Source organism: Shewanella sp. FDAARGOS_354 (assembly GCF_002209245.2).
Classification (GTDB): domain Bacteria; phylum Pseudomonadota; class Gammaproteobacteria; order Enterobacterales; family Shewanellaceae; genus Shewanella; species Shewanella xiamenensis.
The window spans coordinates 1038089-1153431 of the sequence record NZ_CP022089.2 but is presented as its reverse complement, the minus strand read 5'-3'; the positions used below and the strand labels follow the sequence as shown (position 1 = coordinate 1153431).

Below are 115343 nucleotides of genomic sequence, written 5' to 3'. Positions count from 1 at the left end.
ATGTGTGACGGCGTGACTCAAGGTCAACCCGGGATGGAGCTGAGCTTACTGAGTCGTGAAGTGATTGCCATGGCAACCGCGGTTGGCTTATCTCACAATATGTTCGATGGCGCCTTACTCCTTGGTATTTGCGACAAAATTGTGCCTGGTTTATTGATTGGTGCGTTAAGTTTTGGCCATTTACCTATGCTGTTTGTGCCAGCAGGCCCGATGAAATCGGGTATTCCTAACAAGGAAAAAGCCCGTATTCGTCAGCAATTTGCCCAAGGTAAGGTCGATAGAGCACAACTGCTCGAAGCGGAAGCCCAGTCTTACCACAGTGCGGGTACTTGTACCTTTTATGGTACGGCTAACTCGAACCAACTGATGCTTGAAGTCATGGGCCTACAATTGCCTGGTTCATCTTTTGTGAATCCTGATGATCCGCTGCGTGAAGCCTTAAACAAAATGGCGGCTAAGCAAGTTTGTCGCTTAACCGAACTGGGCACTCAGTACAGTCCAATCGGTGAAATTGTTAATGAAAAATCGATAGTGAACGGCATTGTTGCATTGCTGGCGACCGGTGGCTCAACAAACTTAACCATGCATATCGTGGCGGCGGCGCGTGCAGCGGGCATTATTGTCAACTGGGATGATTTTTCTGAATTATCCGATGCGGTGCCATTGCTGGCTCGGGTTTATCCAAACGGTCACGCGGACATTAACCATTTCCACGCCGCGGGCGGGATGGCTTTCCTTATCAAGGAATTACTCGATGCGGGCTTAGTGCACGAGGATGTCAACACAGTTGCTGGTTTTGGTCTACGTCGTTACACCCAAGAGCCAAAATTGCTCGATGGCGAGCTGCGCTGGGTCGATGGTCCAACCGTCAGCTTAGATACAGAAGTATTAACCTCTGTCGCTACGCCTTTCCAAAACAACGGTGGTTTAAAGCTGCTCAAGGGTAACTTAGGCCGCGCGGTGATAAAAGTGTCTGCCGTTCAACCGCAGCACCGTGTGGTGGAAGCGCCCGCTGTGGTGATTGACGATCAAAACAAGCTCGATGCGTTATTTAAATCCGGCGCATTAGACCGAGATTGTGTGGTGGTGGTGAAAGGCCAAGGGCCGAAAGCCAACGGTATGCCAGAGCTGCATAAACTAACGCCGCTGCTAGGTTCACTACAGGATAAAGGCTTTAAAGTGGCGCTGATGACCGACGGTCGTATGTCGGGCGCATCGGGCAAAGTACCGGCGGCAATTCATTTAACCCCAGAAGCGATTGATGGTGGGTTAATTGCCAAGGTACAAGATGGCGATTTAATTCGTGTTGATGCGCTGACCGGCGAGCTGAGTTTATTAGTCTCAGACACCGTGCTTGCAGCCAGAACTGCCGCTGAAATTGATTTACGCCATTCTCGTTATGGCATGGGTCGTGAGTTATTTGGGGCTCTGCGTTCAAACTTAAGCAGTCCAGAAACCGGTGCGCGTAGTACTAGCGCCATCGATGAACTTTACTAATACAAAGGAAGAATAACGCAATGCTTGAGAATAACTGGTCATTACAACCACAAGATATTTTTAAACGCAGCCCTATTGTTCCTGTTATGGTGATTAACAAGATTGAACATGCGGTGCCGTTAGCCAAAGCACTGGTAGCCGGTGGGATTAGCGTGTTAGAAGTGACATTACGCACGCCGTGTGCTCTTGAAGCGATCACCAAAATCGCTAAGGAAGTACCAGAGGCGCTGGTCGGCGCGGGGACTATTTTAAATGAAGCCCAGCTTGAGCAAGCGATTGCTGCGGGCGCGCAATTTATTATCACCCCTGGTGCAACAGTTGAACTGCTCAAAGCGGGGATGCAAGGCCCGGTGCCGTTAATTCCTGGCGTTGCCAGTATTTCCGAAGTGATGACGGGTATGGCGCTTGGTTACACCCACTTTAAATTCTTCCCTGCTGAAGCGTCTGGTGGAGTGGATGCACTCAAGGCTTTCTCTGGCCCATTAGCCGATATCCGCTTCTGCCCGACAGGTGGTATTACCCCGAGCAGCTATAAAGATTACTTAGCGCTTAAAAATGTGGATTGTATTGGTGGCAGTTGGATTGCGCCTACTGATGCGATGGAGCTGGGCGATTGGGATCGTATCACTCAGCTCTGTAAAGAGGCGATTGGCGGGCTCTAAACCGCTTAAGTGTTGATCTCACAGATAATAAAAAAACCACCTTGCGGTGGTTTTTTATTATCTGTTCAGCACTACATTTCTTTGCTGAGTTCCACGTTGGAACCAGCTTTGGGGCTAAATAACTGCTGGTAAAGTCGTCCTGCAAACTCGTCCGTCATCCCTGATATATAATCGGCTAAGACTCTGTGACTGTTTAGACCCTGTTGTTCGCTTGCGCGCCACCGCTCTTGAGTGTTAAGCGGTAACAGGCGCTCGGGATCGGAGGCAAATGCTTCAAATAACCCCATCACAATTTGTTGCCCTTTGTATTCGAGCATTTGGATCTCGGGTTTACGGATAACATATTTATACACTAGCTGTTTTAATACATTGAGCGCATGGGCAAAGTCGGGTTCAAGGCTGGCATTAAACCGCAGCAACGGTTCCTCGAAAGCCGGATCGTCATTGATGATAATGGCGGTGACAAAGCCATTCACTAAGGTACCTATGGCATCTTTACGCAGATGATGCTCGTGGGAGAACAGTTTAGTACCGATATCGGCCAATTCTTGGCGGATCCAGAGATCATTACTGTGCTCAAATGTTGGCGCCACATCCTGCTGCCATTGTGATGCGGTTACTATCCCCATGACGATGGCATCTTCAAGATCATGTACTGCATAGGCAATATCGTCCGCCAGCTCCATGATGGAGCAATCGAAGGATTTATATTGGGTACGCAGGTGCGGGTAGTTGGGCTGAACACTTGGTTGGACTGAGGTAAAACGAGTTCTATCTGCCGCAGATAATGGCTCAAGCACCCAGTCGAAGATGTCATTATCATCGTCGAATATGCCTTTAACTGGCGGCCATTGTGACGGTTTAAGCTGTCTGTGGTTGGTGATTTCAGGATGATTGCCTGCGACAAACAGGTGCGATTGTGGTGCGGGATATTTTAAAATTCCTAACATGGTTCTGCGGCACAGATTCATCCCAAAATCTAAGGTGTAGGGCTCGAGTTTAGAGAGAATACGAAATGTCTGGCCATTGCCTTCAAAGCCTCCGTGGTGGCGCATCATATAGTTAAGGGCTACTTCACCACCATGACCAAAGGGCGGATGGCCAATATCATGGGCAAGGCATAATGATTCCAGCAAACTCATTGAGTCTAATAAGGGCTTATGCTCGGGATATTTACGACTTAGCTGAGCGGCGATCCCCGTGCCGATTTGTGAGACTTCTAATGAGTGGGTTAAGCGTGTGCGATAGAAGTCATTCATGCCTACGCCAAGCACTTGGGTTTTTGCTTGCAGGCGACGAAATGCAGCAGAGTGGAGGATCCGCGCCCTGTCCCTTTGGTATGGGCTGCGATGATCATTACGTCTTTGTTTATCTTCACCATGGCGGCGTTCTTGCCAAACACTTGAGGTCATATGCATTCCTAGCGGGAGTGGTACATCAGAGCATCTTGTTTATTTCGTCTAAATTCAAGGTAAAACTGGGTACAAAGCAATCCATAAAATATTTCACGGCAGGATTAGGATTGGACTCGAGCATGGCTTCGAGGCGTTTTCGTGCGGTGTTAAATTCAGTATTGCCAGCGCGATTTTCCTCTAAACACTTCAGGTAAGCACACAGGGTATCGGCTGATTTAACTATGGCTTTGTAGATTGGATCGGCGTTATCGCTGATAAACAGGCTGCGATAATCCTCTTTAAATTCATCAGGTACCATATCGAGCATGCGCTGCTCGGCAATGGCTTCAATTTTTTTATACTCGGCTTCAATTTCTTTATTGAAATACTTCACCGGGGTGGGTAAATCGCCAGTTAAGATCTCACTGGCATCATGGAATATAGCCAAACTGGTAGCTTGATGGGCATCGAGATTCGTGCCAAATTTCTTATTACTGATGATGACTAAGGCGTGTGCCACCATGGCGACTTGCAGAGAGTGTTCCTGAACGTTTTCGGTGCGCACGTTGTACATTAAAGGCCAGCGCTGGATAAGTTTCATTCTGGCAAGGTGGGCAAATAAATGACTCATAAAGCTCCTTTAAATGAAGGCTAAAAGGCGCGTCACTCGACTCTGAAGATAAGTGAAAAGCAAAGTGCAAGTACGGCTATTGAGCGTAAGCCTAACACTTATCGCAAGGATAAGTGAGTGAAATAATGGCAGGATTTACAGAACAAATACAAAAATAAAGCGATCTTGTTGATCGCTTTATTGCCTAGGTTCGCTAAGTAAGCGTGATGCTGAAACCCATTTATTGTTTATAGGCTTCCAGGAAGTTACCAAATTCAGTTAATGCCTTCGTCAGATCTTCTTTATAGGGTAAAAACACCACTCGGAGATGATCAGGTTCCGGCCAATTAAAGGCCGTGCCGTGCACTAATAGGATTTTTTTATCCCTTAATAAATCGAGTACTAGGCGTTCATCATCCCTGAGATTGAACTTTTTCATATCCAATTTGGGGAAAGCATAGAGTGCGCCCTTAGGCTTTTTCACGCTCACGCCTGGGATTTGATTCAACAGCTCGTAACAGGCATCCCTTTGGACTGTGAGGCGGCCATTAGGCAGTATCAGCTCGTTAATACTTTGATAGCCACCGAGTGCGGTTTGAATCGCATGTTGATTGGGCACGTTGGCACACAGGCGCATCGAGGAGAGCATCTCTAACCCTTCGATATAACTCTTTGCAGCTTTAAGATTGCCAGACAACATCATCCAACCAACACGAAAGCCCGCAGCGCGATAAGCCTTGGATAGTCCATTGAAGGTAACCGTTAAAATATCGTCCGACAGACTAGCCGCAGGAATATGTTTGGCTTCGTCGTATAAAATTTTGTCGTAAATTTCATCAGCAAATAAAATCAGGTTGTGTTCACGGCAAAGCTCGATAACTTGCAGCAGTAATTCTTTGCTGTAAACCGCGCCCGTAGGATTATTCGGGTTGATCAGTACAATACCACGGGTGCGAGAAGATATTTTGCTCTTAATATCATCAAGATCGGGAAACCAATCCGCTTCTTCATCACAGCGATAATGTACGGCTTTACCGCCGGCTAAGTTAGCAGCGGCCGTCCACAGTGGGTAATCGGGTGAAGGGATCAGTACTTCATCAGCGGTGTTCAATAAGCCCTGCATAGCCATCATGATCAGTTCTGACACGCCGTTACCAATATAGACATCTTCGATATCAACGCCATAGATACCCTGCGCTTGATAATGCTGCACTATTGCCTTGCGGGCTGAGAATAATCCTTTTGATTCACAGTAGCCCTGGGCACTCGGGAGATTAAGGATCACATCGCGCACAATTTCTTCTGGTGCTTCAAAACCGAAGGGAGCAGGGTTACCAATATTGAGTTTGAGGATCCTGTGGCCTTCGTCTTCTAAACGTCTGGCTTCCTTGTGCACTGGGCCGCGGATGTCGTAGCAAACAGTATCCAGCTTATTGGATTTGATGATAGGGCGCATTTACACCTCGAAACATGCAGTTAATTTTGGCTTAAGTTTGTGCACCATAACGAAATTATCTGGTTTAAGGAAGGGGCATTGAGCACAAATACCATGTTTTTTTATTAAACGTACTAGTTAAATATGCTTTAACCTGGCATTAAATAAATTTATACAAGTTATATATGCCGTTATTGTGTCTAATTTTGATTTTTTATACTGCATCTTGTTGTGGGGTTAGCCTTTGTACCTATCAATTAGGCTGCATTGGCTCATGCACTCTGTTTTACTACAACCGCATTACCCTAGGGGCAAGATGTTAGTAAAAATGTTAATCAGTGTTTGCTTAACTGCTGATTTATCAGAGTTGATTTAAGTTAATGTCGCATTATCCTGCATTCGGTAATTTTTCGATATTTAGGCAGATTAACTGAATGCTTATTAAGCATTTAGGTTGAAATAAAAAATTCATCACACTCTAGCTATTTTGTTTAAAATCAAGTTGATAAATCGTTTTTTAATTCAAGATGAAAAATTATTTAGCGCTAGCATAAATTTATAGTTGACTCGATATTCGATGCGCTTTATTTTCTGCGCGATGTTTTCGGCAGGGCACCTAAGATAACAAGCTTTTAGCAGGTTTTATCAGCGGAGTTAGTCATCATGAAGCAGCAATATTGGCGTCCGTTATCGAGGTGATTTCAGGCGCTGTTCTAAAAACTTTTGCCTTTTAGGCGACTTATTTAGAGGACCTAAGTGCATGTCTGAACCGACAGCGTTAAGTCTTATTCCACCTTTGGTGGTATTGGTGTTGGCCGTTTGGTTACGCCGCCCCATTTTATCTTTGATCATTGGTGCGGTAACGGGTTTTTTGTTACTTGATCCAACGCAAGTTTTAAATAATTTTGCAAGTACTTCATTAAAAGTCATGGCCGATGAAACTATCGGTTGGTTGATTTTGGTGTGTGGCTGTTTTGGTGCTTTGATTGCACTGTTAGTACGTACTGGCGGTGCTTTGGCATTTGGTCGAAATGCATTGAAATTTGCAAAAGGGCCAAGATCTTCCCTGTTTATGACCTTTATTCTGGGGATTGTGATTTTTATTGATGACTATCTGAATGCGCTAACTGTGGGTGAAACCATGAAGCGTGTAACGGATAAGTTTAAAGTCTCCCGCGAAATGCTGGCTTATGTGGTGGATTCCACAGCGGCTCCTGTGTGTGTATTAGTGCCGCTCTCCACGTGGGCGGTGTTTTTTGGTGGCTTACTGGTCGATAACGGGGTGGCCGCTGAAGGTCAGGGCATTAGCGTCTACATGCAAGCTATACCCTATATGCTTTATGCTTGGTTAGCCGTCGCGATGGTATTACTGGTTGCATTGGGCGTGGTACCTGCTATTGGCCCGATGAAAAAAGCCGAGTTGCGCGCAGCAAAAGGCGAGCCCGCTGAAGCGCAAGTCGATTTAGACCAAGTGCAAACCTCTGATGAATATGCCATCGCGGCAATTGAAGAAGAGTTTAAGCATGCTGACAATCAAGGCAAATTGCATAACTTTTTAGTGCCAATTTTATTACTGGTTGCTTTTACCGTTTATTTTGATATCGACGTGTGGAAAGGGTTATTAGCGACGCTGGTTATCACGCTCCCTTACTATGCAGTTCAGCGTTTGATGCCTCTCTCAGAAATGATGGATCAAATGATTGATGGTTTTAAGAGCATGTTGCCAGCTATTGGTACCGTAATTGCGGCATTTGTGTTTAAAGATGTGTGTGATGCGCTATTACTGCCACAGTACGTGATTGAATCTTTAAGCCCATTTATGACGCCTAAGCTGTTACCTGCCGTGGTATTCCTATCAATGGCGATTTTGGCCTTTGCGACGGGTTCTAGTTGGGGAATTTTTGCAGTAACCATCCCAATTGTGATGCCACTGGCGCAATCGGTGGGTGCGGATATTCCATTAGTGATTGGTGCGCTGTTGTCGGCTTCTTCTTTTGGTAGCCAAGCGTGTTTTTACTCTGATTCAACCGTTTTAGCTGCCCAAGGCTCGGGTTGTAACTTAGTAAGCCATGCGGTGACTCAGCTACCTTATGCGCTAATTGCCGCGGTTATTGCATTCTTTGGCTTTATCCTGATTGCTTAATACGTGACTTAATACATGACTTAATACATAAAAAACCAGCTTCGGCTGGTTTTTTTATGCGCGAATGTTAATTGTAGCTTTGTGCTAACCGCTAGTTTATGGATGAATCACTTGAGTTCGTTTGTTACAAAATCTGAAGTAGGATTTAAAGGGATGGTAAGAAATGCAAAAAGACGCCGATGCGCCTTTTTGTGAGGGGAGATCAAGATGAATGTTAATCTTAGTCTATTTGGACTGATTCGAAGACTTATCTGGATTTTGCGTTTCGTTACTATCGGCTTCGTGTGGAGGCTGAGTCATGTCGGATTTTAGTTGTTTCTCTTTATCGTGCTGACCAAACTGTGGCAGTTTGAATTTGGCACTGTATTTCAGTGCGGCAAGATTGCTGGCAATCACACCTACCACCAAAATTATAATGATCCACACTTCTAAGCTCGACATAACAACTCCTTATTGAGCAACACCCTGATTAATCAACGGCTAAGCGCTGCTCACACTTACGAATATCTTCTGGCGTGTCAACTTCGATTGAGTCGAAGGCACTGATAGCGACTTTGATCTTATGGCCATGTTCTAGGGCGCGTAGCTGCTCTAACTTTTCAAGATCTTCGAGACGACCTAAAGGTAGGGCTGCAAAGGCTTGCACAAATCTGCTGGTGTAAGCATACACGCCTAAGTGCTTGTAAACTGGATAATCTTTGGTATCGCGACCGAAGGGAATACGCGCGCGGGAGAAATACAGCGCGTAATAGTCGTTATCGAACACCATCTTCACATGCATAGGATCGTCAAGTTCGGCCTTGTTGACAATTTCATAGCTGAGGGTCGCCATTTCAAACTCGCCTGGATGACGTTCGAAGAGGCTGATCACTTGCTCGATGGAAGTCGGGTCGATTAGGGGTTGGTCGCCCTGAAGGTTGATGACCAGATCGTCATCCTTTAAACCTAATTGGTTAATCGCATCATTGATACGGTCTGTGCCCGATGCCGCATCAGGGCTGGTCATGACCACTTTGCCGCCAAAACCTTCTACGGCGCTTTTAATACGCTCATCATCGGTTGCAACGTAAATATTGGTGAGGCCTTTGGCTAACGACGCGCGTTCATACACGTGTTGGATCATCGGCTTGCCGTTAATCGGGGCTAAGGGCTTGCCCGGGAAGCGGCTTGAACCATAACGCGCCGGGATTAACAGAGTCACATTCATTAAATTATCCTACTTTATCAGAGATATGCAGTGTAGATAGACAAAAGGGCTCACAATGAGCCCTTGTCATCTGCTTGAGAGCTTAAATGCGACGGAACAGGGCAGTCAACATTTCGTCAGTGACTTTCTCTTCCCATGTTGGGCCGTACACGTTTGCCCATAATGGACCCATGCTCTTAGTCACGGCAACCATTTTCGCGATGGTTTCATCTGGTAGATCTTTACAGATGTTCTTTGGCAGAGTGATGTTGTGTTTCTTCATCATCTGACGGAACTCTGCCACACCTTCTGGGTAGAATTCTTCTAACACGTCAAAGGCGATACAGTTACCGATACCATGGTGGTAGCCGAGGATGTAAGACAGACCATAGGATACCGCGTGGCATGCACCTACTTGGCTGTAAGCGATACTCATACCGCCCATAAATGACGCCATCATCAGCTTGTCGTCTTTTTCTGGGTGATCTTCTAAGTACACTTGGCGGCAAAGCTCCATGGCTTTTTCGGCATAGGCTTTAGAGAATTCGTTTAAGAAGGTACCTTCTAAGGATTCCACACAGTGGATATAGCAATCCATACCGGTGTAGAACCACTGGTCAGTTTCAACGCCATCGATTAACTCTGAGTCCATGATGATTTGGTCGAACACAGTGTAGTCTGAGTTCAGACCTAGTTTACGCACTGGACCACACAATACCGCTGTGCGTGATGCTTCAGCACCGGTACCAGAAATTGTTGGAATACCAATGTGGTGTACCGCTGGGTTTTTGATTAAATCCCAACCTTGGTACATGGCTGAGCCGCCTGGGTTGGTCAGCATTAGCGATACCGCTTTTGCCACGTCCATGGTTGAACCGCCACCTAAACCAACGACGCTGACGGGCAGTTTGCTATTGAAAGCTTGCACTTGTTCGGTCAGGGCATCGATTTGAATCGTGCTTGGCTCTTCATCAACGTTAACCCAAATCAGTAAGTCTTGGGCTTTGACTGGGATGCGTGCTTCGAGTGGTTTGCCTTGGTGAACGTCATCGACTAAAAATACCACGAAGTCATCGTCGTTTTTACGCTGTGCAGCTAAGACGTCGTCTAACTGAGCGAAAGAGCCACGACCGAAGATCATCTTTTCAACTACTTTAAAATTTTTAAAACTCATTGCAAAAACTCCCGTTTAATTATTGGGCAAATGCTTTCTTAATGTTTTCAATACGCTCGGCAATCTGAGCATCGGTCCAAGACAATTTAATGAGCATAGAAATAGTGCGGCTCATAATGGCATCAGATTTCGGCACAGAAATTTGAGTATAGTCAGGTCGGTCGGCGATTAATGTGATTGGTAACGCAGCAGGGGCCTTAAGCTCCTGAATGTGTTTCCAGTTTTTCAGATAATGCCAGTTGTTCACGTACCAGTAGAAGCAGCCATCTACACCATTTGCAGCTAATTTCTTGCTGATCTCTTGGGTACGGGCTTCTGTTGGTAACATAAAGCTTAAGAAGCCAGCTGAATCACCCTCTGGATCGGGGATTTCGCGGAAGCTGACTTCAGGAATGCTCGCCATAGCTTCTTTAATGGCTTTTTTGTTTTTACGTTGAATGTCGATAATGGTATCGAGTTTACGTAACTGGGCTAACCCTAAGGCCGCATTCATTTCAGAGATACGGAAATTCAGACCCATAATCGGGTGTGACTCGGCGCCACGGTCTTTACCAATATGGTCATGGCCGTGATCGGAGAACTGGTGGGCGTTATCGTAAATTTCGGTATTATTGGTGATCACCGCCCCGCCTTCACCACAGGTGATGGTTTTAACAGAATCGAAAGAGTAACAACCTACATCACCGATAGTACCAAGGGCTTGGCCCTTGTAGCTGCCGCCAATGGCTTGGCAAGCATCTTCTAACAATACTAAGTTGTGCTTTTTACAAATGGCTTTGATTTCGTCCATCTTGGCCATAGAGCCACACATGTGTACTAAGTTTACCGCTTTAGTACGTGGAGTAATTGCCGCTTCAATGCCTTCTGGTGATAAACACAGGGTTTCGTCGATTTCGGCAAAAATCGGTACTGCACCGGCCATGAAAATCGCTTCTACAGACGCTACGAAGGTAAAAGGTGGCACGATAACTTCATCGCCAGCGCCAATGCCCGCGGCCATCATCGCCGTTTGCAGCGCGGCGGTACCGCTTGATAACAGATGAGCATGCTTAACATTCATTTTCTCGCAGAGCAGTTGCTCCATATCGCGAGTCTTCCAGCGATCATTACGCATATGGTCGAAGTTATAACGGAAGGTAAAGCCGTGCTCCATCACATCGGCAACTTCTTGTTTTTCTTCTGGACCAAATAATTCAAAACCGGGCATGGAAGGTATCTCCTTAGAATTTGTGGCGCATGGTCGCGCTGCAATTAACTGGCGGATTATAACTGGGCTAAAGATCCCTTGCGATGTTTTCTTGATGAAAATAAGGTCATGTTGAGATTTCGCGCTTAGTTTTTGCTCACTTAGCAAGACTAGATGAATGAAATGATAAATGTTGTCTAACGCGATGAAGTGAAATGGTCTCCTTGAGATAGATTTTGGTTATTTTTCGTAAATGAATAGTGAGTCTTTGCCTTTAGGGCGTAAAACCAAAAACCTGCACAGTGGCAGGTTTTTGTGGTGTAACCTTGTCATGCAATCTCGGTGTTAATCTCAATCGCAGTATGAGCATTTACACGACTTGTGCACGGTCTACCGTAACATCAAGATCCGTTAATAGACCATTATCGATACCGTAAATCCACCCATGGACAGCCAGTTCTTGGCCGCGAGACCAGGCTTCTTGCACGATAGTACTACTGGTGACATTGGAAACCTGTTCAATCACATTGAGCTCACACAGGCGATCAAAACGTTTGGCTTCATCCATTTGCATTAATTCATCATGATGTAGGCGATAGACATCGCGCAAATGACCTAGCCAGTTATCGATAAGTCCAAGGCGCTGATTCCCCATTGCAGCACGTACTCCACCGCAGCCGTAGTGACCGACGACCATAATATGTTTCACTTTAAGCACATCGATGGCGTATTGCAGTACTGACAGACAGTTAAGATCGGTATGGATCACCATATTGGCTATATTGCGGTGAACAAAGACTTCGCCAGGCATTAAATCGATGATTTGGTTAGAAGGAACTCGGCTGTCGGAACAACCAATCCAGAGATACTCAGGGTTTTGCTGTTTTGCCAGTTGTTCAAAAAAATCAGGGTGTTCTTGACTGATGCGTCCGGCCCAACGGCGGTTATTATCGAATAAGGGTTTGAGTAATTTCATTTTAACCTATTGTTTTATTGGACATATTAAAATGTCTTTTGCCCTAAATGATGCAAGCCGCACCTTTTTTGCGATTGAGTATACCAGCAAAATCGTGGCCTCTGGTCTATCCAATTAAGTTTAAACTCAGGTTTGAACGTGACTTAATTCCATCAATAGTTAAATAATTTTGTCTAATGCTTTGAATTTTTTGGATAAAATTTATTTAGCCTGCGCTTAAGAGCTCAATGTTACTGTTGGCAAATGAGGTAACACGGGAATGAATGGGGAAATCTGTTATTGCGCATGGCGCAATCACGCAGAACTTTTCGTTTAACTTAGGCCGGGGTTGTGTATATCTATATGATTTAAAATGCTTAATGTAAAAATTTGATGCCTTCTTATTGAAAGAAGGCATCAATAGGTACAATCAGGTTAATCCCTAAAACTTACCTACAACTTTGACATTGGGCGTCACTTCTGCTGCATCCACAAAGCCGATCATATTTGGATTGGCGGCGACGAGACTAAGAATCTCAGCACTGGATTCGACCACTTTAGGCGGTTGTCCTTGTCCAGAAAATACGAGTTTTGACCAATAGGCTTTTAACTGACTTTCTGTTTTATTGAGGATTTGTTTTACAAAGGCTTCCCTGGCAGGTGAGCCTTCCGCTTGATCGAGTGCGACAATCGTGCCTCCTGTCGAAAAGGTTTTAAGCTTTCCCGAATAAATTCTTGAAATATCGGCAGCTGATATCTCTGAACTGTTCGAAGGGTGAACGATTACGGCGATTTCCGCTTGAGCCCATTGACTGAGCAATAGGAGTGCACACAAGCTGATTGGCTTGACGATGTATTTAGCAATGTGAGGTAAATTCATAAATGACTCCTTAGAAAACAAGATCAACAGCCATGCTTAAGAGTTGTTCGTCGGAGGTCGGCTTATCATTACTGTAATTGGTGTATTCCAGTTTTAGCGCCGCAGAGGGATGAAAATCCCAGCGGGTTCCGATGATGTAATAGGAACTATCCTCTTGTTGTGCTTCTAATGCGGCTTTCGTTCCCATCACTAATGGTGTGAGAGCTGCTTGATTGGCCGGTGGTAGGGCGTTGTAGACAGGCAACATTGCATCATAGGCATCATATTGTGGGTCACCTTTATCAATGCCATAGGTTAAATGGAAGGTAAAATCATGGTAACGAACACCCGCTGAAACAAAGGCAGAATCTTGAATATTAAAACTGCTAGGGTCGACGTCTATTCGGGTGTATTCCGCTAATATAAACCACTTTCCTGCGTCATATTTCACGTTAGCGCCAATAAGTAAGGCACTATCCTCTATCGCTAATAAGTCATTTACAACTTGATCATCGAATAAACCTGTTTGGGAAATGGCTTCACCCAAACCAAGTAGTGCTGGCAGTTCATATGAGAAATCCGTGACTATCCCTACATTTAAACCGTACTCAAATCCAGCGGTGCTAAAATTGAAGTTCATAATATGGCCCTTGGCGGAAAAGGGCGCTGGGGGCGTTGATGAACCGACAGGCGCATAGTCAGACACCGATGTCGTAATATATTTATAGGTTAAGCCAACTTCAGTATTGCCCCATAAATCTGAATAAACTAAACCAACGCCTTCGCCAGAATTAAAGGGGAGCGAATAGACTCCCCTTGGTGGCGTTATCCAATGGTAGGCATAGCCAACATCGATATAATCGGAATATTTGTAAAGATTAAATCGTTGTCTTCCAGCCATTAGCATCAACTTATCGCTAATGTCATAGGAAATATAAGCCCATTCAAACTCTGCACTATAATCGTCACTGCCACGGGAGAGGACTTGTGCGGTTGCGCGTAAGCCGCTCCCTAAATCTGCGGCAAATTGTAATGCGACTTTGGAGTCATTATTAAAGTCGATTTCTTTATCATAACCGTAGTAACTTTTATCATCGGATAAGCTTGAGCCAGCAACAATGGAGGCAAAGCCGTTTATTTCAACATTCGCGTAAAGGGATGGAATATAGAGTGCGGTCAACACACCTAATGCAACTGTACTTTTTCTCATGTTAGGAAACCTTTTTGAGGGAATACAGTTTAAAGGTAGTTGAATTTTTGGTGTTTTCACGATTTTGCAACATTTTTAAGGGCAGTTAACAAATCGATGTTTGTTAAGCCTCAAGTGGGATAGCACTCCAAGATTATTGGAAAAGGTTTCGAGTAATAGGCAAAAGACTCATTCTTATTGAGGGTTCTAGAATATGAATCTGTTAGAGCATGGGTGACATGCTCTAACCATCATGGTGCGTATTAAGCGTATTGGCTGAGAAATGCTAATAATTGCTGATTAACAAATTCGGCTTGTTCTAGACTTGAAATATGGCCAGCATTTGGAATATGCACTAATTGGCTGCCATTGATGGCATCACTCATCAAATAACTTTCTAAAACACTGCGCGCCTTGTCTTCTACACCCACCATGATTAAGCAAGGTAAGGTAAATTGTTCGGCAAATTCTAGGGTATCGCGCCGACCAAAAATAATCCGTCCAAGTTTTACTATGTCGGGAATGCGTTCTGGCGTTAGCGCAGCTAAGTCGCTTTCAAAACGTTGCACTAATTCGGGATTATTCGTTTTGGCATTATCTGCAAAAAACAGCGGTGAAATTGCATTGATAAGTGCTGGCGGAATACTGCCAGCGGTTTGGATCATGTCTAACATCCCAAAATATTTGGCACGGGTGATTTCTGGCTCAAAACCAATAAAACTGTCGAGCATCACCAGTGCATTGACGCGCGCGGGGGCTTTAAGCACGAGCTCGGCGCCCCACATGGCGCCAACGGACAAACCGATGAGGGAAAATGTCTCAAGTTCGAGGGCGTCCATCAGGGCTAACATATGCTCACTAATGTCTAACAGACTATGGCAGTTTTCCGGTACGGTGCCAGATTGGCCGTGTCCCCAGAGATCGGGGACGATACAGCGGTAGCTTTTGCTTAAGAGCGCAATTTGTGGCGCCCACATGGCGCTGTCCCACAGGTAGCTGTGGCCAAATAACAGGGCAGGGCCTGTGCCGATATCAAGGTAACTAAGTTGGCTATCCGCGATGCTAATTTGTTGTCTGTATGATGATAAATCCATAAAACCTACTTAATCTATAAAACCAAAAACGGGAAGGGACGTCGGCTAAAACGTGCAGAAAAAGCTATTAAGGCTGCGCAATCCGATGTACATATTCCGCTACTAACTCGGGTAAACGCCGGATCACGGCGTCTTTTAGCAACATATCGCTCTGCTGGATAACCTGCGCTAAGGCCTGAACCTCAAATTGGGGTAACAGGGTTTGAGACACGGGGAAATAGCTAATATGCCAAGGCTCTGCACTTACCGCGCTTTGGCCTTTCTGGAACGGAAAATAAAACCCAAAATCCTTGGCATTAGCCACTAGCCACTGGTGCAAGTGGGCGCAGGGGCCGCCGTCACGGTATTCGGCGTCCACCAGACGCAGGGATTTGACCTCAATTTGCTCGGCATCAAATACATCGATATCCGTTCCCCAATGGTGACGCGAAGCACCAGGCAGTGCCGACCAGAGTAAGATCAAATCGACTAACTCATCATTGCTGAGCGGCGCGATATCCGCGGGCTGCTCATTGATATCCAGGACCAGTCGTTTACCGCTGGCCTTGGCATTCCAAATGGCGAGTTGCCGATCGAAGGGGCGATAGGCAGAGCAAATCGCCAGCTTAATACCGTCTTTGGCGGCACTGTCGGCCATTGCCTGAAAGGCAAGGGCGGTTTGTGATTCCAACTTAAACCGCGTTTCTCGCTGATGATAGGGGCTGAGTAACTCAACGAACACTAAGTCGCTCATTGAGTCAGAGTCTACATCCGCTGTTAAACCTGTCTCTCCCCTTGGCTCTAGACCATAGAGCAGGGCTTTTTTTGCCGTGATTGCCATGGTGTTTAACACAGTAATTGTTCCAAAATCACTTCGTAACACAGCGCTAATTGCTCTAGATCGTCTACCTTCACGCACTCGTTCACTTTATGGATGGTGGCGTTCACAGGACCTAGTTCCAACACTTTGGCGCCCGTTGGCGCAATAAAGCGCCCATCGGAGGTGCCGCCGGTGGTTTGTGGATCGGTATCATAGCCCGTGACTTGACGAATAGCATGGCGGGTCGCGTCTAATAGTGGGCCTTCGCCGGTTAAAAAGGGTAAGCCATTGAAAGTCCAACTAATGTCATAATCCAGTTCGTGGGCGGTTAATAAGGCTTCCACACGCTCGATGAGTATCTCGGCGGTCACTTCGGTGGAATAGCGGAAGTTAAACATCACCTCCAAGGCGCCTGGGATCACGTTCGATGCGCCTGTGCCGCCGTTAATGTTGGAGATTTGCATGCTGGTGGGCGGGAAGAATTCGTTGCCATTATCCCAATGGGTTTGGCTTAACTCAGCTAAAAAGGGGGCGGCATTGTGGATAGGGTTATCCGCAAGGTGCGGATAGGCCACATGGCCTTGAATACCTTTAACGGTTAAGTTGGCGGTGAGACTACCACGGCGGCCATTTTTAACCACATCACCGAGTTTTAAGGTCGACGAGGGTTCACCCACCAATGCCCAAGTGATTTTTTCATTACGGGCTTCTAGGGTGTCGATAACCCGTGTGGTGCCATTGATAAAGGGGCCTTCTTCATCGCTAGTGATTAAAAACGCAATCGAGCCAGGATGATTTGGGTGCTTAGCCACAAAACGTTCGGTCGCGACGATCATCGCCGCCAGTGAGCCTTTCATGTCGGCGGCGCCGCGGCCATAGAGGTAACCGTCAATAATGGTTGGCTCAAAAGGCGGGGTATGCCAGCGGCTTAAATCGCCTGCGGGCACCACATCGGTATGGCCGGCAAAACAAAATACCGGGCCTGTATTACCGCGACGCGCCCACATATTGGTGGTGTCTTCAAAGACCATGGGCTCAATATTAAAGCCAATGGCGGCAAGACGTTCGGCCATCAGGGTTTGGCAGCCTTCATCCAGCGGGGTGACCGAAGGACGGGCGATTAACGCTTTAGTCAGTTCGGTAACCGGGTGAGTGTTCGAAGCGTACGTCATAGAGAAAACACCTTCTTATATTCGGCTTCGTTAAAGCCCACTAGCACTTGTTCACCCAAAACCAGCACTGGCCGCTTGATCAGTGTCGGGTGAGTGAGCATTAGTTGAATGGCTTTGGCTTGGTCGATATCCGCTTTATCGGCATCACTTAAGGCGCGAAAACTGGTACTGCGTTTATTAAAGACGGTTTCCCATCCGGCAATTTGACACCAATGCTGCAGATCCTTTTCCGCTAATCCATCTTCCCTAAAGTCATGGAAGTTGACCGAAAGTTGATGGGTTTCAATCCATTTACGTGCTTTACGCACAGTATCGCAATTTTTAATACCAAAAAGGGTCAAGATGATGCTCCTATCGAGGGGCGCCGTTGGCACGCATTGATTTTGCTCGCATTGTGGCATTGTGCGCTGGATGCTACAAGGGGATATCAGATGGTGCGGATAAGTATCGAGAATAATATGATTCGAGTAAAGGCAACCAAGTTGGCCTCCGGTGATGTTCAACCCTATTAACTTTTAGCTCTTACTCAAGACTTTTATCGTTTATTTTTTAAACAACACCCCATAAATAAATGCCCATCAATAGATGGGCATTTATAACTGTGTGATACAACTTAAACCAAGTATAAGCTAGGATTTAGAATTTCTGATTATAGCGTACATAGTACTCACGACCGATAGGATCGTAGAGGTAAGTATCATAACCAGGGAAGCCTAGCGCATCGTTAAATGCAGGCTCTTCATCGAGCAGATTGCGGATACCTACATTCACCTTCGCGTTCCACGGTAAGTTGTATCCTGCTTGGGCATCTAACAACCACTGGCTCGGTGTTTTGCCATAATCCTCATCTTCTTGGCTATCAGTATAACGGGCAAACAATGATGCTTCCCATTCACCTTGGGTCCAAGTTGTGCTGAGGTTGGCACGGAATTGTGGTTGACCAACATCACCGACAATATCTTCAAGTTCGGAATAAGGCCCATCCTTAGACTCCCAACTTAATACGTAGTTAGTTTCTGCGCCGAAGCGGAAATCACCCACACTGGTTTCAAGCAGGTAACGAATATTGAAGTCAATACCAGAAGTTTTTAATTCACCGAGGTTCATCTTCTGTAGAACAACATAATCAATTTTACCTGTTACAGGGTCTCTAAACAGAACATTTGACATATCAAAGCCATCACGTTCTTGGTTAATGACGTCTTGGGTTGACATGGTGCTAATCACATTGTCGATTTGAATGTCATAGTATGAGATTTCAAAATCTAATGCGTCGGTGACGTTCCATACCAAGCCTAAAGAGAGTGATGTGGACTCTTCGGGCTCTAAGTCATCATTCCCTTGATATTGAGCTTTAAATTGTTCTTGCGCGCAACTATTAGGATTACCTGGACATTGCGTCCAGTCTTTAGCCCAAAGATAGGTTTCTGAGGCCGTAGCATATAGGTCATCAAAGGTCGGAGCTCTAAAGCCTGTGCCATAAGACGCACGAACTAACAGCGAGTCCACGGGACGATAACTTAAACCCACTTTTGGATTAAAGGTACTGCCAAAGTCACTGTAGTCATCGAAACGTGCAGATAATTCTAAATCAAGCCCATCGATAATCGGGAACATGGTCTCAGCAGAGAAAGATAACACTTCTCGTGATTTACCTTGGATATTGTCGCCACCTGAAGTACCGATAATATTACCTAGGTTTGAACCCGCATCGTTAGTCTTGTCGTACTCAGTACGCATAAATTCAAAACCGATGGCTAAGGGGACTGTACCTGCTGGTAAATCAAATAAATCGAAGCTGGCACCACCGTCAATTCCGTAGGTTTGGACACGACCAGTGAAAATTCCGGTATGGGCGGCTTCTTGCAATTGCTGCTCGTTTGAACCTTCAACATAGCCTGCGCCAGCGGCGAAGTAGTCTAATTTGCCATTATCCAAAAACTCTTGGATCATATTAGCATTAGCTAAGCCAGTTTGAATGGTGGTGACATCTGAGCGAATCCACTGAGCACCTAAGTTCCAAGCTGTACCGCCTAAAATATCACTATGACCTTCAAGCGCAGTTAAGAAGTTGATATCAGTATCTTCAACATTAGTAATACGTGGCCCAAGTGGTGTCGTACGCATTCTTAAATTGATGGTGTCATACCAATTATATTAATTATGTGATCTAATTGGTCATCAGTTTTTAATCATACAAAATATGAATAATCCCCACATCGCAGCCTTAGTAAAATCGGAGAAAAGTGCACGCAAACGTATGCGCTATCTTGCCTTACTCCATTTCACTGAAGGTCATTCTCGTACCGCCATCGCAAGCATGCTTAAGGTCAGTAGAACCAGTGTCAATCGCTGGGTCACCGCCTATTTAACCCATGGGCTGACTGGCCTTGACGATGCGCCCAATCCGGGCCGTCCTGCGACACTGTCCATCACACAACAAGCTAAGCTTAAAGCGTTCGTACAGCACAGAAGTCTATCTGAACAAGGTGGCAGGTTGATGGCCAAGGATGTCGGCCTATTTATTCAGTCTGAATTTGGTGTGACGTTCAAGCAAGCAAATATCTACCGCTTGCTGCATCAACTTGGCTTCTCATGGATTACCACTCGCTCTCGCCACCCGAAACAATCTGAGGCTATACAAGAGGCTTTTAAAAAACTTCCGGATGGCAACGATCCTTAACACACCTGGGCACGTTGCACTCGATCGCATTGACGTTTGGTTTCAAGATGAAGCCCGCTTTGGCCAACAGAATACCACCACCCGTATTTGGGCTGAGAAAGGGACCCGTCCACGGGCCGTCAAGCAGCAACAATTTGAATCAGCGTATCTATATGGCGCCGTGTGTCCGGCAACGGGGGCGACACAAGCGATTATTGCCCCGCATGCCAATAGCGAATATATGAACGAGCATTTAAAACTGATTTCAGCCGCCACCGCATTTGGGCGCCATGCGCTGGTCATCATGGACGGCGCAGGCTGGCATCAACAGGATTTGGCCGATGACTTTGATAATCTGACGCTTCTCAAGTTGCCACCTTATTCACCGGAGTTGAATCCAATAGAGCAGGTATGGCAATGGCTGCGTCAAAATGTGTTGGCCAATCGTTGTTTTAGTGGTTATGACGATATTGTTGAACAGTGCTCTATCGCATGGAATACCTTCATTGAGAAGAAAGCAAGAGTGATAGAATTGTGTACTAGACCATGGACAATTTTGACCAGTTAGTTAATGGAATTGGTATCACCACCAATTAAGTTACCTTCAGCATCATACTTCAGTTGGCTTTTTAAATAATCGTTGCCATATTTATTAACCGTTGCTAGATAAATATCACTGTTTTCTTTTGTCCAACGTAATTTAGGGCTATAACTGTTTGGTGCGGCTGCATATTGCCCCTCGGTCCAAACGCGGCTCATCATTAAGCGGTTAGTCCAGTTTATATCTTCAGTTAACTCGTGGTCTACTTTGACGAAGGTTGAGAAACGTTCTTGTGCCGCCATCGTTGCCGATTCTGCTGCAGCGTTATATGAACAAGTTTGTTTACCATCAGAGCCTGTAACTAAAGAATTACCTTCACCGCAACGTTCATCTGCAAATGATACAGTTTCATATTTTCCAGTTGGTTTTCCGTCTGCACCTAAAACTGGTTTTGTTTTATCAACGTAAAATCCAGTCCCTGGCCAACCATGAGGGCTATAAAGGGTATCGCTGTAATCGCGATCTGCATCGTAAAGTGCTGCGCGATTATAGTATTCAACCGAAGCGACCATATTGGTTTTTTCACCATTGACACCAAAAGTGAAACGGGCATTTGATTTCTCTGCTCCACCATGTTGAGTTGCGCCTAAATCGGCATCAAACTCAACACCTTCAAATTCCTTTTTAGTGATAATGTTAATTACACCAGCAACGGCATCAGAACCATAAACTGCTGATGCGCCGTCGCGCAGTACTTCAATACGTTCAATCGCTGCCATGGGGACAACGTTGAGGTTTTGTGTACCGCCACCAAAGGCAACCGACGAGCCCATACGACGACCATCGATTAGCACTAAAGTGCGTTGTGAACCTAAACCACGCATGCTTACTGTGGATTGTGAAGATTGTCCAGAACCAAAGCCTGATGCTTCGCGGAAAGAGCCAAAGCTGTTTTGCGATAGGTTACGCACAAAATCAGACACAGTAGCTGTACCAGAAGCATCAATTTCTGCGCGGCTGATAACTGTCACTGGAGAGGATGTTTCCATATCGGTACGTTGGATTCTTGATCCGGTTACAGCGATACGTTCAACTTTATCAGCATCTACAGCACCTTGTTCTGCAGCCATCGCAATCGGTGCAATCGAGGTGGATACCAAGGCTAATAAACTAAAACGAACCGCACGTGCTACGGTTGTTTGCGTAGTCATATTTTCATTCCCTTAACAATGCCGTGATGATCAGGAAGGTTTTCATCAAGGCTTATATTTATTTGCAACTGCCCTCCATAACCAGAAAATTATCATTAACAACTTTAATATCAACAGCTTAATTGTTAGTTTGTTGATGCGTAAATGTTGCATTTGTAATCCTTGGTCGGCTAATTAAGTGAGATGTGAAATAAGCAATGACGGTATAGCGTGCGCTTTTGGGTTGTTGTATCTCAATGTAACGAAACATTGTATTTACAATGTCAGTTTTTGTACTAGGTCTTTAGTTTGATTGAGTTTTAGATTCTGTGAGCTAAATCATGTTGGGATAAAAGCGGTAATTTGAGAGTATCTTATTAACTGTTGAAAATAAGAGCATTATTGTTGAGGCTTCAGAGATTTAACAAATCTCAACAGATAAGCGCATAACTCGGGCATTTTAAACTATGGCTTATTTCACAATAGGGAGTTGGGTCCATTGGGTGGTATAGCGAGGAGAGAGTTGGCCACGCTTCATGCCCCAATCGGTATTAAGCCCTTGTCCTGCAAATTGGATCTTGGCTTTACCGCTGTGATTAACACAATCCAGTAGTTTCATCAATTCTTTACTTTTAGGTTGTGGTTTGACTTCATCAAATAATCCTAGCTGAAACACACCTGGTGCATAAAAATCCCCCAGCATCACACCAGCCTTGGCATAAGCATAGCCATCACGCCAAAGCCTAGATAACAGCCGCTGTGCTAATTCGATAAAATCACGGGTATCGTCACTGGGATACACAAGATGACCAGTGAGTACTTGGCTATATTGGGGCTGATGTTGCGTAAAATAACTGCTGCGAATAAACACCGATAAGGTGCGGGCAAGCTGCCCCTCCGCTCGCAATTTTTCGCAGGCCCTAAAGGTATAGTCGCTGATAGCCTGCTGCATTGCCTCAAAGGTGGTAATACGTGCGCCAAAGGAGCGCGAGCTGATGATTTGCTGCTTTGTCGCTACCACCTGCTGAATATCATCACAGGCAATACCGTTAAGCTCGTACACTGTTCGCTCAACCATGACGGAAAAATTGTCTCGGATAAGTGTAGGGGGAGTATCTGCGAGTTGCAGGGCGGTATGGATGCCCATCAGTTTTAGACGTTGCGCAATTTTTCGGCCAATGCCCCAAATCTCATCAATGGGAGTGAGTGCCATTAACCGGCGTTGGCGCTCCTTATCGCGTAAATCGACAACGCCTTGGGTGGCGGGATACTGTTTTGCGGCATAGTTGGCTAGCTTGGCTAAGGTTTTGCTCGGTCCTATTCCAACACAGACACTGATGCCAATCCATTGCTGGATCCGCTGACGAATATCCGTGGCTAACTGGTTAATATCTTGACACTTATCGAGCCGAGACAGATCCAAAAAAGCCTCATCGATTGAGTAGACTTCTACCCTAGGCACCATTTGCTCGAGAGTGGTCATGACGCGATTTGAAATATCGGCGTAAAGGGCATAGTTGGACGAAAAAACCGCCACATTATGGGAGCGGATCATCTCCATCACTTGATAAACCGGCACGGCCATTTTTATGCCTAATTGCTTTGCCTCCAATGAACGCGCGACGACACAGCCATCATTATTTGACAGCACAACGATGGGTTTGCCCTGTAGATCGGGCCGAAACATACGCTCACAGGACGCATAAAAATTATTACAGTCTACGAGGGCGAATAAGTTGGCGGTCATTTGAGTTTTTTCACCACACAAGTCACGACACCGAACAGGTCTAACTCTGACTCGTGGCTGAGTGGAATTGCACTGTAGGCCGGGTTACATGGCAATAATTGCACCACAGGACGTAATTGCAATTGCTTTACTGTAAATTCCCCATTGATGGCCGCCACTACAATATCTCCATGGGTGGCTTGTAAGGCTCGGTCAACCACTAATATATCACCAGAGGAAATTCCGGCATCGACCATCGAATCGCCTTGAACTTTGACAAAAAAGGTTGCGGTGGGGTGTTTGATACAAAGCTCATTTAGATCAAGCGATTGCTCAATATAATCATTGGCGGGAGAAGGAAATCCCGCCGCCACCGATGTGCTAAAGAAAGGATATTGGATTTTCGATTGTTCAGGAGTAACCATGATCATATGCATCTATACACTGTACATATACACAGTATAAGCTAACTTTAGCACATGTCGAAGGCGTTTATGTCATGTATTTGCTTAAGTAAACAATCACCCTATTGGAGTCTCGTGATCAAGCGTGCTCTTTGTGGCTCAAGCTCATCAAAATCTTGTTGGTAACGATCTAATGATGTAATGCCAGAGCAGAGTACAAATTTACCAAGTGGGTTATATATAAATTGGCTCATGTCAGCGATTGACCAAGGAGCAGGGCAAGTCTGCGGAGGAGTCGTGCCATTTAAAATTTCCGCGTAACGATTCGCTGTGTCTTGATCTTTCATTAACGGTGTCAGCAACCATTGCGTCACGTTTGTGGTGATATCTTCATCATCAATTGTCTGCAATGCTTTGGCCATGGCTGTAAAGTAATACCATTCACCCATTTTTATTTTTTCAAATGCAGTCACCTCAGCAGGGATCGGCGTTTGCCAGCTAGTGGGGATGACGTTGCTTAATTGAGAGGCTGGCAGTTGGCCTAGTATCAATTCGCCAAATTTCATATTTGTTGTGATGCCGTTTTGACTAACGGTTTTTATCAGTAGCACATGGGTGTTAGCTGCTACGCGTTGCCAAAACAACATATCTTGATTAATCACATCGGTAACTTGCTGCGCAGACATGGTTTGAGCGTGAGCCAGTAAATCGATGAAGTAGAGTTTTTGTGCCGTGAGCAGATGTGAAAGTGACGGAGAAGACAAAAAGACATTAAATGGGCTGCCTTCTTGCCAGGTATCTAACTGAATTAATGTTTTATATCGCGTGATTAATTCGGCGTTTGTTGCGATGAGTTCGTCAAAAGACGTTTGTTCTGTCAGTACAGGGAGACAACTGGACTGAAAATCATCACGGTTAAGGCATTCGTTAAAAGGGGTTTGCGGTTTGTCTATAGGAGTTGTGTTTAGCGTTGGGGAGCGTTCCAAAATGCCAAGCTGTTGTATGCTTTTAAGTCGAGAAATCCCTGCATCCATCGGTGAGGCGCCACTATTCACATCAAAGCCCAGCGCATAGAGATACGCATTCTGAGCTTGGTTATTCGCTAATGCCTTATCACTCTTTTTAATTTCGTCTAGGTAGGTTTTGGCCTGCTCTGAAGCTGGGCTATCTTTTATGTTGATGGCGGCAAGGATCAGATAAAGACTCACTGGCACCAAGAATAACGTGAGCAAAATCCATTTGATTACGGTTTTTAAAGGCTTCATCAAAACTCCATTTATCGATAAATTAACAAAAGCGCAAATATCTTAACATCTTGACGGACTTATGTAAGTCAATTTTTTATTGAAGTAACGGCAATAAAAACAAGTATTCACACAAAAACAGAGAATGCTTTTACGGTGCGCAGAATGGATGATGTGGGGCGAATTAAAGGTATTAAGTCGGTGCTGAATGATATGCCGCTTGTGATCATAAAGCCCGCAAAACTGAGGTTTTGCGGGCTTTACTCACAGGTATCAGCCTTAAAAATTATTTCAACGCCTCAGGGACGATGGGGTAGTTATCCCATACTCGGCCGTCGCTCATTGAACGTACCAGCTTGATATATTCAGCATGGGTCCAGGCGAGCGGGGTGGCGGAGTTAGTGCCTTGGCCGAGTTGATATTGGTAACGAGTGGCGTTACCCACACCGTCCCATGCTTGTTCGGGGAGCATTAGACCCGCGTTGGCGAAGGTTTCCATCCCTTGCACATAGGTATTGATAAGTTGCTGCTTGGTTTGCTGTGCGTGAGCACCGCTTAGCTCTCCCTTGGCGCTGGCAAGGGCCAATTCAAAATGCCCACGCTCGCCAGTAAAGAAGGGCCAGACGCGGCCGCGTTGGTTGTCGCTATTACTGCCCGATTCGGCGTAGTTTGCGCCGGTTATAGTGTCTTCACCGTAGCCATCGTTACCGTAACGTCTAAAGCCTGGAACGCTGCTGCCATCCTTTGCCATAAAGTTGTATTTGAGGCGTAAATTGTCCTCAAGCTCGGTATTATCCACCAGCGCTAGGCTTTGATTAATCAGCTTATCGGTGGCGCCACGCACGCCATAGCGCACCAGTTCTAAAAAGCCGCCATCGAGGATCTGACGTTGATCTAATCCCGCACGGCCATTATTGGCGGCGAGTTGCTCGGCGCTGTTTGGCTCACCGTTGGGGCTTAATCGCAGATAATAAGGCGCCTTAATACCTTGGCTATCCGTGAGCAAACCTTGGGTCGTCACTAAGTGTTTTTCAAGTTGTTGATTAAGCGTTTTAGCGGTCGCGAGATAACGTTGACTGGCATCGCTGTCGTTTACTGCCTTGGCAATATCACTCGCGGCCACTAAGCCTGCGATCACTGCGGCCGTGGTGGAGGGCGAATAACCTGCCTGTTCTTCCCAACGTTCTTGTTGGGTTTTTGGTGGCGTAATTTGGGTGTGATTCCAGTCAAGATTGACTTCGCCGCCGCTGACTAAAAAGTCCGCCGCAGCTTTTAACATCTCTTGATACCAATGGTTAAGTTCAGCTTGACTGAGTACGCCTGCCTGCCAGAGTTTCCAGCCGAGCATGATAGGCATCGCCGTTTGGTCGAGCTGTACGCCCACCCATTCAATTTGGCCGTCCACATGGGTCTTTTGTAAAAACCAACCGGGTGTGCCGCTAAAGCCTGGGGTTTTATCGCTCACTTGCACCTTTTTAAGGTATTCAAAGGCGACTTTAGGCGTTTGGGTATCGCCCATGGCGAGAAATGCCATGGCGCATTGATAAAAGTCGCGCGGCCAAACAGCCTTGTAGCCCGTGCTGGGTGTGACAGCAGGGACGGTATCGCCCCAAGGATTAGAAAGCGAAGCGATAAGGGCGCCCGCGTAGGTTTTATCTTCCTGCGCCTTGAGTACCATGGCACTGGTATACAGCAGCTTGCCATTATCTGTTGTGCTTTGCGCCATAGCTGGCATCGCGGGCAGCGATTGTAAATAACTGTGCCAACCAGCGTTGTATTGACTCAGCACTGCGTCATACCCCGCCGTTAAGCTGGCGTTGGCATTGGCTAAACTGCTGGCCTCATCCTGGCCAAAACCAATCGCCAAATTCACATTAAGAGCTTGATTCGCTTGGAGTACGGGATAACTGGCGGTAAAAGCAATGTTGCCTTGAGTCGGATTTTCGGCGCTGCTGGTGGCCTGATACAGCGTATCGAGCTTACCGTTATCGGCTAAATCGGCCAAACCGTCGGATACACCGACAAAACCGGTGGTCGCCTGCGCAAAGTCGATATCCGATTTCACCGTCATCACGCTGCTGTGGGGATTCGCCGTACGAGCGATAAGGGCTTGATGATCGATTCTGCCAATATCATTCGCGCCCGCATTATCGATATGGGGATTAACGTATAAATGCGGTGTGATGCCCGCTTCAAAGGCGGTAAACGTCACGCGCATCATCAGCGTATCGCGGTCGGGATCGGTAAAGATATGCTTTTCTATCTGATACTTACCTTCAACGTCGCGATTGATAATCTTATAGGCCAAGGATTGTGGGCGACCGTTAGCATCGGTATCTAAGTATTCAATGCTGCTGATCGTGTTGTCTTTTTCGGTATCGACGAAGCCATTGCCGGTGATCACAAATTGCAACTCTTTGAGCTGAGCGTTGTGAATAAGGCCATACATGGTTTCGGTTAAAATCCCCTGCGCGATGGAGAACCACACGCGGCTAATGGGATTTTGCGCGCTATCCTGGTATTGCCCTTGAGTATAAGGCTCATAGGAAGTGCCGATACCGGTTTTGCCGGAGAACGCCCAGGTCGGGGCTTTGCCGGGGGCGCCGGGGGCAATCTGTGCGTCTGTGGCTTTGATGACGGCCGCTGTTGATGAGTCTGCATTGGTGGCCGAGGGTGAGCAGCCCGTTAAGCTGGCAACGCCGATAAGGCTTGCGGCAATTGCGAGCGCAATCGGCTTACGAGTTAAGTTGCGGCGGTCAGTTAAGCTGCGAGCCTGCTGTGAAGGTACTGTTGTCGATGCCATATTCTTCAAAATCTCCCCAATCAATAGATGGTGCTAATTGCGATTTATTCTTGTTGTAAGCTATGTGGCCATGCGTCTTGGCGTTTAGTTGCCCAAACGCCAAGGGTGCCGAGTTGTAGGATCTGCGATTTACGCTTGAGTGTGCTGAGTATTCGGTTGCTCAACAAAGAGCACGGCAATCCCGGCGCAGAGCATCAGGACGCCGCCGGTGATTAGGGCATAGATGGGCTGACCATCAAATAATCCATTAAGAATTAAGCCTAAAACACTGGCCGCGAGCAGCTGTGGGATCACGATAAAGAAGTTAAAAATCCCCATATACACGCCCATCTTTTTCGGCGGTAAGGCGCCAGATAACATGGCGTAGGGCACGGAGAGAATCGAGGCCCAGGCGATACCCACGCCAATCATGGGTAGCCATAACAGACTGGGATCTTTGATAAAATAGAAACTGATCAACCCAAACCCGCCGCAGAACATATTAAAGGTGTGGGTCAGTTTGATGCCGATACGTTTAGCAAGCAGTGGGATAAACAAGGCCGCAATGGCCGAAAATCCATTGTAGGAGGCGAACAGTACGCCCACCCAATCGGCACCATCGTTATAGGCCTTAGACAACACATCGCTGCTGCCAAAGTGATAAGACGTCACCGCCGAGGTGGTGTATATCCACATCGCAAAAAGCGCGAACCAAGAGAAAAACTGCACTATCGCTAATTGATGCATGGCCTTAGGCATATGGAATAAATCATCGACCACATTAAAGACAATGCCCAGTTGCGAACGTTGTGAGGGCGTTGATTTACCTAAGCGCAGGGCGCAGTAAAGTTGCAATGGGCCAAAGGCAAAAATCCCTAAGGTTAAAATATACAGCTGCTTATCTAAATCCTGCGTCCACACCGCAAGCGTTAGTAGCGCGCCTACCGTCATCCAAACGATAGCGGCAAATTGATAATTCTTGTGGGTGCGAGTGCGATGTTGTTGCTCATCTATGCCTGCGTCAGCATTGCTATGGAAGGCGGCAAGTTCATCGGGGGAATATTCTTTGGTGGACACAACAGTCCAAGCCACACTGAGAAACAGCACGGCGCCACCAAAATAGAAGGCATAACGCACCGAATCGGCTATTTCGCCCGCTGGCGCGGTGTTGGCGACAGCAAAGAAGTTACTGAGAATATAGGGCAGGGCCGAGGCCACAACTGCACCGATGCCAATAAAAAAGCTTTGCATGGCATAACCTTGGGTGCGCTGCTTGGGAGGCAAATTATCCCCCACAAAGGCACGGAAGGGTTCCATGGCGATATTGATTGAGGCATCCATAATCCACAGCATGCCCGCGGCAATCCATAACGTAGGGGAATGCGGCATCACAAATATCGCAAGCGTCGTACAAATAGCGCCGATTAAAAAATACGGCCGACGGCGACCTAAGCGCCCCCAAGTATTATCGCTCAGATAACCAATAATAGGTTGAACCAGCAGACCCGTTAACGGTGCGGCAATCCACAGGATGGGAATTTCATCGATAGAGGCGCCAAGGGTTTGGAAAATGCGACTGACGTTGGCATTTTGCAGGGCAAAACCGAATTGGATCCCCAAAAAACCAAAGCACATATTAAAAATTTGCCAGAAATTTAGCTCGGGTTGTAGCTTATGTACGGCGCGATGCACCATCTTGGGTGAGACACTTTTTAATGGGGTAATCGTTTGTTGATCCGTGGACATGCAACTTCCCTTCAGTAGCGGACAGCAGTGCTGCCTTGAGTCATTTATCGTTATAATTTGAAAGCTTAATCAATAGCTTTGGCTCAGTTTACGCATTATTGTGCCAGTTCGGTTTGGTCGCTATAAAGGTGTGTTTTGATGCTAAAAAATAGCGAATATACCTCTCCCTCAGAAGCATATTCGCCAATAAATTCATTTTCATACTCTATGATGCAAATGCTCAGAAGCAGAAAAGAACCTAAGCCTGACAGCTATCCTCAAAGGCAACCACCAGAAACGACCTCACAGTGTTCAACCCCACAAGCAGAGGGTGGAACTAGCGAATTTATAGTAGCCGCAGCGTCGATTGACGCACAACCGCTTACATACGTATTCATCATCCATTGATAACTCAAGTTAAACAGCCGTGTAACCTAATAGCAGCCTATTTTACACTCCTATGGGGTTGTGTGGGTATCCAGTCAGTGGCTAAAGTGTCAGCAGCAGTGAGCAATAGACGCATTATGCGATTGATACTGCAAAAATAATGGAACAGTATGTCAGCAGATGCTCTCATGTAATCATGGTTAGCACCTGTCAAAATCGATTATGTTTTGAATAAAGGATATCTATGTTTGTTATCACCTTAACCTACAAAAAGCCGCTGGCAGATGTTGAGTTACATTTAGCTGCTCATATTGATTATCTTGATGCGTATTACGCCAAGGGCGTTTTTATCGCTTCGGGCCGTAAGGTGCCACGCACGGGCGGTGTGATCTTCGCTAAGGCGGAGTCGCGTGCAGTACTCGAGGCTATTTTGCAGCAAGATCCTTTCTATACCGAAGACGTGGCTGAATTTGATGTGGTGGAATTTGTACCAACCAAAGCCGCCGCAGGATTCGAGCAACTCATTGAGACACTTTAGTGATTTTTGCAAATTGTAAAATACAGATATTTATACCAATGATATTTGCTATAAATGCAATAATTGCGGGTGTGGTGCGAGAAATAAAATGAAAACACGGTCCGATGATTTAGAAATACTGCTTGCTGTCGTCGACAGTGGTGGTTTTTCGGCGGCAGCTGAACTGTTAGATATTCAAGTTGCCCGCGTGTCTCGGGCGGTGAGCAAGGTTGAAAGCCAAGTTGGCGTTTCTATTTTAAATCGCACGACTCGCCGGATCGAATTAACCGAGGAAGGTCGCCAGTTTGTTGAAGCCATCCGAATTGGCTTATTACAGATCCAGCAAGCTGAAGAGGAGATCATCACTCGTGGAGAGCTACCGAGAGGCCGTTTACGTGTCGATGCCGCAAGTCCCTTTGTGTTTCATCAATTAGTGCCGCTTATCCAGCCATTTAAGCAAACCTATCCCGATATTGAATTGGAACTCACCTCCAACGAAGGTTTTGTCGATTTGCTTGAAAAGAAAACCGATCTCGCGATCCGCATTGGCAACTTAACGGATTCGACTTTGCATGCTAGGCCACTTGGGAAAAGCTTGCTGTACATTGTAGCCTCACCAGATTACCTATCAAGGCGCGGTTTTCCCAATAAAAGCAGCGATCTTATTCACCACGATTTGCTGGGATTTTCTACCCCTAAAACCCTCAATGATTGGCCACTGAACGGATTTACTCGGTTTACACCTACATTAACCTCAAGTAACGGTGAAACGTTAAGGCAGCTTGCATTAACGGGTAATGGTATTGCCTGCTTATCGGGATTTATGGTGAAAAAGGATATCGCTGAGGGGCGTTTAATCCCCTTATTGGAGAGTGAAAAAATCACCAATACCGGCCGAGAGCAGATCAATGCGGTGTACTATAAATCTTCTACCGTCGCGAAACGTATCTCGGCCTTTATTGATTTTATTCAGCCTAAGCTAACCCTGTAAGCGGTAGGGCAACACTTGTCGTATTGACGTGTTAGTGAACATTTTTGCATTTACAACAAAAATCATTTGTCTTTATTGCGCTCAATGTCTCTTGTTGAGTTTGCTAGTATGTTTGCAACGAAATGAGAGGGTTATATTATGACGCAATCACTGTTTCAACCGATCACCTTGGGTGCATTAACACTCAAAAACCGCATCGTTATGCCGCCAATGACTCGTTCAAGAGCCAGTCAGCCAGGCGATGTGGCCAATCATATGATGGCAACCTATTATGCTCAGCGTGCGAGTGCGGGGCTCATTGTCTCTGAAGGCACACAGATTTCTCCAACTGCAAAAGGGTATGCTTGGACTCCTGGTATTTATACTCCCGAACAGATCGCGGGCTGGCGTATCGTCACTGAGGCAGTTCATGCCAAGAACGGAGTGATTTTTGCTCAGTTATGGCATGTAGGCCGAGTCACCCATCCTGACAATATTGGTGGGCAACAACCGATTTCTTCATCCGCATTAAAAGCGGAAAACGTAAAAGTGTTTGTCGATAACGGCACTGATGAACCTGGTTTTGTTGATGTCGTTGCGCCTCGGGCAATGACGAAGGCTGATATTGCGCAAGTGATCGCCGATTATCGTCAAGCAGCGCTCAATGCTATGGCGGCTGGCTTTGATGGCATTGAACTCCACGCCGCTAATGGCTATTTGATCAACCAATTTATTGATTCCGAAGCCAACAACCGTAGTGATGAGTACGGCGGTAGCCTTGAAAATCGCCTACGTTTTTTAGACGAAGTGGTTACGGCATTGGTCGATGCTATTGGTGCTGAGCGAGTGGGTGTGCGTTTAGCGCCCCTTACGACCCTCAATGGTACTGTGGATGCGGACCCGATTTTGACCTATACAGCTGCCGCTGCGTTACTTAACAAACATCGCATTGTTTATCTACATATTGCCGAGGTGGATTGGGATGATGCACCTGATACGCCACGCTCATTCAAACAAGCATTGCGTGAGGCTTATCAGGGCGTGCTGATTTATGCCGGACGATACAACGCTCACACAGCGGAGCAAGCTATTAACGATGGTCTGGCTGATATGATTGGTTTTGGACGACCTTTTATTGCCAATCCGGATTTACCCGAGCGGCTAAAACACGGCTATCCGTTGGCTGAGCATGACCCAACAACGCTGTTTGGTGGTGGCGAAAAAGGGTTAACTGACTATCCAACTTATCAAGCCTAGGGGAAAGTATGTTCAAGGCATTCAAAGGTCATGTGTTAGAGACCAAAAACCGTATTGTGATGGCTCCAATGACTCGCTCACGTAGTACTCAGCCGGGGGATATTCCGAACGAGATGATGGCCACCTATTATCGCCAGCGAGCAAGCGCAGGATTGATTATTACCGAAGGCGCACCCGTATCAGCGGTGGCGCGAGGGTATTCAATGACCCCTGGGATTTATACTCGAGCACAGATTGAGGGCTGGAAAAAAGTCACTGAAGCGGTGCACCAAGAAGGTGGGAAAATCTTTATCCAACTCTGGCATGTTGGTCGTCGCAGCCATTCGAGCGTGTCTGGCGCTGAGCCTCTTGCGCCATCGGCAATAAAAATACCCGATCAGGTATTTGGCCCATTGCCTGAAGGTGGCTTTGGCATGATTGAAACCCAGCAGCCAAAGGCGATGAGCGAACAAGACATCCAAGCGACTATCAGCGATTTTGTGCAAGCAGCACAAAATGCGATGTTAGCAGGTTTTGATGGGGTTGAAGTGCATGCAGCCCATGGCTATTTATTTGATACTTTTATGCGCTTAGAAAGCAATCAACGGCAAGATCGCTACGGTGGCAGCCAAGAAAATCGGCTGCGTTTTTTAGTCGACACCTTACAAGCCCTCACACAGACCATTGGATCTGGGAGAGTCGCTGTGCGGATGTCTCCCCATATTGGCGAGGGATTTACCGGTGACAACCCTGACATCATCCAATTAACACTCGCCTTGCTACAAAAGCTACAACCGATGAATCTTGCCTATGTGCATTTTTCTGAAAACATCTCGCGCTATGTGGAAGTGTCTGACGCGTTTCGTCAGCAAGTGCGCCGTGTGTATCAACATCCCATAATGGTGGCGGGGAAATTAACCAAGCAATCTGCTCAGCGTTTACTCGACCAACACTATGCTGATTTTGTGGCCTTTGGCACGCCCTTTGTGACCAATCCGGATTTAGTCGAGCGCTTTGCCCATGACTGGCCATTAACCGAGTTTGATGCGGATGCAAGGCTTACCTTGTATGGCGGCGGTGAAGCTGGCTATATCGATTATCCCGTTTATCAGGCATCGTTTGCAGAGAGAAAGGCATAGTCTGAGCGGCATCGTTTTAGTGACATAGTCTAGTGGTGTAGTTTGCGGCTATTAGCTACTAGCTACTAATGGTGTAGGCGCTAAAGGAAGGGGTGAGCCAAAGGGGCTGCCTCACTTAGTGCCTTAAGCTAAAACGGCTCTGCTTGTATAGTCTGTGATTGGATACTGGGGGAATTTATCCGATATTTTGTCGCTGAGTTTGCTATCATGCCGTTTTCCCCTTGAAACCTTACGCAGGTTTCCGCTGTATGAGTCCCGCTTTTTATGTCTATTCAAACGCTGTTATCGACGGCTTTAGCTAAACGCCATGATTTTTTACTACAAGCAGAACAAGATCATACCGATTGTTTTCGGGTGTTCCATGGCACGGTCGAAGGTGTCAGTGGCTTGAATGTCGATCGCTACGGCGATAATTGGTTAGTGCAGAGTTTTCACCACACCTTAACCGCTGAGGAATTGGCTGAAGTAGTGGACGTGCTCACCCAAGAAGTAGCCCTGCCGGTAGTGTATAACGACCGCTCCGCTGGCCATTCGCGGGTGCTCAATGCGCTAAGCCCTGAACTGGATGATATTGCCAGTGCCGAGTTGGTGATGCAGGAAAATGGGATTAAATTCACCACTAAACTACGCCACGAAGGGCAAGATCCGCTGCTATTTCTTGATATGCGTATTGGCCGCGAATATGTGCGGGCCCACAGTCAAGATAAAACCGTACTGAATTTGTTTTCTTACACCTGTGGTATCGGCACTGCTGCGGCTATGGGCGGCGCAGAACGGGTTGTGAATGTCGACTTTTCCTCCTTTGCACTCGCCGCTGGGCGAACTAATGCCGAATTAAACCAAGTGTCAGAGGTATGTGAGTTTGTGCAGAGTGATGCGTTTCCGGCCTTGCGCCAATTAGCTGGTTTAAGTGTGGGAGGACGCCGCAACCAAAAATTACCCAGTTACCCCAAATTGCCGCAGACCCAATTTGATCTGGTATTTCTTGATCCGCCTCGTTATGCCAAGAGTGCCTTCGGGATTGTCGATTTAGTTAATGATTACCAAGGTTTATTTAAACCCGCATTATTATCAACCAAGGCTGGTGGCACCATAGTGTGTTGCAATAATGTCGCCAAAGTAGACCGTCAAGATTGGTTTGATAGTCTAGTTCGCTGCGTTGAAAAGCAAGGCCGAGGTGTGATTGACCACACTTGGCTCGATCCCCATGAGGATTTTCCGTCGTTCGATGATAATCATCCCCTTAAAATTGTGGCGTTGACCTTAAATTAACCTGAGCTAGGGATAAGTAGCGCCGCTGAATAGGCATCTTTTCTAGCCTCTCTGCGTTGCTCTGTCTAACCATAGCTCGCTATGGCATACGACAGAGCGCCTTGATATGCGCAAAAATCTGCATATTCAGTCAGGGAAAATATTTTTATTTTCAAAATAATCATCTATAGCATTGATTTTGATTGTTACATTTAGACTTTTTCGACACTCGTTATCCCGAGTTCAGCTTAAATTAATCGCATTGCAAACCTAATAGGGCGACCATCTTTGTCGCCCTATTACGCTTAATTTAAAGAGCCTTAAAGCGGATCGCTGTGCCGCCACTGCTGGCGAGGGCTAAGGTTAGGCTATGCTTGGCGCTGACTTCTTTGGTTTCAATCACATAATCATAGGGATTGGTTTTCCAATCGGCTTTTGCACCATCGTGATAGATCTGGGCTTGATAGCGTTTGTTTGGGTCGAGGAAATCTAGTTTAACCTTGATCTGACGGGCATTTTCATCGGTCAGCGCGCCTAAGTACCAATCCTGTTGATCTTTGGCTTGGCGGGCAAACACCACATAATCACCCACTTCGCCAGCCAGTGCGATACTTTGATACCAGTCTGTTGGTACATCGCGGATAAACTGGAAGGCATCTAGATGTTTTTGATAATTGCGTGGCAAGTCGGCGGCCATTTGGATTGGGCTATAGAGCACCACATACAGGGCGAGTTGCTTCATTAAGGTGGTTTGCACGCGATTTTCGGCATCTAACCCCTTAGGCGCCAAATCAAAAATCCCCGGGGTGAAGTCCATTGGTCCAGCCAGCATGCGGGTAAAGGGCAGCATGGCGGTATGTTCTGGGCTATTTGGTGGGCTGCCCCATGCATTGTATTCCTGTCCGCGGGCACCTTCGCGGGAGATCCAGTTAGGATAAGTGCGGCGCAGCCCAGTATCTTTAATCGGCTCGTGGGTATTAATGCTGATATGGTGCTTGGCTGCTTCGGTAACGCTGTGAAGATATTCGCCCACCATAAACTGACCGTCGTGCCATTCGTGACGGGTGATGCCATTTTCATCGATGCGTTTGATTTGTCCACCGTCAGCGACATAACCGGTTTTGACTTGGGTCACGCCATGTTTTTCATACAGGGCGAATGCATCATCCATTTGCTTGCGGTAGTGGGTGACTGAGCCTGCGGTCTCGTGGTGACCAATCAGGCGCACGCCTTTTTTCGCGCCGTAGGCGGTAATGGCGGGTAAATCGAAATCATCATAGGCCTTAGTAAAACTGAATTGATCGCCATTATGGAACCAATCGCCATCCCAACCTTGGTTCCAGCCTTCGACCAAGACGCCATCAAACTGGTATTTGGCGGCGAAATCCATATAGCGCTCTGTTTCGCTGGTGGTTGCGCCGTGCGTTGGGCCCGAGCCCCAAGTGTTTTCATTGAGGTGCATACCCCACCAAATACCAACATATTTGCCCGGTTTAACCCAAGAGACATCCCCCAGTTTATTGGGCTCATTCAGGTTGAGGATAAGGTGAGAATTAAGCAGCCCCGTGGCCTTGTCGGCGATTTGAATCGTGCGCCATGGGGTATAAAAGCCCGCTTGGGTTTTAACGCGAGTGCCATCTGACCAAGGGGTGAGATCGGCCTTTAGCTTGCCATCGCGCTGTTGATCGAGTGTCATTGAGGCAAAGTCAACTAACGCCGCCTCGTGAATACTCAAATGGGTGCCATCGACCAGTTTAAAGGTAAAAGGAGTGTGGGCTCGGTCGACCTGATTGAGCGCGCTGGTGCGATACAGATATTCGTAGCGGTTCCATCCCCGAGAAGGGATCCACCAGGCGGTGGCCTTATCACTCTGTCCAATATTAAATTCGGTGAGTTCATCGGTAATGGCAAGCGGCGTATTGGCTGGCAGGGCGTTCTGGGCAGCTAAGTGATAACGAAAGCCGATGCCATCGTCAAAGGCTTTAAACTCTAGGTTTAAGTCGATTTTACCGTCGGTTAATACCACGCTCAGTTGATTGTGTTGATCTTTAATCCATTCCTGCTCCCCCCAAGGTTGCTGCCATTTTTCATTGGCATTGGCGGTGTGGCTCGATTTAATGCGAAGACCTTGGCCTAATTCGCCCTGTGAGGCAAAGACTAACCCTAGGCGGCTCGGTTCGATAACGGTTTTGCCATGAAAATGGATTTGGTATTCAGGGCGGCCAGTATCATCACTCAGACTCAAGACGATTTGCTTATCGGGGGAGCTCAGGTTGAGAGTTTGCGCCGTGGAACATGTACTCAACAGGCTACCAATGCTGAGTGCTAGCAAGCTGGGCGTGAATAAATTGTGTCGATTTCGCGTTGGCGAGTTGATGTGGCGTGCGTGGGTAAGCAGATTGCTGAACATTCCCTGATCCTTGTTTTTATAGTGAATATGGGTCAATGCATACTAGTGGTGATGGCTTTTTGCTCGCAATGGGTTGCATACGTATTCACCGGTGTGGCCTAGAGGCTGGCAGCCTAATAGTCAAACCTAAAGAGATGGGTTTTAACCGCTGACTCGGGTAGAATGCGCGGCTTTATGGCGCTCAAGCATGTATGGGCGCGATTTTTGAGGCGTCAGCGGTGAAAATCAGTCAGCGATTACAGCAGATCAATCGAATGGTGGAGCTTGGGTACGATCATATATGGGACTGCTGCTGCGATCATGGTTTACTCGGCATGCTGTTACTGCAAAGAAATGCTGCGCCTAAAGTGCATTTTGTCGATTGTGTGGCCCCCTTGATGCAGCAACTCAGCCTTGAGTTAGCTCGGTTTTTCCCCCAGCAGCCTATCTCAAACGCTCAAAACGAAAAAGAGCAAACCACCCATGCCCAGAGTGAATGGCAAGTGCATTGTATGGATGTGGCGGCGTTGCCACTGGCACATTACGGCAAGCAAGCCAAGCACTTAGTGATTATTTCGGGTGTCGGTGGCGAGTTATTGGTTGAACTGGTGCGCAGCATCGTGTCGTGTTATAGCCAGTATCACAGCGACAATCACAACCATTCTTATCATTCCAGCCCGCTCGAGTTTATTTTGTGTCCCGTGCATCATAATTATCATGTGCGCAGCTCACTTGCAGAGTTGGGATTATCCCTTAAGCAGGAATATTTACTCGAAGAAAATCAGCGCTTCTATGAGATATTGCATTTAACCCATTCGAGTACAGCTTCGAAGCGCAATGACGTGGCACCCTTAAGTTCGACTGGCTCAATTATGTGGCAAGGGTTAGATGCGGATAAAACCAGCCAGGCTAAGCGTTATCTTGTGCAGACAATCAGCCATTACCAACGTATCCCCGAGAGCCGCTTGCCAAATAAGGCGCAAATAGTTGCGGCCTATCAGCAAATCTTGCGGCAACTAAGCAACTGAATTAACCAGTTTCAAGTGTACGTATTGTTGTGCGTGTTGCTTGAAAACGGTTTTGCTCTATAAATCCATAAAGTTGGTTTATGCTAATAGGCCGTTAATCTTGAGTTTTTCTATGCGTTTATTGAAGTCCACCCGAGCCGCCAATATCAATTTGAAACAGGCAAGGATCTTTTATCGCCAAGCCGCCCGCGCCATTGTGCTGTCGGGGGAAGATATTTTGCTGCTCTATACCCAAAAATATCGAGATTACGGCTTGCCCGGCGGTGGTGTGGATAAGGGCGAGAGCATCGAGGTTGGGCTTATTCGTGAGTTACAGGAAGAAACCGGCGCCATTGCAGCTAACGTTATTGCACCCTTTGGCCGCTATGAAGAATATCGACCTTGGTTTCGCGAAGGCGCCAACATAGTACATATGGATTCCTATTGCTACCTGTGTGAAATCGATATGACTTTAGGTAACCGTGGCTTAGGTGAGCCAAAGCTTGAAGCCCATGAAGTGAAAAACGGTATGCGCCCTGAGTGGATCAATATCCATCAAGCCATTGCCCATAATGAAGAAATTCAGCGCACCTTCGCCAACAAAGGCCAATCTATCGACAGGGAAACCTTTTTGCTGAAACAGATAGTTGCAGAATTATTGTAGATAACGCTTGGCTGGCGACTTTATCACTTAGCCATAAAACTCAGTCTCAAAGCATTGATATAAAAAAGCCACCCAGAGAATGGCTTGTGTGACTCAGAGTGCGTGAGATGCTAGATCACTGTTAAATAAATACAGAAGAAATGACTCATCGCGCCAGCTAGCACAAACAGATGCCAAATCGCGTGATTGTACGGAATACGTTTGCCGACATAAAAGATCACTCCAAGGGTGTAAAACAACCCGCCAAATAGCAGTAGATTAAATCCAAGCGGTGACATTGCTGCTGTCAAATCGCCAATCACCGTCATACAAAGCCAACCCATCGCCAGATATAACACAAGACTGAGTTTTTTAAATCGGTGAATAAATAAGGTCTTAAATAAAATCCCACCAATAGCCAAAGACCAAATCGCCGTCAGGATAATGGTTGAAAGCTGTCCATGCAGGCTGATTAACATCAGTGGGGTGTAGGTGCCCGCAATTAAGCAGTAGATAGCACAATGGTCGGCAATCTTAAGTTTATGTTTCCAGCCTACATGCGTCACGCTGTGATACAGGGTAGAACTTAAAAACAACAGGATAAGGCTTGTACCATAAATAATAACACCTGTAAGTTGAATATTGGTGAGATGATCTGCGCCCTTAAGTAGCATAAAGATTAAGCCCACTACACCTGCAATCACCCCTAGGCCATGGCTGATACTATTGGCAATCTCTTCACTAAGGCTATAGCTACTGATGTTCAATGGTTTTTCATGACTCATTTGCGGCTCTATCAAACTCTGGCTTGGCATGCTGTTGATCCACTCGATGGCGATAATGATTGAGTCTATCAGTAGATAAAAGGGAAAGCTACAATTGGCTTACACGTGTAAGCTGATTTGTTTTGCGTGTTCTTGCCATTGGCTATAACACTGATGAGTTCTGTTGTCCTTGTACAAGATTATGGTACTGGTTTACAACTGAATAATGTCACTGCTTTGGAACTTTGTTCGACTCACTTTCTCTAATTCTCCGTAAGATGTCATGGATTTGTTAAGTACTTTATTCATTAAGTACTAAGGGATTGATTTTGCCTGTTCGATCGAATATAGCCCCAGAAGATGATCTTAGTGTTGATGTGCTCGGCCGCGTTACAAACGATGAGACCGCACCATTTTCCGCTTTGCCTTTTTGTGCAACGTTTTTAAGTGCTACAGCCCAAGGCGCTACAGATTTGAACACTAAGCCTTTTAGCGCTTTAAGTGTTCATGTCGAGTCTTGTGATAACAATCTACACCTCAATTTAAGTAAAGCAGACCAAAGATCAATCGATAGCACATTTAAAACATCTTCAAATCTAAGCGGGCGAGAGCGGCCACATTATTTCAATCTTAAGCTATTGCTTTGGGTCATCTTGGGTCATGGCTTACTGCTGTTTTTATTAATTTTTTTATGGCGAACCCAGTCGGAACACTTAGGGCTGCATTTTACTGAATCATCTGCTAACGCACGGACTACAACCAAAGCGTTAAAGGCATATTTTATTTATGCGCCGCCAACGCAAACTGCTCCAGCGGATTCTGCTCAAGATATCTCAGTGGAAGAGTTTATTAACACTAGCGAGCCGATAACCTCACCGCCTAATACCGTAAAGCCGGCAGCTGATATTGAGCAGTCAGCGAAAGTGTCACCAAAAGTCGCAGTAAAGCTGACGCCAAAACCCATGGAGCAGATAGCCAAACCTCCAGAAGTCAGCGCCCAAGAATCAAAAGTAACAGAATCAAAAGCATCAGTACCAAACACATCTGTGCCTAACACCTCAACGCCGAACACCTCAACTCAGGGCCAAACCCAGCAGAGTGCAAAAGAGGCTGTTAAACCGAAAAAGGCAGAAACCCAATCACGCTCGGCACAAGCGGTAAGTACAGAGCAATCTGCGGTAAGTGGGCAAAGCGGTGGGGCGGCGGGCAGTGTGGGATTGTTTACTCAGCGTTATTTTGAACGACAGCGTGAGCAAGCTTTAGATGATTTAGTGTTAGAGCAAGCAAATCATTACAGCAAACGGTCGAATTTGTCTGAAATGAGCCCCGAGATGGAGGTACTGATTGTGCCCAATGCCGACGATTTTAGCGGCCCCACCAGTTTGGATTTAGAGCTGGATCCGAATCGTATCGTTCGTCAAGGTAATACCTGTTATCGGGTCGTCAAAGTAGGCACCCCAATTAATCCCTATGCTGAGAACTTAGGTTTCCCCTTCGATTGCAGTGGCAAGAAAATGAACCAAGAAATTGATGATGCCATTAAGGCGCAGCTCGATAAAATGATGGTAAAGCGGCCAAAAGGTTAAAAAATAGTGATGATAAATTTTCACTAAAAATAGTTTAAACTATGATCGCTAAAACAAATTTAGATTAAAGTCATTTAAATACATTGCTTTATGTGTTCTTTAATTTTGATTGATAATTTAATTTTTATTCTGAAATTACGCTTGTTTGTTCGCAGCGCTTCTGCCTATACTTTTGCCCATCTTGTCGGAGTGCCTCTTGGCTGAGACCGTTTATTCGGGATCCGTTGAACCTGATCAGGTTAAAACCTGCGAAGGAAACAAGCATAATAACTTCCATTAAATCGTATCAGCGGCAATCTTTTGCCGTCTATTTACCCATCGATTTAGTCGTTATTGAGTCAGTAAATCCACTTACGGTTTACAAGGCTCAGCTCTCAACACTCAAGTCTCCAGACAAGCAACCCCATTTTTATTTGTTAAAGTGAGATTGCTTATGTCCAGTTTAGAATCGTCCTCAGAATCACTTGCCGTGAACACTCATGGGCAAACGAACCGCCGTGTGGCGCGCGCCGAGGCGCAAGCCTTTATCGATACCCTTAAACCATTACAACATCCTAATTCGCAAAAGTTGTATTTGCAGGGAAGCCGTGAGGATCTCCGTGTAGGGATGCGGCAAATTCTGCAAACCGATACGCGGATTGGCGGCACGGTGATCGCGCCCAAAGTCGAGAAAAATCCTCCCATTCCGGTGTATGACTGTGCCGGTCCTTATTCCGATCCTGCTGCGCAAATTAACGTGCGCCAAGGTTTAGCCAAACTCAGATTACCGTGGATTATCGAGCGCCAAGATACCGAAGTGCTCGATTGTGCAACCTCAGATTTTACCCAGCAACGCCTAAAGGATGATGGGCTCGATCATCTGCGTTTCGAAGCCGGCTCAAGTGCGATTGTTCGTCCTCGCCGCGCCTTACCGGGTAAACGCGTGAGCCAATTACACTATGCGCGCCAAGGGATCATTACCCCTGAAATGGAATATGTGGCGATTCGGGAAAATATGGCGCTCGCCCAGGTGCAAGATGAAATCTTAAACCGCCGCGGCCAAGGTGAATCCTTTGGCGCCGTAATAGGTAAACCGATAACCCCTGAATTTGTCCGCGATGAAATTGCCCGTGGACGCGCCATTATTCCGTTAAATATCAATCACCCCGAAGCTGAGCCTATGATTATTGGCCGTAACTTTTTAGTCAAAGTGAACGCCAATATCGGTAACTCGGCGGTCACGTCTTCCATCGAGGAGGAAGTGGAAAAGCTAGTCTGGTCAACCCGTTGGGGCGCTGACACTGTGATGGACTTGTCCACTGGCCGGTATATCCATGAAACCCGAGAATGGATTATCCGCAACTCGCCAGTGCCTATTGGCACAGTGCCGATTTATCAAGCATTGGAGAAAGTGAATGGTGTTGCTGAGCACCTGACCTGGGAAGTGTTTCGCGATACTTTGATTGAGCAAGCGGAGCAGGGCGTCGATTACTTTACCATCCACGCGGGCGTGTTATTGCGCTATGTGCCGATGACCGCCAAACGGGTGACTGGGATCGTGTCCCGCGGCGGCTCTATTATGGCCAAATGGTGCTTGAGCCACCATCAAGAAAACTTCCTCTATACCCATTTCCGTGAGATTTGCGAGCTGTGCGTTGCCTACGATGTGTCGCTGTCATTAGGCGATGGTATGCGACCTGGCTCCATTGCCGATGCCAATGATGAGGCGCAGTTCGCCGAGCTTGAGACCTTAGGCGAGTTGGTCAAAATCGCTTGGGAATACGATGTGCAGACCATTATCGAAGGGCCTGGACATATCCCGATGCAACTTATCAAAGAGAATATGGATAAGCAGCTTATCCACTGCGCCGAGGCGCCGTTTTATACTCTAGGGCCGCAAATTACCGATATTGCGCCGGGTTACGATCATTTCACCTCGGGGATAGGTGCGGCGATGATCGCATGGTATGGCTGCGCCATGCTCTGCTATGTGACGCCGAAAGAGCACTTAGGTTTGCCCAATAAGCAGGACGTCAAACAAGGGCTGATTGCCTACAAGATTGCCGCCCATGCAGCCGATATTGCCAAAGGCCACCCGGGCGCGCAGATCCGCGACAATGCGTTATCTAAGGCGCGTTTTGAATTCCGTTGGGAAGACCAATATAACCTGGGACTTGACCCTGATACCGCCCGAGCCTATCACGATGAATCCCTGCCACAAGAGTCGGCCAAGGTCGCGCATTTTTGCTCTATGTGTGGCCCTAAGTTCTGCTCAATGAAGATCACCCAAGATGTGCGCGACTATGCGGCAAGTTTAGCGGCGGGTACGTTGTCAGTGGCTTCGTCAAGCCAAAATGTTGTGAGCGCTGAAGCGCTTGCATCGATAAACCCTGCTCAACAAGGGCAATCAAACACAGAAGCAATCCAGCAGATCAGAGTCAAAACTCAAGATGAATTAGCGGTGGCCATGGCGCAAAAATCGGCTGAGTTTGCGGCCTCGGGCGCCAAACTGTATCTGCCGCTGGGCGATGCTAATACAGCTAAAACTGCCAATGAAGCGGCAAAGCATCAGGATGGGGCAGAGCTCAAACCAACAGCACAGGTTGCGGAGGTTTGATAATGACCTTTGCTAAAGATATTAGCCAGGTGGCGCCTAAACCTATCGTCTGGACCATTGCGGGTTCAGACAGCGGTGGCGGCGCGGGGATCCAAGCCGACTTGGCCACCATCAAGGATTTGGGCGGCCATGGATGCAGCGTGATCACCACGTTAACGGCCCAAAGTTCAGTAGCGGTGGAGTTAGTTGAGCCTGTGAGTGAGGCAATGTTACTCACACAGCTTTCGACCCTGTTAGCTGATTTACCGCCTCAGGCGATTAAAATTGGCTTACTCGCAAATCAGCAGCAAGTGCACTTAGTTGCCGATTGGTTGGCTGGTTTTAAAACCCAATTTCCACTCGTCCCTATTATTCTCGACCCTGTGATGGTTGCAAGCTGTGGGGATGAGTTAGGTGATAAGAGCACTGCAAGTAAACCTCTGGATTTTGCTCCCTTTAAGGGCTTGATTAGCCTGATAACGCCGAATGTGCAGGAGTTGGCAAGGCTAACTGCCGTCACAGACAAACAAGCGTCAGCAATTCACACAAAAGCAGAATTCGCCGCTGCGGCAATGCAACTCTCAGCGCAATTAGCGTGCAGCGTATTAGCCAAGGGCGGCGATATTGATTTTGCGACTCAGACAAGTGCTGGCATTAACACCAGTGATCTCTTAAGCGAACAAAAAAGCGATATCACAAGTCATCGCATCGCCACAGATAATCAGCGCTTGGCAGAGGATTTGTTGATTTGTCATCAGGTTACTGGCTGCTCACCGCTTGACGCGAATGGTGGTTTTTGGCTCAGTAGTGCGCGGATAAACACGCGCCATAACCACGGCAGTGGTTGTACTCTGTCTTCAGCCATCGCCTCGGTGTTAGCCTTTGGCTTTGTATTGCAGGATGCGGTTGTGGTAGCAAAAGCCTATGTTAATCAAGGTTTAACTTATGCAGTGGGGATTGGCCAAGGTCCAGGGCCACTCGCGCGTACCGCATGGCCGCACAGCTTAATGGCGTATCCTTACGTCACTTCTTACCCTAAAAATAGCTTGAATGAATCCAGTGATTTGCAATGCGGCGCGTTTAAGCGCCTTGATCCTGACTTAGGGATTTATCCCGTTGTCGATAACTTACTGTTACTCGAACAATTATTGGCGGGGGGCGTGAAGACGGTACAGCTCAGGATAAAGTCTAATGCGCTAAAGTCTAATGTGCTGGCGTCGGACGAACTTGAGGCACAAATCCAAACCGCGATTGCCTTAGGTAAACACTATGATGCGCAGCTTTTTATCAATGATCATTGGCAGTTAGCGATAAAGCATGGCGCATTTGGGGTACATCTTGGACAAGAAGATCTAGCGGTGACGGATCTAAACGCCATTCATGGCGCGGGATTGGCGCTTGGCATCTCTAGCCACGGTTATTTCGAGTTGCTGCGTGCCCATCAACATGCGCCATCTTACATCGCCCTTGGGCATATTTTCCCGACGACGACCAAGCAAATGCCATCGGTGCCACAAGGGTTATTCAAGTTAGCGCATTATGTTGAACTGTTAAAAGCGCATTATCCCTTAGTGGCAATTGGCGGCATCGGGCCTTCGAATCTTGCCCAAGTCAAAGCCTCTGGGGTGAACAATATTGCCGTGGTGCGGGCGATTACCGAATCAAGCGATCCAATAATGGCCTTTGCCGAATTGACGCGAGCTTGGGAGTCAAGCTTATGAGCATGACACAAGAGCAGGCGCAATCCCTTGCCGATAAAGACTTTATTCGTTATTCGCGGCAAATATTTTTACCTGAGGTCGGCGAGACTGGCCAGTTGCAGCTTAAACAGGCTCATGTCCTTATCGTAGGCCTCGGCGGCCTTGGGCAATTGGCTGCGCAGTATTTAGCCTGCGCCGGTGTTGGGCGCTTAACGCTTGTCGACGGTGATAGGGTGGAATTGTCCAATCTGCCAAGGCAATTACTCTTTAATGACGACGATATTGACCATCACAAAGCCCTCATTGCTAAACAGAAATTAGCCGTGTTGGCGCAAGGTTGTGAGATTGATGCCTTTGCCGAGCAATTGACTCTTGAGTCTGCGAACACTGTATTTTCTGGTCTGTTAACCCATGGTGAAGAGACGAGGTTAGTGCTTGATTGTACTGATAACCTTACTGCGCGCCATTGTATCAATCGGTTGTGTATTGAGCATGCCTTGCCTTTGGTGAGCGCCTCGATTGCTGCCTTTAACGGCCAATTGTTTGCGGTTGATCAGCGGCGATTTCCCGCAGGCGGCTGTTATCACTGTATCTTCCCCTCGAATACTCGCGCGCCACAAAACTGTAGCAGTCAAGGAGTGCTCGGCCCCAGTGTCGGCGTGATGGCATCGATGCAGGCGCTGCTAGCGATGCAATTGTTGCTCTTAGCCACGCCGCCAACTTCTACAACAAAACAAACGGGTAATCAGTCTTTCGAAGAGACAAGTCACCCAGTCACCTCCACGAGAGCGCTACTTGGCCGATTTTGGCGTTTCGATGCCAAGTTACTCCAATGGCATTCGGCCGCATTAACCCGTGATCCCGAGTGCAAGGTGTGCGGATTAAAGCCGAGTGCATTAATGCAATCAACCACAGCTGCTTCATTCAAATCTGTCCCTAATCGAGGTTTGTTATGATTTTAATTCATCTCAATAATGTGCCCCAAACACTTCAACAACCGCTCAGTTTACAAGCCTTGTTAGAAGCACAAAATATTTGCCAACACTCGGTTGCCTTAGTGCTTAACGAGGCCGTTGTGCCAAAACACCGATGGTCATCTATCCTATGCCACCATGAGGATAAGATTGATGTATTTGCCGTGGTCGCGGGAGGTTAAGATGTTAACGATTGCAGGTGTGGAATTTGAGTCACGATTATTTACGGGCACGGGAAAATTCAGCTCAAGTCAGCTGATGCTGGAGTCAATTAAGGCGTCTCAGTCGCAGTTGGTGACCGTTGCAATGAAAAGAATTGATTTAAAAACTGGGGCCGATGATTTGCTATCGCCACTTAGGCAAGCGGGCGTGCGACTCTTGCCTAATACCTCGGGCGCGCGTAATGCTAAGGAAGCGATATTCGCCGCGGAATTAGCGCAGGAAATGCTGGGAACACAATGGGTTAAACTTGAAATTCATCCCGATCCCAAATACCTGATGCCCGATGCAGTCGAGACGTTAGCCGCAGCCAAAATCCTCTGTGAACGTGGCTTTATTGTGATGCCCTACGTGCATGCCGATCCCGTGCTGTGCCGGCGTTTAGAGGATGTTGGCTGCGCCGCTGTGATGCCACTGGCAAGCCCAATTGGCACCAATCAGGGGTTGGTGACTGAGCCTTTCATCAAGATGATTATCGAGCAAGCAAGGGTGCCGGTGGTGATTGATGCGGGAATTGGCGCGCCATCCCATGCAGCGCACGCGATGGAGTTAGGTGCCGATGCCGTGCTGGTTAATACCGCCATTGCCAGCAGCGCATCTCCGATTGAAATGGCATTGTGCTTTAAGGATGCGGTAGATTGCGGGCGACGCACCTTTGAAGCTGGGCTTGGCCGGGTGCAAACCCAGGCTGTGCATACCAGCCCATTAACGGGATTTTTACAGCAATGAGTTTTGTCGATCAATTTACCCGTATTGAACGGGATAAGTTATTGCTGGCGTTATATTCCTGCACGGCGGTGGAGGTTGAGCGTGCCCTGATGCAACCCGAGGGTAACCTACGGAGTTTACTCGCCTTGCTGTCTCCTGCGGCCGAGCCCTATATCGAAGAGATGGCACAGCGCTCGGCAGCGCTCACTCGGCAACGCTTTGGGGCCAATATCGGATTGTACTTACCACTGTACTTGTCCAATCTTTGCGCTAACGAATGTGATTACTGTGGTTTTAGCATGAGCAATAAGCTCAAGCGTAAAGTGCTCAATGAGCAGGAACTTGCTGCCGAAATGGCGATTATAAAATCCCGCGGCTTTGATTCTATCTTGCTAGTGTCGGGAGAGCATGAAACTAAGGTTGGAATGGATTACTTTCAGCGGGTTTTACCGTTGGTAAAACAGCAGTTTAGTTATGTGGCTATGGAGGTGCAGCCGCTTGAGGAGATTGATTATCGCCAGCTTGTTGAGCAAGGGCTGGATGCTGTGATGGTGTATCAAGAAACCTACCAAGCCGCGACTTATGCTAAACATCACACCCGAGGCAAAAAACAGGACTTCGCCTATCGGCTTGCCACGCCCGATCGCGTTGCCCGTGCGGGTATCGATAAGATAGGCCTCGGTGTGTTACTAGGATTAGATGACTGGCGGCTCGATGCCTTACTGATGGGCCACCATTTGGACTATTTAGAACGACATTACTGGCGTACTCGTTTTAGTATTTCTCTACCACGTTTGCGGCCTTGTACTGGTGGCATAACACCAAAAGTGCATTTAACCGATCTTGGACTGGTGCAAATGATCTGTGCCTTTAGACTTTTTAATCAACAACTTGATATCAGTTTATCGACCCGCGAGGCACCATCGCTTCGGGACAATTTACTGCCTCTTGGGATAACGCAAATGAGTGCGGGCAGTTCAACTCAGCCCAGAGGTTACCAAGCACCTGATAGTCAGCTCGATCAGTTTGAGATCAGCGATGAGCGAACTGTTGAGCAGGTCATCAGTCAAATGCGGCTCAAGGGATTTAACCCCGTCTTTAAGGATTGGGAATCGGCTTGGATAGCCTGTTAAAAAGGAGCTGAAAATGAGCAAAAAAGCTGTCCATAAGAGGGATAAATCTGTACATCAAGGTAGGTTTGGTCAATAATTAACCTAGTGTTCACCAGATGCAGGAATCCCTTTATGCAAATCCAATCTGCTTATGCTTCCGGTCTGCAAGGCTTGCAAACGGCTCAATCAGGCTTAACACAGGCTACGATTGATGTGGCTAAACCGAGTCCTTCGCAAAGCGCTGCACCCACAGAAACCGCTAAGGCGGTAGATGAAACCGATAAAACCTCAGCATTAGTTGCTGCCAATTCATCATTGCGACAAGGCGAAGCATCGACTGAGGTACTCGAGAGAGAATCTGAAACTATAGGTTCGATTATTAACATCAAGGTGTAACTATGTCGGTCATGGCGCTGTCATCCCAGGTTGGCGCGCCATCCAATTCGTTTTTGAGTGCTGATAAGCCCATTGAGCCGCTAAAAGGAGCAAAACCTCAAAGTGGACGGGTTTATCAAGGTGACAATAGTCAGACGGTTGCTAACCATAGTGCTTCAACGGCTAGCCTTCATGCACCAAAATCCGAAGTGAATGGGGCACTTGAACCGTCTTTAAGTAGCTTTACTGCTGCGTCCAACCAAACTTTGCTTTTCACTGGGACTCAGCCTGAGTTATTGGCAGGCGCTAAATCGAGTTATGCGAGCCTTTCTTCTAGCGCGAATAATGTTGCGATACAGAAAGCTATTGTAGATTTAGGTGTAAACGCTTCTGCTCAGCTATATTCAAACCCCTCCGCTCCAAAACTGATAGATTCGACTTCACAGTCTTCAACTAATAAAAGTTTTAGTTTACTCACAGGACCACGTTCCATAGATGGCATGAGAGGTGGGCAAATTGCTGCCTCTCAGACAGCCGTGTCAGTGTTGAGTGCTCCGTATATGGGGCTTTCAACCTTGAATGGTGCCGTTAATCCTCTGGTGTCTTTGGCGCCAAGCACAACCGCTTACTCAACTGAAAGCGATATCGGTAGTATTACTTCGTCAAATTCGGATTTCGCCAATATATTCCCGACTTCAGATCCCATCACAACGAGTGTTGCACCTTTGGGACAACAAAAGGCCACTAGTACAGCAATGAGTCCTTTTGCTACTGAGTTTGCAGGGGCTGATGTTGTGGGTACTTCTTCGGGGACCCGCGATTCGGTGGTGACCAACGTTGGTGATAGAACCTCGCCTCAGGCAAACAGTTTGAGTGAGCAGTTTAGTCATATCTTTGGCCAACATGCCGCGACCAAGGAACCAGTTGGGAGTGAATCGGTAGCAGGCGAACTTTCTCACATTCAGCAAAATCAAAATCAAGCTGAACAAGTTCGTGATGAGCAAGCTAAGCAAGCAAGGGAAAAGGCTATACAAGAGCAGGAGCAAAAACAACAAGCATTAGCCGAAGCCTTTGCTAAAGCCGATAATAGCCAACAAGCTCAGCAGACACAGGGCGAACAAACTCGCCAGCAAGACTTAGCGAAAGAGCAAGTCAAACAGACACAAGAAAAGGCGATAGAGCAACAAAAAGCCCAAATTGATGAATTAAAAGCAAGGGACACAGAAGTCAAAGCTCACGAGCACGCTCATGCCAGCGTGGGTGGTCAATATGCCCAAAGCCCCAGTTTCAAGTATGAAAAAGGTGCTGATGGCCAACGCTATGCCACCGACGGTGAAGTACAAATCGATGTGTCGATAGTACCAGGCGATCCTCTGGCGACCATCAATAAGATGAAGCAAGTCTATGCGGCCGCTATGGCGCCAGTTGACCCATCTTCTGCCGATATTCGCGTGGCGGCGCAAGCACTGCAGAAAATGAATGAGGCCAAGGCTAAACTTGCTGAGGAACGTCAACAGCAGATTGTTGACCAGTCCACAACGGAAACCTTAATAGGCGCCGAGGCGCAACTTGAAAACTTGCCACAGCTCAAAGAACGTCATATTCAAGTCACGGGTAAGGTTGATGCCGACGGTAATATCACGGTCCCCCAAGACGAGCCATCGGCTCCTGTTACCGAAGTGATTGATAAGATTAAGCAAGCCATTGCGGCGCAGGTTGCATCGAGTGATACCTCTGATGCCGTAAATGTCATAGAGGTTGAAAATAGCGATACAATTGAACCTCCAACAGCAACCTTGGCCGTTGGTTCTGTGCAATCTAGCCAAGCTGAAAATCCGCAGATTTCCTCACAGCGACTCGAATCATCCGCTCGCTTGTTCAACAAGGGTGCATTGAATCTTAACCAAAGGGACAGCAATGCGGTTCGTTTCTATGATGCGGTAGCCGTAGCAGCGCTAGCCAGTAATCAAAACTCAACACTAGTGCACAATGAGTCGAGTGTTGATGCACATCGTGGGGAGATAGCTGAACCAATAGACGATTCTGCATTGGTGTCTAGCTCGACTGTTTATGGGGAGAATAGTCTTATTTCCAATGGATTAACACTTGACTCATCAAACCGCCAAGACACTCGCGGCCTGTTCAACCCTCAAACTTTAGCACTGCATCGTCCGCGTTTCTTAGATGTGAATGTCTAGGGCGTGTTGACGTTTCGAGATTAGATTTTGTTCGTTCAGGCAAGCACGTGCTCGCGAAACGAGGAATGATGTGTAGTTATTCTACTCAAATGACGAGCGGCTCTTATGACAGAAAGTAAGAGCAAGTGCTTGCTAGGCGAACCCTTCGGGCAGCATTTGGCTGGCTTTTCTGCCGCGTTATCGTCCGTTTATGTAGAATAACTACACAGCACGGACTTTGCCTTGCATAAAAGCCCGCCAAATTGCTGCAAAAATACCCCTAAAACGTCAACACGCCCTAGCCTCTAATTCTCGATATTCTCGCAAATATTAACCGAGTAGCGTTTGCCCATTAAGGCAAATCGCTTAAGCGTGCTCTGTTTGCAAGTTCATTAGCCATGAATCAAATAACAGTGACTCTCGATTTGCCAAGCGCTCATTTTTCCGTGCTAGAGGAAACAACCTCAGCGTTATCAATCGGTAGTGCTCACACCATGGTGCTTTAGGATATAAGAGGCCAGCAGTTTCGAGGCGGGGCCTTGGTGATCGCGGTTGGGTATCACAAGGCTAAGCATTATCCGTCGTTTCTGGCTGCCTTGCAGGTGCAAACGCACCAGTTTACCCGCGGCTAATTCTTCTTGGATAAGGAAGGATGGGATCCAACAAAAACCAATTCCCTGATTTAAAATAACTTTAGCTTCATGGAAGTTAGATACTGTCCAGCGCTGCTCGGCTTTGAGCCAGCCGATATCAATGTTAGATTGCACGCCCGTGTCTTTGATCACTAATTGCAGATGCTGTGCCAACAGTTTGTCGTCATCTAAAGTGCCAATGTCGGCTAAGGGGTGGCTCGGGTGGCAAACCAGATGCAGCTCTTGTTCACATAGAGGCTCGGATAAATAGCCTTTGGGTGGGATGCCTGCACAAATGGCTATATCGACTTTATTCTGCAGGATCAGCTCCTGCGTCCCAGTGATCACTGAATCAAGCATAATAATGCGAGTACCACGGCTATGGGGCAGAAAGTCACTTAGCGCACATACAAGGCTTTCCATCGGATAGACAATTTCACGGGCAATGGTCAGCGTTGGCTCCCAACCTTGCTCTAGGTTGCTAGCAAGTTGTTCTAATTCATTCACAGATTGAGTGACATGGCGTGAACGTCGCAGTAACACTTCGCCCTGTGGCGTCAGATAGGCTTTACGCCCACGGACTTCGAGTAGCTCAATTCCCAATTGATGTTGCAACTTGGCGACAGCATGGTTGAGAGACGATTGGCTCTTGTTGAGTTTTTCTGCCGCCTGCGCGTAGCCGCCATAATCGACGACGGCCTGTAAAATACGCCATTGCTCAAGGGTGGATTTAGCGCGAGTCATGGAGATCCTAATGTCTAACGACAATTTTCTAAAAAAACGATAGGTTTAGCCCTATAGTGGCGAGTCATGATCGTTTTTTCAATAGTATCGGTGATTTAATTGGAAGACGATAATCGCGGCAATGTGCAGCGGTATGATTATTACTGACGGTAAGATTACGCGTGGATATTGTTTGCTGGTGTGTGCAAATCACCGTTCCCATTGTGTTAAACCGCTAAAAAGCACAATGGCTAGCGTTAGCGTGCGATCCTAAAACAACGATAATCCTCTGGATAAGCGATGCCGCATCAACGGGATCGCCAATAGTAGCGTGTAGTTGCTCACTTAAGGTGAGTGCAGCCTCATTGACTACCAACAGATTAAAAAGCCCAAGTTTATCTTGGCAGTCTTGTGTGGATAAATAGACAAATTTAGCTAATTGCGTTTGCCACAGGGATTGATAATAGCGTGGGCCTTCATTAGCGATTGCATTGAAACTATATGCATAGTCAATTGGTTGTTCCCAATTTGCGCCAAAACTCTTACTAAACTCTGCTTGTAGATCGGGATAGCTTTGCTGTTTTAAAGACTGATAAAAATTAAGCGCCACTTTAGCGCGAAAAACATTAAGTTGTTTGGTATAGGCCTTGGCGAGTATCTCCCTTGGCGCTATATGTTGAATATCATATTTTGGAAAGAGTGTTTCGTGTAATACATTGGCTAGCCAAAGGCTTGGTAACTGATTTGAATCGAGACTCGGGCCTAAGGTATTGTTTAGATAAAAATGGCTTCCCCGTGCAAGTGCTACAACAGCTTGGGCTAACGCATTGCAAAAACGTTCAATATCTTTGTCACTGTTGAGTGTGGGATTAAGCTCGAGTGCCTGTTGACCAAACTGTTGGCCAATTACACTTTGTCTGAGGGTATGTTGACTGGCACTGGCATGCCGACTATTTACGTCAAGATACACTTCACCAAGCAAACGATGTTGGTGGTAAACCCGGATGATTTGTTGCTGCCGTTGAGCCGCGGTTGATGCAATATGCCCATCTATCACTTCAAAACTCAATCCATACTCACCGAGAATAGCAAAAGCATTATCGAGCACTTCGCCAGTGTGTAAGGAAATCTGTTTGGCACTACTTAGCTGCGATAATTTACGGCCGACATCCCAAGGTGCGACTCCAATTGATTCAGTTTGGCTGTCGAGAAACTGTTTTACTAACGCAGGAGAATTGAGTTGCTGTTCAGCCAAGCTGTAACTGGCAAAATCGATAAAGTTTGCGTCATTTGCCATTTGTTGACGCAATTCTGCAATACGATGCAATGCGAGTTGGTTATGCTCGCGGGCACGACCTTGATAGGCCTGCCACAGAATTTGCCGACAGTGGCGATCGGGTTGTTTTAAGAGATAACCGACAATCGTGCCGGAAAACGTTGTATTTGATGTTTCTGTGGCGTTGTCGGCTGCATCAACGGCGACATTTTCTGTGTTGGCAGTAGTAACCTCAGTTGGCAGTTGGCATTGGGTTGCTTGAACCGCTAAATGAAATTGTTGACTGCCTAATCCTTGTCGAATAGTGGCTTGTGCTGTGTGCAGTTTGGCCTTATCAAGGGGGGATTGATGCTGACGTAGTAATGCGACTAATTGTTCACCGAATAAGAGTTGATCTTGGGTGAGATGCTCATCATTGCTATGTTTATCAGCCGCATCAGTGAGCTCATCGACAAGTTGGTTGAATGCAGCTTGGCTCAGCAGGTCGTTTAGGATATCGGCAAGGCGCAACTGACATTGCAGTAGTCCTTGGCGTTCTTCGCCCGAGAGAGATAAACCTCGGTAGTAGTTGAGTCTATCATTAATGTTATTAAGCCCTATGGTGTGTTGCTCTAATACCAAGGCTTTATCTGAGAGCATTAAAGTGGGCAAATTATGTGTATTGGCATAGCGGCTAAAGGCGCTAGTCAAGTCAATATTAGGATGACGTAAACACTGTTCCACCAGCAGAGGTACAGGGCTTGGTGCAGCAGAGGCTGCACCAATAGAGGATAATAAACACCAGCCAAACAGGCTAGCCGTAAACAATGTTTTTGGCATAGGCAACGGGGCTGTGACCCTCATGGTATGGGATGACATGGCTTTAACATGCCTAAGTGTATCATGCTCTAGTTCAAATCTTGATTCGGTTGATTTTTCACAGCAATAATCGTTGCGCGTTTTGGCGCAGGGTAACCCTCGATAGTTTTAGTGATATCGTTAGGATCAAGATATTCAACCAGTGATTCATTTGGCATCCAATCGGTTCGGCGCTGCTCGGCAAGGGCGGTAATATCGGTATCGACACAACGTATGTCGGTGAAATCACATTTTTTAAGCCAGAGCATCAGTGCCGCAACGGATGGAATAAACCAAACGTTATTCATTTTGCCATACCTATCTTGCGGGACGAGTACGGCGTTTTCATCACCATCAATCACTAACGTCTCTAATACTAATTCTCCCCCCATACGTAACTGATCGCGTAATTGCAACAAGTGATCAATGGGTGAGCGTCTGTGATACAAGACGCCCATGGAGAATACTGTATCGAAGGCATCCAATGGCGGAAGTTCTTCAATACCAAGTGGCAACAGGTGCACAGGGTGATTCTCACCACTCAAGCGTTTAACCGCTTCAAATTGGCATAAAAACAGCGGGGAAGGGTCGATACCCACGACACGCTTAGCGCCGGCCCCTAACATACGCCACATGTGATAGCCGCTACCGCAACCTACATCGAGTACTGTACGGTTTTGCAGGGGCGAAATATGCGGTTTAACCCGATCCCATTTCCAATCGCTGCGCCATTCGGTGTCGATATGAATGCCGTGAATATGGAATGGACCTTTACGCCAAGGCATAAAGAGCCGCAGTAAATTCTCGAGTTTTTCCTTTTCGCCTGGCGTGAGCTGCTCACCCGTGCCTATCGTGACACTATCAACAAAATCGACTTTATCTGGGCTTGGATAGTGCAGTTTATTAAGCACTTTTTCCCATTTCGGGAGGTTGCCGTGTTTGTGTTCTCTTTGCCATTTACCGAGGATTGCTGGCAAGGTTTCAAGCCAATGTTGTAAATTTGAGTCGGCGATTTGTTGATAAAAGGAGCTAAAATTAATCACTTGATGGCCACCATAGAAGCAAAGTTAAAACATTGGAACCATGTACTAAAGTGACTAAACCCTTGGCGAGTTAAGCGCTGTTGATGCGTACTTAAGGTATCTGGTTTCATGACATTTTCCAGCGCACTACGTTTTTGACTGATTTCGAGCTCGCTATAGCCATTGGCTCGTTTAAAGTCGAGATGCAGTTCTTCAAGTACACTTTGAATTGGCGCATCATCAAAGCGGATTTTTTCCGAGAGTACTAAGATCCCTCCTGGATTTAAGCCTTGATAAATCTTGGCAATAAGTGACTCTCTGTCCTCGGGAGGTAAAAATTGTAGCGTAAAGTTGAGCACCACTAAGGAGGCGTTTTCGATGTGAATATCGCGAATATCACCGCAGATCAGCTCAACCTCAGTATCACTGACATAGGCATTGAGGTTTTCTTGGCAGCGCGTCACCATAGACTCACTATTGTCTACGGCAACAATTCGGCAGTCACGGCCTTGGATCTGGCGGCGAATGCTCAATGTTGCAGCACCTAAAGAGCATCCTAAGTCGTAAATCTGGGTATTAGGTTTAACAAAACGATCCGCAAAATCGCCGATAGTATTGATAATTTGGGTGTAACCAGGCACTGAGCGGCGGATCATGTCACTAAAGACACCCGCAACACGGCTATCAAACTGGAAATCGCTAATGTGCTCGCTCGCTTGAGCGTAGATAGTATCTTGGGAAGCGTTCATTTGGGAATGTCTCGAAAGTTCAACCCCGCATTTTAACGAATCCCGTTGACTAGCAGCAAGTCTCGGGCTAGTAATTTGCCAGAAATTTCTGTCTAATATGCGATAAATAACAAAGTATTTACATTGTACATCAGGTACTAGGGACCCCAGTTGAAGTTAGTGTTCCAGCTTATTGTGATCCTGTGTTGTGTTTTTTCGAACAACACAGTTAATGCCAGTCAAGGACCGACTGATTCGCTTATCGTGGTGATGGGGGAAGACAGCTTTCCCTATCAATTTGTGGATAACGAGGGCGAAGCCACGGGGTTATTAGTCGATCTTTGGAAGGAGTGGGGTAAACGCACCGATACCTCACTTGTTTTTGTTGCGCGACACTGGAATGAATCCCTCGCACAGTTACAACAGGGAAACGCCCAAGTGCATATTGGCATGGGTAAAACCCCGGAGCGTGAACAACTATTTGATTTTGCCGATCCGATTGCTGATGTTCGCACCTATTTGTATTTACATAAATCCTTGCAGGGCAAAAAAAACATTAAAGAATTGGTGCCTTACCAGATTGGAATTGTGTCCGGTTCTTCCCATGAAGCGGAATTACGCCGTATCGAACCTGCGTTAGTATTTAAATATTATGAAAGCCGTGAAAAGCTACTTGCAGGTGTGGCGGCGGGTGACACAGTGGTGTTTGCTGGGCTCGACGGTTATCTTCGCGACCCTTCCTCTAACCAAACGATCGCAGCAAATTTTCCTCTCAATATACGTATCCCCATCAAAGCGATGCAATTTGTGCCTGCGGTGATGAAGCACAATACCGCCTTACTGAATAAAATTAAGGCGGGCTTTAATGCTCTTGACCCTAAATTTATCCAACAAACTGAGCGTCGCTGGTTGGGTTACCACGGCCAAAAAGCGGGACTGATAGTCGCGATGCAACTGGGAGTTGAACCTTTTGTTGATTTAGGTGTTGATGGTTTACCCCATGGTTTTTATGTAGATCTTTGGCGACTATGGTCGGCTAAAACGGGGATTGATGTCGATTTTATCTCAGGCGATATGAACGGCAGTGTTAACGATGTACGTCAAGGGTTAGCCGATGCTCATATTGGTTATCCCGAGAGTGATGACATGAAAACGGGGTTAACTCGCGCGTGGCACTTGTATACGGTAAAGAGTCGACTGTTTTTGTATCAACAGCAATTAACTGATTTACATCGCTTAAAAGGTAAACGTATTGGTGTTGTGCCAACGGCGCCATATTTAGTCCAGTTACGCAAAGCACTGCCGGATGTGTCATTGCGTTACTATGACAGTATGGATGCGATGGTCGCTGGTGCAAGAGCGGGGGAGATTGTTGGGTTTGTTGCTGCGGGAGCATGGACTACCCATTATCTTCTGCAAAACAAAGCATGGGCCGATTTTAATCAATACCCTGAGCTGGAATTTCCTACCGATATCTATGTATTAACTCGAAGCGATGATCCTGGACTGACTCAACGGATCAGCAATGGATTTCACAGCATTAGCATGCAGGAATTTGCTGATGTTGAACAAAAATGGATGCTTAACCCTAAAGACCGTATTTTTAATCAGGCAGGCTTACGCAGTATCCAACTCTCAAGCAGCGAACAAAACTATCTTTCACAATTGGGTGAACTCAAACTGGGTTATCTTAAGCAGTGGCCGCCCATGGAATTTAGCGATGAACAAGGGCAATTCGCGGGCATTAATAGTGATATCGTAAATATGTTCGCCCAGCAATTGCATCTTAAGATCCAACCCGTTGCGTTTGATGATTGGCAGTCGCTTATTCGCGCATTGCGCACAGGAGAGATTGCACTGGCGGGCAGTATTGCTAAAACCGCTGAGCGGCAACAGCATGTGGTTTTTAGTGATGCCTATTGGCCATCGCCATGGGGGCTAGTATCGCAGCTTGAACAAGTCTCTGTTTTTAATTTGGCACAATTGGCAGGTCAGAGAGTGGCCGTGGTTGAAGGCTATCATCTTGTCGCTCAACTAATGATGCTACAACCTTCGCTGAAGCTCGTGTTGGTACCCGATACGCACTCAGGGCTTTTAGCGGTAAATGAAGGTAATGCCGATGTGTTTATTGATAAGGTGGTGACGCTAGCCTCTGAGTTAAAAACGGGCCAGTATCCTTTACTTAAAATGTCACTCTTAAGCGATTTAGCCGACCAACATAGTCATTTTGGCATAAACCCGCAATTTACCCCATTGGCACCATTAATCAACCGAGTATTAGCGCAGATCGATCAGCAAAAGCAGCAACAAATCTATTCCCATTGGGTGAATTTCGCGATTGCCACTGACGATGGGCAATACTTGCGTTGGATCCGCTATTTATTGTTTGGAGCGTTGAGTTTATCGGTGGTGATGATCGCGGTATTAGTGGTTAATCGTCGTCTAAATCGTGAGATAACTCGTCGTATTGCCGCAGAAAAACGTTTGCAATACGTTGCGAGCCATGATGCATTAACCCAGTTACCTAATCGAGGCTTACTCGATGATCGATTATCGCAGGCACTATTAGCCCATCGTCGCGATCAGAGCCATTTTGCGCTGCTGTTTATTGATTTAGATGGATTCAAACAAATCAATGATCAGCATGGGCATCCAATAGGTGATGCCTTGCTTCTACGGGTGGCGGGATTACTGACGCAAGCCGTTCGCCATTCTGATACTGTGGCTCGATTTGGCGGCGATGAGTTTGTTATCCTGCTAAATCGTGTGCAAGATCTCGATGCCGCGACCCAAGTTGCTGATAATATTCTGCACTCGCTTTCATCGCCCTTCACTTTTGAAGGCGTAAAGGTAGAAATTGCTGTGAGTATCGGTGTGGTGATTTATCCCCGCGATGGTGATACGGCGATTGAATTATTAAAAAAAGCGGATCAATTAATGTATCAAGCCAAAACGGCGGGTGGGCGTTGCTACCGCGTGGCTTGATGTTTTTTTGTACGTTTATGCATAGATAGTGCGTTCGCCTCTAGTCAAGGGCGTAAAACTGTTTGATACTTCACCGCCTAAAAGTGAAGTACTTTGGTAATCGGCATTATTTGACTATAATGCCGCTTTTATCTCGTTTTGATTATTTCCAAAGCACCGGTTTCCGGATAAAGGATAGAGTTAGATGCGCAGTCATTATTGTGGAGACGTCAATAAGTCTCACGTTGGACAAGAAGTTACCTTGGTAGGTTGGGTTAATCGTAGCCGTGATTTGGGTGGCGTAGTCTTTTTAGATTTAAGAGACAGAGAAGGTCTGGTCCAAGTGGTTTACGATCCAGATTTACCTGAAGTGTTCAATGTGGCTAGCACACTGCGCGCTGAGTTTTGTGTGCAGGTAAAAGGCGTGGTTCGTGCACGTCCTGATAGCCAAGTTAACGCACAAATGAAAACTGGCGAAATTGAAGTGTTGGGTAAAGCACTAACTATTATCAACAGTTCTGAGCCACTGCCGCTGAGCTTAGATAACTATCAAAACAACAGTGAAGAACAGCGTTTAAAATATCGTTATTTAGATTTACGTCGCCCAGAAATGGCACAGCGGTTAATGTTCCGCGCGAAAGTGACCAGTGCTGTGCGTCGTTTCCTCGACTCAAACGGTTTCTTAGATATTGAAACGCCGATCCTGACCAAGGCAACCCCAGAAGGTGCCCGTGACTATTTAGTGCCGAGCCGTACATATAAAGGTCAATTTTTCGCACTGCCACAATCACCACAGCTATTTAAACAGCTGCTGATGATGTCAGGCTTTGACCGTTACTATCAAATCGTAAAATGCTTCCGTGACGAAGATTTACGTGCTGATCGTCAGCCAGAATTTACTCAAATCGATATCGAAACGTCTTTCATGAGCTCAGAGCAAGTGATGGCGAAAACCGAAGAGATGATGCGTGGTCTGTTCCTTGAGATGCTGAATGTCGATTTAGGCGAATTCCCGCGCATGACCTACAACGAAGCCATGCGTCGTTTTGGTTCAGACAAGCCCGATTTACGTAACCCATTAGAGCTGGTGGACGTGGCTGACTTGCTCAAAGAAGTAGAGTTTGCGGTATTCTCAGGTCCAGCCAATGATGAAGAAGGCCGTGTTGCGGCGCTGCGTATTCCTGGCGGTGCAAGCCTGTCTCGTAAGCAAATCGACGATTACACTAAGTTTGTTGGCATCTACGGCGCCAAGGGCTTAGCGTGGATGAAGCTAAACGACCTTACTCAAGGCCTAGAAGGCATTCAATCGCCTGTGCTTAAGTTCTTGAATGAGAACATTGTTAACGAAATCATCAGCCGCACTGGCGCACAAACGGGCGATATTATTCTGTTTGGTGCTGATCAAGCGACTGTGGTTGCCGAATCTATGGGCGCACTGCGTCTTAAAGCCGGTGAAGACTTTAATCTGCTTGAAGGTCAATGGCGTCCATTGTGGGTGGTTGACTTCCCAATGTTTGAGAAGATCAACGGCAGCTTCCACGCGGTTCACCATCCATTTACCGCTCCGCGCGGCGTGACACCTCAAGAGCTAGAAGCCAATCCTGCTAACCGTGTGTCAGATGCCTACGACATGGTATTAAACGGCTGTGAATTAGGTGGTGGTTCGGTACGTATCCACAACCAAGAGATGCAGTCTGCGGTATTCCGCATTCTTGGCATTACCGATGAAGAAGCGAAAGAGAAATTCGGCTTCTTACTCGAAGCGTTACGTTACGGTACGCCACCACATGCAGGTTTAGCCTTTGGTTTAGACCGCATCATCATGCTGATGACGGGCGCAAGCTCAATCCGTGATGTGATGGCATTCCCGAAAACCACCACAGCGGCGTGCCCGTTAACCAATGCGCCAGGTTTTGCTAATCCACAACAATTAGCTGAACTAGGTATTTCCGTGGTGAAAGCCGCGAAGACTGAAGACTAATCTTTAGCGATTATCGAGTACCGAGGCGCAAGCCTCGGTCTATTTTTATCCCGTCATTTCATTTCTTATCAATATCTGCGTTATCGACGTCACTGAACTTGCCGTCATTCACTGTGTAAAGGAACATTGAGTAAAGGCGCCTTATTCGAGGCACCGTCAAGGTTACCTTAGGCTATTGATAAGATGTGCAATGGCTACATGTAGAGGAGAACTCCCATGGCTGGTCATAGTAAGTGGGCCAATATTAAGCACCGCAAAGCAGCGCAAGATGCCAAGCGCGGTAAACTCTTTACCAAATTTATCCGTGAGTTAACGGTTTCAGCCCGCGAAGGCGGCTCAGATCCCGATTCAAATCCGCGTCTGCGAATCGCCATCGATAAGGCGCTCGGCGGCAACATGACCCGCGATACCATTGAGCGCGCGATTAAGCGCGGTGCTGGCGAGCTTGAAGGTCAGCAGCTCGAAACCATTATTTACGAAGGTTACGGCCCAGGCGGCACCGCGGTGATGGTGGAAACCATGACCGATAACCGTAACCGTACCGTCAGCGGCGTACGTAATGCCTTTAGCAAATCGGGCGGTAACTTAGGAACCGATGGTTCGGTTGCCTATTTGTTCACTAAACGCGGAGTATTGTCCTATGCGCCTGGCACCGATGAAGATGCCTTGATGGATGCGGCGCTCGAAGCGGGCGCCGAAGATGTGGTGAGTTACGATGATGGTGCGATTGACGTATTTACCGAACCGACCGAGTTTTACGGGGTGAAAGATGCCCTCGATGCCGCAGGGTTTGTCAGTGATAACGCCGAAATCGCGATGATAGCCTCGACCAAAGCCGAGTTAGATGCCGAGACTGCCGAGAAGTTTATGCGCCTTATCGATACCCTCGAAGAGCACGATGATGTGCAAGAGGTGTATCATAATGCCGAAATTTCTGATGAGATTATGGAAAGTTTGGGTTAAGCCAACTTGGGGAGGTACAAGTGTTTGCAAGCTAGATGCTGAGTAAGACAACGTGTCTTCTTTGGTTGAATGAACGCGAGCAGGTTTTGAGTGGTTCTTTAATGGTTCTTTAATCAGTCATGATTTGGTTGAGGCGCTGTTAAGACGCAAATCGACCGATTTACGTAAGGCGCACGCATAAGGAAACAATGGCAATTATTTTAGGTGTAGACCCAGGTTCGCGGATCACAGGTTACGGTGTTATCCAATGCCAAGGGCGACAGCAACTTTATTTAGGCAGTGGCTGCATTCGTACCTCGGGTGATGATTTGCCGTTAAGATTAAAGCAGATCTTTGATGGGATCAGTGAAATTATTCGCCAATATCAACCCGATGAGTTTGCGATTGAGCGGGTATTTTTGGCTAAAAATGCTGACTCAGCTTTGAAATTGGGTCAAGCCCGTGGCGCAGCAATTGTCGCAGCAACCGTGGCGAATTTACCTGTTACAGAATACAGCGCAACACAGATAAAAAATGCGGTGGTAGGGACGGGACGTGCCAAGAAAGAGCAGGTTCAACATATGATCCAGCAATTGCTTAAGCTTCCAGCTGCACCACAGGCAGACGCCGCGGATGCACTCGGCGTTGCAGTATGTCATTATCACACCAATCAAAGTTTGGTTGCCTTAAGCGGCCGAGCAACAACAAGAACATATGGACGGTACAGATGATAGGTCGTTTACGTGGCGTATTAATAGAAAAACAAGCGCCAGAGGTGTTGATTGATGTGAATGGGGTCGGTTACGAATTACAAATGCCGCTGACTAGCTTTTATGAGCTCCCTGAACTCAATCAACCGACCACGGTTTATACTCATTTTGTTGTGCGTGAAGACGCCCAGCTGCTGTATGGTTTTATCACCAAACAAGAGCGTTCACTGTTTCGCTTATTGATTAAGGCTAACGGTGTTGGCCCAAAACTCGCATTAACAATTCTTTCTGGCATGACGGCCAGTGAATTTGTGGGCTGTGTTGAGCGCGATGATATAGTGACACTGGTAAAATTACCCGGTGTCGGTAAAAAGACCGCCGAACGTTTATTGGTTGAGATGCGCGATAAATTGAAGAGCTTAATGGAGGCATCCGTAGGTTCTGAGCGTGAGTTTGTGCTGCAATCCAACTACTCACCAGCACCGACGGCCAACAGTGCCGAAGAGGATGCCATTTCAGCCTTGATCTCCCTCGGCTATAAACCGCCACAGGCGAGTAAAGCCGTATCTGCCGCCTATAAAGAAGGCATGGACAGTGAGACCTTGATTAAAGCCGCGTTAAAATCGATGCTCTAATGCATGGTTTTGATTGAGGCAGTTTATTGCGGTGCGTGATTTTTGCAGCCAAGCAGGCTGCAACTGCAGCAAAATAGCAAGTACCGTATGTCAAGAATGCAATGCGGTAACAGGAATAGGTAAATGATTGAAGCAGATAGACTGATACAGCCACAGCTGCAAGGTCAAGATGATGTTATCGATAGGGCAATGCGCCCTAAATTGCTCGATGAATACACTGGGCAGGATGATACGCGCGCTCAATTAAAGGTATTCATTCAAGCGGCCAAGAATCGCGAAGAAGCCTTAGATCATATGTTGATCTACGGTCCGCCAGGTTTAGGTAAAACCACCTTGGCGATGATTGTCGCCAATGAAATGGGCGTCAATATTAAATCGACCTCGGGTCCCGTGTTGGAAAAAGCAGGGGATTTAGCGGCGCTGCTGACTAACCTCGAAGCGGGTGATGTACTTTTCATCGATGAAATCCATCGATTAAGTCCAGTGGTTGAGGAGATCTTGTATCCGGCGATGGAAGACTATCAACTGGATATCATGATTGGTGAAGGACCTGCAGCGCGTTCCATTAAGCTCGATTTACCACCTTTTACTTTAGTCGGCGCGACCACGCGGGCGGGGGCCTTAACCTCTCCGCTAAGGGCGCGTTTTGGCATCCCGCTGCGACTTGAGTTTTATAATGTCAAAGATTTAAGCACCATTGTGACCCGTTCTGCCCAAGTGATGGGATTAGCCATTGATAGTGAGGGCGCAACCGAAATTGCCAAACGTTCACGCGGTACGCCAAGGATTGCCAATCGGTTACTCCGGCGGGTGCGTGATTATGCCGAAGTGCAACACGATGGAGCTGTGACTCGACATGTTGCTGAGCTGGCGCTCAATTTACTCGATGTCGATGGCGAAGGCTTCGATTATATGGACCGCAAATTGCTACTCGCGATTATCGATAAGTTTATGGGCGGCCCCGTGGGTCTTGATAACCTCGCAGCAGCAATTGGTGAGGAGCGCGAAACCATTGAAGATGTGCTCGAACCTTTCCTTATTCAACAAGGTTTTATCCAACGCACTCCCCGTGGCAGGATCGCAACGGCCAGAGCGTATTTACACTTTGGAATGATAAAACCAGAGTGATCGCTAAATAGTGTTATCTATTGCTTAATAGAGGGCGTTCAAAATTCTGTGTCAGGCTAATTTTTAAATTTCCAGCACGCTATCTAAACGTCCTTCAAAATAAATCGCTAACTGAGATAAACAAAGGCTCCAATTGTGGATTGGCATGGTCCATTTATCTGAGGCGTTTAATATGCCTGCGTAAAGTAGCTTCAACAAGCTATTTTCATTAGGAAAAGCACCTTTGGTTTTGGTGAGCTTTCTAAATTGGCGATGCACAGCCTCAACCGCATTGGTCGTGTAAATCACTTTCCTGATATGTTCTGGGTACTTAAAATAATGGGACAAATTATGCCATTTGCGACGCCAAGAGTTGATTACCAGCGGATAAGCATCACCCCATTTGGCCTCCAGTTCGTCCAATGCCATCTCTGCGGCTTCTTTACTCACGGCTCGATACACAGGCTTTAAATCAGCCATAAACGCTTTCTGATTTTTTGAGGCGACATACTTCATTGAGTTGCGGATCTGGTGGATAACACATAGCTGTGTTTCCGTATGAGGGAAGATACTGGCTATGGCCTCAGGGAAACCGGTCAAACCGTCAACACAGGCGATAAGAATATCTTTTACACCACGATTATTAAGATCGGTCAGTACGGATAGCCAGTAATTAGCGCCTTCATTTTCGGACAAGTGAAGCCCTAAAATTTCCTTTTTTCCTTTCATATTAAGCGCTAACAATGTGTAAACGGCTTTACTGACGTAACGCCCATCCTCTTTGACTTTGTAATGTATCGCATCAAGCCAAACGATAGGATAATGGCTATCTAATGGGCGCTGTTGCCACGCTTTAAGTTCGGGGATGAGTTTGTCAGTGATAGCACTGACTGTTGCGTTAGACACATTGAGCCCATACATATCTTCAACATGTTGATTAATATCGCGATAGCTCATACCTATACTGAACATCGATAACACTTTACGTTCGATTTCATCGGTTAGCGTAGTTTGATTTTTCTTAATCAACTGAGGCTCAAAGGTGCCATTGCGGTCTCTAGGCGCGTCTAACTCAAAGTTACCGGACGGATACTTAATGGTCTTAGAGGTTTTGCCATTTTTACGATTAGGCTGAGGATCATGCGCTAAATGCTGCTCAAGCTCAGCCTGGAGAGCCGCTTCAGTGAGTTGCTTGATCAGTGGACCAAGAATGCTGTCTTTACCTGTGAGGCTTTTACCTGATTGCAGATCTTTAAGGGCTTGTTCGAAGTTAAAAGGTTGGGTCATGTGTCATTCCTGTTTTTGAATATTTTACTGAAATGACACAGAATTATGAACACTACCGCTTAATATAAAAGCGACTTAGGTCGCTTTTATATTTTTTGAATAGAAATAGATGAAACCTGGATTTAATTTAATCCTTATTGTTTTTATTAGCTTTTTACGTAATCTCTGCAAGTAATTTAAGTGATGCGTTATTGAGTGTTGTTTGATTGTATATCATCTATCTTCTTCGTATTTTCGTCATCTTAATGCATTTTTGTCCCTTAACGATTGTCCCAATAGCAAATTAGTTCTCAATTTATAAATTGACAATTAATTGTTGCATTTGTGTTTAAAATTCCCTGGGTTTGCATAAAAACCACACCTTATTCATTTTGTATCCATTAACTCACCAAAACTACTTATGTTTTCTCAATTCTTAGTATTGCAAAGATTGCTAATATGCATATTTTCTCATAATTAATCGATACATTATTCTGTGCGCAAGACTGTTTACCTTTGATAAGGTGTGACATATATCACACTTTTGAAGTGTTTAGATGTTTTTTAAATGTTGCATTGTTAACAGTTGTTGTGTCTATCTGAAATCAGTTTTATTGGTGTTTTATGCTGAATAAATCTAAAAGAAAGTGCACACGATCTTTTTGAAACAAATAAAAAACAAAGTAACTAAATAAATTAAACATTTTGATTTTTAAAGTTAAAAAAATGAACGTTGACTGAATGAAAGTGAATCCTCAGTATCAAGCGCAACAGTCGTACAGCAATAGTTGTACATACTGTAAGCATAAAAATAATAGTAAGATCTAGGGAGCATTCATTCATGATAAAAAGAACCAAAGTTGCGTCGGCTATCAATTTAGCTGTCGTTAGCTCAATTGCTGCTGGTACCTTCGTGGTATCAAGCGCATTTGCAGCTGAAGAGACTGCAAAAGTCGAGCGTATTGAAGTCACGGGTTCACGTATTCAACGTCAAGATATGGAAACAGCTTCTCCTGTTACCGTTATTGATGCTGCTGCAATCAAAGCCGAAGGCTTTACCTCTGTAGACCAAATGCTACAAGTACAAACCTCAATGGCAGGTGCTGCGGTAGGTTCAACCACTAACAACGGTGCTGACGGTGTTGCCCAAGTTGACTTACGTGGTATGGGCTCGCAACGTACTCTCGTACTATTAAACGGTCGTCGCATGGTGAACTCAGGTTCAGGTGCTGACAGTTCTGTGGATTTAAACTCTATCCCTGTTGCGATGATCGCTCGCGTTGAAATCCTGAAAGACGGTGCTTCAGCGGTATACGGTTCTGATGCGATTGCTGGTGTAGTGAACATCATCACCAAAAAAGATTTTGAAGGTTTCCAATTAGACTTCAACGGTAGCGGCACCGACAAGGGTGACGGCGAAAACGGTGATGTGAGCGCACTGTATGGCTTTAACACCGATGGTGGCAACTACACCTTTGGTGCAGCTTACTCTGATCGTCGTGGTGTAATTCAGGGTGATCGTGATTGGTATGATCCACTGGATAACACTAGTTCAATTATTCCAACTGGTGCATTAAATCAAAAAGTTATCGATGCCAATGGTAATTGGGTTAAGAGAACTGAGACCTATGACTACTCAAATGACGTCTATTTCCAAACACCGAGTGAACGTCGGAGTTTATTTGCAAATATGACGCAGGAGTTAGGCAATGATGTGGTACTGACTGCCGACGCTATCTATACCAATCGCCGTTCTAACCAACAACTTGCGGCACAACCTGCCCAAATCAAGTTAAACGTGTGTGGTGACCCAAGAGTCCAAGATCCAACTGCAGGTTGTCTTACCCTTGACCAAGGTATGATTGATGCAGGGATTAAAGCGGATGCTCGTGGACAAGTTCAATATAACAGACGCATGAAAGATGTTGGCCCTCGTGTTTACAGTCAAGATACTGATACTTGGCGTTTATCTGGTGGTTTAGCGGGTTCTTTAGACGTTCATACTGGTATGAATTGGAATGTGGACTACACCTTTGGTAAGAACGAAGCTAAGACTGGGGTTGCGAACTCAATTAACGCAACATTGATGGCTAATTCAATCTACGCTGATCCATATGCATGGTTTGAAGGTTCTCCCCTGACGGATGAAATGAAGGATGTTTCGTATCAAGAGCAATCTACTGGCGGTAACGAACAACAAACGTTATCAGCAGGCTTAAACGGTGAGTTATTCGACCTAAGTGCTGGTGCAGTAGGTTTCGCTATCGGAGCAGAATACCGTCGTGAAAGTGGTTTCTACAATCCTGATGCCGTTGTTGTAGCTGGTGATAGCACCGCAGCACAACAAGATCCAACCAGTGGTAACTATAATGTTATCTCTATTTTCGAAGAAGTAAGTGTACCGTTTACAGAAAAACTAACGGGTGAATTTGCACTTCGTCTAGATGATTACTCTACCTTCGGTAAGGCAACCACTTGGAAAATTGGTTTAACCTACACAGCGACAGATGAGCTGATGGTTCGTACTGTAGCTGCGACTGGTTTCCGTGCACCAAGCGTAGCTGAGCTATATGGCGGCAACTCAGGTTCGTTTGATTATCTAACTAATCCTTGGTTACCTCTGAGTGAGCAAACTGGTCAAATTTTAGTGAATCGTACATCAGATCCAGATTTGAAACCTGAAGAATCAGAGTCTTACACTGCTGGTTTAGTATACTCACCAAACTATATTGATGGTATGTCAATTACTCTTGACTACTGGCGTTTCAAAGTAACTGATGCAATTGCTCGTGCAGACGTGCAAGTTGGCTTAGATGCCTGTCATGCTGGTGATGCAGAAGCGTGCAGCACATTCAATATTACTGCGGATGGTGACTTGTTCAACTTAACAAGTGCACTGACTAACGTAGGTTCACAAGATACTAGCGGTATCGATTTCAACTTAGCCTATAACTTCGAGTTATTTGGATTAGATTGGAAAGTAAGTAACGATACGACTTACTTGATTAAGTTCGAGCAGGATGGTGAAAACTATACTGGTACAATCGACGGTAATATGGGAGCTTATGCTCGCGTACGTAACAACTTCAGCATCTCTGCAGGTCAAGATGATTGGAGCGTAATGTACTTCAACCGCTATATCAGATCGATGACAGATGTTTACACTGATTATGATGCAAACGACAATCCATTCGTTGCTGCAAGAGGTGTTGATTCAATTCTGTATCACAACATTTCTGGTACCTATCATGTAACTGATAACACCACTGTTAGCTTAGGTGTGAAGAACTTGACTGATGAGAAGCCTCTATACGTTACTAACGGTAGTGATGCTGGTACTGTTCCAGAAGTTTACGACACTATCGGCCGTACCATTTACGGCGGTGTGACTGTTAAGTTCTAATTTTAATTTGAACCCACTCTAAAAAGCGCCTTCGGGCGCTTTTTTGTTTTGGTGCAAAAGGTTACAAGCGTTATCTATCGCTGCCAACTTGATCACAATTAAGTAAATACTGATTTTTAATCTTCTTCTTATACTAGAGCCAAACATCTAGGTATGGTAATATAAATGATATTGATTATCGTTTGGTGTTTTGAGATGAGTAGAATACTGTTAGTCGATGATGATCCATTATTCCGAGTGTGGTTAACTGATGTGCTCCGAGCACAAGGACATGAGGTTGAATGTGCCGTTAACGGTGTTGATGGGCTTTCACGCATTCGCTCCTTCGCGCCCGAGATTGTTATGCTCGATCTGGTGATGCCGCAAATGGATGGTTTTGAGCTTTTACAGGCAAGGGATTGTTTGACGCCGATAATGATGTTGTCAGCCCGCGATAATGAAGAAGACAGGATCAGAAGCTATGAACTCGGTGCGGATGACTTCTTAGCTAAACCCTTTAGTATTAAAGAGTTATTGGTACGTTTGCAGGCGATTGAGCGACGGTTAGTGCAGCGGCATAAGCCACTAATGGCGATAGATCAAACCGCAGCCATTCAATCGATTAAGTTTGACGAAACCGCCTACAGGATAACCATCGACAAGCATGCCGTGGAGCTAACCCAAACTGAGTTTAGGTTATTTAAGTACCTGTTTGAACGAAAAGGGCAAGTGATCACTAAGCAAGAGCTGCAAAAGTCAGTTTTGCAGAAGGACTTAGGGCGGTTTGATCGTAATTTAGATATGCATATCAGTAATACTCGGCGAAAACTCGCTAATACTCGCTTACCGCGTACCTTAATCAATACTGTTCGCGGTCAAGGATATAGTTTTAGCGCTTAAATGATGATTGCCCTAGGCACTGATTAATTAAAGCGTGACTGATGGCTTCTTAGGCAATTTTACTCGCTTTCATTTTCCCCTGATACGGATTTGGTTTATTCTAACGGGCATTATAGTAGATGCGTATTTTGCATCATTACCCTCACATGAATAACTAAGTAGGAATCAGTATGCGGATCAGTGCCAATTTTGATGGCGGAAATATCCAAGTCATTAATCTTGATAATAAAGACGATATTCAACTGGCTATCCGTCCCGATGCGGGCGGTGAGTTTTATCAATGGTTCAACTTCCGATTCGAAGGTGAGGTGGGAAACCAGTACACCTTAAATATTATCAATGCGGGCACCGCTTCCTATCCTAAGGGTTGGCAGGATTACCACGCAGTCGCCAGTTACGATCGTCAGCATTGGTTCCGTGTACCAACTCAATATATTGATGGCAAACTCAGTATCCAGCTTGAACTTGATTGTGATGCGATTCAAATCGCTTACTTTGCGCCGTACAGCTATGAGCGTCACTTAGATTTACTCAGCAACGCACAATTGCATCCCGATGTAAATCTTGAACATTTAGGCTTAACCTTAGATGGCCGTGATATTACCCTGATGAAAGTGGGCGATGGCAATCCTGATAAACGCAATATTTGGATCACCGCAAGGCAACATCCCGGTGAGACCATGGCGGAATGGTTAGTCGAAGGCTTAGTGAATCGTCTGCTGGATAATGATTGTCCAACCGCAAAAGCACTGCTCGATAAAGCAAATTTTTACATTGTGCCTAATATGAACCCGGATGGCAGCGTAAGAGGCCATCTGCGTACCAATGCGATTGGGGTTAACCTTAACCGTGAATGGCAAACCCCGAGCTTAGAAAGAAGCCCTGAGGTCTACCATGTAGTGCATAAGATGCAGCAAACGGGTGTAGATTTATTTTACGATGTTCATGGTGATGAAGGTCTTCCCTATGTTTTCCTCGCGGGTTGTGAGGGTGTACCAGCTTACAATGAGCGATTGGCGCAGCTGCAAGCGGACTTTAGTCAGGCATTAACCTTAGCCAGTGCCGATTTCCAAACCGAGTTTGGGTACGCTAAAGACGAGCCTGGTCAAGCCAACTTGACCGTGGCGTCTAATTGGGTGGCGCAAACCTTCGATTGCTTGTCGAACACCTTAGAAATGCCTTTTAAAGACAACAATAACCTGCAAGATCCGTTTGTGGGTTGGTCACCTGAGCGCAGTATTTATTTAGGCGAAGCGTCATTGATTGCCATGCTCGCCGTGGTTGATAAGTTAAGATAGGTGCGACTATGGCATTAATCGAATGTCCAATCTGCCGTAAACGGATGTCGAGCAAAGCGCCAGCTTGCCCGCATTGTGAGGCAAAAACCAATGGTGATAATAGCTCGCTCGTACGGATCAGTCATATCCAAAAATCCAGCAGCTTAATGAACCAAAGCTTTGTTGCCATGACGCTGTTTATTGCGGGGGTGGTGATTTGGTTTTGGGGTGGAGAGCCCGCCGAAGGCGTACGCGCGACCATTGGCGCCATCTGTTTTGTCTTTGGTTTTGTGGGCTATTTAATTACCCGCGTTAGAATCGTATTACATAAGCGAAAGAGTGTATGACCGACATTAATCAAGTAATCGACCAAATGCCTGAAGAAGTCTATGAAAGGCTGCGTAGCGCTGCTGAATTAGGCAAATGGGAAGATGGCACAGTATTGACCGAAGCCCAGCGTGAATCGACTCTTCAAGTGGTGATGCTCTATCAGGCGCGCCGCTTAGATCAAACGGAGCATTTCACCATAGGTGCCGGCGGAAAATTAAATGAGCTGTCAAAGGCGGAGTTGAAGAAACAATTCCGTGGCGAGTCGATAGCCGAGTTTAAAGCTGACGACCTGTAATCTCAGTTGACGCAACGTAGTAAAAAGCCCACTAATGTGGGCTTTTTACTACGCAAAGTTGCGATCCTTAATCGGGGCTGAGCTCACCAACTAAGTTTTGTAACATAGCAGCCTTAATTTCGCTCGGCTTTAAGTTTTTCGACAGCAGATAATGCAACTTAGCCAATGCAGCCTCAATGGTCATATCTGCGCCACTGATCACGCCTGCTTTAGCGAGGGCATTTCCCGTTGCATAACCGCCCATATTCACCTTGCCTTGGAAACACTGAGTCAGGTTCACTAACACAATTCCCCGCTCATCCGCTTGCTTTAGGGTATCGAGTAATGCCGTATCTTGCGGTGCATTCCCTACACCAAAGGTCAGTAAAATGAGCGCCTTAACGGGTTGCTGTAGAATATTCTCAAAAATCTGCGTGGAGATACCTGGGTAGAGGGTGACCACACCGACAGGCTGAGGGCTTATATTAGCGACTTCTAACGGTTTATCGCTTGGCGTGGCAATTTTACCTGCGCGCAGATTAATTTTGATCCCCGCTTCAAGCAGTAAGGGGAAGTTTGGTGAGGCAAAGGCATCGAAGCCGTCGGCATGGGCTTTGGTGGAACGATTGCCACGAAATAGTTTGTTATTAAAGAATAAGCAAACCTCAGCCACTGGATAATTAGCAGCGATATACAAAGAGTTGAGTAGGTTGGTTTGGCCGTCGGAACGCAACTGCGCCAAGGGGATTTGTGAGCCGGTGACAATAACAGGCTTTGACAGGCCTTGAAGCATAAAGGATAAGGCCGATGCAGTATAGGCCATGGTATCAGTGCCGTGGAGGATCACAAAGCCATCGTACTTGTCATAATTGGCTTTGATATCATCGGCAATCATTTGCCAGTCGGTCGGTGCCATGTTTGATGAGTCGATGAGCGGGCAGTACTCGTGGATCACAAACTCAGGCATTTCAGCATGGTAAAACTCGGGCATGGATTGGACGCATTGGGTCAAAAATCCTGCTACTGGTGCAAAGCCATTATCGGTTTTTTGCATGCCTATGGTGCCGCCCGTGTAGGCGACATAAATGGAGCGTTTAGTCATTCTTGTCGTTATCTTAGCTTCACGTGGGCTAATTATACGATTTTGCTGACATAAACCCAATAAAAAAGCCCGAGGTATCGGGCTTTTGTGTCTTTCATCTTGAGTCTGCGCTAGTTGATCGCACAGCTGTCACAATATACATACACATGGTTAGGGTCGTTAAAGGCCGCTATAGTCTTTAAGCTACCGGTCCATTGGCTCAGCATTTGCTCAAGCAGCGTTGAATGGCTGAGTGAAGCGGGTAAATAAGCCGACACAGAGGCAAACATTTGCTGCACAAAACGCTGCTCAGGTGTGAGCTCTTGCTCAATCACACGGGTATCGAACAGGCTTAAATCCGCCAGTTTAGCGGCTTTGGCGACTGCTTGGTCGATATCGCCAAGCTCGTCCACTAAACCTAACTCTAGGGCTTTTTTACCACTCCACACACGGCCTTGGGCGATGCTATCCACTTGTTCTAAGGTCATGTTACGTTCCTTAGCGACCAGTGAGATAAAGTCTAAATAGCCACGTTCGATATGGCGCTGGATAACCGACTCTATTTGTGGCGAGAGGGTGCGCGTGACTGATAAACCCGCCCATTCAGAGGTTGATACGCCGTCGGTATGGATGCCTAAACTGGCGAGTGAATCTTCGAAGGTGGTGATCATCCCGAAGATGCCGATAGAGCCCGTCAGTGTTGTTGGTGTCGCGAAGATATAATCGGCGCTGGCCGAAATCCAATAACCGCCGGATGCCGCAAGGCTACCCATACTGACCACCACAGGTTTACCCGCCGCTTTGAGGGCGAGTAATTCTTGGCGGATTTGCTCCGAGGCAAAGGCGCTACCGCCAGGGCTGTCAACTCGTAACACCAGCGCTTTAATATGTTTATCAAATCGCGCCTTACGAATGAGTTCAGCCGTGCTATCGCCACCAATCTGCCCGGCGGGTTGGCTGCCATTTAAAATAGTGCCGCTGGCAACGATAATACCAACACTGTCTTGCTCAACAAAGCTTGGCAGAGGTGTCACTAGGGTTAAATAGTCGTAAAAGCTGACCTGCTTAAAGCTGTCACCCGACTTTTCTTTACCCACGGTCTCAAGCATAACTTTGCGGAAATCTTCATCGGTCGCTAGGGTATCGACCCATTTCATATTGAGGGCCATAGTCGCAGAATCGCCCTCAGCCTTATCGAGTTGTGCAAGGTAGTTTGCCGAGTCCAAAACCAAGGCTTTGGTATCAATTTGGCGATTTGTCGCCACCGTTTGAGTGTAACTTTGCCAAACATCAGCAAGTAGGACGCTGCTGGCCTCTCTGGCCGCATCTGACATATCGTCACGCATATAAGGTTCTACTGCGGATTTAAACGTCCCAACACGGAAAATATGTGCTTTTATCTTGAGTTTTTCGAGGGCGGATTTGAAGTATTGGTTATACATACTTAATCCCTCAAGTGAGACGCTACCTTGAGGGTTGAGGTAAATAGTATCGGCAAAACTGGCAAGAAAATATTGGTTTTGTTCGTAATAGTTACCAATCGCTACGACCTTTTTGCCGCTTTCTTTAAAACGATTTAAGGCATCGCCAATGGATTGTAATTTGCTGATCCCCGCACGTTTTAGCTCTGCCAAGTCTAAGACTATAGTGCTAATCCTGTTATCGTGCGCCGCGTTATCAATCACATAGATAATATCCGCCAGTAGGATTTCGCCATCGCTGCTGCCGTTATTACCTTGCTTGAGTGCGGCTTCAAGCGGGTCGACCTGTTGTTTTTGATCAACAATCGATCCCGCAAGATTAAGTACCAGTGCCGAATTATCTTCGACCTGAATATCTTCACTACTGCCAATGACAATCAGAATCATGGCGAGGAGGCCAAAAAAGATCAGGTTAAGTATGAATTTACGGATCCCGTTAAGGGCGTTCCAAATGAATAAGCATATTCTCTTGAAAAACGATGGGTTAGCGGACATTAGCCACTCCTTTGCATATCGAATGTGCCAATGCTAACTGAAAATCTCTTCACTGGCTAAACACAATTGTAAAGGTTTTTAACTTTTAACCCGTTAGCAACAGTTGAGCTTACATTTGACTCAAGGTATGCTCATTTAAATCACTTGTTTAAAAAGGATGTTTGAATGTCGTTTCCCCATTTATTAGAACCCTTAGATCTGGGATTTACCCAGCTCAAAAACCGTGTGTTGATGGGCTCCATGCACACGGGGTTAGAAGAAGAAAAGGGCGGATTTGAGAAACTGGCAGCGTTTTATAAAGAGCGCGCGTTGGGCGGTGTAGGATTGATCGTCACTGGCGGAATTTCACCAAACCTACGTGGTCGATTGACTCCCCATGCTTGTCAGTTGAGTTTCCCCTGGCAAGTGGGCAAGCACCGCATTGTGACTCAAGCGGTGCATGAAGCCGGAGGTAAAATCTGTATGCAAATCCTGCATGCTGGCCGCTATGGTTATCATCCTTTTTCGCAGGCACCGAGTAAAATCAAATCGCCGATTACTCCCTTTACGCCTTCTGCCATGTCGAGCCGTCAAGTACGCGCCACCATTAAGGATTACGCCAGTTCTGCCGCCTTAGCAAAAAGAGCAGGGTACGATGGCGTTGAAGTGATGGGCTCTGAGGGGTATTTGATCAACCAATTTATCAGTTCCCGGACCAATACGCGCACCGATGAATGGGGCGGTAGTTTTGAAAAACGCGCACAATTCCCAATTGAAATTGTGAATGCCATTCGCGCCAAAGTGGGCAAAGACTTCATCATTATTTTCCGCTTATCCATGCTCGACTTGGTCGATAACGGCTCCACCTGGGATGAAGTTGTGCAACTGGCCAAATGGCTTGAACATGCGGGAGTGTCGATTATCAATACTGGGATTGGCTGGCATGAGGCCCGCGTGCCAACTATTGCGACCAGTGTGCCCCGCGGCGCCTTTGCTTGGGTGACTGAAAAACTTAAAAAATCGGTTTCAGTGCCCTTGATTGCCACAAATCGTATTAATACGCCTGAGATTGGCGAGCAAATCATCGCCTCTGGTCAAGCGGACATGGTATCTATGGCGAGGCCGTTCCTAGCTGATCCTGAGTTTGTGAATAAAGCGGCGGCCAATACGCCAGAGCTGATTAATACCTGTATTGGTTGTAATCAGGCCTGTTTAGATCATACCTTCTCTCTGAAACGTGCCACCTGCTTGGTCAACCCTCGTGCCTGTTACGAGACCGAAATTAACTTTTTACCTACCAATAAAAAGAAGCGAATTGCAGTGATGGGCGCGGGTCCCGCAGGCATGGCATTTTCGGTGTATGCAGCGATGCGTGGTCATGAAGTCGTGCTTTTTGAGGCGAAATCTGAGGTGGGTGGTCAGTTTAATCTGGCACGTAAAATCCCAGGAAAAGAAGAGTTTAACGAGACAATTCGTTATTTCCTCAATCAAATTAAACTGTATAAAATTGATCTGCGCTTAAATACCCGCTTGGATGCTAAGGTACTGGAAACCGAAACGTTTGATGAAATTGTTATTGCTTCCGGCGTGGTCCCGCGCGAGTTGAGCTTGCCAGGATTTGATAGCCCCAAAGTGGTCGATTATCAGCAGGTACTGACGGGCCAAACTGCGATTGGTGACAAAGTCGCGCTGATTGGTGCTGGCGGTATTGGCTTTGATATGGCGCATTACCTCTGCGAATCTGAGTCTAGCACCCTCAATCCTGAAAAATGGTTAAAGCAGTGGGGTATAGACAAGCAATATCAGCATGCGGGTGGGTTAGCCGAGCCTGAAGTCGATAATAGCGATCACAGACAAGTTTATTTGCTGCAACGCAAGACTTCAAAGATGGGCCAAGGCTTAGGTAAAACCACCGGTTGGATCCACCGTTTAGTGTTAAAACAGCATGATGTGAAGATGAAAACCGGCGTCAACTATGAAAAGTTTGATGACGCGGGCCTACATATTCGGGTTGGTGAGCAAACTGAAGTATTGGCCGTGGATAATGTTATCCTCTGCGCCGGACAAGAATCAAATCGCACCTTAGTCGATGAGATGAAAGCAACGGGCATTCCTGTGCATTTGATTGGGGGTGTTGATGTTGCCGCTGAGCTGGATGCAAAACGGGCCATTCGTCAAGGCGCCGAGCTTGCTATGCTGCTGTAGTTTTAAGCGGTTTATCCTAAAAAATGCCTGAGTCAGACTCAGGCTTATTTGTTGATTGATATGAAGATAAGCGCTTATCTATATGAGTGGGCCATTTGCTTAGTTGGGTAAATGCCCATAACTGACGACTCTAGTGACTTGCCACTGGCCATTGGTGTGTTGCCAGACCATTAAAAATTTGGCTTTGCCGTCACAACTGTCAGTTTCTTGGCTGCAAAATTTATGTACACCCTCTGTTATCGCGCCAAAGTCCTTGATGGGATAGGCTTGAAAGCTCTCTTCAACCAGTGAGCGGGTGTATTTACCACAGGCATAGTTTTTAGTGTTGTTGATCATCGACTGGCGATCCCAAGTGACACCACCGTTGTCATGGTAAAACTCGACCTTATCTGCAAAGTAACTTTGGTGCAGCTTGAGTTGTTGCTCATCGGCACAACGATTAAATGAATCAAATACCTTACTATCCATGTCTTTCATTTCGGCAACGAGGTTATCTTCACTCGAAAATGCACTCATTGACACAAACAGGAAGCTGATTGCGATTAACTTATCCATAGCTCTCCTTGGCATAAACTGGTCCACCTAATACAAAGTAAAAATAATTGGAAAGCAATAACATAATGATCTTTTGGCAAGCTAACAAGAGTGAGCGATAAAGCGTTTGGGAAGCTGTAAAAATGTTGTTTTTTGCTAATCAGTAGGTGTTATGCAGGAGGATGTTTGTCAATAACAACCAATAGTAGACGACTCTGCTATTCTTCGACCACTTCTTGCTGTGGCACGGCTTTTAGGTTGGCGGTTTTACGTGTAGATGTAGACTGAGCGCGGGTGTTGCAAGAATAGGTCACCACGGCAGCGCCTTCGGGCGATAAGTCGAGTTCTAAATCTTCGCTGGGTATACAGCAGCAGGGCAGACATTCGTCGGCATTGAGATCGGCTAGAGGCTCGGTTAAATAGCTGACACGACCACTAAGCACTTTTGTTTTACAAGCACCACAAAAGCCACTACGACATTCAGAGAAAATTCTGACTTTTTTGGCCTCAAGAGCTTGCAGTAAAGAGCCGTGCTGCGGGGTAAATAGCAGCACAGGTTGCCCTTGCAGGCGCACAATGGGCGCCTTGGCAAAGGGATTATTCAATGGATGGCTCTTTAGCTGGTTCGACTTAGTCATTTCGTAATCTAGTCATTTCACAATCAAAAGTGATTAGAGATCGAAATCAAGAAATTCATCACTGTCGACGGCGGCATCGATTTGGCCAACCAGATAGGATGACACTTCCACTTCTTGGGGAGCCACTTGTACCGCGTCACTCTCTAGCCAGTTTTTCATCCATGGCAGTGGGTTAGTTTGTTCTGCATAAGGTAGCGGCAGGTTAACTGACTTCATCCGTTGGTTGGTAATGTACTCAACATATTGGCAGAGGATCTGCTCGTTTAGACCGATCATTGAGCCGTCTTTGAACAGGTATTTCGCCCATTCTTTTTCTTGTTCGGCGGCTTTTAGGAACAGGTTATAGGCTTCCTGTTGGCATTCTGCGGCAATCTCGGCCATCTCAGGATCGTCTTTGCCGCCCTGCATAATGGTTAAGATATGCTGAGTGCTGTTTAAGTGCAGCGCCTCGTCACGGGCGATAAGACGAATAATTTTCGCGTTACCTTCCATAAGTTTACGCTCAGCGAAGGCAAATGAGCAGGCAAAGCTCACGTAGAAGCGAATGGCTTCGAGCGCGTTAACTGACATCATGCACAGGTACAGCGCTTTTTTCAGGGTGCGGGTATTTACCTCTAAAGGCTCACCATCAATCACATGGGTGCCTTCACCGAGTAAATGATATGTCTGGGTTAATTTGATGAGGTGATCGTAGAACTCTGCAATGTCTGTGGCACGGCGCAGGATCTCATGGTTCACCACGATATCGTCAAAAATCACTGAAGGATCGTTGACGATATTGCGAATAATGTGAGTGTATGAGCGCGAATGAATGGTCTCGGAGAATGACCAGGTTTCAATCCAGGTTTCTAACTCAGGCAGTGACACCAATGGCAAAAAAGCTACGTTAGGCGAGCGACCTTGAATTGAATCGAGCAGCGTTTGGTATTTCAGGTTCGAAATAAAAATATGCTTTTCATGATCGGGTAGTGAGTTGTAGTCGATTTTATCGCGGCTCACATCGACTTCCTCTGGGCGCCAGAAGAAAGACAGCTGCTTTTCAATTAATTTTTCAAACACTTCATATTTTTGTTGGTCATAACGTGCGACGTTTACCGATTGTCCGAAAAACATGGGTTCACGGGTGGCATCGTTGGGTGTTTGGCAAAAAGTAGAGTAGGTCATGGTACGAGTATTCCAATAAGTCGGGATCCCATTGGGATCCCGCAACCGTTAACATTGAAGATTAGATTTTGCAAGCGCCGCCAGCACAGCCGTCATCTTCTTTCTCTATGTTGGTAATGTCATCGTGTTGATCCGATGCTCCATCGCGAGTGTTATGGTAGTACAGCGTTTTTACACCTAACTTGTAGGCATTGAGTAAGTCTTTTAGCAGGGTCTGCATTGGGACTTTACGGCCCTCAAAACGCGCTGGATCATAGTTTGTGTTGGCCGAAATCGCTTGGTCAACGAACTTTTGCATGATACCCACAAGCTGTAAGTAACCTTCGTTGCTTGGCATTTGCCATAACAGCTCGTAGTTGTATTTCAGCTCATCAAAATCGGGTACCACTTGCTTTAACTGGCCATCTTTACTGGCTTTCACACTGATCAAGCCGCGTGGCGGTTCGATACCGTTGGTGGCGTTTGAGATCTGTGATGAAGTCTCAGACGGCATCAGTGCAGACAATGTCGAGTTACGTAAACCATACTCTTTAATGTCGTTACGCAGCGCTTCCCAGTCTAAATGCAATGGCTCACTGCAAATCTTATCTAGGTCACGTTTGTAGGTATCGATAGGTAAAATACCTTGAGCGTAAGTCGTCTCATTAAATAATGGGCACGCACCTTTTTCTTTCGCCAGATTCATTGACGCTTTGAGCAGATAAAACTGAATCGCTTCAAAGGTCTTGTGAGTCAGATTGTTCGCGCTACCATCGGAGTACTTCATACCATTCTTCGCTAAATAGTTAGCGAAGTTGATAACACCAATCCCTAAGGTACGACGGTTCATCGACGAAATCTGCGCCGCTTTGATTGGATAATCTTGGTAATCCAGCAGGTTATCTAAGGCTCGCACGGCTAAATCAGCTAATGGCTCCAGTTCCGCTAAATCGGTAATTGTCCCCAGGTTTAATGCCGACAGTGTACAAAGGGCGATTTCGCCGTTTGGATCGTCAATGTTATTCAATGGCTTAGTCGGCAGAGCGATTTCAAGGCAGAGGTTAGACTGTCTGATCGGTGCAACTTTTGAGTCAAATGGACTGTGGGTGTTACAGTGATCCACGTTTTGAATGTAGATACGGCCCGTTGAAGCACGTTCTTGCATCATCAGTGAGAATAATTCAACCGCTTTCAATGTCTTTTTGCGAATGCTGCCGTCTTGCTCATATTGCAAATATAAACGCTCAAATTCGGCTTGATCTTCAAAGAAGGCATCGTAAAGACCGGGTACGTCCGATGGGCTGAACAGGCTGATGTTTTCACCTTTGATCAGACGCTGATACATCAGTTTATTCAGTTGCACGCCGTAGTCTAAATGACGGATACGGTTATCTTCAACGCCACGGTTATTTTTCAGTACTAGCAGCGATTCAACTTCTAAGTGCCAAATAGGATAGAAGAGGGTGGCTGCACCGCCGCGCACGCCGCCTTGCGAGCACGATTTCACCGCAGTTTGGAAATACTTGTAGAAAGGTAAGCAACCCGTGTGGAAGGCTTCGCCACCCCGGATTGGGCTTCCTAATGCACGGATACGACCGGCGTTGATACCGATACCTGCGCGTTGGCTTACGTATTTTACGATAGATGATGCTGTCGCGTTGATTGAATCCAAGCTATCGCCACATTCAATCAGTACGCATGAGCTAAACTGACGAGTCGGCGTACGCACTCCCGCCATGATAGGCGTTGGCAGTGAAATCTTAAAAGTCGATACCGCATCGTAAAAATCTTTGACGTATTGCAGACGCGTAGCTTTTGGATAGCGGGCAAACAAACAGGCCGCCACCAGAATATAGAGGAACTGGGCGCTCTCATAAATCTCGTGGGTGACGCGGTTTTGAACCAGATATTTACCTTCAAGCTGTTTAACGGCTGCGTAGGAGAAGTTCATATCGCGCCAATGGTCGATATAAGTATCCATAATATCGAGTTCTTCGCGGGTGTAATCCTGCAGAATATGCATATCATACTTACCCAACTCTACCAGCTTAGTGACATGGTCATATAACTTGGGTGGCTCGAACTGACCAAAAGCCTTCTTACGCAAATGGAATACGGCTAAACGCGCAGCCAGAAACTGATAATCGGGTGACTCAGGGGAAATTAAATCCGCCGCAGATTTGATGATCGTTTCGTGGATAGCTTCGGTTGGGATCCCATCGAAAAACTGTAAATGCGTGCGAAGTTCAACTTCAGAAACAGAAACGTTTTTTAACCCCTTGGCTGCCCAAGTAATTACGCGGTGTATTTTGTCGAGATCAATTGTCTCACGTGCACCACAGCGTTTTGTAACTGTCATATTGCTATTCATTGAAGAGAGGCCTTGGTTCTGATATCTGTTCAGGTGAACTAAGTCACCGTACGTTTCCTTGTAAAACAATCAACCTGAAAACCCTTAATACTGTTGACTATGGTGAAAATAGTCGATTTAGCGGGGAACTTCTAGTGTGTCTGATTGCTACCTATACACAAGATATGGTGTTTTAAATAATCTGAGATACAAGATAGTGAGGTTTGCTATTATTTGCAAGTCTCAATTTAGGGGGTATCTTGTGGATATCTTGAGGATAAAAAAATGCGTTAGTAATGACTAACCCTGTAGCTCAAATTGAGATTAGCGTGCGTTTGATATGGCGAATTTTTATTCCGATCCCGCAGTGTGATCGATCGCTAAAATAAGCAGCGATCACGATCGCGGGGATTGACCCATAGCGTTAATTCTATTAATAGCTATCAGCACGAATCCTGATTCGTGCTTATTTTGTTAACGCTTGGCTTAGTGCCGAATGTAAATTCGAAGGCGTCGTAAACTGTGCATAGGCAGGCCATGCATCGGGTGTATCGTCCTCGCCCAAATATCCCCACAGTGCTACACCGCCGAGCATGCCCGCCGCTTGGGCTGCGAGTAAATCCCGCTCGGCATCGCCTAAATAAAGGATTTGCTGTGGCTTGCACTGCAATTGCTGCGCGCCCAATAGCATAGGTGCGGTATGGGGCTTAGGGTAACGGGTCGAATCGCCGCTGATCATCACCGGCATACGCGAGCTGAGCTTAAGCTTATGTAACAGGGGACGAGTAAAGCGGGCAGGTTTATTGGTGATGACTCCAAATGGCACTCGGCATAACTCGAGCCAGTCAAGCAGTGGGGAAATACCTTCAAACAACTGGCAATGGTCGCCATTGATCCTTTGATAGTGGGCAAGGAGTCCTTGCTGGACTTGGGTGCGTAGCACCTCATCTGCGCCTGGAATGGCCGCATCGACTAAGGCAAAGCTGCCATGGGAGGCGGCGCTACGCATGTCTGCAAAGGGTTTTGCTGCAATACCGACATCAGACAAACTGAGTTTAAGGGCCTGAACCAGATCCGGCGCGGTATCGGCAAGGGTACCATCAAGGTCGAATAAGACCCCTTTAACCTCAGCTAAACTCATCTTAATCTGCCTTTTGCGTTGCAATCATATAGTTTACATCGACCTTAGATGTGTACTTAAAAATCCCTGTTAACGGGTTATAAGTGATCCCAAGGGCGTCTTTGCAGATGAGGTCGGTGTTATCGACTAACTCAATCAATTCGGAAGGTTTAATAAACTTATTATGATCATGAGTGCCGATGGGCAGCATTTTCAGTAAATATTCGGCGCCAATAATGGTTTCAACAAAGGATTTAACATTGCGATTAATTGTAGAGAAAAACACAAAACCACCAGGTTTTACCATATCGCAGCAGGCTTGGATCACTGATTGGGGATTGGGTACGTGTTCGAGCATCTCCATGCAGGTCACCACATCATAGTATTCGCGGTGATCTTCCCTATGAGCCTCAGCGGTGTTTTTCACGTAATTGATGCTCACACCGGTTTCCAGCGCATGCAAGCGTGCAACTTCTAACGGTTCTTCACCCATATCAAGACCATCAACCACTGCACCGATGCGCGCCATACTTTCGGATAAAATGCCACCGCCGCAACCGACGTCGAGCACTTTTTTACCAAAAATCCCACCAGCAGTCTGATCGATATAGTTTAAGCGAAGGGGATTTAATAGATGCAGCGGTTTAAACTCGCCATTGAGATCCCACCAGGTTTCGGCCATACGTTCAAACTTTGCGATTTCCTGTGGGTCTACGTTGGTATTCTGTTGCATGCGATTACCTAAAGCGGCTGAATAGTGCGGCTATTATAACGACAATGGTGGATAAACACAGTATTGGCTGATTCTAAGTCTTTGTGGTTGAGTGAAATTTCAGCAATTATCATTAATTCTTAAACACTTTGTGAAGCGGAGCGGTTTTTCTGCTCGGATATTAATCAAGTCTTGGACTCAATTTCGCCATTAACAACGGATTTTATCGGGTTTAAAAGTGCAAATTGACAGTGTTTTCATCTATTAAGCCACATCCTTCTCAATTCGCGCAGGATAGGTCTGGCGACATTAAATAACTGTGTTAGAATGCCAAATCACGTTTTTGGGCCGCTCAATGATACGGATTATACGTTGTCGGCTAATTTTCAGGGGAACGAGCAGTTTATGACTGATCTGGCATCATCTATTTCGCCAATTAATATCGAAGACGAACTAAAGAATTCGTACCTTGATTACGCCATGAGCGTCATCGTGGGACGTGCATTACCAGACGTGCGTGATGGCCTTAAGCCTGTGCATCGCCGCGTGCTGTTTGCCATGAGTGAATTGAAGAACGATTGGAACAAGCCGTACAAAAAGTCTGCCCGTGTGGTCGGTGACGTGATCGGTAAATATCACCCCCATGGTGATTCGGCGGTTTACGATACTATCGTACGTATGGCTCAGCCCTTCTCTCTGCGTTACACCTTAGTCGACGGTCAAGGAAACTTCGGTTCGGTTGACGGTGACTCTGCAGCGGCAATGCGTTATACCGAAATCCGTATGGATAAGTTAGCGCACCAGCTCCTCGCCGATCTTGAAAAAGAAACTGTTGACTATGTGCCCAACTACGATGGCACTGAACAAATTCCTGCTGTATTACCGACACGTGTCCCTAACCTGTTAATCAACGGTTCTTCGGGTATTGCGGTAGGTATGGCGACTAACATTCCGCCTCATAACTTAACCGAAGTCGTTAAGGGCTGTTTAGCGCTGATCGCCGATCCTGCGCTGTCTATCGAACAGCTGATGGAACATATTCCAGGCCCAGACTTCCCAACGGCTGCGATTATCAATGGCCGTAAAGGCATTATCGATGCGTACAAGACAGGCCGCGGCCGCGCCGTTATGCGCGCGCTGGCCGAAGTCGAAACCGAAGACAGCGGTCGTGAGCGTATTATCGTTACTGAAATCCCTTATCAGGTGAACAAGGCGAAACTCATCGAGAAAATCGCTGAGCTAGTTAAAGATAAGAAAATTGAAGGCATTAGCGGTCTGCGCGATGAGTCTGACAAAGACGGTATGCGCATCGTTATCGAAATCAAGCGTGGCGAAGTGGGCGAAGTTGTCCTGAACAACCTCTATGCCCAGACACAAATGCAATGTTCTTTTGGTATCAACATGGTGGCTTTGACCAATGGTCAGCCTAAGTTGTTCAACTTAAAAGAAATGCTCGAATGCTTTATCCTGCACCGCCGTGAAGTGGTGACTCGCCGTACCGTATTCGAACTGCGTAAAGCGCGCGAACGTGCCCATATTCTTGAGGCATTAGCGGTTGCGCTGGCCAACATCGACCCGATTATTGCTCTGATCAAAGCCTCGCCAACCCCAGCTGACGCTAAAGTCAAACTGGTTGAGCAGGGCTGGGCACTTGGCCATGTACAGGGCATGCTTGAAAAAGCGGGTGATGATGCGGCGCGTCCTGAATGGTTAGAGCCAGAATTCGGTATCCGTGACGGCTTATATTATCTGACTGAGCAACAGGCTCAGGCGATCCTTGAGCTGCGCTTACACCGTTTAACCGGTCTTGAGCACGATAAGATCATCGCCGAATACGAAGAGCTGCTTGAGTTCATCGCGGGTCTGTTGTTTATTCTGCGCAGCCCTGAGCGTTTGATGGAAGTGATCAAAGAAGAGCTGGAAGAAATTCTTGCTGAATACGGTGATGCGCGCCGCACTGTCATCAACGCCAATGAAATTGATATGAGTCTTGAAGACTTAATCAACGAAGAAGACGTAGTTGTGACTCTGTCACACTTAGGTTACGCCAAGTACCAACCACTGAGCGATTACCAAGCCCAGCGCCGTGGTGGTAAGGGTAAAGCTGCAACTAAGGTGAAAGACGAAGATTTCGTTGAAAAACTGCTGGTTGCGAACACCCACGATACGATTCTGTGCTTCTCTGACTTCGGTAAGATGTACTGGCTCAAGGTCTATCAGTTACCGCTGGCGAGCCGGACATCGCGCGGTCGTCCGATTGTTAACTTGCTGCCACTGGCCGATGGCGAACGCATTACGGCGATTCTGCCGGTGCGTGAATACGCCGAAGATAAGTATATTATCATGGCGACCTCTAACGGTACCGTGAAGAAGACTGCGCTGACAGCTTACAGCAACCCACGTGCTAACGGCATTATCGCTGTTAACCTCAAAGACGGTGACCAACTGATCGGTGTCGATATCACCAATGGTGATGATGAGATCATGTTGTTCTCGAACGAAGGTAAAGTGGTTCGCTTTAAAGAAGGCGAAGAAGTGGCTGTCCTCGATGAAAACGGCAACCCAGTGCTGGATGAAGAAGGCAATCCACAAATCAACTTCAAGGGTGTGCGTCCAATGGGCCGCGGTGCGACCGGTGTTCGCGGTATCAAGCTTGAAGAAGGCCAAAAAGTGGTGTCTCTCATCGTACCTAAGGGCGATGGCGCTATCTTAACCGTGACTGAAAACGGCTATGGTAAACGTACTGAACTGTCTGAATACCCATCGAAGAGCCGCGCGACCAAAGGTGTGGTATCGATCAAGGTGAGTGAGCGTAACGGTGCGGTTGTTGGCGCGGTACAAGTTGGCGGTAATGATGAAATCATGCTGATCAGCGACAAAGGTACCTTAGTGCGTACGCCGGCGAACGGTGTGTCTATCATCGGCCGTAATACGCAAGGTGTGACCATTATCCGTACTGCAAGTGATGAGAAAGTGGTTGGTCTGCAACGTATTGATGAGATCCAAGGCGACGAAGATGACGTCGAGCTGGATGAAAACGGTATGCCAATCGTCCCAGTTGTCGCTGAAGGTGACTCTGTTCAACAAGAGCCTTTAGAGGAAGAGGATGAACTGGAAGAAGAATTAGACGAAGATGAAGAGCTTGACGACGAGCAAGACGAAGACTAATTCGAAAGCATAAAAACGAGCGTCCAATTGGACGCTCGTTTTTTTCATGGCAACGTTTTATTTTATGAATTCTAATATCATGGTTTGTGAATAAGGAGAGTGGCAGTGAGCGCGATTTATAATTTCTGTGCAGGTCCTGCGATGTTACCCGCAGCGGTAATGAAAAAAGCACAACAGGAATTACTCGATTGGAATGGGCTAGGTGTCTCCGTGATGGAAGTCAGCCACAGAGGTAAGGAATTTATCGCGCTGACCAAGCAAGCTGAGGCGGATTTACGCGAGCTGATGCACATTCCACAAAACTATCATGTGCTGTTTATGCACGGCGGTGGTCGCGGTCAGTTCTCTGCCGTTGTGAATAATTTTTTAGGTAACCAAGGTCGTGCCCTGTATTTAGTCAGTGGTCAATGGTCTTCTGCGGCATTAGCCGAAGCCCAAAAGCTGGCGGGCGACGCGCAAATTGATAGCCTTAACATTGTTGAAAAACATAATGGACTCAATGCAGTAGTACTGCCTGATCTGCATAACATTGATGCCGATTACCGTTATGTGCACTACTGTCCAAATGAGACAGTTGATGGTATCGAAATTTTTGATGAGTTAGACAGTCCATGGCCGATTGTCGCCGACCTATCATCTACCATTATGTCGCGTGAAATCGATGTCAGCCGTTACGGCTTAATCTATGCCGGTGCGCAGAAGAACATTGGTCCTTCGGGCTTATCTATTGTGATCGTGCGTGATGATATGTTGAAACTGCCGAGTTTAACTCAATCATCCATTATGGATTATCGTTTAGCGGTAGAGCATGATTCTATGTTCAATACGCCACCAACATTTGCCTGGTACTTAGCGGCTGAAGTGTTTGCCTGGCTCAAATCCTTAGGTGGTGTGGCCAGTATCGCGAAAATCAATCAGCAAAAAGCGCAAATGCTATATGCCTGTATCGACGCCAATCCTTTCTATAAAAATGGTGTGGTGGCTGCGAACCGCTCACAAATGAACGTGACTTTCCAACTGGCGGATGAATCCCTTGATGGCGCCTTCTTAAAAGAGGCCGAAGCGGCTGGCTTAGTGGCTTTAAAAGGACACCGAATTGTCGGTGGTATGCGTGCAAGCCTATACAATGCAATGCCACTGGAAGGTGTTGCCGCGCTGGTGACATTTATGAACGAGTTTGCAGCTAAACATCACAAGATTTAGTCCGCACTCACCCTATAGCGCATAAGTTTTAAGCTGTTATACGCAAAAAGCGAATGCACATATGCATTCGCTTTTTTGTTGGCTGGATTTGGTTAGGCACTTTTACCGAGCAAGCCTGTGAGCCGGCGCGCATAACAGACCAATATACTTAGCAATCTATTGGGTAAGTTTTATCGTATTGTTTATCATGATTAAAAATTGATATTTTGATTTTTACCATAAGATAAATTACCAGGAAACCACTGATGGATTTAGCCAAGCTTTCGCGTATTAGTATGAAGCACTTAATCACTTTACACGTGATGCTCGATACTCTGAGCGTTACCGCCAGCGCCGAACGTTTATGCTTAAGCCCTTCATCGGTCAGTAAAACCTTAAGTCAGCTTCGAGACAGTTTGAATGATGAACTGTTTTACCGTAATGGTAATTCACTGGTTGCAACACCTTTAGCCAAACGATTAGGCCCAAGCGTGCAACAAATGATCAATGATATGAATCAGATCATAAGTCAAGATGCGTTTACCCCAATAAACTATGAGGGGCGTTTTTCGCTTGCAATGCGTGAAAGCACCTTTGAACTGCTGGCCGCCAAACTCAGCGCCCATATTTTGAGTTTGGCGCCCCATATTCATCTCGATATTTACAGCAAAGACAATATTGGTTTTGATGGACTCATTAATGGCTCGTTAGACTTTGTACTGTTACCCCATGATTTGAGTCAGCCTAATCCTTCGCAAGATGATCTAGTGTGGGAAACCTTGTTCAGTGATGAAATGATTTGCTTAATGAATGCATCCCATCCCTTGGCCAAACAATCGCATATCAGCTTTGATGACTACCTAAGCTACAGCCATATAGGCATCACAGATACGGATCTGAGTACACCTTATTTTGATATTTTACTCGCTCAGCAATCTAAAAAACGTGCCGTCCCCATTTCAGTGCCAGACTTTGGCAGCGCGGCGTTAATGTGTCACAACAGTGAACTGCTGTTTACCTGCTCGCGCCGCTGGGCATCCATCGCGAGCCAAGCCAAAGGCTTAACAGTGAAACCGTTACCCATCGAATATGGAAAAGTGGCTTATAGCCTCGTATGGCATAAACAAAGTATCAAGGATCCCGCGCTACGCTGGCTGTACGAGCAGATCCTGCTTTGTAGCCGTTAAAGGTAGATGGACGGTAACACGATATTTGTTAAACCTCGCTGGGCAAGGGAGGCTGCTAAGGCTTCAATATCGGTTTGAGTGCAACTTGGCCATGTTAACGCCTCATCAACCACACCATGGTGGTGAAAGGCGTTTAATTTCACCCGCGTATCGGCACCGAGTGTCAGTAAATAGCAAGATAGCGCGTCTATCTCCTGTTCAAAATCCGTAATACCTGGAATATGCAGCAATCTTACTTCATACAGTTTTTGCTGCTGCGCCAAAAGTTGAATGGATTTGAACACCGCATGGTTATCTCGCCCGGTAATGTATCTATGGGAATCTCGTTGCCATGCTTTAAGATCCACCATAGCGCCGTCTAAAAAGGGCAGCAGTTTATGCCAGCCAGTGAGGCTCAAACTGCCATTGGTATCAAGCATACAGGTTAACTGTGATAACGACGTTGATGCCTTAATCGCTTTAAATAATTCAATAATAAATGGCAGTTGTAGACTTGCTTCGCCGCCGCTCACCGTAATGCCATTAATAAATTGACGCTGATGGTGAAGAATCGCCAAGATTTCTTCCACAGTGTGTCGGGTGACTTTGGGATTGGCTTGTTTTGGACACACAGCAAGACAAGTATCGCACTGGCTACAACGGTCTTTATCCCAATGGATCTGATGCTTATTGTTAGCGTTTATCAATGTCAGCGCCTTGTCAGGGCAGGTGGCGATGCAATCGCCACAGCCATCGCATAAGCCGATGGTATGTGGGTTATGGCAGTTTTTACATTGATAGTTGCAGCCCTGCAAGAATAACACGAGCCTGCTGCCAGGCCCGTCGACGCAGGAAAACGGCAATAGTTGGCTGACAATTGCCTGCTTATTTATGGCCGATTTAGTTAACAACACAGCGGGAGTGCTCATGGGCAATAACGCGTGCTTGGCGTTGCAATATGCCGGTATTTTGTGCTGCTTCAGCCCCTAAACCCGTGGTATTAAGGCGCGAACCGCATTGTTTAAATGCTTCAATATCAGAGCGTTTTACCATATAGCCAGTGACGCGCATTAAATCGTTAGAGGCCACATTGGCGGTAAATTCCCTAAAGCCTAACTCCAGTGCCGCTTTACACAGTTGGAACATGGCTTGAGGATTGGATTTGATGGTTTCATCGATAGTCAAAATATCGCTGATCCCCGCCGTATAATACTGGTGATGCTGCGCGAGGGCTTGAATATGGGCGATGGGGTTGGGTTCTGTGCCATAGGGAATGCGAACGCCAGGCGTCACGTTTTTATCGAGACTAATACCGCCCTGTGAATGCAGCAGCGCTCGTCCATGGTAGCCATAGGTGACGGGCGTGGATTTTAATATGGTATCGAGGGCGGCAGAAATACGGTAGCCAAGTTGGTTTGCATCCATGCTATGGCCATAACCTGTGGGTTTGTTTGATTGAGATGATTTGTCTGTCTCACTTGTCATCTGAGCTTGCAGAATATTCACCGCTTCAGCCATACCGTAAATACCAAACATGGGGGCAAAGCGCGATTCATCAATCAATTGTTCTTTAACTAAAAAGCTATCAAAGAAGTGCGACTCTTGATGTAAAAATGCTGAGCGCGCCTCGATAAGTTCGAAGGTGAGTGAGCAGTAATAGGGCAAGACACGCTCAAAAAAGTCATTGATTGATGTGGCCTTTAATGCCACTTCTTTCAGATTGAGTCTAACCAAGGTATTAGCGCCGCCTGCTAATGGTAAGGCATTGTAGCAACTCACAATACCAAAGCCGCGCTTGTCAAATGCACTGGCATGCAGAGGATAGTTGGCGATATGCGGTTTACTGCACTGACAAATATTGGTGGCCGCAATTTGCAATAATTCATCCGGCGTGACGGCGGGGTCATACATAAAGGTTAAATTGGGGGCAACTTGTTTGAGCTCGGCATCAATGCGCAGTAGGGTACGGCAAACAATATTGTCTGTCGGGCCAATATTGACGTGCATAAAGGCGTCGGGCAGGGTTCTGTCTAGCATGATCCAGAACAGCTTTAGTTTACGATAAAGGACATCCGCATCCATTCCTTCCACGAAAGGCATCAAAATGTCGTCCAACTGACCTAAATACACGGGGATATTGGTCACCGATGGCACATGGTGATACAGAATCGTTAAGGCATTGAGGGCTTCATCTAAATCCTGTGCAGGTGAAAGCTCTAAATATTCTGAGCCTTGCTGAAGATAACGGGCATAATCTGGCAATACATAACGCGGTTTAAACGGTGCATGGCCTTCAAACATATCGCAGATCACGCCGTCATTCATTGCCGCGTTAACCTCAGTCGATATCGGCATATAGGGCAAACTTGCCTCAGCCTCCAACGCTAAATAGTTAGATTTTTGCTTAGGTGAAAGCTGCGGGCTCGTGACGATTTGCATTAATTTATCTTGTAATAACATGGCGGAATACACACAAGTTCAATAATGACGATTAATCTACTCAGCAGATTTGGCTTTAAAAAGTGAAAATTACCGTAGCCCCGATTGATAAAATGGAAATCCGCCGACCGAGATCACAACGTGCGGTTTATTGTGATAAGACCGTGGAGTCAACGTCATTCAAATAGGGTTTTACGATTGAAAATAAATGCTTAAAGGGTGACGATGGCGTGGCTTATGAGGTTTTTTGGGGAGAAACGAAAAGGAAGACTCGTCAATCCAAACTAAATAGAACTTGAGTGTAATATTGACAAGCGGTAGATAAACTCTGCTGCATCCTAGATAGAGAATGCAGCAGAGTAAGTCGATGGTTAAAAAGTACTAAATCGCTGGTATTTAAAGCGCTTGTATTAAAGCACTTTGGCAATCGACTTAGCTAAGTAATCCACATTGTCTTCGCTAATGCCTGCTATGCTAATGCGGCTTGACCCTACCATATAAATGCTAAATTCTTTCTGTAGACGCGCCACTTGCTCAGGATTAACTCCAAGGAAGGAGAACATGCCTTTTTGGCGAGCGATAAAGCTAAAGTCGCGATCAACACCATTGGCTTTGAGTTTTTCAACTAAAATCGCGCGGTTACCATTGATACGGTCGCGCATCACTTTGAGCTCATCAAGCCATTCTTGGGTTAATTCTTTTGATCCTAAAATCGTCTCAACAATCGCCGCGCCGTGGGCTGGCGGCATGGAGTAGAGGCAGCGAACCACATAAAGCAGTACAGATTGCGCGATATTGGCGGTATTGGCATCTTTGGCAATCACAGAGCAGGAACCAATACGCTCACGGTACAGACCGAAGTTTTTCGAGCATGAGCTGCACAGGATCATATTATCGACCGCGGCAGCCATTTTACGCACGCCGTAGGCATCAATATCAACACCATCACCAAAACCTTGGTAAGCCATGTCGATAAGCGGGGTAAAACCTTGCTCTTTGGTGAGGGCAACCACTTTGTCCCATTGCTCAGTGGTTAAATCCATCCCACTTGGGTTATGGCAACAGGCGTGAAATAACACCACGTCATCAGGACTCACTTGCGATAATGCAGCAAGCATCTCATCAAATTTCAATGATTTACTATCGTAGTCATAATAGGGATAAGTTTTTACTGTGATCCCAGCAGCTTCGAATAAACCGGTATGGTTAGCCCATGTAGGATCGCTTACCCACAATACCGCATTAGGATTGCAGCGCTTAATAAAGTCACCCGCAACACGCAGGGCGCCTGTACCGCCGGGTGTGGAAACTGTACGAATACGGTTAGCGATAATCGCGCTATGATCACTGCCAAAGGCTAATTGTGTCATCAGGGTATTAAACTGAGGCGAACCAGTTGGACCGATATAGACCTTTGTCGTCTCTGTTTCTAAACGAAATTTCTCGGCTTTTTTTACACAATTGAGAATGGGGGTGTTTCCCGCGGGGTCTTTATAAACACCGACACCTAAGTCTACTTTCTGTGGATGTGTGTCTTCGCGGTACTGGGTCAACAAGCCGAGGATCGGATCCGCAGGCATTGCGATGAGTGAGTTAAACATAGCTCCATCTACCTTTCTAGTTATTAAGCGACAGCATGAATCACATAGGATGTGCGTGATTTATCGATTGAAACCTAGGATAACGTGAATAGATGAAAACTTTAAAGTAAAAATGGTGTTTAGAGACCAATTAGTCTGGCAAAAAAGCCTGCCGAAAAAGCGTTTAGATCACAATTTCACCCATTATATTTAGTATTTTTGTTATTTTTAGGCTGACTTGAGTAAATTTCCGGTTTCAAAAGCCATTTTTTAGTAAAAAACGGTTGAATCCTGCGTCACTATCGGTAATTTTATAACGACGAAGCACCAACAAGGTCCCCAATCTCCTTTTATTAGTAACGTAAACTTGACGTTCTGTAGCGTGAAGTTGCCATTAGCCTATTCAGTTCGCGTGATGACATCAATCACGCCCAAAGAGAAAGAAGATTTATTCATGAAGCAATTACGTCTTGAACCTGTTGTGCAAGTCCGCGGTGAGATCAATATTCCCGGCTCAAAAAGTATTTCAAACCGCGCTTTATTATTGGCGACCTTAGCCAAAGGTACCACCACGCTCACCAATCTGCTCGACTCCGATGATATTCGCCACATGTTGGCGTCTTTAAAGCAGTTAGGGGTTGAATACAGTTTATCGCAAAACAACACTGTCTGTGAACTCATAGGGTTAGGTGGGACGATTTCGGCAGACAGCGCGCAAACGCTGTTTTTAGGCAATGCGGGCACGGCAATGCGGCCATTGTGTGCTGCGCTGACCTTGGGGCGAGGCGAATTTACCTTAACCGGCGAGCCGCGCATGGAAGAGCGTCCTATCGGTGACTTAGTCGATGCCTTAAGGCAACTTGGTGCCAATGTTGTGTATTTAAAAAATGACGGTTTCCCGCCTCTAACCATTAATGCGACTGGTCTTAATGGTGGTGATGTGGAAATTGCCGGCGATCTGTCTAGCCAATTCTTAACGGCGTTGTTAATGGTTGTGCCCCTTGCGAAGGGTAGCGTGAATATTCATGTTAAGGGAGAACTGGTTTCTAAGCCTTATATCGACATCACCTTAGCGCTGATGGCGCAGTTTGGGGTTAATGTTATCAATCATGATTACGCACGCTTTGAGATCCCCGTCGGGCAGCAGTATGTGTCACCGGGTAAAGTGTTAGTAGAAGGGGATGCCTCTTCCGCATCTTACTTTTTAGCGGCGGGTGCCATCAAAGGCGGTGAGGTGAAAGTCACTGGTGTTGGCCGTTTAAGCATTCAAGGCGATGTGAAATTTGCCGATGTGCTGGAAAAAATGGGCGCTGATATTGAGTGGGGCGATGATTATATTATTGCCCGTGGCGCGCCGTTAACTGCGGTTGATTTAGACATGAATCATATTCCCGATGCGGCGATGACCATTGCTACCGCAGCATTGTTTGCTAAGGGCACAACCACCATTCGTAACATTTATAACTGGCGCATTAAAGAGACCGACCGTTTGGCGGCGATGGCAACTGAGCTGCGTAAAGTCGGCGCGTTAGTCGAAGAGGGACATGATTATATTCAAATCACGCCGCCAGCTGTGCTGAATACCGCAGAGATTGACACTTATAACGATCACCGCATGGCCATGTGCTTCTCCATGCTGGCCTTTGCCGATTGCGGGATCACTATTAATGATCCTGACTGCACCTCGAAAACCTTCCCTGACTATTTTGCTCAATTTGCCAGTCTGAAGGCCTAACGTTTTCAGCTAACAGATTGACTTCTGACCATATCAAACAAAAGAAGCCGCATTTGAGCGGCTTCTAAACTTCATAAAAAATCCACGGATTTTATTTGTATATTATTGTACAATGCGGCGCGCTCATTTTCGGGGCTCTACTTATGAACTCACGGATGATGATTATTTTTTGCGGAGGAATGTATGTCTGAACGGGCTCCTGTAGTCACAATCGACGGCCCAAGTGGTGCTGGTAAAGGGACAATTAGCCAATTATTGGCTAAGCATCTAGGTTGGCAACTGCTTGATAGTGGTGCAATTTATCGAGTACTTGCACTAGCTGCCATTCATCACGACGTAGAATTGGAAAATGAAGAGTCCATCACCTTGCTAGCTTCACACCTCGATGTGAAATTTTTAACGGGCAATGAGAAAGACCCCGTTCAAGTGATCTTAGAAGGTGAAGACGTCACCACAGCGATACGTACCCAAGAATGTTCAAATGCTGCCTCTAAAGTGGCGGCGTTTCCCCGTGTTAGGGAAGCCTTATTGCGTCGCCAACGAGCCTTTAGAACGGCACCGGGATTGATCGCCGATGGCCGCGATATGGGGACGGTAGTTTTCCCAACAGCATCGGCTAAATTATATTTAACGGCATCTGCACAAGAGCGGGCTCAAAGACGCTATAATCAGTTGCAGGACAAGGGCTTCGATGTTAATATCGAGCGCCTTTTAGCTGAAATTATCGAACGTGATGACCGCGATATGAATCGTCCTGTGGCACCATTGGTCCCAGCCGAGGATGCGCTCGTTATCGATACAAGCGATAAAGGTATTGATGAAGTACTGGAGCTTGCGCTCAACTTTATCAAGCAAAAATTATCCAGCACTAACTAAAATTATTGCTCGGGTAGGTATTCGTATTAAGGATGATACGGATAATTTGACTGACTCCACGTCTAGGATTGACTGTGGTTTATTACATTAAAGTAACTTAAACATGACTGAATCTTTTGCTGATCTATTTGAACAATCCCTTCAAACTCTGGAATTCCGTCCAGGCTCTATCGTTCGTGGTACTGTAGTTGCTATCGAAAACGGTATGGTTCTGGTTGATGCAGGTCTGAAGTCTGAAAGCCCAATCCCAGCTGAACAATTCAAAAACGCTCAAGGTGTTTTAGAAATCGCTGTTGGTGATGAAGTTGACGTAGCTCTTGACTCTGTTGAAGACGGCTTCGGTGAGACTCAACTGTCTCGCGAAAAAGCGAAACGTCACGAAGCTTGGATCGTTCTGGAAAAAGCTTACGAAGATGCTGAAACTGTAATCGGTATCATCAATGGTAAAGTGAAAGGCGGTTTCACTGTTGAATTAAACGGTATCCGTGCCTTCTTACCAGGTTCTCTAGTTGACGTGCGCCCAGTTCGCGACACCGCTCACTTAGAGTACAAAGAATTAGAATTCAAAGTTATCAAACTAGACCAGAAGCGTAACAACGTTGTTGTTTCTCGTCGTGCAGTTATCGAATCAGAAAGCAGCGCTGAGCGTGATGCACTGTTAGAAAACCTGCAAGAAGGTCAAGCAGTTAAAGGTATCGTTAAGAACCTGACTGACTACGGTGCATTCGTAGATTTAGGTGGCGTTGACGGTCTGTTACATATCACTGATATGGCATGGAAACGCGTTAAGCACCCATCTGAAATCGTCAACGTTGGTGACGAAATCAACGTTAAAGTACTGAAGTATGATCGTGAGCGCACTCGTGTGTCTCTAGGTCTGAAACAACTTGGCGAAGATCCATGGTTAGAAATCAGCAAGCGCTACCCAGAAAACACTAAGTTAACTGGTCGCGTAACTAACCTGACTGACTACGGTTGTTTCGTTGAAATCGAAGAAGGCGTTGAAGGTTTAGTTCACGTTTCTGAAATGGATTGGACTAACAAGAACATCCACCCATCTAAAGTGGTTAACTTAGGTGATGAAGTTGAAGTTCTGGTTCTGGACATCGATGAAGAGCGTCGTCGTATTTCTCTAGGTCTGAAGCAATGTAAGACCAACCCATGGGATGACTTCGCAACTCGTTACAACAAAGGCGACAAGGTTTCTGGTAAGATCAAGTCAATCACTGACTTCGGTATTTTCATCGGTCTTGATGGCGGTATCGATGGTTTAGTTCACTTGTCTGACATTTCTTGGAACGGCACTGGCGAAGACGCAGTATCTGAGTACAAGAAAGGCGACGAAATCCACGCAGTGGTTCTGTCTGTTGACCCAGAGCGTGAGCGTATCAGCTTAGGTGTTAAACAAACTGAAGACGACCCATTCAACGCTTACTTAGCTGACAAGAAGAAAGGTACTATCGTACACGGTACTGTTTCTGCTGTTGATGCTAAAGGTGTGACTGTTGAACTGGCTGACACTGTTGAAGGTTACATCCGTGTAGCTGACATCAGCCGTGAGCGCATCGAAGATGCATCTACTGTTTACTCAGTAGGTGACGCAATCGAAGCTAAGTTCATGGGTGTTGACCGTAAGAACCGTTCTATCAGCCTGTCAATCAAAGCGAAAGACGAAGCTGAAGAAAAAGAAGTAATGGCGACCTTGAATAAACAAGAAGACGCTGTTATTAGTAATGCAATGGCTGAAGCGTTTAAAGCAGCTCGCAAATAATCGCCTGTTGTATGGGGAGATTTTCTCCCCATTAGGTGACTGTGTTTGGCTTGATAATAGGGGATAGCTAGGATGACAAAATCCGAACTGATCGAAAAACTCGCCACCAGGCAGTCGCAGCTGTCGGCGAAAGAGGTAGAAGGCGCAATCAAAGAGATGTTGGAGCAAATGGCATCAACATTAGAAAGCGGTGATCGTATTGAGATCCGTGGCTTTGGTAGTTTCTCGCTTCATTATCGTGCGCCGCGTACTGGCCGCAATCCAAAGACGGGTTCATCCGTCGAATTGGAAGGCAAATACGTCCCGCACTTTAAGCCAGGCAAAGAACTGCGCGAACGCGTTGACGCTGTCAATGTTTAATTGACCGCATTGCAAAAAGCCTCCGCAAGGGGGCTTTTTTATATCTAATGTAAGGCAAAGCTGGTCAGCTCAGTAAATTTCTTGGATAATCAGAAAATTGAAAGGCGTTTAAGGGAGTGCGACGTGAAATCTTTTGTAGCGACAGTCCTAGTGGCACTGTTATTTATAGTGGCTTTGATTTTTGGCGCACGTAATGAACAAGTCGTGACAATCAGCTACTTTGTGGCACAAGGGGAGTACCGTTTACCCGTTGTGTTAGCGATTGTTTTCTTTGCAGGCTTTATGCTTAGTTGGCTGGTAGCGAGCTATTATATTGTGAAACTTAAATTGGCTTTAGCGGCAACGAAAAAGAAATTAACGGTTCAAACTGCTAAAAAACCTCAAGGTGTAGACGCCTAATATGCTTGAGATCCTCTTCCTGTTGCTTCCTATTGCTGCCGGTTACGGTTGGTATATGGGGCGGCGGAGCATAAGGCAAAATCAGAGCAATCAGCGTAAACAATTAAGTCGTGATTATTTCACCGGCTTAAATTACTTATTGTCTAACGAGTCGGACAAAGCGGTCGACTTGTTCATCAGTATGCTCGATGTAGACGATGAAACCATCGACACCCATCTCTCCCTCGGTTCCTTATTCCGTAAGCGTGGAGAGGTTGACCGCTCGATTCGTATCCATCAAAACTTAATTGCCCGTCCTACGCTCACCAATGAGCAGCGCGATATCGCCATGATGGAGCTGGGCAAAGACTATCTTGCCGCGGGATTTTACGACCGTGCTGAAGAAATTTTTCTGAATTTGGTGAGTCAAGATGACCACAGCGAAGAGTCTGAAACTCAGCTGATTGCGATTTACCAAGTGATAAAGGAATGGCAAAAAGCCATCGATATCACCAAACGTTTAAGCCGTAAACGTCAACTCGTACTCAAACCGATAACTGCCCATTTTTATTGCCAACTTGCCGATGAAACCAGTGATGATGCAGAGAAGGTCAAGCTACTGCAACAGGCCTTAAAACAAGATCCCAAATGTGGCCGAGCCTTATTGACTCTTGCCAAGAAATTTCTCGATGCGAAGGATTACAGTCAGTGTAAATCCATGCTGATAGCATTAAAAAAGGCCGATATTGAGCTTTTTGCTGATGCCCTGCCGACGGCTAAAGAAGTATATCGCGATACTCAAGATAAAGAGGGCTATCAAGAGTTATTAGCTGGCGCTATGGCTGAAGGTGCTGGCGCATCCGTAGTGGTGGCGCTTGCCCAACATATGATAAGCCTTGATGAGATTAAAGCTGCTGAAAACATGGTGCTCGATGCGCTTTATCGCCATCCGACCATGAAGGGTTTTCAGCACTTAATGCAAATGCATCTACGCCAAGCAGAAGAAGGGCAAGCTAAACAAAGTTTGACAATGCTTGAGCAACTTGTTGAACAACAAATTAAATTCCGGCCAAGCTACCGCTGTAAAGAATGTGGTTTCCCATCCCATACACTATATTGGCATTGTCCTTCTTGCAAAAAGTGGGGCACCATTAAACGGATCAGAGGCTTGGATGGTGAATAACTTTTTAAAATATCTAGTTAGTGTAACCCTGTTGGAGAGATGATGACGACTAAACCTATCCTCGTAGCGCTTGATTACGATAATAAAAACCACGCTTTACAATTGATAGATCAACTCGATCCCAACATGTGCCGCCTTAAAGTTGGCAAAGAAATGTTTACCCTGTTCGGCCCGCAGTTAGTTAAAGATATCCATGACCGTGGCTTCGATCTTTTCCTCGACTTAAAATTTCACGATATCCCTAATACGGTTGCGAAAGCGGTTGCTGCTGCAGCGGAACTTGGTGTGTGGATGACGAATGTCCATGCCAGTGGCGGCTTAGCGATGATGGAAGCGGCGAGAAAGGCTTTGCTGCCTTACGGTAAAGAGGCGCCAATGCTGATTGCTGTGACGGTATTAACCTCTATGAGCGATGACGATCTGAAGCTCATCGGCATTGATGTGCCAGCATTTGAGCATGTTCAGCGTTTAGCTAAATTGACTAAACAGGCCGGACTTGATGGTGTTGTCTGTTCAGCCCAAGAAGCGAGTGTGCTTAAATCTTTATTAGGCCAAGACTTTAAACTTATTACACCTGGTATTCGTCCTGTGGGTAGTGAGGTTGGCGACCAACACCGTGTGATGACGCCGCCTGAGGCGCTTGCTGCCGGTTCTGATTATTTAGTGATTGGTCGTCCGATCACTAAGGCGACAGATCCTCTGGCTGCGCTGCAGGCGATTCACCAATCTTTGCTTTAGTATACTGAACAGTACACTATTTAGCTTTTAAGGTTCGTATTCGCGACAAACTTTAACTGTTCACGGAGAACGTCCATGCTCAATACTACGATGTTTAATTATCAGGGTAAGAATGTTGTCGTTGCCGGTGGTACCAGTGGTATAAACCTCGCAATTGCCATTGCGTTTGCCCATGCGGGAGCTAATGTGGCGGTGGCGAGTCGAAGCAAAGATAAAGTCGATGCTGCGGTGTTACAGCTCAAACAGGCGAATCCAGATGGGATACATCTTGGGGTGAGTTTTGATGTCAGGGATTTAGCCGCAGTAGAACTGGGCTTTGAAACCATCGCCTCAGAATTTGGTTTTATTGATGTATTGGTGAGCGGCGCTGCGGGCAATTTCCCAGCAACTGCCGCTAAGCTTTCGGCGAATGGTTTTAAAGCCGTAATGGATATTGATTTATTGGGCAGTTTCCAAGTACTGAAAACAGCTTATCCTTTACTGCGTCGCCCACAGGGGAATATTATTCAAATTTCTGCGCCACAGGCATCGATTGCGATGCCAATGCAGGCCCATGTTTGTGCGGCAAAAGCGGGGGTTGACATGCTGACGCGAACCTTAGCTATTGAATGGGGCTGTGAAGGCATTCGAATTAACTCCATTATTCCAGGCCCAATTACAGGCACCGAAGGCTTTAATCGTTTAGCGCCGAGCGCTGCACTACAGCAACAAGTGGCACAATCGGTACCGTTAAAACGTAATGGGGAAGGGCAAGATATTGCCAACGCAGCATTATTTTTAGGCTCTGAGCTGGCATCCTATATCACGGGGGTTGTACTTCCCGTCGATGGAGGTTGGTCACTGGGCGGTGCCAGTATCGCGATGACTGCCTTAGGTGAATTAGCAAGCAAAGGGCAGTAACTAAATAGTTATAACTCATTTATTTAATAGAAAATCGGGTGAAAATCCATGGCGAATGCATTACAAGAGCAGCTACTGAAAGCTGGACTTGCCAGTAAACAAAAAGTGCGTGATGTAAAAACGCAAAAGCGTCGCGATAAAAAGGCGCGGGTTGACGATGGCTCAAGCGCGTTAAAACTTGAGATTGCCGAGCAAAAACGCTTACAAGCTGAAAAAGACAAAGCCCTCAATGAACAACGCTTTGCAGAGGCAACGGCCCGAGGACAAGTGCGAGGATTAGTGAGTGAATTCACGCAATTTGCTATCAAGATCCCAAGTCATGCCGAGATCAAATTCAACTATACGCTCGACAATAAAATTTACTCTGTCTATATCGATGAGAAAATTCAATCCGAATTGCTTAAAGGCCAATTAGGGATTGTTCGATACGAAGATAAGAGCTACCTCGTCCCCCACAAGCTTGCCGAACGTGTGAATCTATTGGTGCCACAATGGTGCGGCTATTTGTGGCAACAGGATGCGGGTAAGGCCGTAGAAGTCGAAGATGACCCTTATGCTGATTATGCGATCCCTGACGATTTAATGTGGTAATCAATACGTTAATCGTGAGCTAAGCCGACGACAACCAAGTTTACTTCTCGCTACACTATAACCCTTAAGGTCACTTAAGGGTTTTTTATTGCCCGTTCTTCACTCTGTTATGTTGCGTAGATTAGTGCTTAGCATCAAAGTGAATTTGTAATGAGATTGTTTTCTGTATAGAACTGGTATAAATTAAAACAACTGTTTAAATCCTACGTTTAAGAGTCTCCCAATGAATCCTTACCAAGCCCCGTTAGCAGATATGCGTTTCTTACTGGAACAGGTTTTTGATGCCCCAAATACGTGGTCACAATTACCTGAGATTGCAGAAATGGTTGATATGGATACGGCCAATGCAATCCTTGAAGAAGCGGCAAAAATCAGTGCTGAATTAATCCATCCGCTAAACCGTGCTGGTGATGAGCAAGGCGTTTTACACCAAGATAATGGTGTGATTACCCCTGAGGGGTATAAAGCCGTATATAAGCAATATTCTGAAGGTGGTTGGGTAGGCCTATGTGGTGAGCCTGAGTTTGGTGGTATGGGCATGCCCAAAATGCTTGGTGTATTAGTGGATGAAATGGCCTACAGTGCCTGCAACGCGTTTACGCTTTATGGCTCATTAACCGCGGGGGCAGCTTTGTGTATCAATGCCCACGGTAGCGAAGCATTAAAACAAGCTTATTTACCCAAGTTATATTCTGGTGAATGGGCTGGAGCGATGGATATGACAGAGCCACAAGCTGGCTCTGATCTGCGTAATATTCGCACTCGCGCTATTCCATTGGAGGACGGCAGTTATGCGATCAGTGGCAGCAAAATTTTTATTACTGGTGGCGATCACGATCTAACTGAAAACGTTATTCACTTAGTGCTGGCAAAATTACCAGAAAGCAAAGGTATTTCACTGTTCCTCGTACCCAAAATCACGGTTAATGATGATGGCAGCTTAGGTGAGGCTAATGGTGTTAGCGTGGGGTCAATCGAGCACAAAATGGGCCTTAAAGGCTCAGCAACCTGTGTGATGAATTTTGATGAAGCAAAGGGCTATCTGATTGGCCAGCCTAATCGTGGCTTGGTTTGTATGTTCACCATGATGAACTACGAACGTTTAGCTATTGGTATTCAAGGGCTTGGCAGCGCACAAGCCGCATATCAAATGGCCGCCGATTATGCTAAAGAGCGCAATCAAGGCGTTGCTGCCGGTGGCTCACCCACGGGAAGCGATTCTGATCCTATTATCGTCCATGGCGATGTGCGCCGTATGCTACTGACAATCCGCGCGATGACAGAAGCGGGACGTGCCTTATCCATATTTACCGGCAAACAGCTCGATTTGGCGAAATATGCTCAAGATGAGGTTAAAGCTAAAGCTGCCCGCTACGTGGGTTTATTAACACCCGTTGCTAAAGCGTTTTTAACTGACCGTGGTTTAGACGCGACTATCATGGCGCAGCAAGTCTTTGGTGGACATGGTTATATTCGTGAAACAGGCATTGAGCAATTGGTACGTGATACCCGCATTGCGCAAATCTATGAAGGCACAAATGGTATTCAAGCCATTGACTTCCTTGGTCGAAAAGTCACTGGCGACAACTTAGCGACGCTAAAAGAGTTTGTGGCCGAATTAAAAGCACAAATGCGTGAATTTACACAGGTCGACGGTGTAAAAGTTGCCGCCGTTTGTGCTCGTTTAGATGCTTTAGTCCATGTGGCTGAATCGATCAATGAGCAAAAACTGACTCAACCTGCGTTAATCAATGCTTGTGCAGTCGACTTTTTAGATGCCTTTGGTTACAGCTTATATGGTTTTTATTGGCTAGCCATGTTGGATAAGGTCCCTAGCGCCGAGGATAAAAACTTTGCCGAGCAAAAAGCTTACCTCGCTAAATTCTATTTTGATAAGTTATTGCCTAAGGCCGATTATCATTTAGCGCAAGTGCGTGCGGGTGATGCCAGTACTATGGCAATGCCAGCGGAATTATTCTAAGTTTGGATTGGTGAGATAAATGATGTAAAAAGCACTGATTTATCAGTGCTTTTTAGTTTTGTCAGTCAATTAATTTAACCGTGTTGAGTTCTTTGGTTGATGTTTGGTTTGTTTGTGCCTGTTGCTCAACCGTAGTTATGAGACGAGTTAAAAAGTCAGCGCTAAACGCAGGCGTGCGTTGTTTTTTAGTTTCAGGACTAATGCCATTCTCAAGCACCACAAATAAGATATCCCGCTGTGGTATTCGAATAAAACCAGCTAAATTGGCAACCCCTTGCATTGAACCTGTCTTGGCAAAAACACGGTTTTTGAGCGGTGGTTGAGTGTAACCCAGTCGATATTTTAGCGTACCGCTGACTCCCGCCTCGGGCAAACTGTCAATCAGGCTGTGAAAGCGTGCATCTTGATAAATTAGTGTAAGCACATTGGCTAATTGCCTTGCGCTCAATAAGTTATAACGAGAAAGCCCTGAACCATCGACGATATTGGCGTGGGTTAAATCTACTCCCAAATCGCTAAGGATATGGCGCATGGCCGCTGCACCATTGGTAAAATTTCCTTGGGTTTTGTAATAGTGTTGTCCGACTAACTTAAATAGGCTGTCGGCGATCAGATTATCCGACTTAAGCAACATAGTCTTTAACAACTCCGGCAAAGGCGCACTACTGTGACTGGCGATAAGTTTTGCCTTTGAAGGTATTTCGTTGCCAATTTTAACTTTACCCGAGAGCGACATTTCCCCCTTGAGTGTGGCCGTTAACGTATCCATAGCGAATTTTTCAGGATCGGTTATTGCAATAGCGAGGGGAATAGCCTCACTGCCCGGATAACATCCCCGAAGGTGATATTGATTTTGCCCAAGTCGCACTAAATCGAGCTGACAAAAATCATGGCTAGCTTTGGGAGAGAATATCGCGTCACTGCTGACCTTTACCCCAAAACTAGATACCCTTAATTTGACCTCAGAGGAATGCTTGTTCGAGCTTGGAACGAATTGCCCATAAACACAGTTTTGATTGATGATGTAACTCGACACCGGCGCCGCAAAACAAATGCCGAGGTCGTCCCACACCCAGCCAGGAGCTTGTAATTGCTCTTGTTTATCACCGATAAGATAAAGATGCCCGTCAATACTGTTGATGCCCTGTTTTTGTAGGTGGGCAAACAAGGCCTTAAGATCGTCTTGAGTGAGGGTAGGATCGCCACTAAAGCGCAGATAGACACTTCCCGCAATATGGCCTTGGCGAATAGGGGCATCGCTCCACAGCTCCGTCACATAACGAAAATCGGCCCCAAGGTTGGCCAATGCTGTGACGGCAGTAAGGACCTTTTGTGTGCTGGCGGGGATAAACAAGGTATCAGCTTGCTGGCTATAAAGCTGTTTACTGTTCGCCATATCCAGTGCCAGCAGCGCAATTTGCGAGTGACGTGGTGCAATATCATTAATTTGTTGACTCAAGATCGCATGTTGAATATCTGCAGTCGTAGCCCACAGCTGATGTGGTAATAGGGCTGTTGCGACTACCGTTAGCAATATGCCTGCCGAACGATGTAAATTGAATAATGGGGAGAACGTTTCCATGTCTGTTGTATGTTTACTCTCTTAATTAGCGGTCATGACTGCCATCATCTTTTTCCATCAGACGATACAACCTTAGGGTAACAAATAAAACCAGGCCAATAAAAAGTGGCAAAATGAGTAATCCAAGTTGCGCTTTAAAATGAAAAATGCCCCACGCTAAAGCTAAAGTCAGTGCGAGGGTTAACAGGATTTTTTTATTCATAGAGTTTTGCAGTGTTGACTGGTGACGTTTTAGTTTACGCTAAAACACGTAAAACGGGCACGCTTGCATTAGGAGCAACCCATATTTTGTGATTAAACTACCATTTTGGGCACCCTATGTAGATAAGCAAAATGAGCAACCGATAAAGAGTGCAAGCGTATTTGGTTAGTCATTGAAGTCGGCATGTCTGCTCGTATATATTTAGGCTGAACCGACGTAATTTTACACTTATTATTGCCAATGACTTGTTTCAGCTCAAATTACCAGCAAAATAGGCGTTACGCCGCGCTCTTTTCATCGAAAAGTCTTGCCGAGTTGCAGTGAAGTCGGTAATTTCTACCCCTTACGATTTTAGGATCTTAGGTAACCACTAAAACCATGCCTCATATTAGTATGCGCGGCTTACCCCAGGCAGTCGTTGCAGAGCTTAGCCAAACATTACTGCAGTCTTTGGCGGCTATATGTAAAGGTAAAGCAGAGAGTTTTACATTAGATTGGATCCCCAGCATCAGTTACCGTAATGGTAGAATTGATCAGCGCTTTGTCCAAATCGAATTGCTTTGGTTTCCGGTAGACCCTGATATTCATCTTAAAGTAGAACAAACAATCAGGCTGGCAGTGACAGAAGCCTACCCAGAATTAACACAGATTGCTGTGATGTTTTTGTCACTGACCCCAAGCGCTTCCTATCGGGGTGGTCAGCATGTTTAAAGGAGGATGCCTTGCTAGATAAGCTTGGTGGAATAGCCGTTCAACCCGAGGCTTTAACGTGGTTGCTTACGCCATGCCGATTTAAGGCAGAGTTACTTACTCGCATCGAAAATGCCAAGAACAGCATCTACATCGCTGCACTCTATTTAGAAGATGATGAAGCAGGGCGGGAGATTTTACAGGCCTTGATGACGGCGAAGGCTAAAAATCCTGCGTTGGATATCAAAATTTTGGTCGATTTTCACCGTGCTAGACGTGGCTTGATTGGCCATAAGGGTGATAGCGGTAATTATTTGATGTACCGCAAAGTGATGGCTGAAGCTGAATATCCTATCGAGATTATGGGCGTACCAGTCAAATCCCGTGAATTTATGGGTGTATTACACCTTAAAGGCTTTGTAATTGATGATGCCGTGATTTATAGCGGCGCAAGTCTTAATAATATCTATCTACAGCAAAACGATAAATACCGCTTCGACCGCTACCATGTGATTGAGTCTGCAGAGCTGGCACGCAGCATGCGGGCAATGATCCAACGTTATATCATTGCCGATCCAGCAGTGACATCGCTTACTCAAGATGCGCAGCAGGAAGTGTTACCGCCTAAAACCGATGTGCGCAGCTTTAAATTACGCTTGTCACAGGCACAGTACGAGTTTAACGCAACTCGGACAGGTAATCGGGTAACACCATTACTGGGCTTAGGCCGTAAACATAATTTATTGAATAAAGCGGTTATTGCGATGGTTGAGGAGTCAAAAGATAGACTCTTTATCTGCACACCTTACTTTAACCCTCCTTATATTTTGGTCCGCGCCTTAGCTAAACATCTGCGCAACGGCAAACGGATTGATATCGTCGTCGGCGATAAAACGGCGAATGACTTTTATATTCCGCCTGAGCAAGATTTTTCCACCATCGGTGCCTTGCCGTATTTATATGAACAGTCGCTGCGTAAATTTGCCAAACGTCAGCAGTGGGCGATTGATAATGGCCAGCTCAATATTCACCTGTGGAAGCATGGGATCAACAGTTACCACCTCAAAGGTATCAGTGCCGATGGGCGTAAGCATTTGATCACAGGCTCAAATCTAAACCCTAGAGCATGGGCGTTGGATTTAGAGAATGGGCTCTTGATCCACGATGAAACAGGTAGCTGGAAGGCGCAATTTGAGGCCGAGCAAGCGCATATTCTTGAGCATACACAGAGGTTATATCACTATAGCCAAGTGGATACCTTGCAAAGCTATCCCGATCCGGTGAAGAAGATTATGAATCGTATTAGAAGATTAAAAGCAGATTTTTTACTAAGACGGATCCTGTAATCGATAAGCATCAGAAAAACTAAAGCCCACATAAGTGGGCTTTGTTATTTTGATAGAGAACCTCAGGTTTTTTGCGGCAATAGTGTTTGATGGGTATCGTTTTGATCTCGGGCATAATGCAAGGCCACAATCACTAAAAGCACCATCAGCGCGCTCAGTAAACCGATACTTAACTGGCCTCCCATAGGTACGAGCGACATAGTTAATGCCGCCAGCCCTGCGCCAAAGTTTTGTAAACCACCGAGCAAAGCCCCCGCAATCCCTGCTTGACGCGGAAAAGGTTCTAACGCAGCCGAGGTTAATGTCGGAAATAACATGCCTGCGCCGCTGAAAAATAAAATTGAGCCTATCAATAAACTCCAGCCTACAACCAGTTGAAACAACCCAGGGATCAACATAAACAATGCGCCAGCACCGAGCAAGGCAACACCTTGAAATACGGTTCGTTGTGCTTGTTTTTGTCTTCCTGCTACCAGTGCACCGAGTAAATAACCGGGAATAGGCGCCACAAAATAGCAGCTCACCATAAAAGATGAGAGTTGCAAATATTGGCCATAGAGCACGCCCGCAATGGCTTCAAAGGCGGCAATCCCCGCAAAGGTGGCGATTAATGAAAATAGATATGCCCTAAAACTGCGGTGGCGTAGCACATGGCGATAGGAGGCTAACACTGGTTGTTGTTCTCGTTTGTCTTTTGGTAAAGACTCTTTAAAACCAAAACAAAGCAGTAGCCAAACAAAGACACCAAACCCAAATAACACCCAGTAAACGGCTTGCCAACCTAAGTAGGCTGAAGCAAGGCTCCCTAAGAAGGGCGCCACCAAGGGTAAAAACACCACCGCCATGGACACATAGCTATTAAATTTAACTAAGTTATCGCCAAAGTAATGATCCCTAGGAATGCTGCGGCACAGCGCGCCGGCACTGGCTGTGCCTAGGCCTTGAAGCAGACTCGCGCAAATTAACTGATTAAAGCTTGTGGCTTGTGTGGCAATTAACGCGCCGATCATAAAAATCCCAATACCAACCAACAGTGGGAGTTTTCGTCCATAGCGGTCAGATAATGGGCCATAGATAAATTGACATAAACCGTAGGCGAGCAGATAACAGGCCATGACTGCTTGTAGCTTGCTTGCATCGACGGCTAAACCTTGGGCAATCAGCGGGAGTGCTGGCACAAAAATCGTTTGGGCCATTTGTCCACAGGCCACCATAAAGACCAGCATAAAGAGCAATCGAGTGGTACTTCCTGCTGATGAAGCCGACGCTTTTGATGAGATTGAAGACGGTTTTTCGCCTGACATCATAATTCCGTAAAAAAGCACAGTTGAACAATGGCGCGCATCTTACGCCCAAAATTGAGTAGTTCAATGGCTAATCATCTTGATTTTCAGGAATATTTTTTCATCCAACCCATAAGTTTTTCTATGCTTTTATGGCTGTAAAACTAAGCTTACATTTGGTTTTTATCTTGTTAATCAGGTTTTGTAATTGATAAAGGGTGGATTCTTAAGTCAACAATATAACGCGTTTGTTAACATGGGTTTTGATCAATAACGAGATATTCGTAACAGAGAAATTGAATGGAGAGAAAACCTCTCCATTTTGGCAACGCGGTATTGGGCTGAAATATGATGACACGATATTAATTTTGCAGCGTTTCTAAGCCTGTTAATATCTGGTAACCCGCGGTTACCCGTGGCGGCACGGGATAATTTTTATTACTCAATAACACCAATGCCAGCTTTTTAGCTGGAATATATGCCACATACGCAGCAAAACCACCCGTTGAGCCAGTCTTATTTATCCAGACATTTTGCTCTGGCGTTTGGGGTGGTGTAATGGCTTTCACTGGCATGCTGCCAAACACTACATCTTGAGTATGTCCAGTGAGGAGCTTATCAAGGGCAATCGGATACGGATATTGCTCCCAAATCATCGCTTGAGTCATCATGCCGACATCAAAATAGCCCGTATGGGTGGCATCAATGGCACGTTGCAACCTTGCAGGCACCGCATGCTGCTGCATATTGGTTTCAACAAAACGGAGCAGATCTACAACCGTTGTTTTTATTCCGTAGGCCTCATCGGCTAACACACCGGGATTGAGGCGTACTGGCTGATCTTGCTTATTGTAGCCTTGGGCGTAGTCAGTCATTTTATTGGTTGGAACCATAAAATAGCTGTTTGTCATGCCAAGTTGTCGAAAGAGAGTTTGCTCTACGGCCTCAGGAAAACCTTGACCAAGCTGCTTTGCCGCGATCACACCGAGAAGACCAATGCTGGGATTGGCATAATTGCGGTGAGTACCTGCGGCATAAGCTGGTTGCCAGGCTTTTAAATAGCTTATTAACTCAGCATTATTGGTTATATTATCAGGGACCTGCATGGGCAGATTTCCCGCTGTATGGGTGGCTAAATGAATGAGATTGATCTGGTCAAAATGGCTACCGGTTAATTCAGGCAGATATTGGCTTACCTTATCTGTTAGCGTCAGTTTACCCTCAAGTTGAGCGTATGTTGCGAGGGTCGCGGTAAAGGTTTTACTGATAGAACCAATCTCAAATAGGGTATTGTCATTCACCTTTTCCCCTGTCTTTTTTGAACTGACACCATAAGAAAAGAAGTACTGTTGTCCATTGATACTTACCCCGATTGCAATCCCAGGGATCCCGTATTCGTTCATTAAAGGATTAACAGTAGAATCGATAAGGGCTTCTATAGCCTGGGCATTCGGAGGGAAGCTGACGCCCCGTTGTGGCGCGGCATTTACCATTAATGGTGTCACTGCTAGCAATATTCCGCCAAAAATGATCGAGCCTACGTTGTGTAAACTTAATGGTGTAGATAACAAAGCGAAGCGGGTGAGCTTTACCGCTTGCAAGATAGACGTGGGCATATAATTCCTTGCATTTTTGTTGGGGCCTGCAAATGGCACTGATTCAACATAGATTGATGAATGAAAGATTTAGCACGATTTAAATCAGATTGGCTACAAATTTAGCCTAAGCGGTTTTGATCTCCGGCGATCGTTTAGCAAAGCGCAACCAATTAGTTGGCCTATGGCAGCGTTCTTTTCGGTACGCAGCCTTTTCTACAATGTTTATGCCCCAAAGTGTGTTTCGGCTCGTTATCTCAATCGAAAATACCTACTCTTGTTACCATACAAATTCTCATCTAGTTACCTATGTTTGGCCCTACCGCGAAGTGGCTAATAATGTATGGCTATACAGTCATATTTAAATTTAGATACTTTGGTGTGATTTTAAGACAATATCAGTGCGCATTAATTTCATCTGTAGCAAATAAAAAACTATAAAATCAAATAATTATAGTGACTTAGTTTTAGTTAATAGGTTTGGAAAACGCGCATGCGCGTTTTTCCGGATGGTGTATTAGATAAAAAGCTGATAAGTTCTTTGCAATACAAACAGTTAATGATGCGCGTTTTTACTGGTCTAATGAGGTAAACGCGCATGCGCACTAATAAAATGTTAGGCATTCAAGGAGGAAAGATGCACACTTCAAGTAACAAGTATCTTCTGGCTGCGGCAATATGTTGTTTTGCTGCTGCACTTGCTCATCTGGGCTGTATTGTATTCGGGGGCGATTGGTATCGTTTCTTTGGTGCAGGCGAACAGATGGCTCTGATGGCAGAGCAAGGGCTTTGGTATCCGACAATTGTAACCTCTGTCATTGTCATGGTACTTTTGGTTTGGGCGCTTTATGGCCTGTCGGGCGCGGGCGCAATTAAATGTTTACCTCTGACAAAACTAGCGCTAATCCTCATTACTGGTATATTTTTACTTCGGGGCGTTTCCTTCGTTGGGTTAATGCCAATGTTCCCAGAAAACAGTTTAACGTTTTGGTTAATTAGTTCTGGTATCTGTTTGTTTATTGGCGGCTTGTTTGCTTTAGGTTCTTGGCAGCAGTGGTCAGTTTTAGGTGCAAGAAATGCCTAACAATGCGCAGCACTCGCGGCCTGCGGCCGCTGGGACGCCAAACCCGCTGGCGCGTTTTTGTCGCCCGTGTGCGCGGCGTTAGCTGCCAAGGGATTTAAAATGACACTTATACTTGCTGGTCATAGTTCAGGTGGATTTGAAGAGGGGATTTATTTTGCCGCAGACTCTCATATCACACAGAACAATCATGTCCTAGTGAAGGGCTTTAAAAAAGTAATTGAGATTCCAATTCGAGTTAAGGGGTTAAATTTCTGTGGTGAGTGGTTTAATGGTTATCTAGGCAATAGGTATGAAGGCGCTTGTAGTGTTGCGTTTGCAGGAAGCTCTTTAGTTGCTCAGCATTTGATCAACTCAATGAGGAATCATTTAACAGGATTATTTCCTACTTATTACAATGGTAGCTATCAAATAGTTATGTCATGTGAAGCTAATAAGCACTTAAGACAAACTAATTATGACGAATCTATGTTTTTAGATAGTCATTTAGACACAATTTTAACCGCCGAGTATGTATCTCAAGTAATCTGCCATTCTATTGAAGCGGTATTAAATAAAGCTAGAGAACATGGCTCTATGAGTAGGTTGTTTACAGCTTATCAGGCTGAGTTTATTTTAGGTGTTCAATGCCCTCAAACCAGAGAGTACTTTTTATATCAGTATGAAATTGTCCCTGACCAAGAGTTAGGAGCAAGGGTTGAAACCACTAAAGTTGATCAAAACGAACTAGCAGTAATTGGTGCAAAAAAATTTAAAGACGGTGCACTTATAGAGTTAGCACAATGTAAAGGTGAAGAAAAAACCTCAGAGAGAATTTTTCGCTACCTTAATAGTGTCATTGAGAGTGAAACAAGTATTGGAAACAACGGAATAGGTAAACCAAGTGGTTTGTATAATTTACAAGGTAATATTCTGTCTAGAATTGGATTCGAGCGTTAAGCAGCTAACAAGCCAAGTCAATGGGACAATTTTAAGCTGGCTCCCGTCGCTTCGCTCCTATTTTTGCCAGCTTAAAAGTTGCCCCTGCTTGGGGCGTTATATAACAAGAGGCAGATTCAAGTGAGTAAAGCCCTGATCATCATTGGCTGTTTAGTTCTTTTATATGCTATCGCGGCCTTCGCGGTAGACTTCTTACCGGTTGAGACATTTCAATCATCGTCTGATGATACTTACTTAAAGGTCGTGTCTACGGCTGAGAATTCATTTGATTGGACGCAATTTAGGCTTCCCGCATTAGCAGTAGGGGCAATACTCGTTGCTATCGGCATGTTAGTCGGTGGTAAAAATTAGCATGTTATATAACAAGCGCAGTCACAAGCGGCCACTGCGTGGCCTGGACCTCAACCGCTGCGCGGGTTTCGGCCTGTGTTGCGAGCGTTAGGTATATGACGTGAGCTTCGAGAATTATTCAAATTTAAAGGTTCGTTATCATGTTTACGGAACCCTGTTTACTTGCTTAGCTATAGTGATTTCAAGCATACCAACGTATTACATTAGTAATTGGGTTGCCGATTTTTTAGGAGTGGACATGGACGCTCCCGGTACTCCAGGTGCAAGTTTGGACTCATTTGATTATTTACTCTTATCTATCATGTTCTTGGATTTTATTTTTAGTTTGTGTTTTGTAATTTATTTGATTTGCCTTTATAAAAAATGGTCTTTCAAGCAAGGAGTTAGCTTGTTAATTTTGGGTAAAAATATACCTAGTCATTGGTTTGACAAGCCGAATGATACCTAACAAGTTGCTTAATTTCGTTCCGACCACAAAAAGCCGTGGCCTCCACTGGACTGCCTACGCTGCGGCAGCCCATTAGCAAAGCGTTAGGCACTTAAATATGATGAAGAGTTTTAGATCGCGTCTTAGGCAATTGGTTTTTATTCCAATAATTGTCGCTGCATATCTATTGATTCTCCGGGGAACTATAGAATTTTTTCACCCTAAAGATGGCGGACTTCTTTATATTGTCGATTTTATTTTTGGTCGGGAAACAGCATTTTGGGCTGCTGCCTATGTTTCCTATCATTGTTATGGATTTTTAACTCAATCCATATGGGGGGATCCGATTATATTTTATTCCTTGCTTAGTACCGTATTTATATTTTCTGTCTTTTTAACTAAAACAAAAATTGGCAAAAATGCCTAACAAACGCCAGCACACCGCGCCTGCGGCCGCTGGACTCGCAACAAGTTGCTCGCCGTTAAGGCGCGCGTTATGTGTGAATGACTATGGATTGGCATCAAATGGAAGTATTCAACGGTATCGATCTCAATGATTCTTTCGTTTTAGATTGGAGCTATGAGAATAACAGCTTGTACTTTGAGCTGGAGGCCAGCATCTGGCCAGAGTCCAAATATTATGCTGAGCCAAAGCTAAATGAATATACGTGTTACCGAAAAGCAATACTTCAATTCGTTAATACAGTTTCCGTTATTGGTTTAAAACCCAAGTCAGCCGTAATGTCATCAACTGATTCAGATGGGTCAATTGATTATGGCAACATTGATACATTGCAGGTGGTCGATGGTGGATTTGAGCTTACAGGTGATTTTGGAAATATAAAAATATTTGGCGGGGAGCTTCGATTTGAAATTCACACATAACAAGCCGCGTCATTTGCAGCCTTCGGCTGCAGCGACGCTCACAAGTTCGCGCGCATGCACGGGGCGTTAACCCATAGAAATTTTTATCCGAAATTCACCTGATACAGTCGACGTTCTGACACGCTTTAATGTCCCAAAACGAGTTGCCTGAGTATGAGACTTTATTACTCTTCCACAATTGCACCTTTATCGGCCAAAGGATACACTGCGCCTCCGCGGCATAATGGCACACCTTGTGTACTGCCTTTTAAAACGAGTTTGATTGAGAATTGGTTGCTATGGCTCTTGCCCCACACGCTGTACATCGCTTATATGAATATCGCAAATCCATTTCAACTAAGCCTTTTGGCGCTCGCGGCAAAAAACTCATCCGTTGTCCTTTGTGTTTATTAGGTGCGCAATTTTGTACTTGTTCGCTGCGCGGGCAGTTAACCACTCAGGCTAGCTTTCTGCTGATCATGTATAACGACGAGGTCATCAAGCCAACCAATAGTGGCCGCTTAATTGCGGATCTGATCCCTGATACCTATGCGTTTCTGTGGTCGCGCACCGAGCCAGCAGCTGAGATGCTAGCACTGTTAAGCAATGAGCATTATCAGCCGTTTTTAGTGTTTCCCGCCCAATATGCTAACCCAGGCCAAACCGTATTAAGCCAAGTCCCCATGGCTACGCTGGCGAACGGTAAACGCCCTTTATTGATTATGCTCGATGGCAGTTGGCGAGAAGCTATTAAAATGTTTCGTAAAAGCGCTTATCTGCAAGATTTACCTATCTTGTCTTTTGATCCTAATACGTTAGCGACTTACGCACTACGTAAGGGCAGTCACGATTT

General features: G+C 46.1%; 98 protein-coding genes and 1 riboswitch (2 of these 99 running past the window's edge). Of the genes, 54 read left to right on the top strand and 44 right to left on the bottom strand.

The window, feature by feature from the left end; all coding sequences use genetic code 11:
- Both edd and CEQ32_RS05255 read left to right on the top strand, forming a co-directional pair.
- Positions 1-1497 carry the 3' portion of a phosphogluconate dehydratase gene (gene edd / locus CEQ32_RS05260; protein ID WP_088585636.1) on the top strand. 330 nt of this gene lie to the left of the window's left edge, so 1497 of the gene's 1827 nt are visible here — the last part of the coding sequence; its start codon lies beyond the left edge, outside the window; the stop codon is at positions 1495-1497.
- A 20-nt stretch (positions 1498-1517) separates the two neighbouring features.
- Positions 1518-2159, top strand: coding sequence for a bifunctional 4-hydroxy-2-oxoglutarate aldolase/2-dehydro-3-deoxy-phosphogluconate aldolase (locus tag CEQ32_RS05255; protein ID WP_088585635.1), 642 nt, complete (start codon positions 1518-1520; stop codon positions 2157-2159).
- A 71-nt stretch (positions 2160-2230) separates the two neighbouring features.
- On the opposite strand, the gene CEQ32_RS05250 is transcribed toward CEQ32_RS05255, so the two are convergent.
- The 3 genes from CEQ32_RS05250 to CEQ32_RS05240 form a co-directional block, all read right to left on the bottom strand.
- A complete protein-coding gene (locus CEQ32_RS05250) occupies positions 2231-3571 on the bottom strand; it encodes an anti-phage deoxyguanosine triphosphatase (RefSeq protein ID WP_069455006.1) in 1341 nt (446 codons plus the stop codon).
- 25 nt (positions 3572-3596) lie between these two features.
- Positions 3597-4184: a 5'-deoxynucleotidase gene (gene yfbR / locus CEQ32_RS05245; RefSeq protein ID WP_088585634.1), complete on the bottom strand. Its 588-nt coding sequence runs from the start codon at positions 4182-4184 to the stop codon at positions 3597-3599.
- Positions 4185-4404: 220 nt separating this feature from the next.
- Complete coding sequence (locus CEQ32_RS05240) at positions 4405-5619, bottom strand: pyridoxal phosphate-dependent aminotransferase (protein ID WP_037418735.1); 1215 nt, start codon at positions 5617-5619, stop codon at positions 4405-4407.
- A 739-nt stretch (positions 5620-6358) separates the two neighbouring features.
- On the opposite strand from CEQ32_RS05240, the gene CEQ32_RS05235 reads away from it, so the two are divergent.
- On the top strand, positions 6359-7741 hold the full coding sequence (locus CEQ32_RS05235; protein WP_037418738.1) for a Na+/H+ antiporter NhaC family protein: 1383 nt from the start codon (positions 6359-6361) through the stop codon (positions 7739-7741).
- A 225-nt stretch (positions 7742-7966) separates the two neighbouring features.
- On the opposite strand, the gene CEQ32_RS05230 is transcribed toward CEQ32_RS05235, so the two are convergent.
- The 12 genes from CEQ32_RS05230 to CEQ32_RS05175 form a co-directional block, all read right to left on the bottom strand.
- Entirely contained in the window at positions 7967-8182 is a 216-nt protein-coding gene (locus tag CEQ32_RS05230; protein ID WP_088585633.1) for a DUF2897 family protein, read from the bottom strand.
- A 28-nt stretch (positions 8183-8210) separates the two neighbouring features.
- Complete coding sequence (kdsB, locus tag CEQ32_RS05225; RefSeq protein WP_088585632.1) at positions 8211-8948, bottom strand: 8-amino-3,8-dideoxy-manno-octulosonate cytidylyltransferase KdsB; 738 nt, start codon at positions 8946-8948, stop codon at positions 8211-8213.
- Positions 8949-9030: 82 nt separating this feature from the next.
- Positions 9031-10101, bottom strand: coding sequence for a 3-deoxy-alpha-D-manno-octulosonate 8-oxidase KdnB (gene kdnB / locus CEQ32_RS05220; protein WP_088585631.1), 1071 nt, complete (start codon positions 10099-10101; stop codon positions 9031-9033).
- A gap of 19 nt (positions 10102-10120) precedes the next feature.
- Positions 10121-11308 (bottom strand): 8-amino-3,8-dideoxy-alpha-D-manno-octulosonate transaminase KdnA, encoded by a 1188-nt coding sequence (gene kdnA / locus CEQ32_RS05215; RefSeq protein ID WP_037418748.1) that lies wholly within the window; start codon positions 11306-11308, stop codon positions 10121-10123.
- Positions 11309-11657: 349 nt separating this feature from the next.
- Complete coding sequence (can, locus tag CEQ32_RS05210; protein WP_037418751.1) at positions 11658-12263, bottom strand: carbonate dehydratase; 606 nt, start codon at positions 12261-12263, stop codon at positions 11658-11660.
- A 421-nt stretch (positions 12264-12684) separates the two neighbouring features.
- On the bottom strand, positions 12685-13122 hold the full coding sequence (locus CEQ32_RS05205; protein WP_088585630.1) for a substrate-binding domain-containing protein: 438 nt from the start codon (positions 13120-13122) through the stop codon (positions 12685-12687).
- Between the two features lie 10 nt (positions 13123-13132).
- Positions 13133-14311, bottom strand: coding sequence for a porin (locus CEQ32_RS05200; RefSeq protein ID WP_088585629.1), 1179 nt, complete (start codon positions 14309-14311; stop codon positions 13133-13135).
- A gap of 242 nt (positions 14312-14553) precedes the next feature.
- The gene (locus tag CEQ32_RS05195; protein WP_088585628.1) at positions 14554-15384 is read right to left on the bottom strand and encodes an alpha/beta fold hydrolase; all 831 of its coding nucleotides are present in this window, start codon (positions 15382-15384) and stop codon (positions 14554-14556) included.
- A 67-nt stretch (positions 15385-15451) separates the two neighbouring features.
- Positions 15452-16204 carry a M15 family metallopeptidase gene (locus CEQ32_RS05190; protein WP_088586949.1) on the bottom strand — a complete coding sequence of 251 codons (753 nt, stop codon included), beginning with the start codon at positions 16202-16204 and terminating at the stop codon, positions 15452-15454.
- Between the two features lie 5 nt (positions 16205-16209).
- Complete coding sequence (gene dapE / locus CEQ32_RS05185) at positions 16210-17355, bottom strand: succinyl-diaminopimelate desuccinylase (RefSeq protein WP_088585627.1); 1146 nt, start codon at positions 17353-17355, stop codon at positions 16210-16212.
- Positions 17352-17756 (bottom strand): ArsC family reductase, encoded by a 405-nt coding sequence (locus CEQ32_RS05180; protein ID WP_050991401.1) that lies wholly within the window; start codon positions 17754-17756, stop codon positions 17352-17354. Before CEQ32_RS05180 ends, dapE begins: the two co-directional genes overlap by 4 nt.
- 235 nt (positions 17757-17991) lie before the next feature.
- Entirely contained in the window at positions 17992-19482 is a 1491-nt protein-coding gene (locus CEQ32_RS05175) for a TonB-dependent receptor (RefSeq protein ID WP_192959151.1), read from the bottom strand.
- A gap of 76 nt (positions 19483-19558) precedes the next feature.
- Between CEQ32_RS05175 and CEQ32_RS05170 the strand changes: the two genes are divergently transcribed.
- A protein-coding gene (locus CEQ32_RS05170; RefSeq protein ID WP_088585626.1) for an IS630-like element ISSpu8 family transposase occupies positions 19559-20585 on the top strand; the annotation gives its coding sequence in 2 pieces (ribosomal slippage) (positions 19559-20008 and positions 20010-20585; 1026 coding nt in all).
- On the opposite strand, the gene CEQ32_RS05165 is transcribed toward CEQ32_RS05170, so the two are convergent.
- From CEQ32_RS05165 to CEQ32_RS05140, 6 genes are all read right to left on the bottom strand, one after another.
- A complete protein-coding gene (locus CEQ32_RS05165) occupies positions 20582-21769 on the bottom strand; it encodes a TonB-dependent receptor plug domain-containing protein (protein ID WP_192959150.1) in 1188 nt (395 codons plus the stop codon). The genes CEQ32_RS05170 and CEQ32_RS05165 overlap by 4 nt on opposite strands.
- A 451-nt stretch (positions 21770-22220) precedes the next feature.
- Positions 22221-23495 carry a translesion error-prone DNA polymerase V subunit UmuC gene (gene umuC, locus CEQ32_RS05160; protein ID WP_122040740.1) on the bottom strand — a complete coding sequence of 425 codons (1275 nt, stop codon included), beginning with the start codon at positions 23493-23495 and terminating at the stop codon, positions 22221-22223.
- Positions 23492-23911, bottom strand: coding sequence for a translesion error-prone DNA polymerase V autoproteolytic subunit (umuD, locus tag CEQ32_RS05155; RefSeq protein WP_037418776.1), 420 nt, complete (start codon positions 23909-23911; stop codon positions 23492-23494). Before umuD ends, umuC begins: the two co-directional genes overlap by 4 nt.
- An 89-nt stretch (positions 23912-24000) precedes the next feature.
- Positions 24001-25143 (bottom strand): hypothetical protein, encoded by a 1143-nt coding sequence (locus CEQ32_RS05150; RefSeq protein WP_088585624.1) that lies wholly within the window; start codon positions 25141-25143, stop codon positions 24001-24003.
- A gap of 265 nt (positions 25144-25408) precedes the next feature.
- Positions 25409-27925: a glucan 1,4-alpha-glucosidase gene (locus tag CEQ32_RS05145; RefSeq protein ID WP_088585623.1), complete on the bottom strand. Its 2517-nt coding sequence runs from the start codon at positions 27923-27925 to the stop codon at positions 25409-25411.
- Positions 27926-28054: 129 nt separating this feature from the next.
- A complete protein-coding gene (locus CEQ32_RS05140) occupies positions 28055-29650 on the bottom strand; it encodes an MFS transporter (protein ID WP_088585622.1) in 1596 nt (531 codons plus the stop codon).
- 610 nt (positions 29651-30260) lie between these two features.
- Between CEQ32_RS05140 and CEQ32_RS05135 the strand changes: the two genes are divergently transcribed.
- The 5 genes from CEQ32_RS05135 (at position 30261) to CEQ32_RS05115 (ending at position 35150) form a co-directional block, all read left to right on the top strand.
- A complete protein-coding gene (locus CEQ32_RS05135; RefSeq protein WP_037431416.1) occupies positions 30261-30554 on the top strand; it encodes a YciI family protein in 294 nt (97 codons plus the stop codon).
- An 88-nt stretch (positions 30555-30642) separates the two neighbouring features.
- Entirely contained in the window at positions 30643-31524 is an 882-nt protein-coding gene (locus tag CEQ32_RS05130) for a LysR family transcriptional regulator (RefSeq protein WP_055648290.1), read from the top strand.
- A 138-nt stretch (positions 31525-31662) separates the two neighbouring features.
- The gene (locus CEQ32_RS05125; protein ID WP_088585621.1) at positions 31663-32760 is read left to right on the top strand and encodes an alkene reductase; all 1098 of its coding nucleotides are present in this window, start codon (positions 31663-31665) and stop codon (positions 32758-32760) included.
- Positions 32761-32768: 8 nt separating this feature from the next.
- Positions 32769-33878 (top strand): alkene reductase, encoded by a 1110-nt coding sequence (locus CEQ32_RS05120; protein ID WP_088585620.1) that lies wholly within the window; start codon positions 32769-32771, stop codon positions 33876-33878.
- Positions 33879-34142: 264 nt separating this feature from the next.
- Positions 34143-35150: a class I SAM-dependent rRNA methyltransferase gene (locus CEQ32_RS05115; protein WP_037431613.1), complete on the top strand. Its 1008-nt coding sequence runs from the start codon at positions 34143-34145 to the stop codon at positions 35148-35150.
- Between the two features lie 289 nt (positions 35151-35439).
- Here CEQ32_RS05115 and CEQ32_RS05110 read toward each other — a convergent pair whose 3' ends face one another.
- Positions 35440-37539, bottom strand: coding sequence for a glycoside hydrolase family 97 protein (locus tag CEQ32_RS05110; RefSeq protein ID WP_088585619.1), 2100 nt, complete (start codon positions 37537-37539; stop codon positions 35440-35442).
- Between the two features lie 218 nt (positions 37540-37757).
- Here CEQ32_RS05110 and CEQ32_RS05105 point away from each other — a divergent pair, with 218 nt between their 5' ends.
- Both CEQ32_RS05105 and CEQ32_RS05100 read left to right on the top strand, forming a co-directional pair.
- Positions 37758-38546: a tRNA (adenine(22)-N(1))-methyltransferase gene (locus CEQ32_RS05105; protein ID WP_088586948.1), complete on the top strand. Its 789-nt coding sequence runs from the start codon at positions 37758-37760 to the stop codon at positions 38544-38546.
- Positions 38547-38658: 112 nt separating this feature from the next.
- Entirely contained in the window at positions 38659-39189 is a 531-nt protein-coding gene (locus tag CEQ32_RS05100; RefSeq protein WP_055648294.1) for an NUDIX hydrolase, read from the top strand.
- Between the two features lie 110 nt (positions 39190-39299).
- Here the strand turns inward: CEQ32_RS05100 and trhA are convergent, their stop codons facing one another.
- Positions 39300-39983 carry a PAQR family membrane homeostasis protein TrhA gene (trhA, locus tag CEQ32_RS05095; protein ID WP_088585618.1) on the bottom strand — a complete coding sequence of 228 codons (684 nt, stop codon included), beginning with the start codon at positions 39981-39983 and terminating at the stop codon, positions 39300-39302.
- A 422-nt stretch (positions 39984-40405) separates the two neighbouring features.
- Between trhA and CEQ32_RS05090 the strand changes: the two genes are divergently transcribed.
- From CEQ32_RS05090 to CEQ32_RS05050, 9 genes are all read left to right on the top strand, one after another.
- The gene (locus tag CEQ32_RS05090; RefSeq protein WP_413776992.1) at positions 40406-41518 is read left to right on the top strand and encodes a hypothetical protein; all 1113 of its coding nucleotides are present in this window, start codon (positions 40406-40408) and stop codon (positions 41516-41518) included.
- Positions 41519-41693: 175 nt separating this feature from the next.
- A riboswitch (TPP riboswitch) is annotated at positions 41694-41792 on the top strand.
- A 159-nt stretch (positions 41793-41951) separates the two neighbouring features.
- Complete coding sequence (thiC, locus tag CEQ32_RS05085) at positions 41952-44114, top strand: phosphomethylpyrimidine synthase ThiC (protein ID WP_088585617.1); 2163 nt, start codon at positions 41952-41954, stop codon at positions 44112-44114.
- Positions 44115-44116: 2 nt separating this feature from the next.
- On the top strand, positions 44117-45814 hold the full coding sequence (thiE, locus tag CEQ32_RS05080; RefSeq protein WP_122040739.1) for a thiamine phosphate synthase: 1698 nt from the start codon (positions 44117-44119) through the stop codon (positions 45812-45814).
- A complete protein-coding gene (locus CEQ32_RS05075) occupies positions 45811-46749 on the top strand; it encodes a HesA/MoeB/ThiF family protein (RefSeq protein ID WP_088585616.1) in 939 nt (312 codons plus the stop codon). Before thiE ends, CEQ32_RS05075 begins: the two co-directional genes overlap by 4 nt.
- The gene (thiS, locus tag CEQ32_RS05070) at positions 46746-46949 is read left to right on the top strand and encodes a sulfur carrier protein ThiS (protein WP_037430926.1); all 204 of its coding nucleotides are present in this window, start codon (positions 46746-46748) and stop codon (positions 46947-46949) included. Before CEQ32_RS05075 ends, thiS begins: the two co-directional genes overlap by 4 nt.
- Position 46950: 1 nt before the next feature.
- Entirely contained in the window at positions 46951-47715 is a 765-nt protein-coding gene (locus CEQ32_RS05065; protein WP_055648300.1) for a thiazole synthase, read from the top strand.
- Positions 47712-48827 (top strand): 2-iminoacetate synthase ThiH, encoded by a 1116-nt coding sequence (thiH, locus tag CEQ32_RS05060; protein WP_055648301.1) that lies wholly within the window; start codon positions 47712-47714, stop codon positions 48825-48827. Before CEQ32_RS05065 ends, thiH begins: the two co-directional genes overlap by 4 nt.
- Before the next feature lie 111 nt (positions 48828-48938).
- A complete protein-coding gene (locus CEQ32_RS05055; RefSeq protein WP_037418823.1) occupies positions 48939-49202 on the top strand; it encodes a hypothetical protein in 264 nt (87 codons plus the stop codon).
- A gap of 2 nt (positions 49203-49204) precedes the next feature.
- Positions 49205-51379 carry a putative metalloprotease CJM1_0395 family protein gene (locus CEQ32_RS05050; protein WP_088585615.1) on the top strand — a complete coding sequence of 725 codons (2175 nt, stop codon included), beginning with the start codon at positions 49205-49207 and terminating at the stop codon, positions 51377-51379.
- A gap of 452 nt (positions 51380-51831) precedes the next feature.
- Here the strand turns inward: CEQ32_RS05050 and CEQ32_RS05040 are convergent, their stop codons facing one another.
- The 4 genes from CEQ32_RS05040 to cmoA form a co-directional block, all read right to left on the bottom strand.
- Positions 51832-52734 (bottom strand): LysR family transcriptional regulator, encoded by a 903-nt coding sequence (locus tag CEQ32_RS05040; RefSeq protein ID WP_037431654.1) that lies wholly within the window; start codon positions 52732-52734, stop codon positions 51832-51834.
- Between the two features lie 214 nt (positions 52735-52948).
- The gene (locus CEQ32_RS05035) at positions 52949-54808 is read right to left on the bottom strand and encodes a M3 family metallopeptidase (protein WP_088585614.1); all 1860 of its coding nucleotides are present in this window, start codon (positions 54806-54808) and stop codon (positions 52949-52951) included.
- 68 nt (positions 54809-54876) lie between these two features.
- On the bottom strand, positions 54877-55869 hold the full coding sequence (gene cmoB / locus CEQ32_RS05030; protein WP_037418833.1) for a tRNA 5-methoxyuridine(34)/uridine 5-oxyacetic acid(34) synthase CmoB: 993 nt from the start codon (positions 55867-55869) through the stop codon (positions 54877-54879).
- Positions 55866-56597, bottom strand: a complete 732-nt coding sequence (cmoA, locus tag CEQ32_RS05025) for a carboxy-S-adenosyl-L-methionine synthase CmoA (protein ID WP_037418836.1) — start codon at positions 56595-56597, stop codon at positions 55866-55868. The genes cmoB and cmoA overlap by 4 nt, the downstream gene beginning before the upstream one ends.
- 150 nt (positions 56598-56747) lie before the next feature.
- Between cmoA and CEQ32_RS05020 the strand changes: the two genes are divergently transcribed.
- The 6 genes from CEQ32_RS05020 to ruvB all read left to right on the top strand — a co-directional run bounded on the left by CEQ32_RS05020 (position 56748) and on the right by ruvB (position 64936).
- Positions 56748-59561, top strand: coding sequence for a transporter substrate-binding domain-containing protein (locus CEQ32_RS05020; RefSeq protein WP_088585613.1), 2814 nt, complete (start codon positions 56748-56750; stop codon positions 59559-59561).
- A gap of 184 nt (positions 59562-59745) precedes the next feature.
- Positions 59746-61521, top strand: coding sequence for an aspartate--tRNA ligase (aspS, locus tag CEQ32_RS05015; protein ID WP_037430590.1), 1776 nt, complete (start codon positions 59746-59748; stop codon positions 61519-61521).
- A gap of 216 nt (positions 61522-61737) precedes the next feature.
- Entirely contained in the window at positions 61738-62484 is a 747-nt protein-coding gene (locus tag CEQ32_RS05010) for a YebC/PmpR family DNA-binding transcriptional regulator (protein ID WP_011622670.1), read from the top strand.
- 188 nt (positions 62485-62672) lie between these two features.
- The gene (gene ruvC / locus CEQ32_RS05005; protein ID WP_088585612.1) at positions 62673-63194 is read left to right on the top strand and encodes a crossover junction endodeoxyribonuclease RuvC; all 522 of its coding nucleotides are present in this window, start codon (positions 62673-62675) and stop codon (positions 63192-63194) included.
- Positions 63191-63808 carry a Holliday junction branch migration protein RuvA gene (gene ruvA / locus CEQ32_RS05000; protein ID WP_088585611.1) on the top strand — a complete coding sequence of 206 codons (618 nt, stop codon included), beginning with the start codon at positions 63191-63193 and terminating at the stop codon, positions 63806-63808. Before ruvC ends, ruvA begins: the two co-directional genes overlap by 4 nt.
- Before the next feature lie 123 nt (positions 63809-63931).
- Positions 63932-64936: a Holliday junction branch migration DNA helicase RuvB gene (gene ruvB, locus CEQ32_RS04995; RefSeq protein WP_055648358.1), complete on the top strand. Its 1005-nt coding sequence runs from the start codon at positions 63932-63934 to the stop codon at positions 64934-64936.
- A 63-nt stretch (positions 64937-64999) separates the two neighbouring features.
- On the opposite strand, the gene CEQ32_RS04990 is transcribed toward ruvB, so the two are convergent.
- Entirely contained in the window at positions 65000-66202 is a 1203-nt protein-coding gene (locus CEQ32_RS04990) for an IS256-like element ISSod4 family transposase (RefSeq protein WP_032482388.1), read from the bottom strand.
- 820 nt (positions 66203-67022) lie between these two features.
- Here CEQ32_RS04990 and CEQ32_RS04985 point away from each other — a divergent pair.
- The 5 genes from CEQ32_RS04985 to CEQ32_RS04965 all read left to right on the top strand — a co-directional run bounded on the left by CEQ32_RS04985 (position 67023) and on the right by CEQ32_RS04965 (position 72365).
- Positions 67023-69584, top strand: coding sequence for a TonB-dependent receptor plug domain-containing protein (locus CEQ32_RS04985; protein WP_037430583.1), 2562 nt, complete (start codon positions 67023-67025; stop codon positions 69582-69584).
- A 195-nt stretch (positions 69585-69779) separates the two neighbouring features.
- Positions 69780-70463 carry a response regulator transcription factor gene (locus tag CEQ32_RS04980; RefSeq protein ID WP_037419044.1) on the top strand — a complete coding sequence of 228 codons (684 nt, stop codon included), beginning with the start codon at positions 69780-69782 and terminating at the stop codon, positions 70461-70463.
- Between the two features lie 170 nt (positions 70464-70633).
- Positions 70634-71761 (top strand): M14-type cytosolic carboxypeptidase, encoded by a 1128-nt coding sequence (locus CEQ32_RS04975; protein WP_037430581.1) that lies wholly within the window; start codon positions 70634-70636, stop codon positions 71759-71761.
- 8 nt (positions 71762-71769) lie between these two features.
- Positions 71770-72087, top strand: coding sequence for a hypothetical protein (locus tag CEQ32_RS04970; protein WP_037418858.1), 318 nt, complete (start codon positions 71770-71772; stop codon positions 72085-72087).
- Complete coding sequence (locus CEQ32_RS04965) at positions 72084-72365, top strand: YeaC family protein (protein WP_037418861.1); 282 nt, start codon at positions 72084-72086, stop codon at positions 72363-72365. The genes CEQ32_RS04970 and CEQ32_RS04965 overlap by 4 nt, the downstream gene beginning before the upstream one ends.
- Positions 72366-72432: 67 nt before the next feature.
- Here CEQ32_RS04965 and ansA read toward each other — a convergent pair whose 3' ends face one another.
- Both ansA and sppA read right to left on the bottom strand, forming a co-directional pair.
- On the bottom strand, positions 72433-73446 hold the full coding sequence (ansA, locus tag CEQ32_RS04960; protein WP_037418865.1) for an asparaginase: 1014 nt from the start codon (positions 73444-73446) through the stop codon (positions 72433-72435).
- 110 nt (positions 73447-73556) lie between these two features.
- Entirely contained in the window at positions 73557-75401 is a 1845-nt protein-coding gene (sppA, locus tag CEQ32_RS04955; RefSeq protein ID WP_088585610.1) for a signal peptide peptidase SppA, read from the bottom strand.
- Between the two features lie 165 nt (positions 75402-75566).
- Between sppA and CEQ32_RS04950 the strand changes: the two genes are divergently transcribed.
- Positions 75567-77585: an FAD-dependent oxidoreductase gene (locus tag CEQ32_RS04950; RefSeq protein WP_047540012.1), complete on the top strand. Its 2019-nt coding sequence runs from the start codon at positions 75567-75569 to the stop codon at positions 77583-77585.
- Positions 77586-77684: 99 nt separating this feature from the next.
- Here CEQ32_RS04950 and CEQ32_RS04945 read toward each other — a convergent pair whose 3' ends face one another.
- The 6 genes from CEQ32_RS04945 to ubiG form a co-directional block, all read right to left on the bottom strand.
- Positions 77685-78140: a nuclear transport factor 2 family protein gene (locus CEQ32_RS04945; RefSeq protein ID WP_226871869.1), complete on the bottom strand. Its 456-nt coding sequence runs from the start codon at positions 78138-78140 to the stop codon at positions 77685-77687.
- Between the two features lie 197 nt (positions 78141-78337).
- Positions 78338-78757: a class I ribonucleotide reductase maintenance protein YfaE gene (gene yfaE / locus CEQ32_RS04940; protein ID WP_088585608.1), complete on the bottom strand. Its 420-nt coding sequence runs from the start codon at positions 78755-78757 to the stop codon at positions 78338-78340.
- Positions 78758-78790: 33 nt separating this feature from the next.
- Positions 78791-79921, bottom strand: coding sequence for a class Ia ribonucleoside-diphosphate reductase subunit beta (gene nrdB, locus CEQ32_RS04935; RefSeq protein ID WP_037418877.1), 1131 nt, complete (start codon positions 79919-79921; stop codon positions 78791-78793).
- Positions 79922-79982: 61 nt separating this feature from the next.
- Positions 79983-82271 (bottom strand): class 1a ribonucleoside-diphosphate reductase subunit alpha, encoded by a 2289-nt coding sequence (gene nrdA, locus CEQ32_RS04930; RefSeq protein ID WP_088585607.1) that lies wholly within the window; start codon positions 82269-82271, stop codon positions 79983-79985.
- Between the two features lie 445 nt (positions 82272-82716).
- Positions 82717-83391, bottom strand: coding sequence for an HAD family hydrolase (locus CEQ32_RS04925; RefSeq protein WP_088585606.1), 675 nt, complete (start codon positions 83389-83391; stop codon positions 82717-82719).
- Between the two features lies 1 nt (position 83392).
- Positions 83393-84103: a bifunctional 2-polyprenyl-6-hydroxyphenol methylase/3-demethylubiquinol 3-O-methyltransferase UbiG gene (gene ubiG / locus CEQ32_RS04920; protein WP_037418885.1), complete on the bottom strand. Its 711-nt coding sequence runs from the start codon at positions 84101-84103 to the stop codon at positions 83393-83395.
- 384 nt (positions 84104-84487) lie between these two features.
- Between ubiG and gyrA the strand changes: the two genes are divergently transcribed.
- The 3 genes from gyrA (at position 84488) to CEQ32_RS04905 (ending at position 89619) form a co-directional block, all read left to right on the top strand.
- Positions 84488-87250 (top strand): DNA gyrase subunit A, encoded by a 2763-nt coding sequence (gyrA, locus tag CEQ32_RS04915; RefSeq protein WP_088586947.1) that lies wholly within the window; start codon positions 84488-84490, stop codon positions 87248-87250.
- Between the two features lie 105 nt (positions 87251-87355).
- Positions 87356-88453, top strand: a complete 1098-nt coding sequence (serC, locus tag CEQ32_RS04910; RefSeq protein WP_088585605.1) for a 3-phosphoserine/phosphohydroxythreonine transaminase — start codon at positions 87356-87358, stop codon at positions 88451-88453.
- Between the two features lie 245 nt (positions 88454-88698).
- Positions 88699-89619, top strand: a complete 921-nt coding sequence (locus CEQ32_RS04905) for a LysR family transcriptional regulator (protein WP_088585604.1) — start codon at positions 88699-88701, stop codon at positions 89617-89619.
- Here CEQ32_RS04905 and CEQ32_RS04900 read toward each other — a convergent pair.
- The 3 genes from CEQ32_RS04900 to CEQ32_RS04890 all read right to left on the bottom strand — a co-directional run bounded on the left by CEQ32_RS04900 (position 89616) and on the right by CEQ32_RS04890 (position 93638).
- Positions 89616-90527 carry a YjjW family glycine radical enzyme activase gene (locus tag CEQ32_RS04900; protein ID WP_188870350.1) on the bottom strand — a complete coding sequence of 304 codons (912 nt, stop codon included), beginning with the start codon at positions 90525-90527 and terminating at the stop codon, positions 89616-89618. The two genes, CEQ32_RS04905 and CEQ32_RS04900, sit on opposite strands and share 4 nt — an antisense overlap.
- Entirely contained in the window at positions 90499-92058 is a 1560-nt protein-coding gene (locus CEQ32_RS04895) for a YjjI family glycine radical enzyme (protein WP_088586946.1), read from the bottom strand. Before CEQ32_RS04895 ends, CEQ32_RS04900 begins: the two co-directional genes overlap by 29 nt.
- A gap of 389 nt (positions 92059-92447) precedes the next feature.
- Entirely contained in the window at positions 92448-93638 is a 1191-nt protein-coding gene (locus CEQ32_RS04890) for an amino acid aminotransferase (protein ID WP_088585603.1), read from the bottom strand.
- A gap of 433 nt (positions 93639-94071) precedes the next feature.
- Here CEQ32_RS04890 and aroA point away from each other — a divergent pair, with 433 nt between their 5' ends.
- From aroA to CEQ32_RS04840, 10 genes are all read left to right on the top strand, one after another.
- A complete protein-coding gene (gene aroA, locus CEQ32_RS04885) occupies positions 94072-95352 on the top strand; it encodes a 3-phosphoshikimate 1-carboxyvinyltransferase (RefSeq protein WP_088585602.1) in 1281 nt (426 codons plus the stop codon).
- A 183-nt stretch (positions 95353-95535) separates the two neighbouring features.
- Positions 95536-96228, top strand: coding sequence for a (d)CMP kinase (gene cmk, locus CEQ32_RS04880; RefSeq protein WP_037418896.1), 693 nt, complete (start codon positions 95536-95538; stop codon positions 96226-96228).
- 103 nt (positions 96229-96331) lie between these two features.
- Complete coding sequence (gene rpsA, locus CEQ32_RS04875; RefSeq protein ID WP_011072381.1) at positions 96332-97999, top strand: 30S ribosomal protein S1; 1668 nt, start codon at positions 96332-96334, stop codon at positions 97997-97999.
- 72 nt (positions 98000-98071) lie between these two features.
- Complete coding sequence (gene ihfB, locus CEQ32_RS04870; protein ID WP_037418898.1) at positions 98072-98359, top strand: integration host factor subunit beta; 288 nt, start codon at positions 98072-98074, stop codon at positions 98357-98359.
- Positions 98360-98482: 123 nt separating this feature from the next.
- Positions 98483-98758, top strand: a complete 276-nt coding sequence (locus CEQ32_RS04865; RefSeq protein WP_037418900.1) for a LapA family protein — start codon at positions 98483-98485, stop codon at positions 98756-98758.
- Position 98759: 1 nt separating this feature from the next.
- On the top strand, positions 98760-99920 hold the full coding sequence (gene lapB, locus CEQ32_RS04860; protein ID WP_037418905.1) for a lipopolysaccharide assembly protein LapB: 1161 nt from the start codon (positions 98760-98762) through the stop codon (positions 99918-99920).
- A gap of 42 nt (positions 99921-99962) precedes the next feature.
- Positions 99963-100658, top strand: a complete 696-nt coding sequence (pyrF, locus tag CEQ32_RS04855) for an orotidine-5'-phosphate decarboxylase (protein ID WP_088585601.1) — start codon at positions 99963-99965, stop codon at positions 100656-100658.
- Positions 100659-100733: 75 nt separating this feature from the next.
- A complete protein-coding gene (locus tag CEQ32_RS04850) occupies positions 100734-101558 on the top strand; it encodes an SDR family oxidoreductase (RefSeq protein ID WP_047537802.1) in 825 nt (274 codons plus the stop codon).
- A gap of 48 nt (positions 101559-101606) precedes the next feature.
- Entirely contained in the window at positions 101607-102149 is a 543-nt protein-coding gene (locus CEQ32_RS04845) for a DUF2058 domain-containing protein (RefSeq protein WP_037428086.1), read from the top strand.
- A 223-nt stretch (positions 102150-102372) separates the two neighbouring features.
- Positions 102373-104130 carry an acyl-CoA dehydrogenase family protein gene (locus CEQ32_RS04840; protein WP_037428085.1) on the top strand — a complete coding sequence of 586 codons (1758 nt, stop codon included), beginning with the start codon at positions 102373-102375 and terminating at the stop codon, positions 104128-104130.
- 61 nt (positions 104131-104191) lie between these two features.
- Here the strand turns inward: CEQ32_RS04840 and dacB are convergent, their stop codons facing one another.
- Together dacB and CEQ32_RS04830 are read right to left on the bottom strand one after the other, a co-directional pair.
- Positions 104192-105712, bottom strand: coding sequence for a D-alanyl-D-alanine carboxypeptidase/D-alanyl-D-alanine-endopeptidase (gene dacB / locus CEQ32_RS04835; RefSeq protein WP_088585600.1), 1521 nt, complete (start codon positions 105710-105712; stop codon positions 104192-104194).
- A 25-nt stretch (positions 105713-105737) separates the two neighbouring features.
- Entirely contained in the window at positions 105738-105914 is a 177-nt protein-coding gene (locus CEQ32_RS04830) for a hypothetical protein (protein WP_037418920.1), read from the bottom strand.
- A gap of 378 nt (positions 105915-106292) precedes the next feature.
- On the opposite strand from CEQ32_RS04830, the gene CEQ32_RS04825 reads away from it, so the two are divergent.
- Both CEQ32_RS04825 and pssA read left to right on the top strand, forming a co-directional pair.
- A complete protein-coding gene (locus CEQ32_RS04825) occupies positions 106293-106625 on the top strand; it encodes a DUF1904 domain-containing protein (protein WP_011072371.1) in 333 nt (110 codons plus the stop codon).
- 11 nt (positions 106626-106636) lie between these two features.
- The gene (gene pssA / locus CEQ32_RS04820) at positions 106637-107950 is read left to right on the top strand and encodes a CDP-diacylglycerol--serine O-phosphatidyltransferase (protein ID WP_037428083.1); all 1314 of its coding nucleotides are present in this window, start codon (positions 106637-106639) and stop codon (positions 107948-107950) included.
- Between the two features lie 62 nt (positions 107951-108012).
- On the opposite strand, the gene emrD is transcribed toward pssA, so the two are convergent.
- The gene (gene emrD, locus CEQ32_RS04815; protein ID WP_088585599.1) at positions 108013-109257 is read right to left on the bottom strand and encodes a multidrug efflux MFS transporter EmrD; all 1245 of its coding nucleotides are present in this window, start codon (positions 109255-109257) and stop codon (positions 108013-108015) included.
- Positions 109258-109595: 338 nt separating this feature from the next.
- A complete protein-coding gene (gene ampC, locus CEQ32_RS04810; protein WP_226871909.1) occupies positions 109596-110726 on the bottom strand; it encodes a class C beta-lactamase in 1131 nt (376 codons plus the stop codon).
- A 739-nt stretch (positions 110727-111465) separates the two neighbouring features.
- Between ampC and CEQ32_RS04805 the strand changes: the two genes are divergently transcribed.
- From CEQ32_RS04805 to CEQ32_RS04780, 6 genes are all read left to right on the top strand, one after another.
- The gene (locus tag CEQ32_RS04805) at positions 111466-111912 is read left to right on the top strand and encodes a hypothetical protein (protein ID WP_088585598.1); all 447 of its coding nucleotides are present in this window, start codon (positions 111466-111468) and stop codon (positions 111910-111912) included.
- Positions 111913-112011: 99 nt separating this feature from the next.
- Positions 112012-112848 (top strand): hypothetical protein, encoded by an 837-nt coding sequence (locus CEQ32_RS04800; RefSeq protein ID WP_088585597.1) that lies wholly within the window; start codon positions 112012-112014, stop codon positions 112846-112848.
- A 120-nt stretch (positions 112849-112968) separates the two neighbouring features.
- Positions 112969-113199 (top strand): hypothetical protein, encoded by a 231-nt coding sequence (locus CEQ32_RS04795; protein ID WP_047537040.1) that lies wholly within the window; start codon positions 112969-112971, stop codon positions 113197-113199.
- Between the two features lie 238 nt (positions 113200-113437).
- Positions 113438-113647 carry a hypothetical protein gene (locus tag CEQ32_RS04790; protein WP_047537043.1) on the top strand — a complete coding sequence of 70 codons (210 nt, stop codon included), beginning with the start codon at positions 113438-113440 and terminating at the stop codon, positions 113645-113647.
- Between the two features lie 97 nt (positions 113648-113744).
- Positions 113745-114053, top strand: coding sequence for a hypothetical protein (locus CEQ32_RS04785; RefSeq protein WP_069454971.1), 309 nt, complete (start codon positions 113745-113747; stop codon positions 114051-114053).
- 77 nt (positions 114054-114130) lie between these two features.
- Positions 114131-114511 (top strand): hypothetical protein, encoded by a 381-nt coding sequence (locus CEQ32_RS04780; protein WP_052183997.1) that lies wholly within the window; start codon positions 114131-114133, stop codon positions 114509-114511.
- A gap of 164 nt (positions 114512-114675) precedes the next feature.
- Here the strand turns inward: CEQ32_RS04780 and CEQ32_RS22930 are convergent, their stop codons facing one another.
- Positions 114676-114816 (bottom strand): hypothetical protein, encoded by a 141-nt coding sequence (locus CEQ32_RS22930; protein WP_192959178.1) that lies wholly within the window; start codon positions 114814-114816, stop codon positions 114676-114678.
- Between CEQ32_RS22930 and CEQ32_RS04775 the strand changes: the two genes are divergently transcribed.
- On the top strand, positions 114790-115343 hold the 5' portion of the coding sequence (locus CEQ32_RS04775) for a tRNA-uridine aminocarboxypropyltransferase (RefSeq protein WP_088585596.1). It continues 208 nt past the right edge of the window; the window shows 554 of its 762 coding nt (coding positions 1-554); the start codon lies at positions 114790-114792; its stop codon lies beyond the right edge, outside the window. The two genes, CEQ32_RS22930 and CEQ32_RS04775, sit on opposite strands and share 27 nt — an antisense overlap.

Coding starts and splice junctions, on each gene's coding strand:
- CEQ32_RS05255 (WP_088585635.1), top strand. CDS start 1,518: ATGCTTGAGAATAACTGGTCATTACAACCACAAGATATTTTTAAACGC.
- CEQ32_RS05250 (WP_069455006.1), bottom strand. CDS start 3,571: ATGACCTCAAGTGTTTGGCAAGAACGCCGCCATGGTGAAGATAAACAA.
- yfbR (WP_088585634.1), bottom strand. CDS start 4,184: ATGAGTCATTTATTTGCCCACCTTGCCAGAATGAAACTTATCCAGCGC.
- CEQ32_RS05240 (WP_037418735.1), bottom strand. CDS start 5,619: ATGCGCCCTATCATCAAATCCAATAAGCTGGATACTGTTTGCTACGAC.
- CEQ32_RS05235 (WP_037418738.1), top strand. CDS start 6,359: ATGTCTGAACCGACAGCGTTAAGTCTTATTCCACCTTTGGTGGTATTG.
- CEQ32_RS05230 (WP_088585633.1), bottom strand. CDS start 8,182: ATGTCGAGCTTAGAAGTGTGGATCATTATAATTTTGGTGGTAGGTGTG.
- kdsB (WP_088585632.1), bottom strand. CDS start 8,948: ATGAATGTGACTCTGTTAATCCCGGCGCGTTATGGTTCAAGCCGCTTC.
- kdnB (WP_088585631.1), bottom strand. CDS start 10,101: ATGAGTTTTAAAAATTTTAAAGTAGTTGAAAAGATGATCTTCGGTCGT.
- kdnA (WP_037418748.1), bottom strand. CDS start 11,308: ATGCCCGGTTTTGAATTATTTGGTCCAGAAGAAAAACAAGAAGTTGCC.
- can (WP_037418751.1), bottom strand. CDS start 12,263: ATGAAATTACTCAAACCCTTATTCGATAATAACCGCCGTTGGGCCGGA.
- CEQ32_RS05205 (WP_088585630.1), bottom strand. CDS start 13,122: ATGAATTTACCTCACATTGCTAAATACATCGTCAAGCCAATCAGCTTG.
- CEQ32_RS05200 (WP_088585629.1), bottom strand. CDS start 14,311: ATGAGAAAAAGTACAGTTGCATTAGGTGTGTTGACCGCACTCTATATT.
- CEQ32_RS05195 (WP_088585628.1), bottom strand. CDS start 15,384: ATGGATTTATCATCATACAGACAACAAATTAGCATCGCGGATAGCCAA.
- CEQ32_RS05190 (WP_088586949.1), bottom strand. CDS start 16,204: ATGGCAATCACGGCAAAAAAAGCCCTGCTCTATGGTCTAGAGCCAAGG.
- dapE (WP_088585627.1), bottom strand. CDS start 17,355: ATGACGTACGCTTCGAACACTCACCCGGTTACCGAACTGACTAAAGCG.
- CEQ32_RS05180 (WP_050991401.1), bottom strand. CDS start 17,756: ATGCCACAATGCGAGCAAAATCAATGCGTGCCAACGGCGCCCCTCGAT.
- CEQ32_RS05175 (WP_192959151.1), bottom strand. CDS start 19,482: ATGCGTACGACACCACTTGGGCCACGTATTACTAATGTTGAAGATACT.
- CEQ32_RS05165 (WP_192959150.1), bottom strand. CDS start 21,769: ATGACTACGCAAACAACCGTAGCACGTGCGGTTCGTTTTAGTTTATTA.
- umuC (WP_122040740.1), bottom strand. CDS start 23,495: ATGACCGCCAACTTATTCGCCCTCGTAGACTGTAATAATTTTTATGCG.
- umuD (WP_037418776.1), bottom strand. CDS start 23,911: ATGCATATGATCATGGTTACTCCTGAACAATCGAAAATCCAATATCCT.
- CEQ32_RS05150 (WP_088585624.1), bottom strand. CDS start 25,143: ATGAAGCCTTTAAAAACCGTAATCAAATGGATTTTGCTCACGTTATTC.
- CEQ32_RS05145 (WP_088585623.1), bottom strand. CDS start 27,925: ATGGCATCGACAACAGTACCTTCACAGCAGGCTCGCAGCTTAACTGAC.
- CEQ32_RS05140 (WP_088585622.1), bottom strand. CDS start 29,650: ATGTCCACGGATCAACAAACGATTACCCCATTAAAAAGTGTCTCACCC.
- CEQ32_RS05135 (WP_037431416.1), top strand. CDS start 30,261: ATGTTTGTTATCACCTTAACCTACAAAAAGCCGCTGGCAGATGTTGAG.
- CEQ32_RS05130 (WP_055648290.1), top strand. CDS start 30,643: ATGAAAACACGGTCCGATGATTTAGAAATACTGCTTGCTGTCGTCGAC.
- CEQ32_RS05125 (WP_088585621.1), top strand. CDS start 31,663: ATGACGCAATCACTGTTTCAACCGATCACCTTGGGTGCATTAACACTC.
- CEQ32_RS05120 (WP_088585620.1), top strand. CDS start 32,769: ATGTTCAAGGCATTCAAAGGTCATGTGTTAGAGACCAAAAACCGTATT.
- CEQ32_RS05115 (WP_037431613.1), top strand. CDS start 34,143: ATGTCTATTCAAACGCTGTTATCGACGGCTTTAGCTAAACGCCATGAT.
- CEQ32_RS05110 (WP_088585619.1), bottom strand. CDS start 37,539: ATGTTCAGCAATCTGCTTACCCACGCACGCCACATCAACTCGCCAACG.
- CEQ32_RS05100 (WP_055648294.1), top strand. CDS start 38,659: ATGCGTTTATTGAAGTCCACCCGAGCCGCCAATATCAATTTGAAACAG.
- trhA (WP_088585618.1), bottom strand. CDS start 39,983: ATGCCAAGCCAGAGTTTGATAGAGCCGCAAATGAGTCATGAAAAACCA.
- thiC (WP_088585617.1), top strand. CDS start 41,952: ATGTCCAGTTTAGAATCGTCCTCAGAATCACTTGCCGTGAACACTCAT.
- thiE (WP_122040739.1), top strand. CDS start 44,117: ATGACCTTTGCTAAAGATATTAGCCAGGTGGCGCCTAAACCTATCGTC.
- CEQ32_RS05075 (WP_088585616.1), top strand. CDS start 45,811: ATGAGCATGACACAAGAGCAGGCGCAATCCCTTGCCGATAAAGACTTT.
- thiS (WP_037430926.1), top strand. CDS start 46,746: ATGATTTTAATTCATCTCAATAATGTGCCCCAAACACTTCAACAACCG.
- CEQ32_RS05065 (WP_055648300.1), top strand. CDS start 46,951: ATGTTAACGATTGCAGGTGTGGAATTTGAGTCACGATTATTTACGGGC.
- thiH (WP_055648301.1), top strand. CDS start 47,712: ATGAGTTTTGTCGATCAATTTACCCGTATTGAACGGGATAAGTTATTG.
- CEQ32_RS05055 (WP_037418823.1), top strand. CDS start 48,939: ATGCAAATCCAATCTGCTTATGCTTCCGGTCTGCAAGGCTTGCAAACG.
- CEQ32_RS05050 (WP_088585615.1), top strand. CDS start 49,205: ATGTCGGTCATGGCGCTGTCATCCCAGGTTGGCGCGCCATCCAATTCG.
- CEQ32_RS05040 (WP_037431654.1), bottom strand. CDS start 52,734: ATGACTCGCGCTAAATCCACCCTTGAGCAATGGCGTATTTTACAGGCC.
- CEQ32_RS05035 (WP_088585614.1), bottom strand. CDS start 54,808: ATGCCAAAAACATTGTTTACGGCTAGCCTGTTTGGCTGGTGTTTATTA.
- cmoA (WP_037418836.1), bottom strand. CDS start 56,597: ATGAACGCTTCCCAAGATACTATCTACGCTCAAGCGAGCGAGCACATT.
- aspS (WP_037430590.1), top strand. CDS start 59,746: ATGCGCAGTCATTATTGTGGAGACGTCAATAAGTCTCACGTTGGACAA.
- CEQ32_RS05010 (WP_011622670.1), top strand. CDS start 61,738: ATGGCTGGTCATAGTAAGTGGGCCAATATTAAGCACCGCAAAGCAGCG.
- ruvC (WP_088585612.1), top strand. CDS start 62,673: ATGGCAATTATTTTAGGTGTAGACCCAGGTTCGCGGATCACAGGTTAC.
- ruvA (WP_088585611.1), top strand. CDS start 63,191: ATGATAGGTCGTTTACGTGGCGTATTAATAGAAAAACAAGCGCCAGAG.
- ruvB (WP_055648358.1), top strand. CDS start 63,932: ATGATTGAAGCAGATAGACTGATACAGCCACAGCTGCAAGGTCAAGAT.
- CEQ32_RS04990 (WP_032482388.1), bottom strand. CDS start 66,202: ATGACCCAACCTTTTAACTTCGAACAAGCCCTTAAAGATCTGCAATCA.
- CEQ32_RS04985 (WP_037430583.1), top strand. CDS start 67,023: ATGATAAAAAGAACCAAAGTTGCGTCGGCTATCAATTTAGCTGTCGTT.
- CEQ32_RS04980 (WP_037419044.1), top strand. CDS start 69,780: ATGAGTAGAATACTGTTAGTCGATGATGATCCATTATTCCGAGTGTGG.
- CEQ32_RS04975 (WP_037430581.1), top strand. CDS start 70,634: ATGCGGATCAGTGCCAATTTTGATGGCGGAAATATCCAAGTCATTAAT.
- CEQ32_RS04970 (WP_037418858.1), top strand. CDS start 71,770: ATGGCATTAATCGAATGTCCAATCTGCCGTAAACGGATGTCGAGCAAA.
- CEQ32_RS04965 (WP_037418861.1), top strand. CDS start 72,084: ATGACCGACATTAATCAAGTAATCGACCAAATGCCTGAAGAAGTCTAT.
- ansA (WP_037418865.1), bottom strand. CDS start 73,446: ATGACTAAACGCTCCATTTATGTCGCCTACACGGGCGGCACCATAGGC.
- sppA (WP_088585610.1), bottom strand. CDS start 75,401: ATGTCCGCTAACCCATCGTTTTTCAAGAGAATATGCTTATTCATTTGG.
- CEQ32_RS04950 (WP_047540012.1), top strand. CDS start 75,567: ATGTCGTTTCCCCATTTATTAGAACCCTTAGATCTGGGATTTACCCAG.
- CEQ32_RS04945 (WP_226871869.1), bottom strand. CDS start 78,140: ATGGATAAGTTAATCGCAATCAGCTTCCTGTTTGTGTCAATGAGTGCA.
- yfaE (WP_088585608.1), bottom strand. CDS start 78,757: ATGACTAAGTCGAACCAGCTAAAGAGCCATCCATTGAATAATCCCTTT.
- nrdB (WP_037418877.1), bottom strand. CDS start 79,921: ATGACCTACTCTACTTTTTGCCAAACACCCAACGATGCCACCCGTGAA.
- nrdA (WP_088585607.1), bottom strand. CDS start 82,271: ATGAATAGCAATATGACAGTTACAAAACGCTGTGGTGCACGTGAGACA.
- CEQ32_RS04925 (WP_088585606.1), bottom strand. CDS start 83,391: ATGAGTTTAGCTGAGGTTAAAGGGGTCTTATTCGACCTTGATGGTACC.
- ubiG (WP_037418885.1), bottom strand. CDS start 84,103: ATGCAACAGAATACCAACGTAGACCCACAGGAAATCGCAAAGTTTGAA.
- gyrA (WP_088586947.1), top strand. CDS start 84,488: ATGACTGATCTGGCATCATCTATTTCGCCAATTAATATCGAAGACGAA.
- CEQ32_RS04905 (WP_088585604.1), top strand. CDS start 88,699: ATGGATTTAGCCAAGCTTTCGCGTATTAGTATGAAGCACTTAATCACT.
- CEQ32_RS04900 (WP_188870350.1), bottom strand. CDS start 90,527: ATGAGCACTCCCGCTGTGTTGTTAACTAAATCGGCCATAAATAAGCAG.
- CEQ32_RS04895 (WP_088586946.1), bottom strand. CDS start 92,058: ATGTTATTACAAGATAAATTAATGCAAATCGTCACGAGCCCGCAGCTT.
- CEQ32_RS04890 (WP_088585603.1), bottom strand. CDS start 93,638: ATGTTTAACTCACTCATCGCAATGCCTGCGGATCCGATCCTCGGCTTG.
- aroA (WP_088585602.1), top strand. CDS start 94,072: ATGAAGCAATTACGTCTTGAACCTGTTGTGCAAGTCCGCGGTGAGATC.
- cmk (WP_037418896.1), top strand. CDS start 95,536: ATGTCTGAACGGGCTCCTGTAGTCACAATCGACGGCCCAAGTGGTGCT.
- rpsA (WP_011072381.1), top strand. CDS start 96,332: ATGACTGAATCTTTTGCTGATCTATTTGAACAATCCCTTCAAACTCTG.
- ihfB (WP_037418898.1), top strand. CDS start 98,072: ATGACAAAATCCGAACTGATCGAAAAACTCGCCACCAGGCAGTCGCAG.
- lapB (WP_037418905.1), top strand. CDS start 98,760: ATGCTTGAGATCCTCTTCCTGTTGCTTCCTATTGCTGCCGGTTACGGT.
- pyrF (WP_088585601.1), top strand. CDS start 99,963: ATGACGACTAAACCTATCCTCGTAGCGCTTGATTACGATAATAAAAAC.
- CEQ32_RS04850 (WP_047537802.1), top strand. CDS start 100,734: ATGCTCAATACTACGATGTTTAATTATCAGGGTAAGAATGTTGTCGTT.
- CEQ32_RS04845 (WP_037428086.1), top strand. CDS start 101,607: ATGGCGAATGCATTACAAGAGCAGCTACTGAAAGCTGGACTTGCCAGT.
- CEQ32_RS04840 (WP_037428085.1), top strand. CDS start 102,373: ATGAATCCTTACCAAGCCCCGTTAGCAGATATGCGTTTCTTACTGGAA.
- dacB (WP_088585600.1), bottom strand. CDS start 105,712: ATGGAAACGTTCTCCCCATTATTCAATTTACATCGTTCGGCAGGCATA.
- CEQ32_RS04830 (WP_037418920.1), bottom strand. CDS start 105,914: ATGAATAAAAAAATCCTGTTAACCCTCGCACTGACTTTAGCTTTAGCG.
- CEQ32_RS04825 (WP_011072371.1), top strand. CDS start 106,293: ATGCCTCATATTAGTATGCGCGGCTTACCCCAGGCAGTCGTTGCAGAG.
- emrD (WP_088585599.1), bottom strand. CDS start 109,257: ATGATGTCAGGCGAAAAACCGTCTTCAATCTCATCAAAAGCGTCGGCT.
- ampC (WP_226871909.1), bottom strand. CDS start 110,726: ATGGTAAATGCCGCGCCACAACGGGGCGTCAGCTTCCCTCCGAATGCC.
- CEQ32_RS04805 (WP_088585598.1), top strand. CDS start 111,466: ATGCACACTTCAAGTAACAAGTATCTTCTGGCTGCGGCAATATGTTGT.
- CEQ32_RS04800 (WP_088585597.1), top strand. CDS start 112,012: ATGACACTTATACTTGCTGGTCATAGTTCAGGTGGATTTGAAGAGGGG.
- CEQ32_RS04790 (WP_047537043.1), top strand. CDS start 113,438: ATGGACGCTCCCGGTACTCCAGGTGCAAGTTTGGACTCATTTGATTAT.
- CEQ32_RS04785 (WP_069454971.1), top strand. CDS start 113,745: ATGATGAAGAGTTTTAGATCGCGTCTTAGGCAATTGGTTTTTATTCCA.
- CEQ32_RS04780 (WP_052183997.1), top strand. CDS start 114,131: ATGACTATGGATTGGCATCAAATGGAAGTATTCAACGGTATCGATCTC.
- CEQ32_RS22930 (WP_192959178.1), bottom strand. CDS start 114,816: ATGTACAGCGTGTGGGGCAAGAGCCATAGCAACCAATTCTCAATCAAA.